Source organism: Nocardioides piscis (assembly GCF_011300215.1).
Lineage (GTDB): Bacteria > Actinomycetota > Actinomycetes > Propionibacteriales > Nocardioidaceae > Nocardioides > Nocardioides piscis.
This window is the reverse complement of sequence record NZ_CP049866.1, coordinates 2,260,588-2,374,496: the sequence shown is the minus strand read 5'-3', so window position 1 is coordinate 2,374,496 and position 113,909 is coordinate 2,260,588. Positions and strand designations below refer to the sequence as shown.

Sequence of the window (113,909 nt, the reverse complement as noted above, 5' to 3'; positions counted from 1 at the left end):
CCATGATCACGGCGAACACCAGTCCGACGAGCACCGCGAGGACCAGCGGCAGCTTGAACACCACGAACGCGGCATAGACGGTGTAGCCGCCGATCAGCAGGAACTCGCCCTGGGCGAAGTTGATCACGGCAGTGGACTTGTAGATCAGCACGAAGCCGAGTGCGGCCAGGGCGAGGATCGCGCCCTCGGACAGGCCGTAGATGGTGAGGTTGACGAACTGGTTCATCGACGTGTGCTCCAGACCGGGCGTGACTTGCTGTTCTCGGAGGGTTGGTGGTCGGCGAGGTCGAAGATGGCGATGTCGATCTCCCGCTTCGCGACGGTGCCGTCCTGGTAGGCGACGGTGTTCGTGATGGACACTCGGTCATCACCGCGCCCCAAGGCGGCGATCAGGTCGGCGTAGCGCTCGACGATGACGTTGCGGCGGACCTTGCGGGTGCGGGTGATCTCGTCGTCGTCCGGGTCGAGCTGCTTGAACAGCAACATGAAACGGCGCACGCGGATCTCCTCCGGGAGGTCGACGTTGGCGCGGTGCACCTCGTCGGCGATGAGCCGATAGGTCTCGGGCTTGCCGGCCAGGTCGGTGAAGGTCGTGTAGGTCAGGTGCTCACCCTCGGCCCAGGAGCCGACCGTGTTGGGGTCGATCACGATCATCGCCACGATCTCCGCGGTGCCGAAGACGACCGCTTCCTCGATGTAGGGGCTGAACTTGAGCTTGTTCTCGATGAAGGCGCTGGAGAAGCGGGTGCCGGTGGGCGTTGTCTGGACGTCCTTGGCACGGTCGATGACGACCAGCTGGCCTTCGTCGAGATAGCCGGCGTCGCCCGTGCGCAGCCAGCCGTCCTCGGTCATCGCCTCGGCTGTCGCCTCGGGGTTGCCGACGTAGCCCTGGAAGACGGCGGGCGAGCGGAGCTGGATCTCGCCGTCGTCGCTGATCCGCAGCTCACACCCCGGAATGGGGACGCCGACGCTGTGGAAGCGGATGTCGTCGTCGACGTGCACGACCGCGAGGCCGCAGATCTCGGTCTGACCGTAGATCTGCTTGAGGTTGACCCCGATGGCGTGGAAGAAGCTGAAGACGTCGGGTCCGAGCGGTGCGCCACCGGTGTAGGCCCGCTGGATCCGGGTCAGCCCCAGCTGGTTGCGCACCGGTGCCAGGGCGAACCAGTCCGCAAGGACGAGCAGGCCGCGATCCGCCAGGCTGGGGCGCTTGCCACGCAGTCGCTTGGCCGCGACCCGGTCTCCCACGGCATAGCCGAGTCCGAACACCTTGCGCTTGAGCCACCCCGCCTCGTCGATGCGCACCTGGACGTCGGAGAGCATCGACTCCCAGATGCGCGGCGGGCTGAACATCACGTGCGGCCCGATCTCTCGCAGGTCGCTGCGCTGGGTCGAGGCGTCCTCGGGGAACGACAGCGTCAAGCCTTGAGCCAGCCCGCACGCGACGGCGATCATCTGCTCGCCGATCCAGGCCAGCGGCAGGAACGACACGAAGCGGTCCTTGGGCCCGAGCGGGTCGATGGACACCAGGCTCTCCGCCATGGACAGCAGGTTGCGGTGCGAGAGCTGTCCGAGCTTGGGCCGCGACGTGGTGCCGGACGTCGTGCAGACCACGGCGACGTCGTCGGGTGATCCCGCCTCGACCTGCTCGGCGAACCAGCCAGGGTGCTCGGCTCCCCAGCTGCGACCTGCCTGCTCGACCTCCCCGAAGGGCAACAACCAGTCCTGGGTGTAGGACTCGAGCCCGTGGGGGTCGTAGAAGACAACGTGCTCGAGGTCGGGAGCGAGCGACTTGATCTTGAGCAGCTTGTCGACCTGCTCCTGGTCCTCGGCCACCACGACCCGGGTCCGCGCGGTGGTGAGCACGTGCACGATCTCCTCGTCCAGGCTGGTCGGGTAGATGCCGACCACGGCCGCACCGATCGACTGGGCTGCCAGCTCAGCGATCAGCCACTCGGGTCGGTTGTCACCCAGCACGGCGACCATGTCGCCCCGCCCGACCCCCAGCGATGCCAGCCCGTGACCGAAGTCGCGCACGCGGTCGGCATATTCCTGCCAGGTGATGGGCTGCCAGATGCCGTAGAGCTTCTCCTGCAGGGCAACCGCGGTCGGCCGGGTCTGCACCTGCCGGGCCAGCAGCCGTGGGAAGGTCTCGTCCACAAGGCTCATGCGTCTGCTCCCAGGTAGGCCGCGACGACGTCGTCGTTGCGGCGGACCTCCTCGGGTGTCCCGTCACCGATCAGCTTGCCGAAGTCGAGCACGCTGACCCGGTCGGAGATGTCCATCACGACACCCATGTCGTGCTCGATCAACATCACCGTCACCCCGCGGAGCTCGTTGACGTCGAGGACGTAGCGGGCCATGTCCTCCTTCTCCTCAGCGTTCATGCCGGCCATCGGCTCGTCGATCAGCAGCAGCCCGGGCTCGATGCACAGGGCCCGTCCCAGCTCCACCCGCTTCTGGATCCCGTAGGCCAGCGCACCGACCGGCGAGTGCCGGTAGGCCTGGAGCTGGAGCAGGTCGACGACCTCTTCCACGAACTCACGGTGGGCGATCTCCTGCTTCCGGGCCGGACCGAACCAGACGAACGCCGGCAGGAGCCGGTGCTTCATGTGGATGTGTCGGCCGAGCATGAGGTTCTCCAGCACGGTGAGGTGCCCGAACAGCTCGATGTTCTGGAAGGAGCGGGCGACACCGAGCCGGGCGATCTGGTGCGGCTTGGCGCGCACGAGCTGGTGCTCGCGCCGCGAGCCGTCGTCGCCGGCCGTGTGCAGCGTGATGCGTCCCTCCTGCGGGCGGTAGAGGCCGCTGATGCAGTTGAGCAGGCTGGACTTGCCTGCGCCGTTGGGACCGATCACGGAGTGGACGTCTCCCTGCCGCACGGTGAAGGAGATGTCCGAGAGCGCGCGGATGCCGCCGAAGCGCAGGGAGACGTCGCTGACCTCGAGGAGCGGCTCGCCCTCGGGCATCCGGCTGGAGTTGAGGTCGAAGCGGTATGCCCGATCGAGCACGAGTTTCCTCCTGGTGGCAGGTGTGACCTGGGACTCACCTTAGATTCCACTATATGGAAACGCAACCCTTCATTTTGAAAGCAGACTCCGGTGATACCCTCAGCCCGCCACATAAGCGGAAGGAAATCGATGAGCGAGAGCCGGGCCGAACCTCCTGAGGTGCGCGGCACACTGGGGACCGTGCGCAACGCGGTGCGGCTGCTCGACCTGCTCGCCGACGGACCCGCCTACCAGCAGCTGACCGACCTCGCCGAGAGATCGGGGCTCTCGGTGCCCACCGCCCACCGACTGCTGCGGTCGCTTGTCCTCGCAGACCTCGTCGAGCAGAACCCGCGGTCCTCGCGCTACAGCCTCGGCCCTGAGGTGACCCGCCTGTCCCAGCGCTACCTGGGCCGACTCCCGATCCTCGGTGCACTTTCGCCCTACCTCGTCTCGCTGCGCGACACCCTCCAGACGACCATCCATGTCGCCGTCCTCGTGCGCGAGTCGGTGGTCTACGTCGATCGCATCGACGCCGGCGACGGCGGCCCCTACCGCGACAGCCACCGCGTCACGGACGCCCTCTCGACCTCAGCGGGGCGGATCCTGGCCGCGCGCTCGGGTGACGATCTCTGGCGCCAGTGCCTCGCTGCCCATGCTCCGGGGCTGGACGGCGATCCCGACGAGATGCGGGCGACCTGGGCGGCGGCGCCCTTCCTCGCAGATCCGCACGACGAGCTGGCTGTCGTCGTGCACGACGCCACCGAGGGCCCGGTCGCCGCGCTCGCCGCGACCGTCCCACAGGGAGCCGGCACGGAGCGGCTGGACGAGGTGGCCAAGCACCTCACGCGGGCCGCGGCGGCCGCAGGAAGGACCCTCGGTCATGCCTGAGCCGGACCCGACGATGGACTCCTACCTCGCGCGGTGGTCTGACATCGCCGAGGCCCTCGTGTGGGACACACCGTTCACCGAGCTGTTCCGGTCCCGTCCGCCGCTGCACGACTGGTTCGTCGGCGGCAGCCTCAACCTCTCGGTCAACTGCATCGACCGGCATCTCGACGACCACGGCGACCGGGAGGCGATCCTGTGGGAGGGCGAGCCCGGCGAGCGGCGTGTCCTCACCTACCGCGAGCTGCACGCCCAGGTCGAACGTCTCGCCGCGGGCCTGCGCGAGCTCGGCGTCGGACCGGGCGGTCGCGTCGCGCTGCACCTGGGCTGGGTGCCCGAGACCGTGGTGGCGATGATGGCCTGCGCCCGCACGGGCGCCGAGTACACCGTCATCCCGGTCGCCCTCCCGGTCGAGGCTTTGGCCATCCGCGTCGACGACTTCCGCCCCCAGGTCATCCTCACGCAGGACGGGGGCTGGCGGCACGGCGCGATCCTGCCCCTCAAGGCACGCCTCGACGAGGCACTGGAGGCCAGCAGCGGTGTCGAGCACACCGTCGTCGTACGTCGGACCGGCATCCAGGTCGACTGGTACGAGGGCGACCGCTGGTATGACGACCTGGTCGGCAACGCCGACCCCTCAGGCGGGGCTCCGGTCAGCGTCGCGGCCGCCCATCCCGTGGCGTGCGTCCACCTGGCCAACCGCCGGGGCCATCCCGTGGCCATCCGCCTCGGCACCGCCAACCTCGCGGTGGTCGCCCTGGCCAACCACCTCCATTCCCTCGGCGACGGCGACGTCTTCTGGGGAGCAGCCGACATCGCGTGGCTGGGCGCCCAGGCTCACGGGGTGGTGGGTCCGTTGCTGGCGGGCGCGAGAACGGTCATGTACGAGGGCACCCTCGACATCCCCGATCCTGCCCGGACCTGGCAGATCATCGAGCGCTACGACGTCACCGCGATGCTCACCTCGCCGTCGATCGTGCGGGCGCTGAGGAGCTGGTCCCTGACGCCGACCGGCAGCACAGGCTCGCTGCGTCGACTGACCACCATCGGTGACCGGCTCGACCCCGACCTGCGCGCCTGGCTCGGCGAGGTCCTGGGTGACGAGGTCGCGCTCGCCGACGCGTGGGGGCAGCTCGAGCTGGGCGGCGTGGTGACCTCCGACCGCCCCGTGGACGATCGGATGCCCGCCGCCGGCTTCATCATCCTCGGGACCGACGGCAGCCCCGTCGCTCCGGGCGAGGCCGGCGAGTGGGCGATGCTGCGACCCTGGCCCGGCTTGCTGCGTGACGTCGAGGCTCCGGAGGGCACCGATCCGACGTCCTATCACTGGGAGCGTCACCCGGGCTTCTATGCCACCGGCGACCTGGCTCGACTGACACCGACCGGTCAGATCGAGTTCCTCGGCCGCGTCGACGAGGTGATCACCGTCTCTGGCCAGCTGGTGTCGCTCAACGAGGTCCGCGACGTGCTGCTCGACCAGCCGTTCGTCGCCGATGCAGACTCCTTCGAGACGACCGACCAGCGCCTGGGTCGCGTCGTCGGAGCGGCGGTCGTGCTGGCCCCCGGGACGTCGTGGACAGCCGCGATGCTCCGAGATCTCCAGGACGCCGCACGTGAGCTGCTCGGCGGGCTGAGCCGGCCATACCGCCTGCTGGTCCTGGACCGGCTGGGCGGCGACCTCGATCCGGTGGCGCGACGTCAGGCCCTCGCCGTGCTTGCGCACGCGCACGAGCACCGGTCGGTGACCTGGGACCAGGTCGTCCAGGCGGCGCGGGACCTGCCCGTCAGCTGATCGCCTCGGGGCTGGGCCTCAACCCGGCGGCCAACCCATGGAGCGTCCACCCAGCACGTGGAGGTGGGCGTGCGGCACGACCTGACCACCTTCACGACCGGTGTTGAACACCATCCGATAGCCCGCCATGCCCTCCTGCTCGGCCACCTTGCCAGCCACGACGAGCATCTCGGCCGCGCTCATCGGCTCGTGGTGCGCCAGCTCGGCGGCTGTTTCGTAGTGGCTGCGCGAGACGACGAGCACGTGGGTGGGGGCCTGCGGGTTGGTGTCACGGAAGGCGAGTGTCGACTCGCCTGCGTGGACGATCTCCGCAGGGATGTCACCGGCGACGATCTTGCAGAAGACGCAGTCGTCGGGGCACTCGGGCGCTGTCATGGGCCCAGACTAGATCGCTCGGCGGCGGCGTGTAACCGAATGTCCGGCAGGCACGTCCCACTACCGTGAACCACATGACTTCCCCCTCCGCCACCCTTCGCCGCCGGCTGGCCACCGCCCTCTCGCTCGGCGTCGTGCTGACGAGCCTGGCTGCCTGCAGCGACGAGGTGACGCCGGACCCCGATCCGTCGCCCGCCGGGGAGACGACGTCCCCCTCTCCCGACGACGAGACCGGCGCGGCGTCCGAGGAGCCACAACCGTCCGAGCCGAGCCCGGACGACGCTGCCGAGCAGGTGACCGTCCCCCTCTACTTCGTCGGCGACACCACGCGCGGACCCCGGTTGTTCCGGGAGTTCCGCAGCGTCCCGAGCGACAACCCGCTGCAGGAGGCCACCGCGATGCTGGTCGCCGGCGACACGCTCGACCCCGACTACCGCACCCTGTGGCCCGCGATGGAGCTGTCGGTGTCCGCGACCGACGGCGTCCTGCTCGTACAGGTCGCCGGCGACGGATTCACCGAGCGGCCCGACGGCATGTCCAAGAGGTCGGCCCGGCTCGCGATCCAGCAGCTGGTCTACACGCTCCAGGGTGTGCAGCAGGAGCGGGTGCCCGTCCAGTTCGCCCGTGCAGGCACTGACGCGCGGCTCTTCGGCCTCAGCACCGAATCGCCCTACACGAACGACAAGCAGCTGCGCGTCTCGAGCCTCGTCAACATCACCTCACCAGAGCAGGGGTCGACGGTCTCCGACGACGAGCTCGCCATCAGCGGCGTGGCCAGCACCTACGAGGCCACGGTGCCGTGGGAGATCCTCCGCGGCGAGGAGGTCGTGCTGGACGGCTTCGTGACCGCCGAGGGATGGATGGGCAAGCTCTATCCGTGGGAGGGGACGATCGACATCTCCGACCTCGAGGCGGGCGACTACACCTTCCTGGCCCGCACCGCCGACCCGTCGGGTGGGACCGAGGGCTCCGGCCCCGACGAGGACACCAAGGACTTCACCGTCGAGTAGCCGGGGCCAACGCGCGACGACTCAGTCCCAGCGGGGGTTCGCGCCAGCAGGGCACTGACCGCGGCGAGCCCGGCGGTCGACGTACGCAGGACCTCGGCTCCCAGCCGGACGGCGACGGCGCCCGCGGCCTCGAAGGTCGCCAGCTCATCGGGCGACACACCGCCCTCGGGACCCACGACCACGACGACCACGCCGCCCGTCGGCAGCGTGAGCGAGGCCAGCGATGTGGTGGCCTCCTCGTGCAGGACCAGCGCCAGGTCGGCGGCAGCGATCAGGCCGGACACCTCGGCGGTCGACGTCAAGGAGGCGACCGAAGGCAACCACGAGCGGCGTGACTGCTTCGCAGCCTCGCGGGCTGTTGCCTGCCACTTCGCGTGCGCCTTGACGGCACGCTCGCCCTTCCAGACCGCCACGGACCGCGAGGCAGCCCACGGGACGATGGTCTCGACGCCGATCTCGGTCAGGACCTCGGCAGCCAGCTCGCCACGATCGCCCTTGGGCAGGGCCTGGACGACGGTGAAGGACGGCTCAGGGCGCGCGACGACCTCGGCCGAGCTGACCGTGGCCGTGAACACCCGCTTGCCGGTCGAGGCCACGACACCGACGACGCGATGGCCGGCGCCGTCGGTCAGCACCACCTCTTCACCGATCCGCAGACGGCGTACGGCGACCGCGTGATGCGCCTCGTCACCGGTCACCTCGACGGTCGAGCCGACGGCGGCGCCGCGCAGGTCGTCGACGAGGTGGACCGGGAGCGACATCAGTGCTGGAACGCGTCCCGGAGGCGCCCGAAGACCGACTTCTGCGTCGACTGTGCGTTGCCGTCGGGGTCTCCTCGCCGCGGATCGCAGCGAGCTCGCGCAGCAGCTCCTCCTGGCGGGCGTCGAGGCGGGTGGGAGTGTCGACGATCACGGTGACGACCAGGTCGCCGCGGCCACCGCGCAGTCCGGGCACACCGAACCCGCGGAGCTGCTGCTCGCTCCCCGACTGGGTGCCGGGCCGGATCTCGAGGTCGTAGTCGGTGCGAACCTCCGAGTCCTCGCCCGGCTCGAGGTCGGCCTCGAGCAGCGGCAGGGTCAAGGTGGTGCCCAGTGCGGCGGCGGTCATCGGCAGCGACACCGTGGTGTGGAGGTCGTTGCCGCGACGGGTGAACATCGGGTGCGGCTCGACGTGGATCTCGACGTAGAGGTCTCCGGGCGGGCCGCCACCGGGCCCGACCTCGCCCTGCTCGGAGAGCTGGACCCGCGTGCCGTGATCGACGCCGGCCGGGATCTTGACGTTGAGGCTGCGTCGCGAACGGACCCGTCCCTCGCCCGAGCACTCCCGGCACGGATCGGGGATGATCTGGCCGAACCCGCGACATGCCGCGCAGGCACGCAGGGTGCGGATCTCGCCGAGGAAGGAGCGCTGGACCTGCGCCACCTCGCCCGCACCGCGACAGGTCTCGCACGTGATCGGCGTGGAGCCGGGGGCAGCTCCGTCACCGTGGCAGGCCGCGCAGACGACCGCGGTGTCGACCTTGAGCTCCTTGGTCGTGCCGAAGGCCGCCTCCGCCAGCTCGACGTCGAGCCGGATCAACGCGTCCTGCCCCGACGGGTGCGCTGTCGGGGACCACGACCCTGGCCGCCACCCCCGGGAGCGCCGCCGCCCTGGCCGAAGAAGGCGTCCATGATGTCGGTGAAGGAGAACCCCTGGCCGGCCCCGAAGCCGCCGGCGCCCCCGAACGGGTCGCCACCGCGGTCGTAGGCTGCGCGCTTCGCAGGGTCGGAGAGGACCTCGTAGGCGCGCGAGACCTCCTTGAACCGCTCCTGGGTCGCGGGGTCGGGATTGACGTCCGGGTGGAGCTTGCGGGCGAGCCCGCGATAGGCCTTCTTGATGGTCGCCGCGTCGGCGTCGCGCGCGACACCGAGGAGCTCGTAGAGGTCGTTGCTCACTGCTGTCCTTCGTCGAGGATCCTGGAGACGTAGCGAGCGACAGCACGCACCGCCGCCATGGATCCGGGGTAGTCCATTCGGGTGGGTCCGACGACGCCCAGCGTCGCCAGTGCCTGCTCGGGCGGGCCGTAGCCCGCCGCGACCACGCTGGTGGAGGAAAGTTCGGAATAGGGACCTTCGTGACCGATGCGCACCGTCACGGCATCGCCGGTGGTCGCCTCGCCGATCAGCTTGAGCAGGACCACCTGCTCCTCGAGGGCCTCGAGCAGCGGGCGCACAGCCGTGTCGAAGCTGTCGCCGAAGCGAGCGAGGTTGGCCGCGCCACCGACCGCGACCCGCTCGTCGCTGCGGTGGTCACCCATCGCATCGGTCAGCACGTCCACCACGGTCCGGGTCAGCAGCGCATCGCTGGGCGGGACCGCGTCCGGCAGGGCAGCCAGGGCTGTGACCGCGTCGGCGATCCGCTCCCCCGCAGCCGCCTGGTTGACCCGCACGCGCAGGTCGGAGAGCTGGGAGTCCGCCACGGCGCCGCGCACCTCGACGAGGCGCTGCTCCACCCGGCCGGTGCTCAGGATCAGGATCAGCATCACCCGCGTCGGGGTGATCGCGACCAGCTCGATGTGGCGCACGGTGCTGCGCGACAGCGTCGGGTATTGCACGATCGCGACCTGCCGGGTGAGAGTGCTGAGGAGGCGCACCGATCGCTGCACCACGTCGTCGAGGTCGACGGCACCGTCGAGGAGGGTCGCGATCGCCCGCTTCTCCGCCGCGCTCATCGGCTTGACGGCCGTCAGGCGGTCGACGAAGAGGCGATAGCCCTTGTCGGTCGGCACGCGTCCGGCGCTGGTGTGTGGCTGGTGGATGAAGCCCTCCTCCTCGAGGGCCGCCATGTCGTTGCGCACGGTCGCCGAGGAGACGCCGAGGCCGTGGCGCTCGACGAGTGCTCGCGAGCCCACCGGCTCCTCGGTGGCGACGTAGTCCTCCACGATCGCTCGCAGGACGGCCAGCTTCCGGTCCTCGCCCATCCCGCCTCCTTGCACGCTCGTCTGGCACTCATCGTCAACGAGTGCCAAGACTACAAGGTGGGGACGCCGGCGCCCGCCCTCCCGCTGGGGAGCGCGGACTCCGTGTCCTGGTCGCGCCGGGCCGGCGGACGACTTGACGTACGTAGGGTGGGGCGGTGCACACGACAGGCAGGTTCACCGAGGTCGCCGATCGGGTGTGGGTCGCCCACTACGACTGGCTGCACGTCAACATCACCCTCGTCGGGGGCAGCGACGGCCTGGTGATGGTCGACACGCACGGCTCGACCCGTCAGGCCCGGATGGTCGCCGACGACGCCGCCCGGCTGGGCGTCGGAGCGGTCACTGCGCTGGTGAACACCCACGACCACTGGGACCACTGGTTCGGCAACGACGCCCTGGTCACGGCGTATGGCGACGTCCCCATCCACGCGACCCAGTTCGCCCTCGACAAGATGGTCGAGCGGGGCGGTCGCCACGACGCACACCTGGCCGACGAACCGCACGCCGAGGAGATCCTCGCCACCGAGCTGCGGCCTGCGACCCACGGCTTCTCGTCCGCCCATCCCCTCGTCCTCGGCGATCGCCTGGTGGAGCTCATCCACCCGGGTCGCGGTCACACCGCCGGCGACCTGGTCGTCCGCGTGCCCGACGCCGACGTGGTGGTGATGGGCGACCTGGTCGAGGAGTCGGACAAGCCGTGGATCGGTGACGACTCCTATCCCCTCGAGTGGCCCGCCACCCTGGACCTCGCGCTGCAGATGATCACCCCGGCGACGGTCGTGGTCCCGGGTCACGGCGAGCTCGTGGACCGCGAGTTCGTGCACGACCAGCGCAGCGAGCTCGGGATCATCGCAGAGACCATCCGCGACCTCGCCGGTCGCGGCGTCCCCGCGACCTCGGCGCTCGAGGAGGGCGACTGGCCCTGGGATCCCAGCCTGCTGGCGACAGCCGTGCAGCGCGGATTCGAGCAGCTGCCGCGATCGCAGAAGCGGCTGCCCCTCGCCTGATCGGCGCGACCCGATCCCCGTGGAGTTCCGCGCACCTGGCGGCTTCGTGGTCGAGCTGTACGGTCGAAACATGACCGACCTCACCGCCCTCGTCCTGGCCTGCAGCCTCAAGCCGTCCCCGGCCGCGTCCAGCTCCGAGCTCATCGGCCGCGAGGTGCTGGCGGCCCTGGGCGAGCACGACGTCGCCGGGGAGGTCGTGCGGGTCGTCGACCACGACGTGAAGTTCGGAGTCAGCACCGACGAGGGCGGCGGGGACGCCTGGCCAGCCTTGCGCGCCAAGATGCTCGGCGCCGACATCCTGGTCATCGCCACCCCCATCTGGATGGGCCAGCCCAGCTCTGTGTCGAAGATGGTGCTCGAGCGCCTCGACGCAGAGCTCAGCGAGACCGACGACCAAGGACGGCTGCTGACCTACGGCAAGGTCGGGGCCGTAGCGGTCGTCGGCAACGAGGACGGCGCCCACCACGTCACCGCAGAGGTGCTCCAGGCGCTGAACGACGTCGGCTTCTCGGTGCCGGCCAGCGCATCGACGTACTGGGTGGGCGAGGCCATGCAGGGCGTCGACTACCAGGACCTGGGCGAGAAGCCCGAGAAGACGACCGGGACCACGAAGACGCTGGCAGCCAACGCCGCCCACCTGGCGCGGCTCCTGCGCGGGGCCAACTACCCCGCCTGAGCGGGTGTTTACTCCGGCCGCCCACTGCACTAGGAACGACACATGACCGAACAGAGCAAGACGCCCGAGGCCAGCTCGACCACCAGCGAGGCCGACGCCGACAACCAGGGCGGCACAGCGGCCCCTGACGACCAGCAGCTGGCCGGAGTCCCTGACGAGCACCTGCCCGAGGACCTGAAGCCGGGAGAGGACAACCCGCTCGCGGAGCCCCTCGACCCCGACGACGAGAGCACCAAGGACGCCGACGAGCTCGGCATGGACGACACGCAGGACGACACCTCGGGCAGCTATGAGTCCAGCGGCCCCACACCGTCGACCGAGGAGCCGACGGACGACAACGACGACTGACGCCCCGTCGAGCGGCGTGGCAGCATCGCGCCGCGTCACCGTCGCCCTAGCGTTGAGGCGGTGACTTCCCCGACCGACCGTTATGGCACTGACGTCCTGTCCACCGACTGGCGGGCGCCCCGCAACGGCCGCGCGGTCGACGTCCCGGCCGAGGTCGGGCTGGTCGTCGAGGAGGTCACCACGGACTGGTGCGGCGAGATCGTGGCGGTCGACCGCGACCTGGACACGATCACCCTCGAGGACCGCCGGGCCAAGCGACGCACGTTCCCCCTCGGTCCGGGATTCCTCCTCGAGGGCAAGCCCGTGGTCCTCGTCCGCCCGGTGACGAGGCCCGGACCGGTCCGGGCGACCCGGACGGCCAGCGGCTCGATCGCCGTCCACGACGCAAAGGCACGCGTCGCCCGGGCGAGCAGGATCTTCGTCGAGGGCCGCCACGACGCCGAGCTCGTCGAGAAGGTCTGGGGCGACGACCTGCGGATCGAGGGCGTTGTCGTGGAGTTCCTCGGTGGCGTCGACGACCTGGCCGAGCACCTGCGCGACTTCCGGCCCGGCCCGCAGCGACGAGTCGGGGTGCTGGTCGACCACCTCGTGCCGGGCTCCAAGGAGAGCCGGATCGCCCAGTCCATCGCCCGCTCCGACGTGGGCAAGCACGTCCTGATCGTCGGCCACCCCTTCATCGACATCTGGCAGGCCGTCAAGCCATCCCGCCTGGGGTTCAAGGCCTGGCCGCACGTGCCCAAGGGGATCGACTGGAAGACCGGCACCTGCCAGCAGCTCGGCTGGCCGCACCGCGACCAGGCCGACATCGCACGAGCCTGGAAGCACGTCCTCGGTGGCGTGCGCGGGTTCGGCGACTTGGACCCCCAGCTCCTCGGCCGGGTCGAGGAGCTGATCGACTTCACGACAGCGGGCGGCTAGGTCAGGTCGCGCACCACCGCGTCCGCGAGCAACCGGCCACGACGGGTCAGGACCAGCCGCTCGGTCGCGAGCGTGACGAGTCCCTCCTCGGTCAGTCGGGCCACCTGGGCCCTGGCGTCGCGGTCCAGGGCCAGGACGGGCAGTCCGTCGCGCAGCCGGATCTCCAGGAGGATGCGCTCGACCCGCTGGTCCTGCTCGGTGAGCTGCTCGTGGGCCTGGGCGGGACTTGTGCCGGCGGCGAGCCGATCGGCATACGCCGCGGGGTGCTTGACGTTCCACCAGCGCACCCCTCCGACGTGCGAGTGGGCACCGGGACCTGCGCCCCACCAGTCGCCGCCGGTCCAGTAGCCCAGGTTGTGCCGGCACCGGCTCTGCGGTCGACGAGCCCAGTTGGAGACCTCGTACCACTCGAGCCCGGCCGCGGTGAGCCGCTCGTCGACCAGCTCGTACTTGTCGGCCAGGTCGTCCTCGTCGGGCATCGGCAGCTCGCCGCGCCGCACGCGGCGGGCGAGGGCGGTGCCGTCCTCGACGATCAGCGAGTATGCCGATATGTGGTCCGGCTCGCAGGCCAGGGCGGCCTCGACGCTGGTCTCCCAGTCGGCGAGCGACTCCCCCGGCGTGCCGTAGATGAGGTCGAGCGACACCTCGTCGAACCCGGCGTCCCGGGCCCACTGGACCGCTGCCGGGACCCGGAGGGGGTCGTGGGTGCGGTCGAGCACGCGCAGCACGTGGTCGACCGCGGACTGCATGCCGAAGCTCATCCGGTTGAAGCCTGCCGAGCGCAGCGCCTCGAGGTCCCAGGCGGCGACGCTGTCGGGGTTGGCCTCGGTCGTGATCTCGATGTCCGGCGCCAGGCCGAACTCGGCCGCCGCGCTCGCCACGATCGCGCCCAGGTCGGCGGGCCTGATCAGGGTGGGTGTGCCACCGCCGAAGAAGATCGTCTCGATCGGGAGGTCCCGCTCACCCAGCACCCGACGGGCGTGCCGGATCTCGGTGATCACCGCCTCGGCATACGTCGCCCGCGAAGCGCCCGGGGCATCGCCGAGCTCGTCGGCGGTGTAGGTGTTGAAGTCGCAGTAGCCGCACCGCACGGTGCAGAACGGGACGTGGACATAGAGCCCGAACGGCCGGGAGCCGAGCTGCGCCAGCGCAGCGGCGGGCAGCGACCCGTCCGCGGGCAGGGGCAGACCGGCAGGTTGGACGGGGGGCACCCACCCATCCAACCACCGGGGAGGACGACGAACGGGTGCCGGTGGTCTCCCACCGACACCCGTTCGCGGGTCGTGCTGTGCCAGGACTCAGGCGTAGAGCGACTCGATGACGTCCTTGTGGTTGTCCTCGACCACGTTGCGCTTGACCTTCATCGAGGGGGTCAGCTCGCCGGACTCGACCGTGAGGTCGTGGTCGAGCAGCTGCCACTTCTTGATCGTCTCCCAGCGGTTGAGCTTGCCGTTGAGCTCGTCGACGTAGTTGCCGACCATCTCCTTGACCTTGTCGCTGTTGACGATCTCGGTGTAGGAGGAGCCCTCCATCCCGTTCTCGGCGGCCCAGCCCGTCATCGCGTCGGGGTCCAACGTCACCAGGGCGACGACGTAGTTGCGCTCGGCGCCGAAGACCATGAACTGGCTGGCGTAGGGGCAGATCGCCTTGAACTTCGACTCGATCGCCGGCGGCGCGATGTACTTGCCGCCGGAGGTCTTGAAGAGCTCCTTGATCCGGCCGGTGATCGTGAGGTAGCCGTCGGCGTCCAGCGAGCCCTTGTCACCGGTGTGCAGCCAGCCTTCGGCGTCGAGCGTGCGCGCCGTCTCCTCGGGCAGGTTGTGGTAGCCGTCCATGATGTGCGGCCCACGCAGCAGCACCTCGTCGCCGTCGCCGATCTTCACCTCGGTGCCGGGGAACGCCTGGCCCACGGTGCCGATGCGGTTGTCGTCGGGGTGGTTGACCGTGGCGCCCGCGGAGTTCTCGGTCATGCCGTAGCCCTCGAGGATCACGATGCCGGCGGCGTTGAACCACTCGGCGATCTCGCGGTTGAGCGCAGCAGCACCGGAGATGAAGAAGCGGACGCGGCCACCGAAGCGGGCGCGCACCTTGCTGAAGACGAGCTTGTCGAAGAGGCCGTGCTTGAGCTTGAGCCCCATCGGGATCGACTTGCCCTCGCGCTTGAGCCGCTCGTATTCCAGACCGGCAGCGAACGCCGCGTGGAAGAGCTTCTCCTTGGCGCCACCCTCGGCCGCCTGCATCGTCTGGATCCGGCCGTAGGCCTTCTCGAAGATGCGCGGAGCAGCACCCATGAACGTGGGCTTGACCTCGGCACAGTTGTCGACGATCTTCTCGACCCGGCCGTCGACGGCAGAGGCGAAGCCGCAGGCGAGCTGGGCGCTGAGGAGCACCTTGCCGAAGGCGTGGGCCATCGGCAGCCACAGGAACTGGAGGTCGGACTCGTCGAGGATGTTCTGGGCCTGGATGGCCGCACCCTCGTAGACCCACGACTTGTGGTGGAGCCGGACGCCCTTGGGGCGACCGGTGGTGCCGCTGGTGTAGATCAGGGTCGCGAGCTGGTCGGGCGCAATGGACTTGGCCTTCTCCTCGATCACACCGGGGTGCTCGGCGAGGTAGGCGTCGCCGAGCTTCTTCAGCTCGTCGAGGGTGATGATCCAGTCACCGTCGGCGCCACCCTCGAAGGTGACGACCTTCTCGACGTGGGGCAGCTCGGACTTGTGGTCGGTGAGCTTCTTGACCTGGGTCTCGTCCTCGACGAAGACGATGCGGCACTCGGCGTCACTCAGGATGTAGACGGTGTCGTTGGCGCTCGTGGAGGGATAGACCGTCGTGGTCGCGCCACCGGCACACATGACGGCGAGGTCCGCCAGGATCCACTCGTAGCGGGTGTTCGACATGATGCCCACGCGCTGCTCGGAGGCGATGCCGAGCGAGAGCAGACCGGCCGCCATCGACGAAACCTGCTCGCCGGACTGCTTCCAGTTGAGCGACTCCCACGAGTCGCCGGACGGGTAGCGGAAGGCCTCCGACTCGGGGGACTTCGCCACGCGGTCGAGGAACTGCACCGCGACGTTGGGGGGAGGTTGTCGATGAAGCTGGCGTCGTGATTAATGGGCATACGTCTTCCTGACTGTCTTGCTCGGCCCGCGCCTTGAGGACGCAGGGGGATCTCACTCCTGGGAGTAACCTAGATCACTTGAGTACTCGGCGGTAGCAAACCTTGCCATCCGGACGTCCCACGCTCGCGGACGCCGGTCGACCTGCGCGTCCTCACCCGTGGGACGGCGCGAGCAGCTCGAGGGTCAGCACCGCGAGCGTGCAGCGGCCGGACACCTCGACCGGCCCCACGACCAGGTCGTGTGTCGACGCCTCGACCTCCTCGACCTGGGCCCTTCCCTGGAGCACCAGCGCGGCCTGGTCGCCCGCGAGCGGGAGCGACGAGCCGCGACCCAGCTCGAGCACGGTGACGAACGGCGCCACCCGGCCAGGGTCGCCGATCACGTTCAACGCCAGCACGGGCCCCTCGGGGACCGATGCGGTCACGCTGGCGTCGCCGGCGAAGGCGAACGGGCGGCGTGGCTCGACGACCTGCTCCACGCCGTCCACGACGAGCACGAGCACCGGCCCGTCGACGACGGTGATCAGTCGTGTGCGCCCGGGGAACACGGAGAACGGACCGTCCCCGCCGACGTGGGCCAGGCTGACCCGCCACGTGTCGTCCTCGGCGCGCAGCAGCAGGCGGGTGGTTCCGCCGCCGTTGGCCCACGGTTGGGGGGCGACCTCGTCGCGGCGTACGACCACAGCCATGGCGCTACTTCTTGGTCTTCTCCGTCGGCTGCGTGGTCGACAGGGCGGCGATGAACGCCTCCGGCGGCACCTCGACACTGCCGATGTTCTTCATCCGCTTCTTGCCGGCCTTCTGCTTCTCGAGGAGCTTGCGCTTGCGGCTGATGTCACCGCCGTAGCACTTGGCGAGGACGTCCTTGCGGATCGCGCGGATGTTCTCGCGAGCGATCACCCGGGCGCCGATCGCGGCCTGGATCGGGACCTCGAACTGCTGGCGCGGGATGAGGTCCTTGAGCTTGCTGGCCATCATCACGCCGTAGGAGTAGGCGGCGTCGCGGTGCACGATCGCGGAGAACGCGTCGACCGGCTCGCCCTGCAGCAGGATGTCGACCTTCACCAGGTCGGCCGCCTGCTCACCCGAGCGCTCGTAGTCGAGGGAGGCATAGCCCTTGGTGCGCGACTTGAGCTGGTCGAAGAAGTCGAAGACGATCTCGCCCATCGGCAGGGTGTAGCGCATCTCGACGCGGTCCTCGGAGAGGTAGTCCATCCCCTGCAGGTTGCCGCGCTTGGTCTGGCACAGCTCCATGATCGTGCCGATGTAGTCGCTCGGGCTCAGGATCGTCGCCTTGACGACCGGCTCGTGGACCTCGGCGATCTTGCCCTCGGGATATTCGCTCGGGTTGGTGACGACCGACTTCGAGCCGTCCTCCATCAGCACCTCGTAGACGACGTTGGGCGCGGTCGAGATGAGGTCGAGGTCGAACTCGCGCTCGAGCCGGTCACGGGTGATTTCCATGTGCAGCAGCCCCAGGAAGCCGATCCGGAAGCCGAAGCCGAGGGCGCCGGAGGTCTCGGGCTCGAAGGTCAGCGCGGCGTCGTTGAGCTGGAGGCGCTCGAGGGCGTCGCGCAGCCCCGGGTAGTCGTCGCCGTCGATCGGGTAGAGACCGGAGTAGACCATCGGGTTGGGGTGCTTGTAGCCGCCCAGCGGCTCGGTCGCCCCGTGGTGCTGGCTGGTGACGGTGTCGCCGACCCGGGACTGACGCACGTCCTTCACGCCGGTGATGAGGTAGCCCACCTCACCGACGCCCAGGTCGGCGGCCTTGACCGGCTCGGGGCTGATGACACCGACCTCGAGCATCTCGTGCACGGCGCCGGTCGACATCATCTTGATCCGGTCGCGGTGGGTCAGCAGGCCGTCGATGACGCGGACGTAGGTGACCACGCCGCGATAGGTGTCATAGACGGAGTCGAAGATCAGCGCGCGCGGGGGCGCGTCCGGGTCGCCGACAGGAGCGGGGGTCTGCTTGACGATCTCGTCGAGCAGCCCGGCGACGCCGACACCGGTCTTGGCGCTGACGCGCAGCACGTCCTCGGGCTCGCAGCCGACGAGGCCGGCCAGCTCGGCGGCATATTTGTCGACCATCGCTCCGGGCAGGTCGATCTTGTTGAGGACCGGGATGATGTGGAGGTCGGCACCCATGGCCAGATAGAGGTTGGCCAGGGTCTGCGCCTCGATGCCTTGGGCTGCGTCCACCAGCAGCACAGCCGCCTCGCAGGCCTCCAGCGAGCGGGAGACCTCGTAGGTGAAGTCGACGTGGCCGGGGGTGTCGATCATGTTCAGGACATAGGTGCCGGGCTCGGCGACCTGCTCCTCGCCGGCCGCGACGGGCTGGACCGTCCAGGGCATGCGGACGGCCTGGCTCTTGATCGTGATGCCGCGTTCGCGCTCGATGTCCATCCGGTCGAGGTATTGCGCGCGGGCGGCGCGCGCGTCGACGACCCCGGTCAGCTGCAGCATCCGGTCGGCCAGCGTGGACTTGCCGTGGTCGATGTGAGCGATGATGCAGAAGTTCCGGATGATCGACGGGTCGGTCGAGCCGGGCTGTGGTGCGTTCTTCAGGCTCACGTGGCGCTTTCGGATGTACGGCGGATGGGACCCGCCATTGTTCCACGCAGCCGGTCCAGCAGCGTGATCACCGCAGCGACCAGTCCCTCGAGCGGCCCTCGCCGCCAGCCCGACCGGACGTCGTTGGCGACGAGGCGCACGACGGCTCGCCAGGCCAGGACGATCAGCAGGCTCGCCAGCACGGCAGCGACCATCACGTCGACGCCGTTGTCGGTCGGGCGGATCCCCACCACCCAGGCGGAGAAGACGATCTGGAGCACATAGAGCGTCAGCGCCATCTCCCCGACCCAGACGAGCGGCAGGGTGAGCTTCGGCGGCAGGGTGTGCGCGGCCCAGCTCACGAGGGCGAGGGTGGCCAGGCACAGGCACGTCGTCAGCAGGAGCTCGAGGTGGGTGCCGGAGTAGGCGGGGACGTCGACGTCGTCGAGCGTGATGGCGGCGAGCAGGCCGACGGCCACGACGACCGAGAGCAAGGCCGCCCACGGAGCCAACCCGCGCCCACGCGGGTGCCGGACCATCCGCACGGCCAGGACGCCGGTCAGTGCGTGGACCAGGAACCCCACCAGCCAGTAGGCCGGGTGCGTGAAGGTGAGGTCAACCAGCCACGCACGCGGAACGGCCGCGCCGAGCAGGTCGGCGCGGACCACCGGTCCGACGGCGAAGGCTGCGCCTGCCACAGCGACGAGGAGCACGCTCGGCAGCCGCACCAGCGGATACATGACCAGCGTCAGCACGCCGAGCCAGACCAGGACCACCAGGATCTGCGACCCGAACGTGACGAGCCACAGCCCGAGGAGCACGAGCGCCGCCGCGCGCACCACCACGCTGACGAGGTCGCGGGGCCCGTCGCGGTGGGGCGAGGAACGTGCAAGCTCGGCGCCGACACCGATCACGGTGGAGAACAACGCCGCGGTGAGGTATTCGGAGACCTCCAGCGCCTTCAGCACCCCCTCGCCGGTGGAGAAGTGGGCGACGTACATCGAGAGCACCGCGACCCCCCGGGTGGCATCGACCCCCCGGAGCCGGTGCTGCGGGCTGTCCTCCACTGGCGCGACCATGCGCAGAGTATGGCGGCGATCGCCGGCCCGCGGGATCAGCCGGTCGGCACCCAGTAGCGCAGCTTGTCGCCCCGCCGGTCCTCCAGGATCCCTCCGCACGCCTCGATCACCCTGATGGAGGCTGCGTTGTCGGCGTCGCAGGTGACCAGCGCCGAGTCGATCCCCAACGACCGGGCGTGCGGCAGCACTGCCCGCAGCATCGCCGTCGCGTGACCCTGGCGTCGCGCAGACGGGCGGACGTCGTAGCCGATGTGCCCGCCGACGTCGCGCAGGAAGTCGTTGAGGCGGTGACGCACGGCGACCCGACCGAGATAGCAGTCGCCGTCGACCCACCATCGGGTCGACGTCAACACCCAGCGCTCGGGGAGCACCGTCTCGTCCACCTCCTCGGCACGCACCTGGCGGACGAACGCCTCGAACCCCTCGGACGTGCGCCAGGTGTCCCCGTAGGTGTCCACCCACCCTGCGGTCTGCGAGTCCGAGACGCCCTCGGCGACGAACTCGTCCATCGCCTCGAGGAAGGACTCCATGACAGCGGTGGTCGCAGGCACCAGCACAGACATGGGGCCATCGTGTCGGGCGCGGCCTCGACGCGGCAAACCGATATCGACCTGCTCGCGCCCCGACGGTCCGCAAGGATGGCCCCATGAGCTCCCCCGTCGGTCCCTACCCGATCCCGGCCGGCAGGACCGCCCGCCGCCTCGTGTGGGAGTTCCTGCCGCCCCACCTCCGCTCCGCCATCGAGGCCGAGTGCGGCTCCCCTGTCGTCGAGACCTTCTCGCAGACGTCCGGTTTCACACCCGGTTTCGCGAGCGTCCTGGTGTGCGCTGACGGCTCGCGCCACTTCGTCAAGGCAGCCTCGGTCAAGGCGCAGCAGCTGTTCGCCGACTCCTATCGCGAGGAGGCCCGCAAGCTCGCCACCCTGCCCCGCACCGTCGCGGCACCCCGGCTGCTCTGGGTGCTCGACGACGACTGGGTGGTGCTCGGCATCGAGCACGTCGAGGGTCGCGCCCCCGAGCGGCCGTGGCGGCAGGCAGAGCTCGACGCCGTCCTGGACACACTGGAGGTCGTGGCCGATGAGCTCACTCCGCCACCGGCTGCGCTCGACCTCGACACCGCCGAGGACGACTTCAAGCCACTCGTGGCGATGTGGGAGCACATCGCGGCGACGAGGCCCGACCTGCCGCACCTGGCCGAGGCGGGCGACCTCGCCGCGGGCTTCGCCGAGGTGGTCGGTGGCACCACCCTGGTCCACACCGATGTCCGCGACGACAACGTGCTGCTCGGAAACGTCGACGGCCGGGTCTGGCTGTGCGACTGGAACTGGCCGATCGTCGGCGCCCCCTGGCTCGACACGCTGATGGCCCTCATCGGCCCGCGCGGCGACGGGCTGGACGTCGAGTCGGTGCTGGCCTCCCGCCGGCTCACCCGCGACGTGCACCCCGAGGCCATCGACCGGGTGCTGGCGCTGCTCGTCGGCTTCTTCCTCAAGTCCGCCGACGATCCGGTGCCGCACACGTCACCGTTCATCCGCGAGCACCAGCGGTGGCAGGGCGAGGTCCTGTGGGAGTGGCTGTGCGAGCGCCGCGGGTGGCGGGCGTGAGCCGGACCGACGCGATTTGGGTGGGCTGGCGCGTCGGCGGTAGTCTCTCTCCTTGCATGTCCGGCGCCCAACCGCAGATGGTTCTCAGCACCCTGGGGTGAGTCGGCAGCCGACACCCAGACCTCATTGACACATATCGAGCGAGCAAAGGTTCTCCTGTGGCCAACATCAAGTCCCAGATCAAGCGCAACAAGCAGAACGAGAAGGCGCACGAGCGCAACAAGGCCGTGAAGACGGGCCTGAAGACCGCCGTACGCAAGTTCCGCGAGGCCGTCGAGGCCGGCGACAAGGACACGGCGATCACCGCCGGTCGCGACGCCGCCCGCAAGCTCGACAAGGCCGCGTCGAAGGGCGTCATCCACAAGAACCAGGCCGCCAACCGCAAGTCGTCGATCGCGAAGCAGTCCGCTTCCCTCTGATCTTCTTCTTCGTTCGCCCCGTCGCTCTCGAGCGGCGGGGCGTTCGTGCTTCCTGTGCCCTCGAAGACCTGGTCAGCGCGCAGCACGCAGGTCGGCGACCCGCAGCACGAGCCGCTCGAGGGTGTATGCCGCGTCGTGGGCCTGACCCTTGATGTCAGCGTCCGCGGAGGCGATGGCTCGCAGGGCAGCCGAGATGGCGTCGGGAGACCAGGCCCTCGACTGGCTGCGCACCTGCCGCACCTTCCAGGGCGGGACTCCCAGCTCGCGGGCGAGGTCGGCCTCCCGCATGCCGTTGGGCGCGCCGAGGAAGCGCGCCAGGCTGCGAGCCGATCCCGCCATCGCCGAGGTGACCAGGACGCTGGCCGTGCCGCCGTCCATCGCCCAGCGAAGCTCCTCCAGCGCCAGCGCGCGATCGCCGGAGAACGCCGCGTCGGCGACGGCGAACGACTTGGCCTCGGCACGACCGCCGAAGTATTGCTGCACCTTGTCGAGGGTGAGCGGTTCACCGGGGAAGTCGTGGGTGAGCTGGTTGGCGGCGGCGGCCAGCGAACGCAGGTCCCCCCCGACGGCAGTCACCAGGAAGGCGGCCGCGTCGGCAGCGATCCTCGAGCCGTGGACGGCGACCTCCGAGGCGACGAATCCCGGCAGGTCGGACGGCTTGATCTCCTGTGACTTGACCTCGGTCACCGAGTCGAGCTTGCGCAGCTTGGTCAACAGCCCGCTGCCCTTCTGGCCGCCGCCGTGGACCAGCACGAGCGAGACGTCGTCGGCGGGCGACCGGGCATAGTCGAGGATGCCGTCGTAGCAGTCGTCGGGCAGGCCCTCGAGACTGCGCACCACCACGCAGCGGGTCGAGGAGAACAGCGACGGCGCAGCCATCTCGCCGAGGCTCGCCAGCGTCAGGTCGGACGCTGCGGACTCGGCGATCTCGGCCTCGGAGTCGTGACCGCGCACGGCGGCGCGGATGCCCACGACCGTGCGCTCGGCGAGGTATTCCTCCTTGCCGGTCACCAGGACGACCCGGCCGAGGACCTGCGCGGCAGTGGGGTGAGCGGCCATGGCCAGAACCCTAGTCGCGGGTGCGGACAGCGATCCCGTCCGGTGTGGCGAGCACCAGGACGTCGCCGTCCAGGTCGCTGCGACGCACCTGCGCTCCGGTTGCCTCCAGGGCCGCCAACAGGTCGGAGTCAGGGTGGCCGTAGTCGTTGTCGGCACCCACCGACACCAGGGCCAGCCGTGCCCCGAGCCCGGCCAGGAACGCCTCGTCCTGATGGGGACTGCCGTGGTGGGGGACCTTCAGCACGTCGACGGTGATATCACCGAGGGTGCGCCGCAACGCGAGCTGTCCGGGCGGCTCGAGGTCACCGGTCAGGAGCAAGCGCACGCCGCGAACCTCGGCCAGCAGCACGACACTGGCGTCGTTGGCGCCGTCGCCGGCACCCTTCACGGCGCTCGGTGCCTCTGCCGGTGGCCAGAGCGTCTGGATCGTGACGTCGCCCACCCGGCGGGTCAGCCCGTGAACGGCGACGGCGGGGCGGCGTCCCAGCTCCCCCAGCTCCCGAGTCACCTGCTCTGCCCCTTCCACGGGATCGGCCAGCGAGGTCACGCTGACCTCCCCCACGTCACGTCCGTCGAGGACTCCGGCCAGCCCGTCGACGTGGTCGGCGTGGAAGTGGGTCAGGACGACCAGCGGCAGGCGCGTGACTCCCAGGCGATCGAGACACCCGTCCACGAGGGCCGGATCCGGCCCCGCATCGACGACGACGGCAGAGCCCGCTCCAGCGTTGAGCGCCAGCGCGTCCCCCTGACCCACGTCGCACATGGCCAGGACCCATCCGTCCGCAGGCCAACCCAGGGAAGGCGGCCGGGACAGGACGGCGACCACGAGCAGCAGCGACAGCCCGATGACCGACGTCGGCGATCGCAGCAGCCGGGGTGCGACCAGGCCGAGCAGCACGCACAGGGCCGTCACTGCGGCGAGTGAGGTCGCACCGGTGCCCCAGTCCACGGCGGGGGTCGGCAGGGCTGCCCCCCGCTGCGCCACGACGACGATCCACGACACCGACCAGGCCGCCGGCGCGGCCACGACCTGTCCCAGCGGCGGCCACACCAGGCCGACGAGCCCTCCCGCGAGACCGAGCACGGTCGCCGGCGCCACGGCAGGAGCAGCCAGGAGGTTGGCCACGACGGCGACCAGGCTGATCTCGCCGGAGATCGCGGTCACCACCGGGGTGCAGGCGACCTGGGCGGCCAGCGGCACGGACACCGCCTCGGCCGCCCAGCGGGGCAGCCAGCCCCGCAGGGCATCGCGCCACGTCGGGGCGAGGAACAAGATCCCACCGGTGGCCAGCACCGACAGGGCGAAGCCAGGGGTGACCGCCAGCGCGGGATCGACCAGCAGGAGCGCGAGGACGGCGGCTCCCAGGCACCGGGTGCCGCGCTCGCGACCGTTGGCTCCCAGCCCGACCAGGGCAACGCTTCCCATCGCGGCTGCGCGGACCACGCTCGGCTCGGTGCGGGCGATGAGCACGAAGCCGACGATGCCCAGCGCTGCAGCGGCATACAGCCAGCGGCCGCGGAGCCCGCACCACCGGGCCAGGATGAGCAGGAACCCGACCAGCAGGGTGAGATTGGTGCCCGACACGGCGAGCAGATGGGTCAGGCCGGTGGTCCGGAAGTCGTCTGCGAGATCGGGATCCAGGCCGCTGTCGTCCCCGACGACCAGGGATGGCACGAGCTCGCGGGCATGCTCCCCACGGGAGGCCACGGACTCCCGGATCGAGGCACGAACCGCCGTCGCACCCCGCCACCACACGTCAGGACCCGACTCCAGGACCGGCGGCCCGCGCGTCGACAACACCGCGAGGACCGGCGCTCCCACGCCCTCGTCGGGCGCGAGCCGGCCGCTCGCTCGCACCGTCGAACCCAGCTCGACCTCGAGCCAGGACTCGTCGGCCAGCAGCACCACCGGTGCCGCGAGGGAGTATGTCGAGCCGCGCCCGGTCAGCTCGGTCACCGTCGCCGCGACCACGACGAAGTCACCGAAGCGCCCCTCGACGGCGCGCGGGTCGCTGGTGATCGACACGCGGGCGTCCACCACCGCGCGAGCCGCCACGAGCTCGGCCGCCGCTCCGTGCTCGACGACCGCACCTCTCAACGCGGCAATGCCCAGCACCGCGATCCCGGCCAGCGCAGCGGCCAGGAGCGGCCAGGAGCGTCGGAACCGCGCCAGGCCGAGCGACCCGACCACCAGCAGCGCCACTGACCAACCCGGCAGGGCAACGGCCGCGATCCCGCCGAGCCACGCCCCCAGCCCCAGCAGCGGCATCCTGAGGTCGTGCACCCGCCGCTCAGAGCGTGACGTGCGGCGCGATGTCGGCCAGGGTCGCGTCCCCGATGCCGTCGACCTCGAGGAGCTCGGCGACGGCGGTGAAGCCGCCGTGCTCCGTGCGCCAGCCGATGATGGCCTCTGCGGTCACCGGACCGACGCCGGGCAGGGTCTCCAGGGTGGTGAGGTCGGCGGTGTTGAGGTTGACCAGCGGTCCGCCGGCACCCGGCACCTCCCCCGCGGCGCCTGCGGACCCCAGCTCGCCGATGGCCCCCGGCTGGGTCGGCACGCCCACGAGGACCTGCTCGCCGTCGATCAGCGGTCGCGCCAGGTTGAGCGAGCTCAGGTCGACCCCGCGCCGCGCACCGCCCGCCGCCTCCAGCGCGTCCACCACCCGAGAACCGGCCGCGAGCACCGCGATCCCCGGACGTCGAACCTTCCCGGCCACGTCGACCGTCACCTCGCCGCTCCCGGCATCCTCACCGGTCGGTGGTCCGACCGCTGAGGCGCCCGGCTGCACCGGGGACACCGACGCCAAGGGCTCGCTGGCCGGCACCAGCTCGGGCACCGGCTCGGGCTCGGACCGGACGGCGAACCAGGCCGCGAGCCCGACCGCGACAGCGATCAGCGCCGACACTGCGGCGACGTGTGCCGCACGCAACGGCAGCCTGGAGGACAGGTCGTCCACGGCGCCGCCGAGCCGCCCTCGGCAGGCATGTCGGCCCGGCACCGGCACCGCCGTCGCAGGCGCAGGCGCAGGCGTTGCCACAGAGGCCGGTCGCGGCAGCTCGCGCAGCTGGGTGTGCCGGTGCTGGACGGGCGGGTCGCCACGCACTGCGGCGAGCTCGGCACTCAGGGTGGCCAGTCGTCGCGACACCGCCTCGGCGTGGTCGTCACCGGTGGGTCCGGTCGTGTTGCGAGGGCGCATTCCCCGAACCTAGGAAGCCTCGACCGTTAGAGCCACCGACCGGACAGCATCCTGTGGACAACCCGCGGACGGGGCGCCGTCCACAGGCAGGTCGCGCGTCAGTGGGGCGCCACCGCCGTCGTTTCGTCACGCAGGCGCGGCGCGACGCACACCGCGACCATGCCCGGACCCACGTGGGCGCCGAGCACTGCCCCGAGCTCACCGCACCAGATCTCGCGCTCGCAGAGGTTGTCCGAGAGCCGATCGCGAAGACGTGCAGCCAGCTGCTCGGCACGGTCAGGGTTGGCCAGGTGTGAGACACACACGTCGACCTGCAGGTCTGCTGCCGCCTCGACGGCGAGGTCCTCCAGGCGCGTCAGCGCGCGCGAGCCGGTCCGGACCTTCTCCAGGTTGGCCACCTTGCCGTCGGAGATCGTGAGCAGCGGCTTGACCGAGAGGGCGCCGCCCAGGATCGCGGCCGCAGCACCGATGCGACCACCGCGGCGGAGGTATTCCAAGGTGTCGACATAGAAGAGCGAGGTCGCGTTGCCTGCACGGATCCGGGCCGCCCGCGCGGCCTGTGCGGTCGTGCCTCCGGCGTCGAGGACGTCCGCGGCCGAGAGGGCCGCATAGCCGGTGGCGACCCCCACCTGGCGGCTGTCGACCAGCGTGACGGGGATGTCGACCTGGCGTCCGGCCAGCTGGGCCGACTCGAACGTGCCGCTCATGTCACCCGACAGGTGGATCGAGAGGATCTCCTCGGCCCCCTCCCGGGCAAGTCGCTCATAGACCTCGACCATCTCCGCAGGATTGGGCCGCGACGTGCTGACGGGGACGAAGTCCGAGAGAGCTCGGGCCACCAGCTCGGGGGTCGCACCGTCCGGCCCCTCGTCATAGACCTTCGCGCCGATCACGACCTGGAGGGGGACCACGACGATCCCGCGCTCCTCGGCCTGGGACAGCGGGATGCTCGCGGTGGAGTCGGTGACGATCACGGTTCCGGGCACAACGCAGAGGTTAGTGGGTCACCCCCGGTTGCCGAGCGCGTCGACAGAGGCTTTGATGTGCGAGATGTCCGTTGCTTCCGGGAGCTTCGCCGACGAGCTGCGCCGCGCCATCGATCGACGCGGCCTGGGTCTCGAGCGCATCCGTGACCACCTCGACCAACGCGGTGTCGTCGTCAGCGTCGCGACCCTGAGCTATTGGCAGTCCGGCCGCAGCCTGCCCGGGCGCAAGGCCTCCATCGCCGCCATCCCGCACCTCGAGGAGGTGCTCGCCCTGAGCCCCGGCCAGCTGGGCAACATGCTTCCCCTGACCCGGGACCGGCCCCGGCGGTGCGCCGCCCAGGACCTTCGCGCCCTGTGGCCCGAGCCGCCCGTGGCCGAGGTGCTGGAACAGCTCGACACGCGGTGGGACCTCGAGCTGGACCGGGTGACCCTGCACGACGTCGTCAGGCTGGGGGCGGACCGTCGCCAGGCACGACTGACCGTGCGACAGGTGATGCGGGCCCGCTGCGACGGACCCGACAGGAGGGTGGTGATCCACTTCCAGGACGACCGCGGGGTTGCGCCCCCCGACTTCCGCGCTGTCCAGGGCTGCGAGGTGCGCCGGACGGTCAGGAGCGCCGAGCACGGCGTCGCCGGTGCCGAGCTGGTGTTCCACCACCCCCTGAGCCGGGGCGAGACCGTGGTCGTGGAGTACGAGGTCATCTCGTCGTCCCCGGGACCGCTGGAGTCGCAGTACACCCGGCGACTGAGGATGCCGATGCGCGAATACCTCCTGCAGGTCGAGTTCCATCCAGATGCCCTCCCCCACGAGGTGGCGGCCGTCACCGAGGAGACCCGCACCGTGATCGGGCTCGACCGGGAACACCGGGCGCACCTCGCGCACACCGACGCGACACCGGGGACCACCGGCATCCGCTGGGACTGGCACGACGACGGGCCCGGAGCCGGGAGTTAACTGTTAACGACAGCTCCACCCTTGCCGTGGGGAGAGAGAGTCGCGCATGGTCGGCGATGTCCATCTTTCTCGGGAAGGAACCCTTGATGAACCACACCCCCTCACGGCTGGGATCCGTCGCAGCTGCGACCCTGGCCGGCGCGGCCCTCGCGCTCGTGCCTGCCACCGCAACGGCTGCCGACGAGCCTCCGGCGCCCTCCACCTCGACCTCGTCCTCGGACGACGGCCGGGCGCCCGTGCACGGCACCTCCGCCGACAACCGCTACATCGTCGTCTTCGACAAGGACGCGGTCCGCAGCCAGGTGCGCGACGCCAGGGCCGAGGCCAGGTCAGCCGGCGCCAAGGTGACGCACACCTACAGCGCGGCCCTCGACGGCTTCGCCGCGAAGCTCCCGCCCCAGGCGCTCCGGGGCCTGCGCAACAACCCCCACGTCTCCTACATCGAGGCCGACCTCCCGGTGCAGGCGAGCGAGACCCAGTCGCCGGCGACCTGGGGCATCGACCGCGTCGACCAGCGCGACCTGCCGCTCAACAACTCCTTCACCTACACCACGTCGGGCGCGGGAGTCACCGCCTACATCATCGACACCGGCGTCCGTCTGGCGCACAGCGAGTTCAGCGGCCGGGCCGTCTCGGGCTACACCGCCATCAACGACGGCCGCGGCACCGACGACTGCAACGGTCACGGCACGCACGTCGCCGGCACCGTCGGCGGTGAGACGTACGGCGTCGCCCAGGACGTCCGCCTGGTCGCGGTCCGCGTCCTCGACTGCGCCGGCAGCGGCTCCAACTCCGGAGTCATCGCCGGCGTCGACTGGGTGACGCAGAACCACAGCGCGGGCGCTCCCGCGGTCGCCAACATGAGCCTCGGTGGCGGCGTCTCCAGCGCGCTCGACACCGCGGTCAGCAACTCGATCGCCGACGGTGTCTCCTATGCGCTGGCAGCCGGCAACGACTCCGGCGCCAACGCCTGCAACGGCTCGCCCAGCCGGGTGGCTGCGGGCCTGACGATCGGTTCGAGCACCAACACCGATGCGCGCTCCAGCTTCAGCAACATCGGCTCGTGCCTCGACATGTTCGCGCCCGGCTCCAACATCACCTCGGCGTGGATCACCAGCAACACCTCGACCAACACCATCAGCGGTACGTCGATGGCGACCCCCCACGTCGCCGGGGCAGCAGCCCTCTACCTGCAGGGCAACCCGTCGGCCAGCCCGGCGACGGTCAGCAGTGCCCTGATCTCCGCGTCGACCCCCAACAAGATCACCAACCCGGGGACCGGATCCCCCAACCGCCTGCTCTTCATCGGGACCGGCGGAACCACCCCGACGCCGACCGGGTGTGACTCGATGCCGGAGAAGGAGACCGGTTCGCTGTCCTCGGGTGGCGTGGCCTACCACCCGGGCGCGAACGACTACTACTACTCGGCAGCCGGCACCCACGTCGGCTGCCTGTCGGGTCCGACGAGCGCGGACTTCGACCTCTACCTCGAGAAGTGGAACGGCTCGTCGTGGGTGACCGTGGCCCAGGGCATCACCGCCACGTCGCAGGAGAAGATCACCTACAACGGCGCCGCGGGCTACTACTCGTGGCGCGTCGAGTCCTACTCGGGCTCGGGCAGCTACACGTTCGGTCTCGACCGCCCCTGACCGATCGCACCAAGGACTCCGGCCCCGCGGCGCTTGCCGCGGGGCCGGATCGATCTCGGATGGTTCTAGACGACGATGTTGACGAGCTTGGGCGCCCGCACGATCACCTTGCGCACGGTCTCGCCGTCCAGGGCGCGCACGACCGCCGGGTCCGCCAGCGCGGCGGCCTCCAGGTCGGCCTCGGAGATGTCGGGCGAGACCTCGAGACGGGCCTTGACCTTGCCCTTGAGCTGCACGACGGCGATCACCGACTCCTCGACGAGCAAGGCCTCGTCGACCACGGGCCACCCGGCACGAGCAACCGTCGGCTGGTGCCCGAGGCGCTCCCACATCTCCTCGGCGACGTACGGCGCCACCAGCGACAGCAGGATCGCGACCGCCTCGACGGCCTCGCGCACGGCCGGGTCGGCCGGGCCGCACCCCGAGTCGATCGCCTTGCGGGTGGCGTTGACCAGCTCCATGGTGCGCGCGACCATCACGTTGAAGCGGTAGGCCTCGACCAGGTGCGCGGCATCGTGCACCGTCTTGTGGGTGATCCGCCGCAGCGCGACGTCGCCCTCGGCCGGCGCGGCGCCGGGCTCCGAGGTCACGTCACCACTGAGCCGCCACGCACGCTGCAGGAACTTCAGCGACCCGCTCGGCGAGACGTCCGCCCAGTCGATGTTGTCCTCCGGCGGGCTCGCGAAGACCAGGGTCAGCCGCACCGCGTCCACACCGAACTCGGCGAGCTGTCCACCCAGGCTGACGCCGTTGCCCAGCGACTTGCTCATCTTGCGGCCGTTGTTGATGACCTTGCCCTGGGAGAGGTATGCCGAGAAGGGCTCACCGAACGACACGAGCCCCATGTCGCGCAGGGCCTTGGTGAAGAACCGGGCATAGAGCAGGTGGAGGACGGCGTGCTCGTCGCCGCCGATGTAGATGTCGCACGGGCCCCACATGTTGATCAGGTCGGAGTCGAACGCCTGGGTGTCGTCGTGCGGCGAGACGTAGCGCAGGAAGTACCACGACGAGTCGACGAAGGTGTCGAGGGTGTCGGTGTCGCGGGTTGCCGCTCCCCCGCACGTCGGGCAGGTCACGTTGACCCACTCCTCGGCGCCGCCGAGGGGCGAGACCCCCTTGGGCTTGAGGTCGGCGCCTCGCAGCTCTGGCAGCTCGACGGGCAGCTGGTCATCGGGGACCGGCACCTCGCCACACGTGGGGCAGTGGATGATCGGGATGGGCGGGCCCCAGTAGCGCTGTCGCGACACCAGCCAGTCACGCAGGCGGAAGTTGACCGTCCCCCGGCCCAGCCCCTGGCGCTCCAGGTAGTCGATGGTGGTCGACTTCGCCTCGGCGACGCCCATGCCGGACAGGTCGATCTCGTCGTTGGCGGAGTTGATCGCCGGCCCGTCACCGGTGAAGGCATCGCCGTCGAAGTCGGCCGGCGGCTGGACGGTGCGGATGATCGGCAGGTCGAAGACCTGGGCGAAGTCCCAGTCGCGCTGGTCCTGGCCGGGCACCGCCATGATCGCGCCGGTGCCGTAGTCGGCGAGCACGTAGTCGGCGGCGTAGACCGGGATCTTCTCTCCCGTCAGCGGGTTGGTCGCGTGCACGCCCAGGAACACGCCGGTCTTGGGCCGGTCGGTGGCGAGCCGGTCGATGTCGGTCTCCTTGCGCACCTCGACCAGGTAGTCGTCCAGCGCCGGCAGCTGCTCGGACGTGACCAGCTCGGCCGCGAGCGGCGCGTCGGCCGCGACCACCATGAAGGTCGCGCCGAAGAGGGTGTCCGGACGGGTCGTGTAGACCGTCAGCGGCTCGTCCCGGCCGTCGACCACGAAGTCGACGTGGGCTCCCTCGGAGCGTCCGATCCAGTTGCGCTGCGCGTTGACGACCTTGTCCGACCAGGTGGGCTGCAGGTCGTCGAGGGAGTCGAGCAGCTCCTGGGCGTAGGCCGTGGTGCGGAAGTACCACTGGGTCAGCTCGCGCTTGGTCACCTCGGCGCCGCAGCGCTCGCAGGCGCCGTCGACGACCTGCTCGTTGGCCAGCACCGTCTGGTCGTTGGGGCACCAGTTGACCGGGGAGTTCTTGCGGTAGGCAAGGCCCTGCTCGTGCATCCGCAGGAACAGCCACTGGGTCCAGCGGTAGTAGTCGGGGTCGGAGGTGTTGAACCGGCGCGACCAGTCGAAGCTGACGGCATACTTCTTGAACGACTCGAGCTGGGTCTCGATGTTGCCGTAGGTGTAGTCGGCCGGATGGGCGTCGTTCTTGATCGCGGCGTTCTCGGCGGGCAGGCCGAAGGAGTCCCAGCCCATGGGGTTGAGGACCTCGTAGCCACGCTGCCACCAGTAGCGCGCCAGCACGTCGTGCAGAGCGGTGACCTCGGCATGACCCATGTGCAGGTCGCCGCTGGGGTAGGGGAACATCGTCAGCGCGTAGCGCTTCTCGCGCTGCCCGGAACGCACGACCTCGTCGTCGGCCCGGAACGGCTCGAGCTCCTCCCAGACGGGTTGCCACTTGGCCTGGACGGCCTCCACGTCATAGGACTGGGGCGCCTCGGCGTCGGGTGTCGAGGCGTGCTCGCCCCCGGGCGGTGTCTCGTGCGTCTGGCTCATCGTCTCCTCGATCCTCCTGCTGCTGACATGAAAAAACCCCTCGCATGGAGGGGTGGCCGCGTTGACTCTCTTCAAGGAGGTGTCAGCGCGGCTGGCCAAGAAGCAGGGCTCGCATGCTCATGGGCGCATTCTAGCGCCCATGAGCACGCGGCCGCCTCAGCGGACGAAGCGCGGGGTCATCGGCGGGTCCCACCACTCGCCGTTGTTGGCCTTGATCGCGCCGATCACGTGCAGGACGAAGGCGAGGACGAAGGCCAGCCCGAACGTGAGGAAGCCGACCAGGACGAGCATCAGCGGCAGCGAGACGAGCATGATGATGCCGGCGAAGATCTGGACGTTGAGCGAGTTGGCCGCGTGCTGGCGCACGAACGGGCCGCGGTCCTTGTAGAGCATGTAGATGATCAGTGATCCGACGAATCCGAGCAGGCCGGCGGAGAGCACCATCGCGGCCAGTGGGACCCCGTGCGCCACGGCGCCGAGAGTGCGCTCCTGGCCGGGAGAGATGGGGGTCTGCGACTGGGCGTAGGGGTTGGGCTGGCTCATGGGAACCTCCTGAGGTTGTGTCAACGTCAACTCAACCACGGCGATGGGTCGAAACCATCCCTGGTCGGGGTCGAACCGGGGTCGGCTCAGGGCCGTCCTAGGGTGAGCGCCATGACCACTCCTGAGATGTTTCGCCTGGACGGCAAGGTCGCCATCGTCACCGGCGCCTCGAGCGGGCTGGGTGTCGCGTTCGCGCGCGGCCTGGCCGAGGCGGGTGCCGACGTCGTGCTGGGGGCCAGGCGCGTCGACAAGCTGGCCGACACCGCCGCCCTCGTCGAAGCGACCGGCCGCCGGGCTCTGACCGTGGCCACCGACGTCTCCGACCCGGACCAGTGCCAGGCCCTCGTGGACGCCGCCGTGGCCGAGCTGGGCGGGGTCGACGTGCTGGTCAACAACGCCGGGGTCGGTACCGCCGTACCCGCGACCCGCGAGACGCCCGGGCAGTTCCGCTCCGTCATCGACGTCAACCTCAACGGCGCCTACTGGATGGCCCAGGCCTGCGGGCGCGTGATGAAGCCCGGCTCGTCGATCATCAACATCTCCTCTGTCCTCGGGATCACGACCGGCGGGCTGCCGCAGGCGGCGTACAGCGCCTCCAAGGCGGGTCTCGACGGCCTCACCCGCGACCTCGCCCAGCAGTGGATGGAGCGCAAGGGCATCCGGGTCAACTCGATCGCCCCCGGGTTCTTCGAGAGCGAGATGACCGACACCTATCCCGACGGCTACCTCGACCTCGCGATGCAGCGGGTTCCGGCGCGGCGCAAGGGCGACCTCGCCGAGCTGGCAGCGACCGCCGTGTTCCTCGCCTCCCCCGCGGCGGGCTACATCACCGGCCAGACCCTGCCGGTCGACGGCGGTATGACGATCGCCTGACCGGTCACGCCTGCGGCTGCGGCTGCGGCTGCGGCTGCGGCTGCGGTGAGTCGTAGCCCGCAGCCCCGGCCAGCCCCGCTGCGACGAGAGCGATCGACGCCAGCACCGCGAACAGCAGCGCATAGCTCCCGGTGACGGCGGCGATGCCGGCACCGAACGCCGGCGCGAGAGCGGCGGCGACGCCCTTCGGCGCCTGGTAGACGCCGTTGAGGGCGGCATAGCGCCGCGGCCCCCAGTGGTCGCTGACCACGGTCGCGCCGACGAGGGTGAACAGCCCACGAGCAGCGCCGGCGACGACCGCGATCGCGATCACCAGCAGCGCGGGTCCGGGGACCAGTGCCAGACCACCCAGCGTCACGGCCATCACGCCGATGACACCTGCGGCCCGGGCGTTGGTGGGCCATCGGCGGTCCAGCGCCGGGTAGGCCAGACGCCCCACCACCTGCCCGGCGCCGCTGAGCCCCAGCGCCCACGCGGCCAGCTGGAGATCCATCCCCTGCTGCAGCAGCAGCGGCACCAGGTTGACGAGGGAGGCGTGCATCGCCAGGGCCGCGAGCGTCCCCGAAGCAGCGAGCAGCACGAAGGTGCGGCTTCTCAGGACCTCACGGTCCGGACGACCCCCGCCCCCGCCGGTCTCGTGCGGGTGCCACGGCAGCCGCAGCGCGAACGCGTGGGCAGGAACCGTCACCACCAGCAGGACCGCGGCAAGCACGAAGTAGGTCGCGCGCCACCCGATCGACTCGCTGAGCGCCGCGGTGACGGGGGCGAAGATCGTCGAGGCAAACCCGGCCACCAGGGTCAGGGTGGTGATGGCGCGCACCCGCCCCGCGCCGTACCAGTGCGTCAGGGCCGCGAACGCAGGCGGATAGAAGGTGCCCGAGCTGGCCAGACCGACCAGCAGCCAGGCGACCACGAAGACGGGGTACGTCGACGCAGACCCGACCAGGACGATCGCCGCCGCGCCGAGCAGGCTCCCCGCGGTCATGACCAGCCGTGGTCCTCGCTTCTGCAGCTCGCGGCCGACGGGGATGCCGGCCAGCGCCCCGGCCAGGATGCCGACCGAGAACGCAGCGGTGACAGCGGTCGCCGACCAGCCCGTCTCGGTGGAGATCGCGGGCGCGAGCACCGTGAAGGCGTAGTAGAGGACGCCGTAGCTGATGGTGACGCTGACGCAGAGCGCGACGAGGACCCTGCCGGGGCTGGGTGGGCTTGGTGTGCTCAGCGGGTCCCGCCGATCGCCAGCACTTCAGGGGCAGGCGCACAGCAGCCGCCGCCGATGTCGGCGCTCTCGGGGTCGTCGAACACCCCCGCACCGCCACACACGCCGGTGTCAGGGAGGACGAGCTCGACCCGCGCAGCCCCTTCGTGGTCGCCGGCAAGGGCGGCGACGACGCTGCGCACCTGCTCATAGCCGGTGAGCGCCAGGAACGTCGGCGCGCGACCGTAGGACTTCATCCCCACCAGGTAGAGGTCAGGCTCCGGCTGCGCGAGGTCGAGCGCGCCCGTGGCCTGCACCGAACCGCAGGAGTGGATGTTGGGGTCGATGTCGGCCGCGATCCGGCGCGGCGCCTCCAGGGTGGGGTCGAGGTCGAGCCGCATCTCGGACAGGAACGACAGGTCGGGGCGAAAACCGGTCAGGACGACGACCGTGTCCGCCGCCGGGAGCTCCCGGCCGTTCTCGGCGACCAGCACCGCCTGGCCCCCCACGGAGCGGATCTCGGCGACACGGAACCCGGTCACGAGCTCGACCGCACCGGCGTCGACCGCCTGCTTGGCCCGCTGACCCAGCGCTCCCCGTTCGGGCAGCTGGTCGCTCGAGCCGCCCCGAAGGTGCCCTCCCCGACGACGCGGCGGATCGCCCAGGTGATGCGGGTGCCGGGGTGGCCGGCAGCGATCTGGACGAGCTCGTGGATGGCGTTGAAAGCAGAGTCACCCGACCCGACGACGACCGTGTGCTTGCCGGCGTAGCGCTGCGGCGTCGCCCGGTCGGGGACCTGGTAGGCGATGAGCTGCGCGGCCGCCCCCTCACCGAGGGCCGGGAGCCCGTCGGCGCCGGCGGGGTTGGGTCGACGCCACGTCCCGGACGCGTCGATCACCGCGCGCGCCTCGAGCCGCGACTCGCGTCCCTGGTCGTCGACGACGTGGACGGTGAAGGGCTGCTCGGCCCGGTCGGCGTCGACCAGCCGGTCGCGACCCTTGCGCGAGACCCCGATGACGCGCGAGTCATAGCGCACGTGCTCGGCCAACGCATCTGCCAGTGGAGCCAGATAGCCCTCGATCCACTCCGCCCCCGTCGGATAGCCCGTCGACGGGGAGGTCCATCCCCGGGGCTCGAGCAGTCGCACGGCTGCATTGTCCACCAGCTCCGGCCAGGCCGAGAACAGGCGGACGTGGCCCCACTCCGCGACCGCGGCTGCGGGCCCGTGACCGGATTCGAGCACCAACGGCTCCAGACCGCGCTCGAGCAGGTGCGCGGCAGCAGCCAGGCCCTGCGGACCGGCTCCGATGACCACGACGGGCAGTTCGTTCATGTCCAGCTCCTCATATTGACGTATGTCGATGTGAGGACGATGCCGCACATATCGACATATGTCAATGCATCCGTCACAATGATCACCGTGCCCTCGACTCCCATCGCCATCTCGCCCGCCGAGCTCGCCGCCTGCTGCTCGCCCATGACCGCCGGCATCGTCGCCGACGAGGCGGCCGAGACGCTCGCCCGCATGTTCAAGGCGCTGGGCGACCCGACGCGGGTCAGACTGGTCTCGATGATCGCCGCGTCTGCCGACGGCGAGGCTTGCATCTGCGACATGACAGAGCCAGTCGGCCTGAGCCAGCCCACGGTCTCGCACCACATGAAGCTCCTGGTCGAGGCCGGGCTGGTCACCCGGGAGCAGCGCGGGCGATGGGCCTACTACCGGCTGGTGCCCGAGGTGCTCCGCTCCCTCGCCGGCGCCCTCGGCCCCGGCTGCTGAACGCCACGGACTCGCATGCGTCGAAGCGGAGTGACACTCGACGCGATTCCAGCAGGACGGTCCGTGTGGGAGGGGGTTCACGACGTCGCGCTCGGACACGGCACCGGCGAGGCGGCCGCGCTCCAGCGGTTCGGCTCAGCGTTGGGTCAGTGGACGGGGCGGTTGGGGTGGGTGGCCGGTCATCGTCTCGATGAGCTCGGCGGCGATGGTGCTGACCTTGCGATTGGTGTTCTGGGAGGTGTGGCGCAGGAGCTCGAACGCGTCGTGGGCGCTGATCTTGCGGGTGACCATCAAGATGCCGAGGGCTTGGTCGATCACGGCCCGGGTGGCCAGTGCTTCGCGTAGCTCGTCGTCGAGGACGGTGTGGCTGGCGTGGCGGAGCAGGATGGTCAGGGCTGTGGCGGCCTGAGCGGTGAAGGCCTCGGCTCGGGTGATGTCGGCGGTGTTGAACGCGTGTGGGCTGGTGACGAAGATGTTGAGTGCTCCGCGGGTGTGGCCGTCGATGGTCAGGGGCAGGGAGACGACGCTGTGGATGCCGTTGGACAGGGCGTATCCGGGGTAGTCGCCCCATCGGGTCTCGGCTGACATGTCGGGCACCTCGATGCGTGTCCCCTGATGGATGGCTTCCAGGCACGGCCCGCGGCCGTGGATGTACTGGATCTCGTCCATGCGCATCGCAACCTCGTCGCTGTGGGCCACAGTGGCGATCTGGCCGTCACGCCGCAGGGTGATTCCGCAGTGCGTGCCGGGCACGATGGACGAGGCCAGCACGGTGAGCTCGTGCAGGAAGTCGCTGACATCGGGTCCGTCCAGGATGAGGTTCTGGAGCTCCGCATAGGCCGCGGTCAGGTCGAGCGGTTCCGGTCGTTTGCCTTGTGAAGTCACCATGGTTCTGCTCCACCGTGCGGTCTCGTCTGCGCCCTCGGTCCGGGCACTGTCGTCCTTGCCGAAGCCGATGCCGCACAGGCTGCGACACGCTCGCTACCTCGGCCACCCCAGCCTACGCCGCGGATGCGGGGACTCGCTTCGGGCAGCTCTTGGCAGCCGGGCCCGCGAGGACTACCGTTTCTCCTGGGTGTGGATAGGCGCCTGCGGCGAGACCACAAGGGGTCACATGACTCGGTCCGCCAGCACCGCTCCGTGACGTGACCGGAGTTCGGCCATGCGATCGGCTTACGCAGCCAGCAGTCCACCTCGGTCCTCGATGTCGGCGCGGTGCGCGCTTGTGCACATGCCACCCAGTCGGCGCGGGTCCCCACCGGGGGGCGGTGGCCCGCGCCGGCCCTGGCAGCTGGGTGGGGTGACGTGACCCTGCTCTTCGCCGAGACCCGCGAGGCGATGAGAGACCGCCCCCCTTGGCTGAGCCACGCAATGACCGCGGCACCAAGCAAGGAGGAGTCCGAAATGAGTCTGATGAAGAGAGAACACCACCGGGGTTGGCCCCTGGAGACGCTGTGGAGCCAGGACCTGGTCGACACCGCGTTCGGGGACATGTTCCGCACGTTCTTCAACGGTGAGAGCGTCCTGGACCGCGCCCAAGGGGCCCACGTCATGCGTCTGGAGGAGTTCGTCGAGGACGACACCTGCGTGATCCGCGCGGAGCTGCCCGGGATCGACCCGGAGAAGGACGTCGAGATCAGCGTCGCCGACGGCATCCTGCACCTTCGTGCCGAGCGGGAGGAACGCAGCGAGGAGAAGCGTCCGGACGGCTACCGGAGCGAGTTCCACTACGGCCGCCTCTCGCGCAGCGTCCGGCTGCCCGAGGGAGCGACCGAGGCCGACGTGACCGCGTCGTACAAGGACGGGATCCTCGAAGTGCGGGTCCCCGCGCCCAAGGCAGAAGTCACCACGACACCGACCAAGATCCCGATCACACGCGGCTGAGAGCCAGAGACTGGCCTCCGGCAGATCGACCTCGAGCACCCGATCGCGACCCGCGCGATCACGGCCCCGACTCGACGAGGTGAGGCGATGACCGGGCTGCCCACCACGATGCGGGCGTGGGTCGTGAGCGGAAAGGGGGACGAACGCGGCCGGGTGCTCCAGGTCGAGCGTGCGGTCCCCCGTCCTGCGCCCGACGAGGTGCTGGTCCGGGTGCTCGCGTGCGGCGTGTGCCGGACCGACCTGCACCTCGCCGACGGCGACCTTGCACCCAGAGCGCCTGCCCGGGTGCCTGGTCACGAGGTGGTCGGCGAGGTGGTTGCGACGGGGGACGCGAGCCGCCGGTTCGGCACCGGCGACAGGGTCGGCATCGCGTGGCTGCGGCGGACCTGCCAGGGCTGCAGAGCCTGTCGTGCCGGGCGCGAGAACCTCTGTCGCGCTTCCCAGTACACCGGCTGGGACGCAGACGGAGGCTTCGCCGAGTACGCCGTCGTCGCCGAGGCGTGGGCATACCGCCTGCCGGCGGACGCCGACCCCGTCACCACGGCGCCGCTGCTGTGCTCGGGAATCATCGGCTACCGCGCCCTACGCCGGGCCGGACTGCCACCCGGTGGGCGGCTTGGCATCTACGGCTTCGGCGCCAGCGCGCACCTCATCGCCCAGCTGGCAATTGCCCAGGGCGCAGAGGTGCACGTCCTCACACGAGGCCGGCCGGCCCAGAAGCTCGCACTCGAGCTGGGTGCCGCCTGGGCCGGTGACGCCCACGCACGCCCACCCGCCCTGCTCGACGCGGCGATCCTGTTCGCACCCGTCGGCGAACTGGTGCCGGTCGCCCTGGAGGCGCTGGACCAGGGCGGGACGCTCGCGGTGGCGGGCATCCACCTCAGCGACATCCCAGGGCTCGACTACCAGGCCCACCTCTTCCGCGAACGGACCCTCACCAGCGTCACCGCCAACACGCGCCTCGACGGAGAGGAGTGGTTGCGTCTCGCCGCGACGACCGGAGTCCGGGCGCGCGTGACGGCCTACCCCTTCACGGACGCCGACAGAGCCCTGGACGACCTGGCGACCGGCGCGCTCACCGGCGCGGCGGTCCTGCGAGGCCTCCCTGACTCGGAGGTGGGGAGGCCCTGAGCCTTGAGCATGCGACTCTCCGTGGATGAGGAAGCCCGCGCACGGCGCCAGGCTGCGGGCGCGCAGCGCCGTGATGGGCCAGCCCCGGCTCCATACGCCGGCACCCCTTCGGGTCGGGGACTCCGGCGCCCCACGTGCAGCAGCGCCCGCCGCAGATGCATCAGGCCGGATCCGTCGAGGATCCGGCCTGTGATGGTGGAGGTGAGGGGACTCGAACCCCTGACCCTCTGCATGCCATGCAGATGCGCTACCAGCTGCGCCACACCCCCATCGGGGCGCCCGGCCAAACCTCGGCCGGACAACTCGCGGAATCTTAGCCAACGGCTCCCGCAGTTGTGAAATCGGGTGCGACCCGGTTGTAGGCCACCAGCCTCAACCCCTCGTCGGGTCCGGTCTCGACCAGCGTGGCCCACCCACAGTTGTCCATGCCGCGCAGGGTCCGGCCCATGACCCGGTCCCAGCCGAGGAGGGCGGTCAGGCCGACCTTGGAGGAGGCCCCGTGCCCGACGACGCAGACCGTCTCGCCCGTCCCGACCGAGGAGAGCGCCTCGCGCAGGGCGGGCACGATCCGCTCGGCGACGTCGTCGGAGCTCTCTGCGCCCGGCACGCCTTCGGCGGACTCGAAGAGCCCCCCGGTGGCCTGCCACGCAGCGTGCTGGGTCGGGAACGCCGCTTCGAACTCGGCGATGGTCATCCCGGACCGGTCCCCCACGTCGAACTCGCGCAACCGCTCGTCCGTGCGCACGTCGAGCCCGGTGGTGCGGGCGACCTCGTCGGCGGTGGCGCTGGCCCGGAGCAGGTCCGAGCTCCACAGGGCGGCCGGCTCCAGCGCCGCGATCGCGACGGCAACAGCCCGAGCCTGCTCCCGGCCGGTCTCGTCGAGGGGGATGTCGGTGTGTCCCTGGGCGCGCCGCTCGAGGTTCCAGGCAGTCTGGCCGTGGCGCAGCAGGACCAATGTCCGGCTCACGCGTCAGCGGCAGGTGGTCCCGGCTGCGGGACCGGGATCGAGGGACAGTCGCGCCACAGCCGCTCGAGGGCATAGAACTGGCGCTCCTCCTCGTGCTGGACGTGCACGACGATCTCGCCGTAGTCGAGCAGGACCCAGCGGCCCTCGCGGTGCCCCTCGCGGCGGATCGGCTTGGCGTCGACCTCGCGCAGCTTGTCCTCAACCTCGTCGACGATCGCCTTGACCTGGCGCTCGTTGCTGGCCGAGGCCAGCACGAACGCGTCGGTGATGGCGAGCTGCTCGCTGACGTCGAAGGCGATCACCTGCTGGGCCAGCTTGTCGGCTGCCGCCGCAGCGGCGACCTGGACGAGTTCGAGGGCGTGGTCGGTGGCAGTCACTGGACATCCTTGGGGTGTGGGGTGGCATAGAGGTCGTGCTTGCCGACGTACTGGACGACGCCGTCGGGCACGAGGTACCAGATCGGTGCGCCTCGGCGTACGCGCTCGCGGCAGTCGGTGGAGGAGATCGCCAGGGCCGGGATCTCCACCATGGTCACGCGGTCGGACGGAATGGCGTCGAGGGTCCGGGAGTCCATGTCGTAGCCGGGCCGCGTGCACCCGACGAACTGGGCGAGCTCGAACAGCTCCTCGACGTCGCGCCAGGTGAAGATGTCGGCCAGCGCGTCAGCACCGGTGATGAAGAACAGCTCGTCGTCAGGTCGCTGCGCTCGCAGGTCACGCAGCGTGTCGATGGTGTAGGTCGGGCCCTCGCGGTCGATGTCGACCCGAGAGACGACGAAGCGCGGGTTGGCCGCCGTCGCGATGACGGTCATCAGGTAGCGGTGCTCGGCCGGGGAGACCTCACGCTCGGCCTTCTGCCACGGCGAGCCGGTCGGCACGAAGACGACCTCGTCGAGGTCGAACCACGCCTGCACCTCGGAGGCCGCGACCAGGTGGCCGTGGTGGACGGGATCGAAGGTGCCGCCCATCACGCCCACGCGACGCGGCATCAGGAGTGCTCGCGCCCGCCGCCGAAGGTGACGAGGGCCAGGAGCAGGCCCAGCAGGATCGCCAGCGTGAGAGCACCGACGAGGTAGGGATGGATGGCCGGGTCACCGTGCGACTCGGCTGCGGCAATGCTCAGGGCGTTGAACGACATGGGAGCGATCCTATCGGGTGTGACCGGCACCGATGACGACGTACTTCGTCGACGTCATCTCGGGCAGCCCCATCGGGCCACGGGCGTGGAGCTTCTGGGTGCTGATCCCGATCTCCGCCCCGAAGCCGAACTCGCCCCCGTCGGTGAAGCGCGTGGATGCGTTGACCAGCACCGCCGCGGAGTCGACCGCGGCGACGAAGCGCCGGATCGTCGTCTGGTCGTTGGCCACGATGGCGTCTGAGTGACCACTGGAGTAGGCGCGGATGTGATCGATCGCACCGTCCACGTCCGCGACGACCGCTGCCGAGATGTCGAGCGAGAGATATTCGGTGCCGTGGTCGGCCGCTGTCGCCTCGACGACACCGTCGTATTCACTGAAGCGCTCGTCGCCGTGGATCGTCACCCCGTGCTCGTGCAGCGCGTCGATCACCCGAGGCAGGAAGTCGTCGGCGATGTCTGCGTGGACCAGCAGCGACTCGGCCGCGTTGCAGACGCTGGTGCGGTGGGTCTTGGCGTTGACGACGATGGCGAGCGCCTGGTCGATGTCGGCCGACGCATCGACATAGACGTGGCAGTTGCCGACGCCGGTCTCGATGACCGGGACGGTCGACTCCTCCACCACGCTGCGGATCAGGCCCGCACCCCCGCGCGGGATCAGGACGTCCACGAGGCCGCGCGCACGCATGAGCGCCTTCACCGAGTCGTGCGAGTCGCCCGGCACGAGCTGGACGGCGTCCTCGGGCAGTCCGACCCCCGTCAGGGCCGAGCGCAGCACCTCCACGATCGCGGCGTTGCTCGACCTGGCACTGGACGACCCCCGCAGCAGCACGGCGTTGCCCGACTTCAGGCAGATCCCGGCAGCATCGGCCGTGACGTTGGGTCGCGCCTCATAGATCATCCCGACCACGCCGAACGGCACCCGGACCTGCCGCAGCTCGAGCCCGTTGGCGAGCGTGGAGCCGCGGACGACCTCCCCCACCGGGTCGGCCAGGCCCGCCACCTCGCGCAGCCCGTCCGCCATCGCGGCGAGCCGCTCCTGCGTCAACGTCAACCGGTCGACGATGTTGGGGGCGACGCCGGCCGCCTCCGCGCGGGCGACGTCGTCGGCGTTGGCCTCGAGGATCGTCGGGGCGGCGGCGACCAGGGCGTCGGCCATCGCGTGGAGGGCGGCATCCTTGTCTGCGCGGGTCGCCAGGGCCAGGTCGTGGCTGGCGACCCGGGCGCGCGAGGCCACGTCGCGCACGCTCTCGGTGTCGTGGGTCATGCTGGCACCCTAGGTCGGCCCGACCGGGGGTCCGTCGACGTCTCAATCTGGAAGGTCGGCCATGCGGGGGAAGATCGCAGTCGTCACGGCGCTCACGGCGGGGGTGGTGTCCGTCGGGTCACTGTCCCTCGGCGGGCAGTCAGTCGCCATACCCGCCACGAGCGAGGAGCAGGTGGCCGGGACACCCGTGCCCAGCCTCCCCGAGGAGGTCGAGGGCGGTGTGATCGTCGACCTGGCGGACGGCGACCGGTTCACCGTGACGACCTCGCGCGACATGCGCACCGTGTGGGGCAGCAGGTATGACGCCGCCACCCGGTCGTGGAGTGCGAGGCGCGTCATCGTCCGGGAGAAGAACCTCTACTGCGGCCGCGTCGACGCGCGCGGAGCAGGCAACGCCGTCGCCGTGATCGCCGAGTGCGACACCGGCGGATACAGCGAGGACACCGCCCCGACCAGCTCCCGAGCGCTCTACTCCCCCGACACCGTCAGCTGGCACGCCAGCACGCTCCCCGGCGAGGCGCACGAGGAACCGGGGATCTCGCCGAGTGGCAGCCGGGCCGTGTGGCCGCTGCACCAGGGCTGGGTCAGCTGGACCGGCACCGGCTTCGACGTCGAGCGCCGCGAGCTGCCGGGGCAGGAATACACGGTCACCGGCACCGTCTCCGACAGCGGTGACGTCTCGATCCTGTACGGCGGCGCGCGCGACGCCAGCGGGGAGTGCGTCCTCGGCGTCACGACCGTGGCTGCGGGCACCGGCACCGAGACCCGGCAGCAGCTCCCGGCCGACTACGCCTGCTCGGACGTCAACCTCGCCAACGTCGACGCCCTCACGGTGCTCTTCGGCGAGTTCTCCAGTCCCCAGACGCTCCTGTCGATCACCCGGCCCGACACCGCGTCGCCGTGGACGACCACCGGGGTCACGCCCGAGGACGCACCAGGGCTCGCTCGGCACCGGGGCAGGCGCAGCGCTGCCACCACGTTCGTCAGCTCCCCCGGGTTGCCCCTGCTCGCCGTCGGGTCAGCCGACCGGAGGACCTTCACCGCCCAGACCTATGACTGGGCAGCCCAGCGCTGGTCGGAGCCGCTCCGCGTCGACCGGTCGGACGCCCGCTGCTCCTGGAGCCGCAGCAGCCTGCGATGGGCCGAGCTGGGGCTCGTCGCCCTGGGTCTCGACTGCGGGCGGCAGCAGCGTCTCCTCGTCACCACGGACGCGCTCACGTGGCACGACATCCGCCTGGGCAGGCCCCCCGTCGGCGTCTCCCCTGACTCCGAGCAGGTCTCGGTGTCCAACCGCCGCCGCACGCTGGTCTTCTCCCGCGAGGACGGGCTCGTCCGGCTGCCGGTCGGGGCTCCGAGGCGCTGCGACGTCGTGCAGCCGGTCTCACCCCGAGCGGCCGTCCGGCTCACGACGAAGCACACCGGCGGCTGGCCGAGCGCCCTCCAGAAGTCCACGGCCTCAGGCTGGCGACCGACCAAGGCTCCGGTGGCCCGCCCGCGCGCTGGTGGTGACCGGTGCAGGACGGTGGAGCCACAGCTCCATGACGAACCGGCCAGCTATGTCCTGCGCGGGCGCCGTTCCGCCTTCGTCGTGACCCTCACCGCGCGCGGCGCCGGCTGGCGCGTCCGCAGCCAGCCCTACTGATCGCCTCGACCAGGACGCGCGAACGCCCCGACCGTTCCCGGTCGGGGCGTTCGACGAGCAGCTCGGGAGGATCAGCCCTTGCGCTTGGTGATCTCCTCGGTGGCAGCGGGCAGGACCGTGTGCAGGTCTCCCACGACGCCGAAGTCGACGAGCTCGAAGATCGGAGCCTCGTCGTCCTTGTTGACAGCCACGATGGTCTTCGAGGTCTGCATGCCGGCACGGTGCTGGATCGCGCCGGAGATCCCGTTGGCGACATAGAGCTGCGGCGAGACGGTCTTGCCGGTCTGGCCGACCTGGAACGCGTGCGGCATCCAGCCGGAGTCGACCGCGGCACGCGAGGCGCCGACGGCGGCACCCAGCGAGTCGGCGAAATTCTCGATCGGCTCGAAGTTGCCGCCGGTGCCACGCCCGCCGGAGACGACGATGGCGGCCTCGGTCAGGTCGGGACGGCCGGTCGACTGACGCGGCTGCGACGCGATGATCTGCGCCGTCTTCGCACCGTCGGAGATGGTCGGCGTGAATGCCTCCACAGCCGCAGCGCCCTCGGTCTCCTCCGGCGCCGCGGAGTTGGGCTTGACCGTGATGATCGGCGTGCCCTTGGTGACCTTGGCCGTGACGGTGTAGCTGCCGGCGAACACGCTCTGCGTGGTGACCGGCCCCTCCTGGACGTCGACGGCGTCGGTGATCAGGCCGGACTCGATCTTGATCGCGAGCCGGGCGGCGACCTCCTTGCCCTCGAAGCTGGAGGGGAACAGGATGGCGGCGAGGCCCCCTTCACCACCGGCCTTCTCGGCGAGCTGCTGCATCGCCTCCGCCTTGGGCGCGACGAGGTAGCCCTCGACGTCGGCGTCGTCGATGACGTAGACCTTCTCGGCGCCGTACTTCTTGACCTTCTCGGCGACCGCGTCGGCCTTGTCGGCCGAACCGAAGAACACCGCCGACGGCTCGCCCAGACGACGTGCGATGGTGAGGAGCTCGTAGGTGGGCTTCTTGACCTCGCCCTCGGCGTGGTCGATGACAACCAGGACTTCAGACATTTCCGATGCTCCCTTAGATGAACTTCTTGGAGGCGAGGAACTCGGCCAGCGCGACCGCGCCCGAGCCGTCCTCGTCGGTGACGATCTCGCCGGCAGTGCGCGGCGGGCGTTCGGTGGTCTCCTCGACCTGCGACCACGCGACCGCGAGGCCGACCTGGTCTGCCTCGATGCCGAGGTCGGAGAGCGAGAGCGTCTCGAGCGGCTTCTTCTTGGCGGCCATGATGCCCTTGAAGGACGGGTAGCGGGCCTCACCGGTCTGGTCTGTCACCGAGAGCACGATCGGCAGGGTCGCACCGATGACCTCGGTGGAGCCCTCGTTGTCGCGCTTGATGCGGACCTGGTCGCCCTGGGCCTCCACGACGGAGGCGAGGGTGACCTGCGGAAGGTTGAGACGCTCGGCCAGCATCGCCGGCACCACGCTTCCGGAGGCGTCGGTCGAGGCCATGCCGCAGACGACGAGATCACACGTGCCGATCTTCTCGATCGCCTTGGCCAGCACCAGCGACGTGGCGACGTAGTCGGAGCCGGCGATGGCGTCGTCGACGACGTGAACGGCCCTGTCGGCACCCATCTGGAGCGCCTTGCGGGCAGCGTCGACGGCCTTCTCGGGACCCACGCACAGCGCGATCACCTCGTGCTCGCCCTCGGTCTTCTCCTTGAGCTGCAGCGCCTGCTCGACGGCATATTCGTCGAGCTCCGACAGCAGCCCGTCGACGCCGACTCGGTCAACGGTGTTGTCGGACTCGAACTGCCGGTCCGCTGTCGCGTCGGGCACGTATTTCACACAGACGACAATGTTCATGGTGTGTGGCCTCGCGGCCCCTCCTGTGGTGTTGGTCCGGTGACCGAGAGGTTACAGAGGAGAAACCCCACCGCGGAACAGGGTCCGCGGTGGGGTTACTCACAGGTGAGGCTTCGAACGTGTCAGCGACGGACCTTGAAGGTGTCCTTGCCCGACGACGCGTTGGTGGTGCTGGAGCCGGGGTACTTGGCGATCACCTTGTACTTGCCCGGGCGGGAGATCTTCTTGAAGACGACCTTGGCCGTCCCCGAGACGAGCTTGGCGGAGACGCTCTTGACCTTCTTCGACCCTCGCTTGAGGGTGACCTTGACCGATCCGGTGGCCTGACCCGACGCAGCCTTGACGACGACCTTGACCTTGGCGTTGTTGGACTTCGCGGAGTACTTCGTCGTCACCTTGCTGGTGGTGTCCGACTTCGCGGGCACGGGGGTCACGGTGGGCGCGGGGTCGACCTTGAACGTGTCGACCGTCAGGTCCTGGACGAGGGGCTTGTCGTCGGCCGTGTTGTCGGGCGTGCCGTTGTTGTCCACCGTCTGCGGCGTGCAGGTGGTGTCGACCACGAACGGATCCCCGGCATCCTTGTGGAACACCAGGTGGGCCGTGTAGCTGGCCGCCTTGATGACGTGGGTGCCGACCGTGCCGGTGTAGTTCGCCGGGGTGCCGACGGCGGTCACGGTCAGGGCGCCGCTCGCGGGCAGGGGCATGGACGCAATGGAGTGGGTGACGTCAGCGAGCGGGGTGCCGTCGAGCGTCGACTTGGTCACAGCGCTGCCGTCGACCCTTCGCGCCCCGACGACGTCGCGCAGCAGGCCGACCAGGTCCTCAGGGATCGTGACCTGCGCGGTCGTGGTGATCGGAGCGGTGGCGCCGGCCACCATCGTGGCGGGGACGTCGGTGTCGGCGACCGTGATGAAGTCCTTGGGACCCACCGGAGTGGTGCACGAGAAGACCATCGACGTGGATGCCGAGTTGGCCGGCGTCGCCAGCAGTGCAGTTCCGGCCATCACGGCGACGGACACGGCAGCGATGGAGCACTTCTTGGACAGGCTTGAACCCATTGTTTCCCCTCCCAGAGAACTGGTCCGAGCGGGCCACCTCTTCTCCCGGGCGGCCAACAACACTCGGCGTACGCAGAGTGTCACACACTGTCACCCCAAAGGGTGACGTAACGCTCAACAGATGACACACCGCCCGGAGCCAAGGGCTCCGGGCGGTGTCGTCGAGGCGTTGGGTCAGCCCCGGTGGAAGCCGAAGGTCCTGGCCTTCGTCGACCGCTCGTGGTTGGCGTCGCCGCGGTACTTCACCAGGACCTTGTAGCGGCCCTTGTCCAGCTGGCCCAGGCCGAGCCCACGGGACCCCTTGCCCAGCCGTCCGAAGCGCTTGACGACGAAGTCCTCGTCGCCGAGCTTGCGCAGGACGAGCTTCACCTTGCCGGTGGCGACCGTCTCGTGCTCGCCGGACACCTTCACGGTCACCTCGGTGCGCCTGGGCAGGTGTCGGATGCGGAGGCGACTGCGGGTCTCGGCCTTCGCCACGTCGAGGATGACAGGCTCGGCGGCGCTGCCGTCGGCGACGGTCGGGTCGGCGGGGGTGAAGGTCGCGCTCACGGGGTGCTCGCCGGCCACGGGCTGGGCCAGCTCGAGGAGCGCCTTCCCGTCCTCGACCTCGACCGTGGTCGAGACACCCTTGACCACGAACGTCACGTCACCCGCGGGGGTCGCGCCCGGAGTGGTGACGGTGGCAGCGGCGGTGACCGCTTCGCCGTACTCCGAAGGATCGGGGCTGACGACCAGCTGCGTGGTCGACTTCACCGGGGCGCTGGCGGCGTGGGTCGCCGGTGCGAACGCCACGAGGGCACCGCCGCCGAGGGTGACGGCCAGGGCGGAGGCGATGGTCTGGGTCGTGCGTGTGGTTGACATGGACTAGACCATAGCCACGCTCGGCGCCGAGGAGCACCGCCCCTACGGGCGGATGATGCGGTCGAGGATGCGGCCGACCACCAGCCACGCCACCGCTCCGAGGCCGTAGTTGACGAGCGCGTTCTTGATCTCCTCGGGCTTGCCCTTCTTGTTCTCGAACTGCTTGATCCCGTCGTCCATGGAGAAGACCCCGAGGTCGACGGTGTCCGCTGCGTCGAGGACGAACTGCACCAGGCTGTTGGTCGTGTTGGCCTTGAGGGCGATGAGCAGCGCGCCGAGGGCGAGCGCCAGCGCGCACAGGACGCAGACCAGCCAGATCACCTGGGCCACCTTGGTGCGTAGTGCGGCGGCGGCGGAGGCTCCGCGCGCGCGCTTGCCGCCGTCCTCCTCCGACTTGTCCTTGGTGGTGTCCTTGCGATCCTTCGCCACGAGCGTCCCTTTCGTCGATGTGCTGGTCTACCGTGCCACGAACGAGGCCTGGCCCGGCCCGCTCTCAACGAACGATCGCATGCCGATGGCACGGTCCTCGGTCGCAAATACTGCGGCGAACTGCATCCGCTCGATCTCCAGACCGGTGTCGAGGTCGGTCTCGAGGCCGTGGTCGATGCATTCCTTGGCCGCCCGCAGCGCCAGGCTCGCAGCACCGGTGAACTGCCCGGCCCACGCCAACGCGGCGTCGTACACCTCGTCCGGCGGCACGACCTTGTCCACCAGCCCGAGCGCCAGCGCCTCCTCGGCCTTGACGAAGCGGCCGGTGAAGATGAGGTCCTTGGCCTTGCTCGGACCGATCAGGCGAGCCAGTCGCTGGGTGCCGCCGGCGCCGGGGATGATCCCGAGGAGCACCTCCGGCTGACCGAAGGTGCTGTCGGCGGCGGCGATCCGGATGTCAGCGGCCAGCGCGAGCTCGCAGCCACCCCCCAACGCATAGCCGCGCACGGCAGCCACGACGGGCTTGGGGATCCGGGCGATGGCGGTGATCGCGGCCTGCACCGAGGCAGAGGCCTTGACCATGTCGGCATAGGAGAGGTCGGCCATCTCCTTCACGTCGTTGCCGGCCGCGAAGACCCGCTCGCCGCCGTAGACCACGACCGCCTTGACGTCGTCGCGCCGGGTCGCCTCCTCGGCCGCAGCGCGCAGGCCGGCCTGCACCGCGAAGCTGATCGCGTTCATCTTGGGACGGTCGAGGCGGATGGTGGCGATCCCGTCGGCCACCTCGAGCCTGACCCACTCTTCTGCCTGCTCCTGCGGCTCCTGCTTCTCCTGCGTCATGAGGGCATTCATAGCAGCCGCGCACGCCTCACCCGCCCGGGGAGGCAGAATGCCCCGAGTGACACCTGGACTGTGGACCCATGAGGGCGAGACGACGCGCGCGTGGCCCGGCCGTCACTGGCCGCTGGGCGCGACCTGGTCGGCCGAGGCGACCAACTTCGCCGTCTATGCACCTCGAGCGAGCGCCGTGTGGGTGTGTGTGTACGACGACGACGGCACCGAGCAGCGCGTGCGACCGACGGAGAAGACGCTCGGCGTGTGGCACTGCGCCGTGCCGGGACTGGCCCCCGGCACCCGCTACGGCTTCCGCGCAGAGGGCCCGTGGGACCCCGAGCGCGGGCTGCGGTTCAACGCGGACAAGCTGCTGCTCGACCCCTACGGCAAGGCCGTCAGCGGCACCCTCGTCCCGGGGCCGGCCATCTTCGGCCACGACCTCGAGCACCCGTCGAGACCGAGCACGATCGACTCAGCAGGCTCCATGCCCCGCAGCGTCGTGGTCAACGACACGTTCGACTGGGACGGCGACGCCCCGATCCGCCGACGGTGGCGGGACACGGTGATCTATGAGCTGCACGTCAAGGGCATGACCAAGCTCCACGACCGGGTCCCCGAGGAGCTCCGCGGCACCTATGCGGGCCTGGCGTCCCCCGCCGTGACCGACTACCTCAACGACCTCGGCGTCACCGCCGTCGAGCTGCTGCCGATCCACCAGTTCTTCTCCGAGCCCGGCCTGGCCGAGCTCGACCTAGTGAACTACTGGGGCTACAACTCCCTGGGCTTCTTCGCCCCCCACAACGCCTACTCGGCGAGCGGCGACCGCGGCGAGCAGGTCGCCGAGTTCAAGCAGATGGTCAAGGCCTTCCACGCCGCCGGGATCGAGGTCATCCTCGACGTCGTCTACAACCACACGTCCGAGGCCGGCCCGCTCGGCCCCACGCTGAGCTTCCGCGGCCTCGACGACCTCGGCTACTACCAGCGCGTCGAGGAGGACGGACGCCCGCGCGTGCCTGACACCTATTGGGACGTCACCGGCTGCGGGAACACCGTCGACGCGACCCACACCCAGAGCCTGCGGATGATCCTGGACTCGCTGCGCTACTGGGTCAGCGAGATGCACGTCGACGGGTTCCGCTTCGACCTGATGAGCGCCCTGACCCGGACGCACCAGCAGGTCGACATGGGCTCGCACCTGCTGACCGCGATCGGCCAGGACCCAGTGCTGCGCCACGTCAAGCTGATCGCCGAGCCGTGGGACGCCTCCATGGACGGCTATCACGTCGGCCGCTTCCCGCCGCCGTGGGTGGAGTGGAACGACCAGTTCCGAGACACCATGCGGGACTTCTGGCGGGGTCACACCTCGGGGGTCCGGACCGTGGCGACCCGGCTCGCGGGATCGAGCGACCTGTATGCCGACGACGGCCGGTCGCCGTACGCCTCGGTCAACTTCATCACCGCCCACGACGGCTTCACCCTGCGCGACCTCGTGTCCTACAACGACAAGCACAACGAGGTCAACGGCGAGGACAACCGCGACGGCACCGACAACAACCGCTCGTGGAACTGCGGTGTCGAGGGCGAGACCGACGACCCCGAGGTCATGGCACTGCGCAGGCGGCAGGCAGCCAACCTGATGGCGACGCTGTGCTTCTCCAACGGGGTGCCGATGCTCACGGCGGGCGACGAGCGCGGCCGCACCCAGCGTGGCAACAACAACGCCTACGGCCAGGACAACGAGATCTCCTGGATCGACTGGCGCCCCGACGACGCCTGGCTGGACGTCTATGAGATCACCAAGACCGCGCTGCGCATCAGGCGCGACCACCCGGCCCTGCGCCAGCGCCACTGGTTCGAGGGGCGACCCACCATCCGGGGCGGGCCCAAGGACGTCGCCTGGCTGCACCCCGGCGGCCGCGAGATGACCGCCGACGACTGGCACGACGACGACCTGCAGTGCGTGGGCATGTTCGTCTCCGGCGACCCGCTGCGCTACCCCGGTCCCCGCGGGGAACAGTTGCGCGACGCCTCCTTCATCATCTGGCTCAACGCCTCGGCCCGCGACATCGAGGTCACGCTGCCGGTCCAGGACTGGGTCCTCGCCGGCGAGGTCGTGCTGTCCACCGACAGCCGGATCGGGGTCGGCACCCCCGTCGTCGCCGGCGGCACGCTGGTCCACGAAGGGCGCTCGGTGCTGGTCATGCGAGAGGTGAAGTGACGTGGTGAACTGGCGACGCCTCCCGGTGGTGCGCCACCCCTGCGCCGACCTGCTGATCGTTCAGCTCTTGGGAATCCTGGTCTACCCGTTCCTGGGCGACCAGCCGCTCGGTCGCGCGATCTTCTCGATCTTCGGCCTCTTCGTCCTGGTCCTGGCCGTGATGGCTGTGCGGATGACCCCCGCGCTGAACTGGATCTCGGCCATCCTCGGCCTGCCTGTCGTGGTGCTGACCCTCTGGGAGGCGATCTCGCCGGGGACCGAGACCGTGGTGCTGTGGTCCTCGGTCTTCCACGCGGCCTTCTACTTCTACACCGCGTTCGCGCTGCTGCGATACATGTTCGACGACCACGTCGTCACGACCGACGAGCTCTATGCCACCGGTGCCACGTTCACGGTCGTGGCGTGGGGCTTCGCCTACGTCTACCTCGCGGTGGCCATCGTGTGGCCGGACTCGTTCTCGGTCGTCCAGGACCCGCTCCACGCCAAGGCGTGGTTCGAGATGCTCTATCTGTCCGTCACCACGATGACGAGTCTCGGGATGTCCGACATCATCCCCATCCGGTCCCAGGCCCGCGCCGTCGGCATGCTCGAGCAGATCGCCGGGATGCTCTACATCGCCCTGGCCGTGGCGCGGATGATCGCCCTGACGGTCCCCCGGACGGCCGCGCGCGAGCAGCGCCAGCGCAAGTCGTCCGACTGATCGCACCCCGACCCTCGTGGCCTCAGCGCTGGGCCATTCGCTCCGCGATAGTCTCAGGCGTGTTCCACGTGATGTTCCTCGAACCCCGGATCCCCCCCAACACGGGCAATGCGATCCGAATGGTGGCAGGCACGGGAGCCACCCTCCACCTCGTCGAACCACTCGGTTTCGATCTCTCCGAACCGCAGCTGAGGCGTGCGGGCCTGGACTACCACGACCTGGCCTCGGTCGTGGTGCACCCCGATCTCGACACCGCGCTGGGCAGCCCGGCGTTGGCCGGTTCGAGGGTCTTCGCCTTCACGGCCCACGCCGAGCGCTGGTACATCGACATCGCGTTCAGGCCGGGCGACGTGTTGCTCTTCGGCCCTGAGCCGACCGGCCTGCCCGCCGACGTGCTGGGCGACGCCCGGGTCACCGAACGGCTCCGGATCCCGATGGTGCAGGGCCCCAGGTCGTTGAACCTGTCCAACTCTGCGGCCGTGGTGACCTACGAGGCGTGGCGCCAGGTCGGGTTCGCCGGCGCGCAGTAGGCCCCGGACACGGCACGGGGTCGAGTCAGTGGACGGGGCCCTATGCCGGGATCGCGACCAGGCCCATCTCCGAGACCGACGCCAGCGCGGCGTTGCGCGGCACGACCCGCACGGTGTAGCCGAACGCGCCCGACCGGTCGAGGGGCACGGAGACGTCGAACCGGTGGCGTCCGTCCTCATAGGACTCACTCACGTCCATCACCGAGGTCGCGGTGTCGAGCAGCTGGTCCTCCGGGCCCGCGCACCCGTGCACCACCTGCACCTCGACGTCGTCGACACCGAGCTCCCCGAGGGCGACGAAGGCGTGTACGTCGATGGTGGCACCGACCTCGGCGGCGTCACCCACGCCGGCCGACTCGACGTGCTCGACGCGGACACCCGACCACGCCGAGCGGACGCGCTGCTTCCACTCGGAGAGCTCGCGCGCTCCGGCGTAGTCGGAGTTGAGCGTCCGCGCCGTGCGCGCCGCCGGCGTGTAGAGCTCGCGGACGTAGTCGCGCACCTGCCGGGTGGCGAGCACCTTGGGGCCGAGCGACTTGAGGGTGTGGCGGACCATCTCCAGCCAGCGGGTGGGCACGCCGTCGGCGTCGACGTCGTAGAAGCGGGGGGCGACCTCGTTCTCGATCAGGTCGTAGAGCGCGTCGGCCTCGAGGTCGTCTCGGCGCTCGACGGAGTCGATCCCGTCGGCAGACGGGATCGCCCAGCCGTTGTTGCCGTCGAACCACTCGTCCCACCAGCCGTCGAGGATCGAGAGGTTCAGCCCGCCGTTCAGGGCTGCCTTCATGCCGGAGGTGCCGCACGCCTCGTAGGGCCGCAGCGGGTTGTTGAGCCAGACGTCGCAGCCGGGGTAGAGCGGCTGGGCCATCGCGATGTCGTAGTTGGGCAGATAGACGATCCGGCCGCGGAGCTCGGGGTCGTCGGCGAAGCGGACCATCTCCTGGATCAGCTTCTTGCCGCCGTCGTCGGCCGGGTGCGACTTGCCCGCGATGACCAGCTGGATCGGCCGGTCGGGGTCGAGGAGCAGCCGCTTGAGCCGCGCCGGGTCGCGCAGCATCAGCGTGAGCCGCTTGTAGGACGGCACCCGACGGGCGAACCCGATCGTCAACACGTCAGGGTCGAGGGCTGTCTCGGTCCAGGCCAGCTCTGCGCGCGCGAAGCCGCGCTCGGCCGACGACTTAGCCAGTCGGGTGCGAGCGTCCTCGACGAGCCGGGAGCGCAGCATCCGCTTGAGCTCCCACAGCCGCTTGTCGTCGATGCGGTCGACGAGCGGCCACAGCTCGTCGGTGTCGTCGCCGTCGACGTCGCCGCCGAGCTCGCGAGCCAGCTCGACCACCTCGCGGGCGATCCAGCTCGGACCGTGGACACCGTTGGTGATCGAGCCGATCGGCACCTCGGCCTCGTCGAAGGCCGGCCAGAGACCGTTGAACATCCCCGGCTGACGTGTCCGTGCAGCTGGGAGACGCCGTTGGCCCGCTGCGCCAGGCGGAAGCCCATGACGGCCATGTTGAAGACGCCCGGGTCACCGCCCTCGTAGTCCTCGGCCCCCAGCGCCAGGACGCGATCGGCGGGAACTCCTGGCGTCGGTGAGGCCTCGCCGCCGAAGTACTGCTGGACCAGGTCACGCGGGAACCGGTCGATGCCGGCGGGGACCGGGGTGTGGGTGGTGAAGACCGTGCCGGCGCGCGAGACCTCCAGGGCGGTGTCGAAGTCGAGACCGGGCCCGCCCTCGGCGACGGTGAGCTCGCGGATCCGCTCGATCCCCAGGAATCCGGCGTGGCCCTCGTTGGTGTGGAAGACCTCGGGGCGGGGGCGCCGGTGATCCTCGCGTGGACACGCAGCGCCCGCACCCCGCCCACCCCGAGGAGCAGCTCCTGGCGCAGGCGGTGCTCGGAGTTCCCGCCATACAGCCGGTCCGTCACGTCGCGGTAGTACTGCGGGTTCTCCTCGATGTCGGAGTCGAGGAGCAGCAGCGGGACGCGGCCCACGTCGGCGACGAAGATGCGGGCGAGCAGGTCTGGTCCGCCCGGCATGGCGATCGCGACAGTGGCGCGCGACCCGTCGGCCTCACGCAGGAGCTGGAGGGGGAGCTCGTCGGGATCGAGGACGGGATAGGTCTCCTGCTGCCAGCCGTCGCGCGACAGCGACTGCTTGAAGTAGCCGTGCCGATAGAACAGCCCGACCCCACGACCGGGATGCCGAGGTCGGACGCAGCCTTGAGGTGGTCGCCGGCGAGGATCCCCAGGCCGCCGGAGTACTGCGGCAGCACGGCGGTGATGCCGTACTCGGGAGAGAAGTAGGCGATGGACCTGGGAGCGTCGTCGCCCGCCCTGCGGGCGTGCCAGCGCTCGCCGGTCAGGTAGTGCTGGAGGGACTCCTCGGCCGTGCGGAGCTGCGCGAGGAACTCCTGGTCGCCCGCCAGCTCGTCGAGCCGTTGGCGACCGACCGCACCGAGCAGGGCGAGCGGGTCGTGCCCGACCTCGGTCCACACCCGCTGGTCGATGGCCGCGAAGACGTCCTGGGTCTCCGGGTGCCAGGACCACCGCAGGTTGCCGGCCAGGGCCGTGAGGCCCGACAAGGCGTCGGGGAGGACGGGACGGACGTTGATTCGTCGAATTGCTCGCACGTCTCCCGACGTTAGGGCATCAGTTTGATCGATCCAAGGCGTGGGCCACCACAAGCTCGATCGACGGCGCTCCCACGGCGGGCGCCACCCCATCCCTAGGGGGCCTCTGGGCGGCCCCGGCTTGCAACCGACCGGCCGAGTCGCAAGTGTGGACGCATGGTTGGTCGCATCCCTGTCATGGACGTCTCCCCCGTCGTCGACCTCGGCCGGCAGTCGGCGAAGGCGACGATCGGTGAGCCCATTCCCCTACGAGCCTCCGTCTTCCGCGAGGGCCACGACCAGCTCGGCGCCGAGGCGGTGCTCATCGACCCCGCCGGCGTACGTCGTCCCCCGGTGCGGATGTCGACCCGACCCGACGTGCCGGACCTCTACGAGGCCTGGGTGACCCCGGACGTCGAGGGCGCCTGGAGCTTCGAGATCCATGCCTGGTCCGACCCGCTGGCCACGTGGGCCCATGACGCCGGGATCAAGATCCCGGCGGGGGTCGACGTCGAGCTGATGTTCACCGAGGCGCGGCTGCTCCTCGACCGCGTTCGGGCCGGAGGCGGTCTCGACGCCGCGCAGCAACGCGTGATCGACGGGGCGGCAGCAGCCGCCGCCGACACCGACCGACCGGTGGAGGCGCGCCTGGCCGTGCTGCAGAGCCCGGAGCTCGAGGCGGTCATGACCAGCCACCCGCTGCGCGAGCTGCTGAGCGTCGAGGGCCCCTACCCGCTGTATGCCGACCGCGACCGCGCCCTGTTCGGCTCATGGTACGAGTTCTTCCCTCGCTCGGAAGGCGCGACCAGGGACGAGAAGACCGGCAAGGTCACGACCGGGACGTTCCAGACAGCGGCGAAGCGGCTGGACGCGGTGGCCGAGATGGGCTTCGACGTCATCTACCTGCCGCCCATCCACCCCATCGGCGAGGTCAACCGCAAGGGCCCCAACAACACCCTCACGCCCGGACCCGACGACCCCGGCTCGCCGTGGGCGATCGGCAGCAAGGACGGCGGCCACGACGCCATCCACCCCGATCTCGGCACCTTCGCCGACTTCGACGCCTTCGTCGCGCGGGCCAGGTCGCTCGACCTCGAGGTCGCCCTCGACCTCGCCCTGCAGGCCGCGCCCGACCACCCGTGGGTGACGAGTCACCCGCAGTTCTTCACCACCCGCGCCGACGGAACCATCGCCTACGCCGAGAACCCGCCGAAGAAGTATCAGGACATCTATCCGATCAACTTCGACAACGACGCTCCCGGCATCTGCCGCGAGGTGCTGCGGATCGTGCGCCACTGGATGTCGCACGGCGTGCGGATCTTCCGTGTGGACAACCCCCACACCAAGCCCCTCGCCTTCTGGGAGTGGTTGCTGAAGGAGGTCCGTCGCACCGACCCCGACGTGATCTTCCTGTCCGAGGCGTTCACCCGCCCGGCGATGATGCACGGCCTCGGCGCCATCGGCTATCACCAGAGCTACACCTACTTCACCTGGCGCACCACCAAGCAGGAGCTGGCGTCCTACTTCACCGAGCTGGCGACCGAGTCCGACCACCTGATGCGGCCCAACTTCTTCGTCAACACCCCCGACATCCTCCACGCCTACCTCCAGTACGGCGGTCCGGCGGCCTTCAAGATCCGGGCGGTCCTGGCGGCGTGCGGGTCCCCCAGCTGGGGCGTGTATGCCGGCTACGAGCTGTTCGAGCACGTGGCGGTCCGGCCCGGGTCGGAGGAATACCTCGACTCGGAGAAGTACCAGATCCGCATCCGTGACTGGGAGAAGGCGGACGCTGACGGTCGCACGCTGGCGCCGTACATCACCAGGTTGAACAGGCTCCGTCGCCAGCACCGGGCCCTGCAGCTGCTCCGCAACATCACCATCCACGAGACCGACGACGACAACGTCATCGCCTTCTCCAAGCGCGACGGCGACGGTCCGGACGCTGACACGGTGATCGTGGTGGTCAACCTCGACCCGCACGCCACGCGGGAGACCATGGTCCACCTCGACATGCCCGCCCTCGGTCTGGACTGGCACGACTCCTTCGTCGTCCACGACGAGATCACCGGCGACGACTGGAGCTGGAGCACCCACAGCTACGTTCGTCTCGACCCCGGCCACGAGCCCGCCCACGTCCTCACGGTCAGGAGCCCCCGTTGACGATCGACAACACCCAGCCCGAATGGTTCCGCACTGCCGTCTTCTACGAGGTCCTCGTCCGGTCCTTCCGTGACTCCAACGGCGACGGCACCGGAGACTTCAAGGGCCTGATCGAGAAGCTCGACTACCTGCAGTGGCTCGGCGTCGACTGCCTGTGGGTCCCGCCGTTCTTCACCTCGCCGCTGCGCGACGGCGGCTACGACGTCGCCGACTACAACGGCATCCTCCCCGAGTGCGGGACGACGGAGGACTTCCACGAGTTCCTCGACGAGTGCCACAAGCGCGACATCAGGGTGATCATCGACTTCGTCATGAACCACACCTCGGACGCCCACCCGTGGTTCCAGGCCAGTCGGGAGGACCCCGACGGCCCCTTCGGCGACTTCTACGTCTGGTCCGACACCGACGAGCTCTATGAAGAGGCCCGGGTCATCTTCGTCGACACCGAGCCGTCGAACTGGACGTGGGACCCGGTTCGTCAGCAGTACTTCTGGCACCGGTTCTTCCACCACCAGCCCGACCTCAACTTCGACAACCCCAAGGTCCACGACGCCATGCTGGAGGCGATGGCCTTCTGGCTCGACATGGGCCTGGACGGGTTCCGCCTCGACGCGGTGCCCTATCTCTACGAGCGTCCCGGCACCAACGGCGAGAACCTGCCCGAGACGCACGAGTTCCTGCGCAAGGTCCGCCGCTTCGTCGACGACAACTACCCCGGAAGGGTGTTGCTGTGCGAGGCCAACCAGTGGCCTGCTGATGTGGTGGAGTATTTCGGTGACCCGGCCGTCGGTGGCGACGAGTGCCACATGGCCTTCCACTTCCCCGTCATGCCGCGCATCTTCATGGCGGTGCGGCGCGAGTCGCGCTTCCCGATCTCGGAGATCATGGAGCAGACGCCGGCCATCCCCGAGGGCTGCCAGTGGGGCATCTTCCTGCGCAACCACGACGAGCTGACGCTCGAGATGGTCACCGACGAGGACCGCGACTACATGTGGGACGAGTACGCCCAGGACCCACGGATGAAGGCCAACATCGGCATCCGGCGCCGGCTCGCGCCGCTGCTCGACAACGACGTCAACCGGATGGAGCTGTTCACCGCACTGCTCCTCTCGCTACCGGGCTCGCCGGTCCTCTACTACGGCGACGAGATCGGGATGGGCGACAACATCTGGCTCGGCGACCGCGATGGCGTACGGACCCCGATGCAGTGGACGCCCGACCGCAACGCGGGCTTCTCCTCCGCCACTCCCGGGCGGCTGCACCTGCCTGCCATCCAGGACCCCGTCTACGGCTATCAGTCGGTCAACGTCGAGGCGCAGATGGAGAACTCCTCCTCGCTGCTGCACTGGACCCGCCGCCTCGTGCACGCGCGCCGGCGACACCCCGCCTTCGGCCTGGGCACCTTCACCGACCTCGGCGGCTCCAACCCGAGCGTCCTGTCCTACGTTCGCGAGCACGACCTCGGCGACGGCAACCGCGACGTCATCTTGTGCATCAACAACCTCTCGCGGTTCCCCCAGCCGATCGAGCTGGACCTGCGGCAGTGGGAGGGCATGGTTCCGATCGAGCTGATCGGAGGAGTGCCGTTCCCCGCCATCGGCGAGCTGCCCTACCTGATGACCCTGGGTGGTTACGGCTTCTACTGGCTGCGGCTCGTCGAGTCGCAGCGCGACGAGGAGGGTCACGCATGAACGACATGCACACCGGCCTGAAGCACTACATCGACAGCGCCCGCTGGTTCGGCGGCAAGGGTCGCGAGTGGACGCTCGGAGAGATCCGCCGGGTGGGCACGTTGCCGCACTCGACGCCCGAGCTCACCGCCGTGATCGAGCTGGTGGAGATCTCCTACGCCGACGGCGACCAGGAGCACTACCAGGTCCCGCTGGCCCTCTATCCCGACTCCCAGGAGCGCCTCGAGCACGCCTTCATCGGCATGCTCGACGAGCCGGGGCTCGGAGAGGTCCACGCCTACGACGCGCTGCACGACCGCGAGGCGATGTCGCTGTGGCTCCAGGCCTTCGCGGCCGCCGCGGACGGCAAGGTCACCGCCGACGATCTCGCCTTCCACCGGGTGGCCGGGCACGAGCTCGACACCGAGGCCCACTCCACGCTGTTCTCCGGCGAGCAGTCCAACTCCTCGGTCCTCTTCGGTGAGGACTCGCTGATGAAGGTCTTCCGCAAGGTCACGCCCGGCGTCAACCCGGACGTCTCGATCCACGAGGTCCTGACGCGCGCCGGCTCCGACCACGTGGCCGCGCTCTACGGCTGGCTCGACGTCGTCGACGAGGAGACCGACTCCACGATCCAGCTCGCCATGCTCCAGCAGTTCCTGCGCACCGCCACCGACGGTTGGGAGCTCGCCCTCGCGAGCGTGCGCGACCTGTTCTCCGAGGCCGACCTGCACGCCGAGGAGGTCGGCGGTGACTTCGCCGGCGAGGCGACCCGTCTGGGGCGGGCGCTGGCCGAGACCCACACCACGCTGGCCGAGCACTTCCCCGTCGACGTGCTGACGGGCGACGACGTGGCGGACCTGGCCGACGCGATGCGCGGGCGCCTCAGGGCTGCGATCGAGGTCGTGCCGGCGCTTGCCGAGCACGCCGACGCCCTGGAGCACACCTACGCCGCACTCGCCGGGCTCGACGAGCTCGAGGTCCAGCAGATCCACGGCGACCTCCACCTCGGCCAGACGCTGCGCACGGTCAGGGGCTGGAAGATCGTCGACTTCGAGGGCGAACCTGCCAAGCCGCTCGCCGAGCGCCTCCTGCCCGACTCGCCGTGGCGCGACGTGGCCGGGATGCTGCGCTCCCTCGACTACGCCCCCCGCGCGGTGATGATGACCGGCCAGGCGGCCGACGCGGTCCACGAGGACACACAGGAGCAGCTGGCCTATCGCGCCGCGGAGTGGTCTGCGCGCAACGGCGCGGCCTTCGTCACGGCGTATGCCGATGGCGAGCTCACCGACGCCCAGCAGACCCTGCTGGCGGCCTACACGGCCGACAAGGCCGTCTACGAGACGGTCTACGAGGCCCGCAACCGTCCGACGTGGGTCGACATCCCGCTGGAGGCCATCAGCCGGCTGGCCGACAACCGGACGGAGACGCCATGACCACCCCGACCACGAGCACCAGCCCGACCACGAGCACCACCCCGACCACGAGCACCAGCCCGACCGACGCCCTCGGCGCGCTCGACATCCACCTGATCCACGAAGGCCGGCACGAGGAGCTGTGGCGGGTCCTGGGCGCCCAGGTCGGCGAGGATGGCGTCACCTTCAGCGTCTGGGCTCCCAACGCGCTCGAGGTCCAGGTCACCGGGGACTGGTCCGGCTGGGACGGCTCGAAGCACCCGATGGCGCGGATCGAGGAGTCAGGGATCTGGAGCGTCGTCGTGCCCGAGGCGCAGGTCGGCTCGCACTACAAGTATCGCCTGCGTTGCGCCGACGGGGCCTGGGTCGACCGGGCCGACCCGATGGCGCGCTATGCCGAGAAGCCGCCGAGCTCGGCCTCGATCGTCTGGGACTCCACCTATGAGTGGAACGACGAGGAGTGGCTCGCCCAGCGGCAGCACAAGTCACCCGTCGACGAACCGATGGCGACCTACGAGCTGCACCTCGCCTCCTGGCGCAAGCACTACAGCGGCGACCTCTACGACTGGCACGAGATGGCCGACTCGCTCGTGCCCTACCTCACCGACCTGGGCTTCACCCACGTCGAGCTGATGCCGGTCATGCAGCACCCGTTCGGCGGCTCGTGGGGCTATCACGTGACGTCCTACTTCGCTCCCGACGCGCGCTTCGGCGACCCGGACGGCCTCAAGGTGCTGATCGACCGGCTCCACCAGGCCGGCATCGGGGTGATCCTCGACTGGGTGCCCGGTCACTTCGCGACCGACGAGTGGGCGCTGGCGCGCTTCGACGGCACGCCGCTCTACGAGGACCCCAATCCGCAGCGGGGGTGGCACAAGGAGTGGGGCTCCCACATCTTCAACTTCGGCCGCAACGAGGTGCGCAACTTCCTCTATGCCAACGCGGTCTACTGGCTCGAGGAGTTCCACGCCGACGGGCTGCGCGTGGACGGCGTCGCTTCGATGCTCTATCTCGACTACGGCCGCGAGCACGGCGAATGGGCGCCCAACAAGCACGGCGGGCGCGAGAACCTCGAGGCCGTCCAGTTCCTCCAGGAGATGAACGCCACCGTGCACAAGCGGGTGCCGGGCATCGTCACGGTCGCCGAGGAGTCCACCGCCTGGCCGGGGGTGACCGCTCCCACGTCGCAGGGCGGCCTCGGGTTCGACCTGAAGTGGAACATGGGCTGGATGCACGACTCCTTGGGCTATGCCGCCAAGGACCCCGTCTATCGCGCCCACCACCACGGGCAGATGACCTTCTCCCTCGTCTATGCCTTCACCGAGAACTACGTCCTGCCGATCAGCCACGACGAGGTCGTCCACGGCAAGGGCTCGTTGCTGCGCAAGATGCCGGGTGACCGCTGGCAGCAGCTCGCCAACCTGCGCGCCTACCTCGCCTTCATGTGGGCACACCCCGGAAAGCAGCTCTTGTTCATGGGTTGTGAGTTCGGCCAGGAGTCGGAGTGGGCGGAGTCCAGGGAGCTGGACTGGTGGCTGCTGGAGCACCCCGAGCACGCCGGCGTGCACGCGATGGTGCGCGACATGAACCACGCCTACACCACCTCGGGCGCCCTGTGGGCCCGGGACCGCGCGGACGACGGCTTCCAGTGGATCGACGCCAACGACGCCGGCCGCAACGTCTTCTCCTTCATCCGTCGCGCTCCTGGCGAGCCGGACGTCGTGTGCGTGGCCAACTTCGCCGCGACGCCGCACGAGGGCCTGCGACTGGGCCTGCCGACGGCGGGGACGTGGGAAGAAGTCCTCAACACCGACTCCGATGCCTACACCGGCTCCGGGGTCGGCAACCTGGGATCGGTGACGGCCGTCGAGGGCGCACACCACGGGCAGCCGGCGCATGCCGACATCGTCGTCCCGCCGCTGGCGACAGTGTGGTTCCGTCGCGTCGAGGAGTGAGCTGCCCGGTCCCGGGCACGGTGGTCTGGACCGCCTCCTGAACGCTCGCCGTGAGCGACCTGCTGTCGCATACTCGGTCGCGTGTGGGGGATCGTCCGGACAAGCGTCGCCGCGCTGGCGCTCGCCCTGATCGCCGGCGCGCTGGCCACCCACGGCGCGCCTCCCGTCTCCCAGGCTGCAGCCCGGGCCACCGTGGTCATCACCGCCGATGGCGGCAAGGCGAGGTTCACCCCGGCCACGGTGACGGCCCCGGGCGGCACGGTCACGGTCGTCAACCTGGACTCCATCGACCACACCGTCACCTCCAACGCGGTCGACGCCGAGGGCAGACCGCTCTTCGACGTACGCATCCCCGCTGGCGAGACGACAACCATCACGCAGACCGAGGCGCTGGCCAACGGCACCTATGCCTACTTCTGCAAGTTCCATCCGGGCATGCGCGGGACCTTGGTGGTCACGGGCTCCGAGGGCGAGGTGGAGCCACAGCGACCGGCGTTCGAGCAGCCTCTCGTGGTGCCTCGGGTCGTGCGCGGCCGCGACATCCGGCTCCCGATGACACCAGCCCGGGTCCGGGTGCTGCCGGACGGGCCGAGGACGCCGATGTGGACCTATGCCGGCTCCTGGCCCGGGCCGACGATCAGGCGGCCCGCCGGGGGCGACACCCGGGTCACGTTCGCCCACCGGCTGCCCCGGCGCGCGGGTTCGATGTCGGTCCACCTGCACGGCAGCCACCACGCGCCCAAGGACGACGGCCAGCCGACCACCCACCTGCTGCGTCCCGGCACCGAGCGGACCTACCGATACCCGCTCATGTTCGGCGACGACCCCGTGGCCGGCTCGTTCTTCTGGTACCACGACCACCGCATGGACAAGACCGCGCGGAACAACTGGCGTGGTCTTCAGGGCATGTTCGTCGTCGACGACCCGGCCGACGCGGAGCTCCGCCTACCGACGGGTGCGCGCGACATCCCGCTGATGATCAGCGACCGGTCGTTCCGCAGGGACAACCGGCTGACCGACCCCTTCGCCAGAGGTCCGCGGATGACCCACCACCACGGGCAGATGGCCTGGCTCGGAAGGGGCGCTCCGCCCGACGACCACTCGACGGGGACCCACGTGCTGGTCAACGGCCGCTACGCGCCCTACCACCGCGTCAGCGCGACCCGCCACCGGCTGCGCCTGTTGAACTCCTCGCCGTTCACCGCCTACAACTTCGAGCTCTCCGACGGTCGGCCGTTCGTCCAGATCGGCACCGGCAACGGCCTGCTCAAGAAGCCCGTGGTGCGCGACACGATCGTGCTCGGCCCGGCCCAGCGGGCCGACGTCATCGTCGACTTCCACGGTGAGTCAGGCAACAACGTGGTGCTGTCGTCGGTGCCGCGCGACGACGAGGGAGCCGCCGTCGGCACCGGCACCCGTGAAGCGGCGCTCATGGAGTTCCGTGTGGGACGCCGCGCTCCCGATCCCTCCCGACTGCCGAGCACCCTGCCGTCACCCCGGCTCGTCCGGGCGCCGGCGCGCGTCTCCAAGACCTGGCGCTTCGACCTCGGCGGCAACGACCGTCACGGCACCTTCTGGTCGATCAACGGCCGCTCGTTCGATCCCGGGCGCGCGGCCCACCGGCCACGGCTCGGGTCCGTCGAGAGGTGGCGCCTGAGGAACACCAGCGACATGACCCACTACGTCCACATCCACGCCGAGCAGTGGCGGACCGTGCTGCGCAACGGGCGTCGACCACCGCCCTGGGAGCGCGCCCTGGAGGACACCTGGCGCCTCGATCCCGGCGACGTCGTCGAGGTCGCTGCCCGGTTCAAGGACTACACCGGGCCGTTCATGATCCACTGCCACATGCTCGACCACGAGGACCACGGGATGATGGCCCGCTTCGACGTCGTCAGGCGGTGACCGTCTCCCCACTAGGGTGGCGCCGTGGCCGACCCGATCACTGTGTCCATCGTCGCGGAGGGCGTCGCACGTCTCGCGTGGACGCACGAGCACACGATCGACGACGTACGCCGCGAGGTGTCTGCGGCCCTGACCGTGCACGCGCGGGTGGAGACCCTGGTCGATCCCGGTGACACCGACGCCCAACGAACCGCCACGTGGTCGGGCCTGCACCGCGAGGGCATCATGCGGGGCGTCACCGTCAGCGGCGCGCCTGTCGACCGGATCGTCTATGCCCGCGTCGTGGGCGACACCCCCCTCGACGAGCCCGGTGGCTTCCGGGCGCTGCTCAACTCCTTCCTCCCCGCAAGCGCGCGATCGGCCAGATGCTGATCCGCGACAACGCGGGTCGCGTGCTGCTGTGCCGGCTGACCTACAAGCAGGACTGGGACCTGCCGGGCGGGGTGGTCGAGGTGGGCGAGTCGCCCCGGCTCGCGGTCGGCCGCGAGCTCGAGGAGGAGCTGGGTCTCGTGATCGAGCCCGGCGACCTGCTCCTCACTGACTGGCTCCCGCCCTGGGGCGGCTGGGACGACGCGGTCTGCCTGGTCTTCGACGGAGGCCGCCACGACGAGGCCATCCTGGCCGAGGTGGTCAAGCAGGAACGCGAGATCCGGGACGTCGCTTTCTGCACCCTCGAGCAGGTGCACGAGCGGGCCGCCGACTACACCGCCCGCCGGGTCGAGGCCGCGATCCGAGGCGACGACTACACGGAGTCCGGTCGACCGGCGTAGCGCTCCCCCGGACCGCCGTGGTCAGTCCCGCTGCCCGCGCCCACGGGCCGCGCGGCCCCACGACGCCCGCCACCCGGGACGGCCCTCCTGGTGCGGTGCCGGCGCCGCGAGGCGCTCGAGCACCGCACGAGCCAGCGCCTCCACGGAGTGGCGCTCGGCGATGGTTGCGGCCGCTTCCCGGCCCAGGCGGGCCCTCAGCTCGGCGTCCTCCAGCACCCGGCGCATAGCCGTCACCGCGTGCCCGCGCCGGGGCTCGGCCCACGACGCGCCCTCGGGGTAAGGCTCCGCGTCGGGAGGAACGGACACCATTCGGTGACGCAGCGGACGGCTGTTGGCCGGCGTCATGAACTCCATGTTGCCGGAGTAGCCCGTCGCGATGACCGGCTTGCCGATGGCCATCTCCTCAGCCATCGTGAAGCCGAAGCCCTCCGAGCGGTGGAGGCTGACGTAGCAGTCGGCCCTCCACATCAGGGCGTCGAGCTCGCCCCGGGAGAGATAGCGGTCGATCACGACGATGTCGGGGCGGTCGCGGATGGCGTACGCCAGGTGCTCCGCGTGGTCGGGTCGCTTCGCCCGGTTGATCGACTTGATGACGAGTCGGGCTTCACCGGGCGCGGGGAAGGCCTCCGTGTAGGCCGCCACCAGACCGAGGGGGTTCTTGCGCTGGAAGACGCTGAGGTAGTCGAAGACGAAGAGGTAGGTGAAGACGTCGCTGTCGCCCAGCTCGGGAACCACGACGTCGCTGCGCTCGGGTGAGTGGACCGGCAGCGGGAGCACGTGGACCGGCTTGTCGGTGGCAGCACGCAGCACGTCAGCGGTGAACGAGCTCGTCACCCAGATCTCGTCCAACGGCTCGATGGCAGGGTGCATGGACGCGGGGAAGTCGTCGAGCTCCCAGAACCAGAAGCCGATCACGCGCCGCCCGTCGGCGAACCCCGGACCGGCGTCCTCCCGCATGAAGGTCGGGAGCATGTCGGCGTTGATGCAGACCACCACGGTGTCGTGCCGGGCCCCGGCAGGCGCCGGCCGGTCCGTCCACTCGACGCCCAACCGGCTGGACGTGCGGGTGTAGGTGCGCGACGAGATGGGAAGGCCGGCCTTCTCGAGCCCGGAGACCAGCATCCGGGCGGCCTGCCCGATGCCGAGGTCGGCGCTGAGGAAGCCCACGACCTCCACGCCCGGCACGAGGGTCGGCGGAGCAGGAGCCGTGGAAACTGGACCCGCGTCGCGGGCAGGTCGAGCCAAGCGGTTGCCGGCCTCGACGACCCATCGGGGGATGCCGTCGGTCCTGATGCCGACGAGCTCGGTCCAGTCAAGATAGCCGGAGACGTCGCCGTCGCGCACGCCGGGATAGACCTGGTGCAGGTCCGGCCTGCGCCGGTAGAGCTCAGCCAGGTAGCGCCCGAGGTGCCGCACGCCGTCCACGTCCGGGTCCGGCTCGGTCAGCCAGTCGCGCAGCGCCGTGCCGCCCCGTCCCAGGTCCAGTCGCGTGCCGCCGCGCCGTCGGAGGGCGTCCACCTCATGTCGCACGAGGGTCTGCACCACGTCGTCGACGACCACCCCGTCGACGACGGAGAAGAGCTGGTCGTGGAGACCGTCGTCATGACCGGCGTCCACGAGGTCCCGCGCGTGCTCGTCCAGCAGCTCGCCCAGCACCCGGTCGCGGCTCACGAGGGTGCGCAGGTCCCGGGTCTGGCGGCCGTCCACCAGCCACGGACGTCGTGGGTCAAAGCCGGTCAGGTCCAGGAACGACACAACGTCCCCCTCCAACGTGACGACGCCGTCACGGCGCTCCAGCGGACGGTCCAGCAGCCGTGCCTGGGAGACGTTCCAGCCCGGGGGACGGACGTACCCCACCAGGTCAGGGAACATCGCCAGCGCCAGGTCCAGCCACGGAGTCGCCGGGTCGACGTCGACCCGCTCCGCCCACCAGCCCAGCACGGGGCCGGCCTCCGGCGCCACCAGGACGACGCCCGGGTCGACGACACCCTGCTGGGCGAGGACCGACTCGGAGGGCTGGAGCTCGTCGACGGGGATCGGCTCGACCAGCCGCGGGAGCAGGCCAACCCCGGACGGGACGTCATGGGGCTCCTCGAGGGGACCGACCGCGACGCGCGTCGGGTCGAGGCACAGCAGCACCTCGCCGCGCCCGAGCAGGTGTCGGACGAAGTGCGGCCGTAGGGTCCCCACCAGTCCGGCGAGGTCGCGCGTCAGACGCCAGCGCATCAGGGCGAGCGGGTCGATGCCGAGCTCCTCCGGCCCCACCACCTCGGCGCCGCTGATTTCCGGGGCCTCGGTCTCACCGTCACCGACGTGCAGCAGGGTCACCTGCGTCCCCGGGGCGTGCTGCGCGAGGTTCGCGACCAGGACCCGCGCCCCGGCGACGTCGCGCGCGGTGACGATGCTGCACACGCGCACCCCGGTCAGCTCCCGTCGCCCACGAGCACGGACCACGTCTCGGCGGCGTAGTCGTCCCAGGTGCGGCTCGGGCGGTTGCGCGCCTGCCTGACCAGGTCGGCCAGCAACGCCTCGTCGGTGAGCAGCCGGCGCATCGCGTCAGCAATCGCGTGGTCGTCGCGCGGGTCTACGGTCAGCGCCCCACCATCGGCCGCGATCTCGGCCATGCTGCCGAAGTTGGAGGTGATGACCGGCGTCCCCATCGCCAGGGACTCACCCACCGGCAGCCCGAACCCCTCGTTGAAGGACGGGAAGACCGTGAACCGCGCCAGCTCGTAGGCCGCCGCCAAGAACTCGTCGTCCACCCCGCTGAAGACGTCCACCGGACGCCGGACCGCCGCGAGCTGGGAGACCCGGCGACCGAAGTCCTCGCTACCCCACGCGCGCCCCCCGACGAAAACCAGCCGGAACTCTCGCCCTTCGCGCCACATCAGCTCGGCGGCGTGCAGGACCGCCAGGTGGTTCTTGCGGGGCTCGTGGCTGCCCACCACGAGGACGACCGGCAGCCGGGTGCCCAGCACGTGAGCGACCTCCGACCGGGTCGTCTCGTCGGCCCGGTCGATCGCCACGGGCAGGGACACCGTGTCCAGGCGCGGGCCTGTGCGACCGATGCTGTCGAGGGCCTTGGCCCACCCCCCGAACTCGGCGCCGGACGCTCCGGAGATCGGCGCGACGGCGGTGAAGCCCTGAAGTGCCGACAAGTAGCTGTAGTAGGTCTCGCTGCCGTGGTCGATGCGCGTCTCCCCCGAGGTCACCACAACGAGGTCGTAGCCGATGGCGGAGGTGCGGCAGCCGGACCAACGCGCCAGGGCCTGCATCGCCGCCGCCCGCGTGGTGCTGGTCGGCACCTCGGGGACGACAAAGGTGCACCGCCAGGGCACGACCAGCCGTGCGCCTGCGTCCGAGCCCTGGACACGCGCGCCCCCGGTCCCACCGGTCAAGTGGGCCAGCTCTCGCTCGGTCAGCTCGCGGGGAGCCGCCTCGTCGCTGGTCCAGACGACGGGTCGGGCAAGAGGGTGCTCCGCCACCCACCGCGCGACGGTCTCGCGGACGACCCGCTGGATGCCGGTCGTGTACGGCGTCTGCAGCGTCGTCGTCACGTCGAGAAGCACGTCGTCGGGATCGGCGAGGCTGACCTCCCTCCGCAGACTGGCCCGATCGGCTGCCCTCGCGAAGACGTCGCCGAGCGCTTCCCCAGCGTCGAATTCGGACGCCATCGCCACGGCACCGAGCACCGATTCGTCGGGCAGACGACCCGTCATCACGCTCAGGGCGATCCAGACGTGCGAGCGGTCGCCGGGGTCGAGGATACGGTGGACCATCGGTCCCACCGAGGCGAGGCTGAGCCCCTCCGGTGTCCCACGGTCGGTCCCACCCAGGCCCCGCACCAGCAGGGCGTACCTCTTGGCCCAGGTCCTCTCGGCGAGGTCCCTCAGCGACGGCTTCACGCCCGCACCCCCGTCGCCGGCGCGACCACGAAGTCCCACACGTCGGCTGCGTAGTCATCCCATCCGCGCACGGGCCGCTGGGCGATCTGGGCGGTGAGCTCGGCACGGAGCTCGGGGCGGGTAATCAGCTCCCGCATGCCGTCCGCCACCGAGGTCAGGCTCCGGGGGTCGACCGTGAGGCATCCCCCGTCCCGGGCTATCTCGGCCTGGCTGCCGATGTTGCTGGTCAGGACCGGGGCGCCGCACGACATCGCCTCCACGAGGGGCAGCCCGTATCCCTCGTGCAAGGAGATGAAGACGATGAGCGCCGCATCGGTGAAGGCCTGCCACATGACGTCGTCCGAGACCCATCCCAGGCGCTCGATCGGGAGACCCTCGGCCTGGATGGCGGTGACTGCGTCGAAGACGGCCTCTTGGCCGACGCCGGCACCACCGAGGAGCAGGACCTCGAAGTCGAGCCCCTCCTGCCACAGGCGGTGGGCGGCCTGGACGGCAGTGAGCACGTTCTTGTGGGCCTCCAGCCGGCCCGGCACGACCACGAGCGGTCGCTCGGTCGAGGACCGCGTGGGCGTCACCTGCGCGTGCCCGTCGATCTCGGTCGCCAGGGGGATGGCGCGGACCTCCGGCCCCGGCAGGCCCTGGGCCGCGAGCATGTCGACGAACCCCTGGAACTCGTTGGCCGCGGACTGGCTGATGGCCGCGACCCGCGTGGTGTGCTTGACCACGCTGAGGTAGCGCGTAAAGACCCCGGCCTCGCCGTGGGGTCGCAGGCTGGAGGACAGGATGGGGATGGTGTCGTAACCGATGGCGCAGGTGGTGTTCCCGGAGTAGGCGGACAGGCACAGGTTGACGGGCGATGAGTCCCAGTGCACGACCTCCGGGAACACCACGGTGGTGCGGAAGGGAACCACCAGGCGTCGTTCGTACGTCGTCCCGGACGTCGGGGCGAGCGCGGGGTCCTGGCCGTAGCGGTAGACGCGTGACTCCTCGGCCGGCGCGAGGTTGCGGAAGCCGGTGCGCTCGTCGATGTCGGCGACCGCGACGGCACCGTGCTCGTTGTGCCACCGCTGCGCCAGGGCGCGTGTGACGCGCTGGACGCCCGTGTGGTTGTCCTCGCGGGCACAGTAGTCCGCCGAGATGACCACCCGGTCGGTCACGACGTCCATCTCAAGGTCGGCACGGATGCTGGACGGGTCCTGGCGGGCCAGCTCGAGCACATGGGTCGTGAGAGCGACGGCACCCTCGAGCTCGAGCACCCGTGCCGCGGCCTCGACCTCGGTGGCGACCGGCAGTCGACCCAGCACGGCGACGAGGAACAGCCACATCTCCGGACCGGGCCTCACGGGTAGCACCGGGGTGATCGCGTCGATCAAGGACACGGCGCGCTCGGCCGGTGGTCCGAGCGGAGCGTCCCCGCAGCCGAGGTGCTGGGCGGCGACCTCGAGGCGCTGCGCGAGCGCTGCGACGACGGTCTCCGCCTGGACGCCGGGGATCACCGGCGGCGCCCCGACATCGTCCGCGCGACCTTGCCGACCAGGGTGGGCTTGACGGCTTCACCCTCGCCCGCCCGGGCGGCCTTCTTCAGCCGCTGGCGCAGCGCCTTGATCTGCGCTGCCTGCCGCGCCACCGTCTTCTCCGCGTCGGCCAGCGCCTCGGTGAGGCTCTTGACCTGGGCGCTGTACGCTTGGACGTCGGAGGTCGACACGATGCCGTTGGCCCACGTCGTCAGCGCCTTGGCCCGCCACTCGCCCAGCTCGATCGCGACCTCCTCCCAGCGCTTGGTCAGGTCCTCGTGCCGCGCGTCGACGTAGTGATCGGAAACCGCCGCGGCGTAGGACAGGCGGTCCGCGAGCGTGGCGGCGTGCTCCTCGGCGACGTAGAAGCAGGAGAGCCCATCGAAGAGGCAGAACTGGTAGCCGGCCGCCAGGACGCCTTCCTCCCACTGGTCGCGGGTGGAGCGCACGGAGTTGGGCTCGGTGGCCTCGATCACCAGCACCCAGGGGCGCCACACGCGCAGGTCAACTGTCGAGAGCACGTCGGCCTCGGCGCCCTCCACGTCGATCATGCAGAAGTGAACGTCGCCGGTGTCGAAGCCGTGCTCGGCGACCAGGTCGTCGAGCCGGGCTCCGCGGACGGTGATGTCCTCGGTGTGGTGACCGCCCTCCTCGTGACCGGCGCCGAAGCCGTCGACGGTGGTGGACAGCCCCGTCCCCTGGATGCGATGGAGCACGACCTGGTCACCGGTCCCGGTGACCGCGGCCTGGACCACGACGTCGCGCGGTCTTGCCGCTCGGTAGCGCTGGGCAAAGCTAGGCTCCGGCTCGACCTCCAGCCCGGACCAGCCGCGGTCGTAGAAGGCCTTGGAGATCGAGTCCTGCTCGGGGTCGTTGGCTCCGATCTCGACGTACCTGCCATTGCGGATGCCCTGCAGCGCCCGCCACAGGACTACGTCCTCTCGATTCTGTGCGTACGACACGAACCTTTCCTCGATCACGCGAGGGACTATAACGAGGAGCAAAGCTGCTGCTGACAACCCATCGCTTCGACGACGAGCACACCCGTCCTCCCCTTTCCGGCTCGCGTGGAGCAAGATGCCCTCGTGAACACTTGGGTATTCGACTTCGCCGACGGGGACAAGAGCAAGAAGGACCTGCTGGGTGGCAAGGGCGCCAACCTTGCGGAAATGGTCAACCTCGGCCTGCCCGTCCCCCCGGGCTTCACGATCACCACCGAGGCCTGTCGTGCCTACCTCGCCTCCGGCGCCGAGCCCGACGGGCTGCGCGACGAGGTGAGCGAGCACCTCGCGAAGCTCGAGCGCGACATGGGTCGAACCCTCGGCGACGCGGGAGACCCCCTGCTCGTCAGCGTCCGGTCGGGGGCGGCGTTCTCCATGCCCGGGATGATGGAGACCGTCCTCAACATCGGGCTCAACGACGAGTCCGTCGCCGGTCTGGCTGCCCAGAGCGAGGACGAGCGCTTCGCCCTCGACTCCTATCGCCGCCTCCTCCAGATGTATGGCGCCACGGTGCTCGGGATCGAGGGCCATCACTTCGCCGACGCGCTGGACGCGGCCAAGGACGCCAAGGGCGTGACCAACGACCTCGACCTCGACGTCGAGGACCTGCGGGCGCTCATCGGGACGTTCAAGGGCCTGATCCGCGAACACACCGGCAGCGACTTCCCCCAGGACCCGCGCGAGCAGATGGACGGGGCGATCAGGGCTGTCTTCGAGTCCTGGAACACCGACCGTGCCGTGCTCTACCGCCGTCAGGAGCAGATCCCCGAAGACCTCGGCACGGCCGTGAACATCCAGGCGATGGTGTTCGGCAACCGTGGCGCGACCAGCGGCTCGGGCGTCTGCTTCACCCGCGACCCGGCGTCCGGCGACCAGGGCATCTATGGCGACTACCTCCAGAACGCACAGGGTGAGGACGTCGTCGCCGGCATCCGCAACACCGTCTCCCTCGCCGACCTCGAGGACATCGACAAGAAGTCCTACGACGAGCTGGTCTCGATCATGAGCACGCTCGAGCAGCACTACCGCGACATGTGCGACATCGAGTTCACGATCGAGCGCGGCACGCTGTGGATGCTGCAGACCCGGGTCGGCAAGCGCACCCCGGAGGCAGCCTTCCGGATCGCCTGCCACATGGTCGACGAGGGCCTCATCGACCTCGACGAGGCGCTGCGCCGGGTCAACGGCGAGCAGCTCGCCAACCTGATGTTCCCCCGCTTCGACGACCACGCCGACAAGGACCTGCTGGCCGTGGGCATGAACGCCTCCCCCGGTGCCGCCGTCGGCCGTGCGGTCTTCGACTGGAAGACCGCGGTCGAGTGGGCGGAGAAGGGCGAGGACGTCATCCTGGTCCGCAAGGAGACGACCCCGAGGACCTGCACGGGATGATGGTCGCCAAGGGCGTCCTCACCAGTCGCGGCGGCAAGACGTCGCACGCGGCGGTCGTGGCTCGCGGCATGGGTCGCACCTGCGTCTGCGGCGCCGAGGCACTCGACGTCGACACGCGCGCCGGCCAGTTCACCGTCCGCGACGGCAAGACCATCAGCGAGGGCGACGTCATCTCCATCGACGGCTCCACCGGCGAGGTCTTCGACGGCGAGGTCCCGGTCGTCGACTCCTACGTCGTGCGCCACTTCGAGGGCGAGGACGTCGACCAGCCGCTCGTCGAGGCGGTCGCGCGGCTCATGGAGCACGCCGACTCCCAGCGGACCCTGCGCGTGCGCACCAACGCCGACACGGCCTCGGACGCCGCGCGGGCTCGTCGCTTCGGCGCCCAGGGAATCGGCCTGTGCCGCACCGAGCACATGTTCCTCGGCGAGCGTCGCCAGCTGGTCGAGGACCTGATCGTCGCCGAGGGTGACGAGGGGCAGGAGGCCGCACTGGCGGCACTGCTGCCGATGCAACGCCAGGACTTCCTCGAGATCTTCGAGGCGATGGACGGGTTGCCGGTCACCATCCGGCTGATCGACCCGCCGCTGCACGAGTTCCTCCCCGACCTGACCGACCTCTCGGTCTCGATGGCTGTGGCGGACCTCCGCGGCCACCGCAAGAAGCGCGAGCGCAAGCTGCTCGCCGCCGTACAACGCCTGCACGAGTCCAACCCGATGCTGGGCCTGCGCGGTGTCCGGCTCGGCATCGTCATCCCCGGCCTGTTCACCATGCAGGCGCGCGCGATCCTGGAGGCGGCTGCTGAGTGGATCCGTGGCGGCGGTCAGTCGGAGCCCGAGATCATGATCCCGCTGGTGGCCAGCGTGCGGGAGCTCGACCTGGTCAAGGCCCGGATCGTGCAGATCGCCCGCGAAGTCGAGGCGGAGCTGGGCGTGGAGATCCCCCACAAGATCGGCACCATGATCGAGCTGCCGCGGGCCGCCATGACAGCCGGCGAGATCGCCGGGTCGGCCGAGTTCTTCTCGTTCGGCACCAACGACCTCACCCAGATGACGTGGGGCTTCTCCCGCGACGACGTCGAGGCATCGTTCTTCAGCACCTATCTCGAGCAGGGCGTCTTCCCCGTCTCCCCGTTCGAGTCCCTCGACATCGACGGCGTCGGTGCGCTCGTGCGCCGCGCGGCGACCGCCGGCCGGGAGGCGAACCCCGAGCTCCACCTCGGGGTGTGCGGTGAGCACGGCGGTGACCCGGCCTCGATCCACTTCTTCCACGAGGTCGGACTCGACTACGTCTCCTGTTCTCCGTTCCGGGTGCCGGTCGCCCGGTTGGAGGCTGGCCGGGCGGCGCTCAGCTGAGCGCGGCCTCCTCGATCACCTCGGCCTCGGCCGGAGCGGGGCGACGCCGGATGCCGCCCGCCGGCCGCAGTGCGATCAGGACCCCGACCAGGAGCAGCACCCCGCCGCCCGCCTCGGCAGCGTTGGGACGCTGGTCCAGGAGTGCCCATGCCGACGCCATCGCCACCACGGGCGCCAGCAGGATCCACGGCACGACAGCACTGGAGGGCCAGCGGGCGAGCAGCCCGTTGAAGATGCCGTAGCCCACGAGCGAGGCGAGACCTGCGGTGTAGGCGGTCGACACCGCCGCCTGCCAGGAGAAGCCCGCCAGCGCAGACGCCACGACCGTCGGCCCGTCGACCAGGAGCGACAGGACGACCATCGGGACGGGCACGACGAGCGCCGACCACACCGTCAGCGACAACCCGCCCGACACGCGCGCGGCCCGCGCCACGACGTTGCCGATCCCCCACGAGAGAGCACCGAGCAGGCACAGCCCCAAGGCGACCGCCGGGACGTGGCCTCCCCTGCCCGTCCCGACGACGACCAGGCCGACCACGCCCAGCACCACGCCCGCCACCTGCGCCGCCGTCGGCACCTCGCGCAGCACCCCGGCCGCGATCACGATCGTGAAGACGACCTGGGCCTGGAGGACCAGCGCTGCCAGCCCGGGTGGCATCCCGGCCGCCATCGACAGGTAGAGGAAGCCGAACTGGCCCAGCGACATGAAGCAGCCGACACCCACGATGGTGCGCCAGGGGGCCCGGGGGCGGGCGATGAAGTAGATCGCCGGCACCATCACCGCGGTGAACCGGATCGCGACGAAGAGCAGCGGCGGGACGTCGGCCATCCCCCAGTCGATCACCACGAAGTTGAAGCCCCAGATGGCGGCGACCAGGGCGGCCAGCGCGGAGTCACGAACGTTCACGCCGAAGAGTCTGCGGGGGTCAACCCTGAAGCACCAGCGAATCCTCGTACCCATGATCAGGTAGCGTCACTACATGATCGATCTGGCTGCACTGATGAGTCTTCAAGCCGTGGAGAGCCATGGCTCGGTGGTGGGAGCAGCTGACGCCCTGGGCTACACGCCCAGCGCCGTCTCCCAGCAGGTCAAGCGGTTGGAGAAGCAGACCGGCGTCGCCCTCCTCGAGCGGGTGGGTCGCGGGGTGATGCTGACCGAGCACGGGCGACGACTCGTCGCCGACGGGTCACGGCTGCTGGCCGACCTCGAACACCTCGAGTCCGGGCTGCACCGAGACGCCGGCCGGGTCACCGGCCGGCTGCGGATCGCCGCCTTCTCCACGGCCATGCGAGGCCTGGTGGCCCCCGCCGTGCGCACCCTGCTGGACAACCACACGGCGCTTGCGCTGACCCTGACCGAGCGCGAGCCGTGGGAGACCGTCGACCTCGTCGCCACTGGGCAGCAGGACCTCGGCATCGTGCACAGCTGGGGCGACGTGCCCCTGCACGTGCCCGAGCACCTGGCTGCGGTGAGGATCGCGCGCGACGTCGCTGACGTCATCGTCGCGCGTGACCACCCGTTGGCCGGTCGCAGCCGGGTCTCGCCGCACGACCTCGTCGACGAGGCCTGGGTCGCGACCCCCGAGGGCTCCATCTGTCGGCAGTGGCTGACGCGGATGTATGTCGGGACCGGACACTCGCCCCGGATCGCGCACGTGGCGATGGAGTTCGACTCCCACCTCGCCCTGGTCGGTGCCGGCCTCGGCATCGCCCTCGTCCCCCGGCTGGGCAGGTCGCCGTTGTCGGACGAGGTGGTCGCGGTTGCCGCCCACCGGCCGGTGCCGACGCGGGAGGTGATGGTGGTGCACCGGTCGTCGATGAGCGACTCCCCGCCGTCTCGGCGGTGCTGGATGCCCTGCGTGCGTCCGGGATCAGCGGAACGCGCAGCCGGCCGACAGGCCGAGCCGGCGGAACACGACTGCCGCCGGACAGACGCCTGTGATGCTCGACTGCAACAAGTTGAGGCCGACGAATGCGGTGAGCAGCAGCCACCAGGTCGAGACGAAGGCGCTCATCAGCACGCTCAGGAGGATGACGGTGCCGGCGAGCAGGAACACAGCGCGGTCGATGTTCACAAGAGCTCCGATCAGGGGTGGGAGTAGTGGGTGGGGACGCTCGGTGGATCGCATCCCCACCCGTCAGGGTCAGCGGCCGAAGATCTTCGAGAGGAGTCCGCCACCCTGACGCTCCTCCTTCGGGTGGCCCGGGCAGCGGTCGGCCCGGGGGACGCCGGCCAGGACCTGGTTGACGTGCTGGCCGCATCCGGCCCAGGTGGTCTTGCCGCAGGTCTTGCATCGGACTGCTCGACACATGGTGGTGCTCCGTTCGGTTGGTGGATGTGAGGTGAAGGGTTTCGGGGTCAGCCGTGGGAGAAGGTGATCCGGGGCAGGAGGCGTGTCAGCCAGCGCGGCGTCCACCAGGCAGCCTTCCCGGTGAGGCGCAGCATGACGGGCAGGAGCACCAGCCGGACGAGGAACGCGTCGAGCAGGACCGCGACTCCGAGCACGATCCCCATCTCCTTGGGCGGCAGCGGCCCGGACAGGGCGAAGGTGAAGAACACCGCCACCATCACCGCGCCGGCGGCGAAGATCACCCGACCGGAGTGGGCCAGTGAGCCGACCATGGCCTCCCGCGGGTCACCGGAGCGCTCGTAATGCTCCTTGGCCGAGGCGAGCAGGAACACCGTGTAGTCCATCGCGATCGCGAAGATCATCGCGAAGAAGAACACCGGCGCCCATGCGTCGAGGAAGCCCTGCGACTCGAAGCCGAGCAGGCCGGCGCCGTACCCCTCCTGGAACACCAGCCGGGCGACACCGAAGGCCGCAGCCGTGGACAGCAGGCTGACCAGGGTGCCCAGCAGCGCGATCAGGGGCGCCTGGAGTGCCACCAGCAGGAGCAGGAACCCAAGGGCGAGCACGACGCCGACGACGAGTGGCGTGGACTCGTCGAGCTGGGCCTTGAGGTCGAGGTTCTCGACGGCTGCGCCACCGACGAGGGCTGAGGCGGGCAGGTCGGCGCGCAGCCGGTCGACGGTCTGGCCCAGCTCGGGGTCGGACGGGTCGACGGTCGGCACCGCCTGGATGAGCACGAGGTCGCTGCCGTCGGCCGCCGGCTGGGCGGGCATGGCACCGGCGATGCCGGTGTCGTCGTTGAGCGCAGCGGTCGTGGCCTTCGCGTCAGAGCGATCGGCGATCACCTGGAGCGTGCCCGGAGCACCGTCGCCGAACGCGTCCTTGACCTGGTCGTAGCCGACCCGCGCACTCGCCTCCTCGGGGAGGACCTGGATGGAGGGCATTGCTGTCCGCAGGCCCAGGACCGGCGCGGCCAGCGCCAGGAGCACGATCAGCGAGGCCAGGCCGAAGACGACGGGGCGCTTCCACAGGCGCTCGCCCCAGGCGGCGAACTTCGGCGAGCGGTGCTCTCCGGTGTGGACCCACTTCAGGGCGAACTTGTTGATCCGGTGGTCGAGCTTGAAGAGCACCAGCGGCAGGAGGGTCAGCGTCGCGGCCAGCACGAAGGTGACCGCGAGCATGATCCCGCCGGCCATGGACCGGAAGGCGGGGGACGGCACCAGCATCACGGCCGACAGGGAGACGAGCACGGTGATGCCGGACAACAGGACGGCCTTGCCGGCGGTGTCCATCATCTCCGCGATCGCCTGGCGCGGGGTCTCGTGGTGACCCATCCGGGCGGCCCGGAACCGCACCACCAGGAAGAGCGCATAGTCGATCCCGAGCGCGAGGGCGAACATCATCGCGAAGTTCATCGCCCAGATCGACACCGGCACGAGCTCGTTGATCAACACGAGCGAGCCGGCGGAGGCGACGAGGCCGGCCAGGGTCAGGATGAGCGGAAGACCTGCTGCCACCAGCGCTCCGAAGGCCAGGACCAGGATGGCCAGCGTCACCGGCCAGGAGACCATCTCGGACTTGAGCATCGCCTCGAGGTTGGCCTCGTTGAAGTCGGACCAGAGCAACGAGGCCCCGGTCGGGTTGACCTCGACGCCGTCCACCGACAGCGCCTCCAGCTCCCCCTTCAGGTCGTCGGCGACGCGCACCATCTCGTTGGGGTCGGCACCCGCGCCGGCGAGGATCACGGCGGTCTGCCCGTCCTCACTGAGGCTCGCGCCCGGCTGCAGCGCGATGACGTCGGCGATCCGCCGTTCGTCCTCGAGCAGTGCCGTCGCCTCCCGCAGCACCTCGCTGCCGCGTCCCTCGGTCACCGGGCCGTCCGCGCTGTGCACGACGACCTGGATGGCGGAGCTGGCATTGCCCCCGAAGCTGTCCTGGGCCAGCTCACGGACGGCGACGGACTCCGAGCCGTCGGCCTGCCAGCCGGCGCCGGAGAGGTTGGCCTCGACCTTCGGGGCGAAGGCACCGAGACCGACGATCAGCAGGACCCACACGGCCGCGGTCAGTCGACGGTGGTGGGTGACCCACACGCCGAGACGGCCGAGCGGACCGGGGCGGTAGCCCAGGCCGTCAGGATCGGTGGAGTCGGGATCGGTGGAGTCGGGCGAAGCGTGGCGGCTGGTGGCCGTCGACGTCATGGAAGTGCTCTTTTCGGTCGAGGTACGTGAGGTCTTGGGTGGGTGGGTCAGATGAGGGCCGGGAGCGCCTGGGCCGCCGTGAAGGCCGCGACGACCAGGACGAGTCCGGTGAAGGCGGCCGAGAGCCGGCGAGTGTCGGCCCGGTCGGCGAGCCGGGCGCCGATCACCGCAGCGATCGCTGCGGCCGCGGTGAGCGCGACGACCGGCCACCAGTCGGGGGCGACCCCGCTGCCGGCCCGGGCGATGAGCGCCACCCCACTGGTGATGGTGATGACGACGAGCGAGGTGCCGGCGGCATACTCCATCGGCAGCGCGAGCGCGACCAGCAGGGCGGGCACGACGAGGAACCCGCCCCCGACGCCGAGGAAGCCCGTCAGCAGGCCGACGAGGGTGGCGGTGATGAGCACCTTGAGGGCGCGGGGGCACTGGCACGCGAACCTGGGACTGAAGGTGATGATCGGGTCGTCCAGCGACGGTCGCCGCGCGTGCAGCCCGTCCTGCGACGCTCCTCGACCCTGCCACTGCCGGACGGCGAGCAGGGTGCCGACCATGAGCATGAGTACGGCGAACGCGGCCAGCAGCACCGTCTCGGAGACAACCGTCGAGGCGCGAGCGCCGGCGATCGCGCCACCGGTCGCGACCGCGCCGAAGGTCACCCCGCGGGCGAGCAGGACGTTGCCGGCTCGATGGGCGGCGACGGCGCCGACGAGCGAGGTCACGCCGACCACCACCAGGGAGCCGGTGGTGGCCTGGGCCGCGCCCTGGCCCAGCGCATAGACCAGCACCGGCACGGCGAGGATGGAGCCGCCGCCGCCGAGCGCGCCCAGGCTGAGGCCGATGAGCGCACCCGCGACGAGCGCGAGGAGGAGCGTCACGCCTCGGGCCCAACCAGGTGGAGCCCCACCTTCTCGGCGTTGTCGAAGCTGTCGTCGATGGCGACCAGCGACCGTCCGGCTGCGTCGAGCATGGATGCTGCGACCGAGGCACGGTAGCCACCGGCGCAGTGCACCCACACCTCCCCGGCGGGCACGTCGGCGATGCTGTGCTGGAGCTCGTGGAGCGGGATGTTGACCGCGCCGTCGATGCGGGCCGCGTCGTGCTCGTCGGCGCGGCGGACGTCGAGGACCACGACCTCGCGGTGGTGCCGGACCTGTGCGAGGTCCGCGAAGGTCGCCGTCTCGAACGAGCTCAGCTCCCCCACGCTCCACTCCTCGGGACCACCGGTGGCGTGCGCGGCGGGCCGGTCGATGCCGATCCGGACCAGCTCGCGCTGGGCCTGCGCCACGTCCTCGGCCGTCTCGCCGAGCAGGGTGATCGGCGTCCCCCAGGTGATCAGCCAGCCGAGGTAGGTCGCGAAGCCGCCGTCGAGGCCGAAGTTGAGGGTGCCGGGTGCGTGGCCGGCCGCGAACGCGGTGCGGTTGCGCAGGTCGACCACCCACTCACCGGCCTCGATGCGTCCCCGGAGCTCGTCGGCGTCGGCCACCGCAGGAGGACTGAGATCGGGCTCGGACGGGCCCTCGGCGTTGGCCGGGGCCATGTGGGCGTAGTAGGCCGGCCACGGGCCGAGGCCGGCGAGCAGCTCATCGACATACGTCTGCTCGTCCTGGGTCAGGACCGGGTTGGACCGCTTCTCCTGGCCGATCGTCGAGGACGTGGCGTCGGACTGGGTGGCTGAGCAGAACGACCCGAAGCCGTGCGTCGGGAAGACCTCGGCCTCGTCGGGAAGCAGCTCGGCCAGCCGATGGGCCGACGCGTGCTGGTGGTGGACGAGGTCGTGCGTGTGCTCGGGCCCGAGGAGGTCGGGGCGGCCGGTGGCGCCGTACAGCAGCGATCCACCGGTGAAGACGGCGATCTGCTCGGCGCCGTCGGCCAACGCGTAGGAGAGGTGGGTGAACGTGTGGCCGGGGGTTGCCAGCGCAGTGATGCGCATACGTCCACCCACCTCGACGACCTGCCCGTCCGCCACAGGGGTGCGGACGAAGGACACGTCGTCCTCGCCATTGACGAGGTAGTGGGCACCGGTGCGCTGCGCGAGGGCGAGCCCGCCGGTGACGTAGTCGTTGTGGATGTGGGTCTCGAAGACATGGGTGAGGCGTACGCCGTGCTCGTCGAGCAGGTCGAGGACGCGGTCGATGTCTCGCTGCGGGTCGACCACGAACGCGGCCTCGCCGTCGTGGACGAGATAGCTGCGGTCTCCCAGGGTCGGGGTCTCGATCGGGACGATCGTCAGGTCGGTGCTCATCTGAAAAACTCCTCAGGCTCGTTCGGGTCCGGGCGGTCAGCTGGCGCGCGGGGCGCCGGTTTCCAAGGGGCGACCGGAGCGCGACCAGGCGCTCGTTCCGCCGGCGACCGAATAGGCGTCGAAGCCGGCAGCGACCAGCAGGTCGGCCATGGCGGCGCTGCGGTTGCCGGAGGCACAGACCACGTAGACCGGACGGGACTTCTCGAGCTCGCCGAGCCGGTTGGCCAGCTGGCTCATCGGCACCGAGGACGCGCCGGGCACGTGACCGGCCGCGAACTCGCCGACCTCCCTGACGTCCACCACGTGCGCGTCACGCGCACGCCGGTCGAGCTGGTCGATGTCGATCTCGGGAGTGCGACTTGTCATGGGTGTGGATTCCTCTCGCAAGCGGATTCGATGAATACCCTGGGGGGTATCAACGAGTCGTAACCTTAACACCCCCGGGGGTATTCCAGCCACGGCGCGAACCCCTGCCGAACCCCGGCCGCGGACCTCGCCGCGGAATACCTCGGGGGTATCCTCGTTCTCTCACCACGAACCGTGACCTACGTAGATTTGGAGCACCTGATGGCCAGCTACACCCTCACCACGACTCTCAATGAGCCCTACGACACCGCCGTCGAGTCAGTCAGGGCAGCGCTGACCGACCAGGGGTTCGGCATCCTCACCGAGATCGACCTCAAGGCGACGCTCAAGGCCAAGCTGGACGTCGACGTCGCGCCGCAGGTCATCCTCGGCGCCTGCCGACCCGCGCTCGCCTACGAGGCCCTCACCGCCGAGCCCTCCATCGCCGCCGTGCTGCCGTGCAACGTGGTCGTCCGGTCCCTCGACGAGGCCACCACCGTCGTCGAGGCCTTCGACCCCGACGCGATGATGGGTCTCGCCGACAACGAGGCGCTGCACTCCGTCGCCGCGGACGCCAAGCAGCGACTGACGGCCGCGCTGGCCGCCCTGAACCCCACCGGCGACACCGAAGGAGCGAACTGATGGAGCTCGACCCCACCGAGATGACCCCGGTGATCAACCGCATCAAGCGGGCACAGGGCCAGCTGGCCGGAGTGCTCCGACTGCTCGAGGAGGGGCGGGACTGCGAGGACGTCGTCACCCAGCTCGCGGCCGTGTCCAAGGCCCTTGATCGCGCTGGCTTCGCCATCGTGGCCAGCGGACTGCAGCAGTGCCTGACTGCCGGTGACGGTCTCGAGTCCGTCGACGTGAAGAAGATGGAGAAGCTCTTCCTCTCGCTCGCCTGAGCCGCTGGCTGATCAGGACCAGCTGCCCGGGTTTCGCCACGGCCCCGCGACATGAGGTGCCCGGCGCGAGACCTGGACGGAACAGGCGAGATTAGGGCAGCAGTCGAAAGTCTGTGGGCCGACTGGTGGACAATGTCCTCAACGTCACCGCTGACCGACCGGGGGAACAGGCCCATGCCCACGTCCAGGACCACCAGGCTGCTGACAGCACCCATCGCCCTGGCACTCGCCGTCGGCCTCGGCCCGACCGCGCCGGCGAACGCCTCCAGCACGACGAGGAAGGACCCCAGGAACGACGTCTTCGTCGGCAGCCTGGGCGGCGGCATCGACCTCGCCGCGGTCCAGCTCGAGGTGAACCGCACGGAGAACATCCGGGTCACCTTCCGGCTGTACTCGCCCGTAATGACGAAGGCCAGCCTGGAGCGGCCTGGCGGCGGAGTTCATCAAGAACGAGCGGATCAGCCGCACGGTCAGGATCTTCACGAAGGACGGCATCCTGCGCAGCGAGGTCTGCAGCGTGTCCACCGGCGGGGGTCCGGCGGGCCCTACAACTGCAGCAAGTTGCCTGTCACCCAGGTCGATGCCAAGACCTATAGCGCCGTGGTGAACCTCAAGCAGGTCAAGAAGGGGGCCAAGGTGCTCCAGTGGACCGCTTTGTCCATGGACCTCAGCAGCCGCAGCCCCGTGATGGATTCGATGACGGCGATGAACCGCAAGCCGTTCCGCTGGCGTCTCTGACCGGCGTCAGCTTCTGATGGAAGAGCCTGCCCCGACCATCAGCGCACATGCCAGGTACCGCGTGTACCACGTCAGAGGTAAATGCGCTCGTCGCCAGATCCGGTAGACAGCCATGCGCCTCGAACCCAGGACGTCCCTGCCGCATACACCTAGGCCCTGACTCGTCGTTGCCCGGATCGTCTCCACGGCCCTGGGTCGCACCCGCCCGCGTCTCTTGCTGGCAGATCCGCGCACCAACAGCAGCATGAGCCGTCACAGTCTGCGTGATGATCCAATGACGTCATGTCCCGGGAGAAAACACGGTTGCTGTACTTGGCTCGCCACGCGGAGCCAGAGGAAGACGGATCGGGCCTGACTCAGGTCGGCGCGCTGCAGGCTGAACACTTGGGTCGTCGTCTGGCACCTCTAGCGATAGAACGCGTCCTTCACGGGCCGCTTGCACGTGCTGCTGAGACGGCGAAAGTGGTGGCGGAGCAGTTCGAAAGCGATCTCGCGCTGCATGAGCATGCTGCCGCAGGTGACTTCATTCCTCGTCTGCCGAGGCGAGAGGAGATCCCGGACGCTTGGGCTGACACCGTCATGTCGTTCTTGGGGGATGTCTCGGACGATGAAGCATCCCAGGGCGCGGCCCTTGCGGCAGAGGCGATCGATCTGCTGGCAGGCCCGGCCATCGATGGACGAGAGGCTGTTGATGTTGTCATCACCCACGCCTTCACCATTGGGGTGCTGGTGGCACACGCCTTGGATGCCCCGGCCTGGAGGTGGTTTCCACCGACTCAGTGCCACGCCGGGCTGACTGTCATCCGATACGGAGACGGCGCCCCACCGTCAGTTGTTGTGGCCAACGACGTGTCGCACCTGCCGGCTCACCTTCGCTGGAGCGGATTCCCCGAGCATTTGCGCCTCTGAGGACTGGCAGCCCTTCGCATTCGGCCTAGGTCCTCCGGTGGAAGGCAACCTTTCCGCCGGGGAGGTGGGTGGTGTCGTAGTGGGGGTCGTGGATGAGTCGGTGGTGGCGGTGGCAGAGCAGCCGGCCGGTGGTGGTGTTGGTGGGTCCGCCTTCTGACCAGGGGTGGTCGTGGTGGGCGTGGCAGGCGGCGGGGGCAGGTCGCAGCCCTCGGCGGTGCACCCGTTGTCTCGCAGTGCCATTGCCAGACGTTGGGCCTTGGTGTGGAAGCGGCGGGTGCGGCCGAGGTCGAGGACCTCGCAGGGTCCGCCGAGGACGGCGGGGATGATCCCGGCCTCGCAGGCGAGCCGGCGGGCGTGTCCGGGGCTGATGCGGGTGCCGGTGTCGAGGGCCGCGGCCGCGAGGCCGCCGAGGAGGGTGTCGAGGCCCATGGTGACCACGACGGTGGCGGTGGTGCCCCCGGCGGCGGGCAGGAGGTCGCAGGGGTAGCCCTCGATCCACTCGACCAGCGCCCACCCGAGGCGGGCGTGCAGCGGCCGCGGGTCCTCCGGTGCCGGGGTCGCGACCGGCGCGCTGTCGGGGTCGGTGGCGGCCTGGTGCCTGGGGTTGGTGATGGCGAGGAGCTGTTTGCGCATCGCCTCAGCGGCGGCGGTGGGGATGGTGAACCGGCCGGTGGTGGTGCCGTCGTGGTGGTCGCGCAGGGTGAGGGTGACCTTGCGGGCTGCGGCTGCTTCCTCCTCGGCCAGTGCTTTGGCTTCGGCTGCTTCCCCGACGGCGGGGGCGACGATGTCGAGGATCCGGCGGCCGAGGATCTTCAGCGCGACTGCGTCGTGGTCCTTGGCCGCGATCAGGAGGTGCTCGATCGCGCGGGCCTTCAGCACCGCCGGTGGCTCGGCGTGGGCGGGCAGGTCGGCGGGGTTGGTCGGGATCGCGTCGACCGCGGCCACGATCACGCCCGCCTGGTCGAGGTGGACCTCCCCGCCGGCGAGCGCAGCCTGCACCGGCGCATAGAGCTCGCTGCTCAACACTCGGCCGAGGCGGGTCAGGCGGTGCGCCTCAGGCCGGGTCAGCCGCGACCGGCGCGCCCACCACTGGGCGGTGTGCCGGGCACCGATCGCGTCACCGAGGCGACGGTGGTCGGCCTCACCCACGACCGCGGTCATCAAGCCGTTGGCACGGCCGACGCAGACCGTCGCAAAGTCGACCAGTCGGGCCACGTCCTCGTCCGACAGGCTCGTGGGCGAGACCGCCACCAACTCGTCCAGGGCGTGGGTGACGCGACTGATGGCCTCGGCCAGCACCGGCGACGGCGACGCCGGGACACCAGGTGCACGCCACTCAGCTGCCTCGTTCACTGCCACCACCCCGATCAACCCGCTGGGAACCAGACCACCGGACCAGGACGGAAGCGGTGGGTTCCCCGGGGCATTGTCGGGCGACGCCAGTCCGACACGCGTGAGCCGTCAAGGCGTCCGGGGCACATCCGGTTCTCTGCGTGTCTCCTAGCCCCTCTTCGGGACTGGGTGCCATCTCCAACTCCTGGCAGTAATCGTACGCCTGTTCGACATCACTAACAACAGCTGAAATATGGCTGTGGACAGCCAGCCAGGGGCGGCCACTGGTTACGCGGCAGCTCGTCGTTCAGAACAGCGCGGACGCCAGGTTGCGCCGCCCGGCCAGGACCCGCTCGTCGTCGTTGCCGACGGCCGCGAAGAGCGCGAGGAGGTGCTCGCGCGCCTTGGCCCGGTCGGCGTCGCTCGTGCGGGCGACGAGCGCGACGAGGCGCGCGAAGGCGTCCTCGACGTGCCCGCCGAGCAGGTCGAGGTCGGCGACCATCGTCTGCGCGTCGACGTCGTCGGGAGACTCGGCTGCCGCGGCGCGCGCGGCATTGAGGTCGACCCCTTGGGTCCGCTGCAGCACCTTGGCCATGGCCAGGCCCGCAGCCGCCTCGCTGTCCGCCGGGTTGGCATCCACCAGCTTCTGATATTCAGCGACGGCGCCGTCGATGTCGCCCTCGCCGAGCGCCTCCTGCGCTGCGGCATAGCGCGGGTCCACCTGCGGCTCCTCGCCCTCGGGCGCCTCGACGCCTCGAGGCTGGTGCCGACCGGTGATCCCCTGCGCCGTGAGCTGCTGGCGCAGCTGGTCGAAGAGCGCACCGAGCTCCTCGCGGGTCATGGCGCCCGGGATCGGCTGGGTCACCGGACGTCCGTCCAGCACCACGAGCAGCAGCGGGACCTGCGGGATCTGCATGGCCTGGGCGATCTCGGGCTCCGCGTCGATGTCCACGAGACCCGCAAGCAGCCGGCCCTCCTGGCCCTCGACCTCGGCGGCCACGTCGGCGGCATAGATCTCGCTGCCGGGAGCCTGCGTCGCCGAGTGGAAGACCAGCACGACGGGCGCCGTCATCGACTCCTGGAGCAGCTGCTGGAAGTTCGCCTGCGTGACCGACACCGAGTATGTCGCGCCGCCGGTCGACGACGTAGGTGCACCGGGTGCGGTTGGGGGCTGCGCCGGGCGTTTGAGGGCCGAGAGGTCAATCGCACCGGGACGGGAGAACGGTCGCTGCGTCATGCTGCCCATTGTTCCGCGTCGATCCCCCGGGGTCCGCATGACCCCCTCGTTCGACCGCCGGTAGCCTCACCGCGTGCTCGCGACCGCGCTCATGGACCGTCACCGTCACAACCTCGTGCTGTTGGCCCGCTTCGGCCTGGTCGGGGTCTCTGGCGTCCTGGTCAATCTCCTGACCCTGATCGCGGTCAAGCGCCTCGGCCCAGGGTTCGAGGAGGTCGTCCTCCCGCTGCCGTTCGGCGAGTTCAACCTGCGCTGGTATCACCTCTACTCCACGGCTGCCTTCCTGGTCGCCAACCTGTGGAACTTCCAGCTCAACCGCAACTGGGCCTTCGGCAGCACCCGGCACGCGAAGTGGCGGAGGGAATACCTGCCCTTCCTGGCCGTCGGTCTGGCCGGGCAGGTCGTCGGCCTCGTCGTGCTGACGGCTCTCCTGCACCCGCACTCGCCGCTGAGCCTGCCCACGACGGTGCTCGATGACTCGACCGGCCTGCGCACACGCCTGTACTGGGCGCAGCTCATCGTGATCGCGCTGGTCACGCCGCTGTCCTTCGTGTTCAACAAGATCTGGACCTTCGCGGCAGTGCGCACCCATCACCGAGACCTTGCGGACCCGCTGCACCCGGGAGCCAGCTAGATCTGGACGAGCGCGTCCTCGCGCTCCTGGGCGGTGCGCCGTGCCGGACGCTGCTTGTCGACCAGGGCCGAGCCCTCGACGTCGAGGTGCGGCAGCAGGCGGTCGAGCCAGACCGGCATCCACCACATCTTGTCCCCCAGCAGGGACATGACGGCCGGCGTGAGCGTCATCCGGATCAGGAAGGCATCGAGCAGCACCCCCACAGCCAGGCCGAGCCCGATCGGACGGACCATCGTCATGTGGGAGAAGACGAACCCGGCGAACACCGAGATCATGATCAGGGCGGCCGCGGTCACCACCTTCGCGCCCGAGGAGAAGCCGCTGCGCACCGCCTCACGAGCCCGTTGGCCGTGGACGTAGGACTCGCGCATGCCGGAGACCAGGAACATCTGGTAGTCCATGGCCAGGCCGAACAGGATGCCGATCAGCAGCGTCGGCATGAAGCTCAGGACGGCCCCGGGGTTGTGCACGTCGAAGATCCCGCCGAGCCAGCCCCACTGATAGACGGCGACGATGACGCCGAAGCTCGCTGCGACCGAGAGCAGGAAGCCGACGGTGGCGAGGAGCGGGACCACCAGGGAGCGGAAGACGACGGTCAGCAGCAGCAGCGAGAGCCCGATGACGAGCGCGAGATAGAGCGGGAGCGACTCGGCCAGGCGCTGGGACACCTCGATGTTGGCGACCGCCTGGCCCGTGACGCCGAGGTCGACACCGTCGGCGGCAACCCGTTCGGTCACCGGACCGACCAGCTCGTCCACCACCGAGACGGTCGAGTCCGCCGAGGGACCTTCGACCGTCACCACCTGATAGGCGATCGTACGGCGGTCGTCGCTGACCCCGATGGGGAGCACGTCGCTCACCCCGCCGACCGACGCGACCTGCTCGCCGATGCGCGCCTGGGTGGCCACCAGGTCGCTCTCCGCGATGGGTGACTCGACGGTCGCGGAGACCAGGATCGGGCCGTTGGCGCCGGGACCGAAGGCCTCGGCGACGCGCTCGTAGGCCTGGAAGGCCGTGGAGTCCGGACTCTCCGAGCCGCCGTCGGGCAGGCCCAGGCGGAGCCAGCCGGCCGGGATGGCCAGCACACCCATCAGCAGCACCACGGCGATGATCGCCGCCGGTGCGCGGCGAGTGACCAGGTCGACCCACTTCTCGGCCCAGCCGTCGCGGCGCGGCCTGTCGACCGCCTTGGCCTGACGCGGGACGGCCCGTCGGCCCACCAGCGAGAGCAGGGCCGGGGTCAGGGTGAGGGCGACCAGCACGGTGAGGGCCACCGTGGAGGCGGCCAACAGGCCCATCTGGACCAGGATCGGGATGCCGGACACGAGCAGCGCCGCGAGCGCGATGACGACCGTGGCGCCGGCGACGAGCACCGCCGTACCCGCCGTGCCTGTCGCCAGCGCGATGCTGTGCCGCAGCTCGTGCCTGGAGATCTGCACGTTCCCGTGGGCGAGGTCTGCGAGCTGGCGGCGGTGCCGGTTGACGATGAAGAGCGCGTAGTCGATCCCGACGGCCAGGCCCAGCATGGCACCGAGGACGGGCGCCATCTGCTGGATCTCCAGCCAGTGGGTCAGGGCCATGGCACCCATCAGGCTCACGCCCACTCCGGCGAACGCGATGACGAGTGGCAGCCCGGCGATCACGAGCGACCCCAGCATCACCAGCAGCACCACGGCCGCCACCCCCAGTCCGATGACCTCGCCGATGCCGCCGACCTCCGTCGTCTGGACGAGCTCCTGGCCGTAGTCGACCTCGATCCCCGCCTCGCCCAACCGCTCCCCCGCGTCGGGGAAGCGAGCGAGGTCGTCGGGGGAGATCTCCTGCATCGACTTGTCGAAGCGGACCTGCACCAGCGCGGTCGTGCCGTCCTCGCTGACCATCCGGATGCCGTCGCCGAGGCCGAGCAGGACCGCCCCGTCGGTGAACTTCTCCTCGCCGGCGGCCAGCTTCTCGCGGGCCTCGGCGAGCTGTCGCTCACCGTCGGCCAGGGTGGCCTCCAGCTCACGCTGCCCCTCGATCCGCTTCGGCAGGGTCAGGTCGTCGGGGTTGTCCCGCTGCAACCTGGCGATGTCCCGCTCGCCCTCGCCGACCAGCCAGCGCAGCCGAGAGAGCTTGCGTGCTCCCCTGTCGTAGGCAGCTTGCCCCTCGATCAGCTTCCGCTCGCCCCGCTCGAGACGCGCGGCCGCCGCATCGAGCTGGCCCTGGGTCCGGAACGGATCGACGGTGTCCGTGACGTGGGGCAGCGAACGCCACGTGGCCGTCGTCTGGTCGACAGCCTCCCGCTGGGCCGGGGTGAATCCGTCCGGGCTGTGGAGCACCACGGTGCCCGTGCCGCCCGAGACCTCCGGGATCTGTTCACCGAGCTCGTCGAGCACCGCGGAGAACTCGCTGTCGGGCAGGTCGAACTCGTTGCTGAGCGGCCGCTGGAACGACACCATCGCAGCCCCGAGCGCACCCAGGACCAGGAGCCAGGCCAGCACGACGGCCACGGGTCGGCGAGCCGACGCCAGTCCGACTCGGAAGAGGAGGGAAGCCACGTCATTTCTCCTTGGGAGGGTCGGGCCGAACGATGGGGGCGGCCTCGTCGAAGCCGGTGAAGAGGAGCGAGAAGGACTGCTCGAGCAGGAGGCGCAGTCGACCCATCAACATGACGGGGTCGAACTCGTCCTCGGGGGTACGCACCACCACCAGGCGGGTCATCCGGGTCACGATCGCCCCGATGGAGGCGGCCAGCGCCGCGACGAAGACCGGGTCGGCGTCCACCCCGAACCGGTCGCGCAGCCCGGCCTCGAAGGCCTGGATCTGGTTGTCGGCGAACTCACGCAGGAACCGTCTCGTGGCCGGCGAGTGGTCCGCGGCGCGCTCGAGCACGATCGCCTGGGCGAACACGGGGTCGTCGAGCAGCGCTGCGAGCACGGCAGTGACCGAGTCCTGCAGGGACTCCTCGCTCGGACGGGCGACGAACGCCGCCACCATGCTCTGGGTCACCGTGCCGAGGGAGTGGGTCAGGACGTCCTCGACGTGGGCGAAGTAGTTGAACAACGTCCTGCGGGCGACCCCCGCCTCGGCGGCGATCCGGTCAGCGGTGAGGGCGTCGATGCCTTCGGCCGCCACGATCGCGACCGCCGCCTGGCTCAGCGCCTCGCGGGTGCGCTCCTTCTTGGCTGCGCGCAGCCCGGGGCTGGAGAGGTTCAGGGTCACACGTGCACTTTAGGGCAAGTTTGCACAGTCGTGCATGTTTTCTGGTGTGTGGCTCGTCACCCGTGCCCGTCGATGTCAGCGACGGCGACGCGCCACCGCTGGGCGAGCAGGTCGAGGTCGGCGCGGTGGTCGGCGATCCGGGCACCACGACCGTTCGGCTTGAGCGTGATCCCCTCGGCGTGCCAGTGCGGCCTCGCCCGCTCGAGCAGGTCGGGAGCGAAGTCCCCGACGGCGTTGCACACGCGCCACCAGGCGACGCCATCGCCATACCGGCTCATGACGGCTCCCACCTGGCGGGGGCCGATGCCGACGACCTCGCCGATGTCGCCGTATGCCGCCAGCTGCCCGGGCGGGACCAGGTCGACCGCTCGCAGCACGAGCTCGACGAGCCGCTCGTCCACGGGTGCTAGTTGGGGACGCGGGGACCGCGCAGGCCCGACCGCTGCACGACCCTCTGGATGGACAGGTCGCGGTCGTCGGGGCGACCCACGAACCGGATGTCACGCAGGCCCTGCTCCTGGGCAGCGGACTCGAACACGAAGTGGCCGAAGCCGAGCAGCCGGCCGTGCAGCGGCTTCTTGACGGTGATGTCGAGGATCCGCGACAGCGGCATGGTGGCGAGCTGCTGGGAGAGCACGCCGTGCACCCGATAGACACGCATGTTGGTGATGACGAACCGGTCCATGTGCTCCTGCAGCGCCCGCCAGGCCGCGTGCGCCCAGATGGCCAGTGCGAGGGCGAAGGGGAACCAGGCGAGGTCCATGTCGATGAAGGGGACCGCCACCACGAGGGCGAGGCCGGCGATCGCCTCGAGGACCGGCCGGACGTAGACGATGCCGTGGTGGCGGACCTCGTCGACGATGACCTCTCCCTCGTCGCGCAGGAGGTGACGGCGGATGTCGGGGTCGAAGATGCCGCTCACCACCTCACCGGCACAGACGTCAGGAGAGGGCGCCGACGAAGTCGATGATCGCGGCGAAGAGCTGCTGGGTCAGGCCCCAGGTCTGCCCCGCGCCCGCCTTCGCCGCGTCCGCGAGGCCGTTGGGGTCGGTGAACATCCAGAAGCCCACGAACACGACCAGCAGCACGCTGACGGCCTTCTTGGCGTTCATCGACAAGCACTCCTCGGACAGGCACGGCACAGGACGTGACTTTCATACCAGTACGTCGCTGGCTGACCGTGGAGGCTGGCCGGGAGAGTTCAGGACTCGCAGGCGGTGAGCGCGCTCTTCTTCAGGGCAGGTCCCTTGGTGACCAGCTTGCCGCTGTCGATGCCGAAGCCCCGCTGCCAGTCCGAGTGGAGCCCGGTCTTGTCGTACTCCCCCGCCTGGTCACCGACCAGGCTGAAGCGCAAGGTCATCGGCACGTCGGAGACCGCGGCCTTGCCCTTGACGGTGCCGATCGGCTTGCCGTTGAGGAACCAGGTGATGTGGCGCTTGGACACCTCGACGGCCACCGCGGGCGAGCTGTGGATGACGCTCGGGATGCTCTTGGAACCGGTCCACTGCGCGGTGTCGGCCTTGGCCCCGAAGCTCATGCTCGTGCCGTGGGCCGAGACCTCGGCGACGGTGATGTTGCGTCGACCACAGGCGTAGTCGGCCGCCCTGTCGGGCACCAGCTCGACCAGCACCCTGAAGTCCGTGGAGCTCGACTCCCCGCTGGTCAGTCGCACGCGCGTCTCCCACCTGCCATACGCGCGTGCGCTGTCCATCAGGGTGGCGCGGGTGGTGCCGAAGTCGCCGGGGCCGCTGCGGTTGCGCTGGCTGTCGAGATAGAGCCCGCCGTTGTGCTTGCTGACCCGTCCGGCGCCGTCGGCGTAGTCGAGCCACCAGCCGTCGCGGTCCGAGCCCAGGTCGGCCGGGCTGGTCAGGGACTGGCCGGCCTCCCAGGTGTAGTCCGACAGGATCGGGTACCAGCCGTACTTGCTGCTGGCGGTGGCCGAGGCGGCGCCGGCGCCGCGCCGCGCGCTCGGGGCAGCGAGGGCGACGGCGCGAGCCGACGTGGTGGCGACCTTGCCCTGCTTGGGCGAACGGGCCTGCTCGGGTGCGGGTGCGCTGGCCAGCACGTTCACGTACGCCGGGAAGGACTGGATCCAGCCGATGCGGTTGGCGCCCGAGCTGATCTCGTCGGCGACCACTCGCACGACCGTGACACCGGCGGGAAGACTGACGCCAGGGAAGGCACCGTTCCCGTCGGCGCCGACCGATGACCTGCCCAGGTCCTCCCAGCTGTCGCCGTCGAGGCGCCGCTGCAGGGTGAGGCCGCGACCGACGAAGACCGGGGCGCCGTCCACCGTCGCGTCGGCCATGACGGTGAAGGGCTCACCGGCGACTGCCTGGTTGTGGTCCAGGCCGTAGTCGGGGTTGGTCCCCTCGACCCACGTCGTGACGTCCTGGAGCCGGGCGTTGAACGACACCGGCGGGGTCGCGCGCTTGCCCGAGACCACGCGGTAGCGGATGCCGAACATCGACGGCGCCTGGAACTGGAAGCTGAAGCTGCCGTCGGCCAAGGTCTTGGCACCGGAGAAACCGCGCACGCCGAACCAGTTGTCGCCGGGTCGGTTCATGTGAAGCTGCAGGGTGACCTTGCGCTTGCCAGAGGTTCCGATGTTGCCCGAGAAGGTGATCGCCTGACCACCGACGTAGGAGCTGGGACTGGTGGTCAGCGACGCCGTGCCACGCAGCTGCAGGGAGCTGGCGCGCGCGTCAGCGGTCTCCACCGTCGAGGCGACGGCAGGCGCCATCGTCAGGACGAGTCCGCAGGCGGCCAGGGCAAGGGCGGTTCGAGAGTGCAGCACCCCAGAAAGTTAGGTCGTCGCGCGCGATCTCGTGGCGAAACGAACGAACTTCACCCCTGTGGGGGGCGCCGGCGGCTCAGAGCGCTTCCAGGAGGACGTCGGCGGCTGCATAGGGATCGGTGGCGCCCGCTGCGACCCGGGCTGCGAGGCCGTCGAGCTCGGAGCGGGCGTGGACATCGGCCCACTGGCTGCGCAACCGGGTGAGGGCGATGGCCTCGATCTCGTCGCGTGCGCGGCGCGTACGGCGGACGTCGAGCTCACCGCTGTCGCGCAGCCACGCGAGGTGGCGGTCGAGCTCGTGGGCCACCTCGTCGAGGCCCTCCCCCTTGGCCGCGACCGTCTTCACGATCGGCGGCCTCCAGGCCCCGTCGCGTCGCTGGGCCAGGGCAAGCATCGAGCGCAGGTCGCGGCGGACCCGGTCGGCGCCCTCGCGGTCCGCCTTGTTGACGACGTAGACGTCACCGATCTCCAGGATCCCTGCCTTCGCCGCCTGGATGCCGTCGCCCATCCCGGGTGCCAGCAGGACCAGGGTGGTGTCGGCGAGGCCGGCGATCTCGACCTCGCTCTGGCCGACCCCGACGGTCTCGACCAAGATCACGTCGAAGCCGGCGGCGTCGAGCACCCGTAGGGCCTGGGGCGTGGTCCAGGACAGTCCGCCGAGGTGACCGCGCGAGGCCATCGATCGGATGAAGACGTCCGGATCGAGGGCGTGGTCCTGCATCCGGACCCGGTCACCCAGCAACGCTCCGCCCGAGAACGGCGAGGAGGGGTCGATCGCCAGCACTCCGACCCGCTTGCCGGCCTTGCGCAGCTCGGCGACCAGGGCGTTGGTGGAGGTGGACTTGCCCACTCCCGGTGAACCGGTGATGCCCACGACATGCGCATTTCCCGCATGGGGGCGAGCGACGCCATCACCTCGCGGAGCAGCGGCGACTCGTCCTCCACGAGGGAGATCAGGCGCGCGACGGCACTGGCGTGGCCGTCGCGCGCCCGGGAGACCAGGTCGGGGACCGAGGCGGGTGACCGCCTGCGGGTCACGCCTGCGGGACCCGGATGATCAGCGCGTCGCCCTGACCGCCACCGCCGCAGAGCGCAGCAGCACCGACACCGCCGCCGCGGCGCTTGAGCTCGTGGGCCAGGTGGAGGACGATCCGGGCACCCGACATGCCGACCGGGTGACCGAGGGCGATCGCGCCACCGTTGACGTTGACCTTGTCCTGCGAGACGCCCAGCTGGCGGGCAGACTCGATGCCGACCGCGGCGAACGCCTCGTTGAGCTCGAACAGGTCGATGTCGGAGACTGCGATGCCTTCCTTCTCGACCGCCTTCTCGATCGCCCGCGCCGGCTGGAGCTGGAGCGTGGAGTCGGGGCCGGCGACCTGGCCGGACGCGCCGATCTCGGCCAGCCAGGTGAGGCCGAGCTCCTCGGCCTTGGCCTTGCTCATGACCACCACGGCGCAGGCGCCGTCGGAGATCTGCGAGGCCGAGCCGGCGGTGATGGTGCCATCCTTGGACACCGGGCGCAGACCGGCGAGCGACTCGACGGTGGTGTCGCCACGCACGCCCTCGTCCTGGGAGACGGTGACGTCGCCCTTGCGCGAGCGGATCGTGACCGGGACCACCTCGTCGTCGAAGAGGCCGTTCTTCCAGGCAAGCGCAGCGCGCTGGTGGGACTCTGCGGAGAACGCGTCCTGCTCCTCGCGGGAGAGGTTCTGGCCGGCGGCGTTGCAGCCGTCGGTCAGGTTGATCATCGCCTGGCTGGTGAACTGGTCGTAGAGGGCGTCGTAGGCCATGGAGTCGACCAGTCCGGTGTCGCCGTACTTGAAGCCCTCCCGGCTCTTCTGCAGCAGGTGCGGGGCCTGGGTCATCGACTCCATGCCGCCGGCCACGATGACGTCGTGCTCACCGGCGCGGATCAGCTGGTCGGCCATGGCGATCGCGTTGATGCCGGAGAGGCACACCTTGTTGATGGTGATCGCGGGCACGTTCATCGGGACGCCGCCCTTGACCGCCGCCTGGCGGGCGGTGATCTGACCCGCGCCGGCCTGGATGACCTGGCCCATGATCACGTAGTCGACCTGGTCGCCCGAGACGCCCGCCTTGTCGAGGGCACCGGCAATGGCGACACCGCCGAGGTCGGCCGCGGACTGGTCCTTGAGTCCACCGAGAAGGCGACCGATGGGGGTACGAGCCCCGGCGACAATGACAGAAGTGGACATGAGAGCTGCCTCCAGAGGATCAGGGGTGAGTGCTGTCGACGATACCGCCGGGTGTCTCACGCTGCGCCCGGGGTGGCCACGAGCGAGACGCCTCGGTCACGATGTCCTCATGACCGCGTCACTCGACATCCCAGCGCACCTGTTCACCGCGATCGACCACGTCGGGATCGCCGTCCCGGACCTGGACGAGGCGATCGCCTACTACCGCGACACCTTCGGCCTGCACGTCGCCCACGAGGAGACCAACGAGGAGCAAGGGGTGCGGGAGGCGATGCTGGCCGTGGGCGAGTCCGGATCGCACATCCAGCTGCTGGCACCGCTCAACGACGACTCCACGATCGCCAAGTTCATCGCCCGCTCCGGCCCCGGGATGCAGCAGCTGGCCTACCGCGTGACCGACGTCGAGGCGGTCTCGGCGATCCTGCGCGAGCGAGGTGTGCGGCTTCTCTACGACGCACCCAAGCGTGGCACCTCGGACAGCCGGATCAACTTCATCCACCCCAAGGACGCGGGCGGGGTCCTCGTGGAGCTCGTCGAACCGGCCAGCGCGCACTAGGAACCCACTAGGAACCCACCAGGAACCCACTAGGAACTACGTCACACCCGACACCACACCACGTTACTCACGGGTATCTTGACCCGCGATCGCCCCCGAGCCCCAGTAGGAGACATCAGTGCAGAACATCCTGGAAGCCATCCAGTCCGGCAACGCGAGCTCGGAGGACTTCGCGAACCTCGAGCTCCCCGACCACTACCGCGCCGCCTACGTCTCCAAGGACGACGTGGACATGTTCGAGGGCCTGACCACCAAGGAGAAGGACCCCCGCAAGTCGCTGCACGTCGGTGACGTGGCGCTGCCCGAGCTCGGCCCCGGCGAGGCCTACGTCGCAGTGATGGCCTCGGCCATCAACTACAACACCGTGTGGACCTCGATCTTCGAGCCTGTCTCGACCTTCGGCTTCCTCGAGCGCTACGGCCGAGTCTCCGAGCTCACCAAGCGTCACGACCTGCCCTACCACGTCGTGGGCTCGGACCTGTCCGGCGTCGTGCTCAAGACCGGCATGGGCGTCAACAACTGGAAGCCCGGCGACGAGGTCGTCGCCCACTGCCTCTCCGTCGACCTCGAGGGCCCCGACGGCCACAACGACACCATGCTCGACACCGAGCAGCGCATCTGGGGCTTCGAGACCAACTTCGGCGGCCTCGCCCACATCGCCCTGGTCAAGTCCAACCAGCTGATGCCCAAGCCCGACCACCTCACCTGGGAAGAAGCAGCCGCACCCGGCCTCGTCAACGCCACCGCCTACCGCCAGCTGGTCTCCGCCAACGGCGGCAACATGAAGCAGGGCGACAACGTCCTGATCTGGGGCGCCTCCGGCGGCCTCGGCGGCTTCGCCACGCAATACGTCCTCAACGGCGGCGGCACCCCCATCTGCGTGGTCTCCAACGAGGAGAAGGCCGCCATCGCGCGGTCGATGGGCGCCGAGCTGATCATCAACCGCTCCGAAGAGGCCTACAAGTTCTGGAACGACGAGAACACCAAGCAGGACCCGAAGGAGTGGAAGCGCTTCGGCGCCAAGATCCGCGAGCTCACCGGCGGCGAGGACATCGACATCGTCTTCGAGCACCCCGGCCGCGAGACCTTCGGCGCGTCCGTGTTCGTCACCCGCAAGGGCGGCGTCATCACCACCTGTGCCTCCACCAGTGGCTACATGCACGAGTACGACAACCGCTACCTGTGGATGAACCTCAAGCGGATCATCTCCAGCCACTTCGCCAACTACCGCGAGTCGTGGGAGGCCAACCGCCTCATCGCCCAGGGCAAGATCCACCCGACCCTGTCGCAGACCTACACCCTCGACGAGGTCGGCCAGGCCACCCTCGACGTCCACAAGAACGCCCACCAGGGCAAGGTCGGCGTGCTCTGCCTCGCCCCCGAAGAGGGCCTCGGCGTCCGCAACCCCGAGATGCGCGCCAAGCACGAGGACGCCATCAACCGGTTCCGCGGCGTCTGAGCCTGCGCAGCGAGGAACGAGCGGAGCAGGCGACAGCGCCCTCGATCCGCGTCTGAGCCTGCGCAGCGAGGAACGAGCGGAGCGGGCGACAGCGCCCTCGATCCGCGTCTGAGCCAGACTCATCACACCCCGGCCGCGGCTCGTCCGCGAGCCGGGGTGTGTTTGTTCTCGGCCGTGCGACAAACTGGGGTGCACGCCGACGTACGAGTCCATAGAACGACGCAGAGAGTGGGTGCTCCACGCATGAGCAGCGACCAGGGCCTGTCCATCTTCGATGAAGAGCCGGACGCCGAGGAACCTGACTCCGAGGGTGTCGACACCGAGGGGCCCGCGACCTCGTCGAACGCCGGCGAGAAGACGCAGGTGATGCCGACGGTGCCGAAGGAGCCTGTGGCCAGCGCCCCGGCCGCCCAGGCGTCCTCACCCAGCACCAGCACCAGCACCAGCACCGCAGCCTCGACCGCACCGACCCCCACCGGCGCGACAGCCGTGTCGGCTTCTCGACCCAGCCCCGTCGCGGGCGCGGTCGCCGCACTCCCGATCGTCCGGCGAGGCGGCTATGACAAGGCAGCGGTCGACCAGCGGATCAATCAGCTCGCCAGCGAGAAGTCCGGGCTCAGCAGCAGCTTGAGCGCCTCCGAGCAGCGCGTGCTCGAGCTGGAGTCCCAGCTCACCTCGCTGCGAGCCGAGCTCGACGAGAACAAGAACCCCTCCTATGCCGGCCTCGGCGGTCGAGCGACCTCCATGCTCAAGCTGGCCGAGGAGGAGGCAGCGGACGTCCGCGAGGCGGCCGCCCGCGATGCCGAGGAGATCCGGAGCCAGGCGGCCCGGGACGCGAAGGCGATGCGGGCCGACGCCGCACGTGAGGCCGACGACATGCGCCTCGTCCAGCTGCAGGAGCTCGAGGAGACGCGCGCCCGGATGCTGGCCGACGCCGAGCAGGACCGCAACCTGGCCAGGAGCGAGGCCGAAGACGTGCTCGCCAGCTCTCGTCGCGAGGCCGACCAGGTGCGGCTGGCGGCGCAGCAGGAGTCCAACGAGCTGCTCACCACGGCCAGGCGCGAGGCCGAGCAGGCCCGGGCGGCTGCTGACCGCGAGGTGCAGGAGGCGCGTCGCACGCTCGCTGTCGAGAAGGAGCGGCTCGCCCGCGAGGCGGCCGATCACCACTCCAACGCGACCGCCGAGACCCAGCGCCTGGTCCAGGAGGCCGAGGAGCGGGCGACGGCTGCCGAGCAGCGCGCCCGGGAGGCGACCACCCAGGCCAACACCCACCGCCAGCAGGCCCAGACCGAGTCCGAGGCACTGCTCTCCCGCGCCAGGCGCGAGGCCGAGCAGATCGTCGCCTCGGCGACGACCCAGGCCGACTCGATCGCCGTGAGCGGCACTGCCGAGGCAGAGCGCGAGCTCGCCGCCATCCGCGCCGAGGTCGACCGGATGACCAAGCGTCGCGACGCGGTGGCTGCCCAGCTGGGAGCCCTGCGTGACGTGGTCGCCGGGTTCGTCGAGGACGAGTCCTGAGCTGGCTCGAGCGGCTGCGGTCGCGACGGGAGTCGCGGCCGCGCCCTCGACCTGCCCCCGAGACCTCCAGCCGGGTCGAGGTGGACGAGCCCGTCGCCACCCCGAGGGAACCTGACACCACCCCGGTGCTGCTGCGCCACTCTCCCTTCAACATCGGCTTCTTCGCCGCCCTCGGGGCCCTGCTTGCCGTCTTCTTGAGCGAGCAGCTGCTGAGCATCTCCTCGGTGCTCGTCCTGCTCGTGCTGGCGATGTTCCTGGCCATCGGCCTCAACCCCACGGTCGAGTGGTTCATGGCCAAGGGCACCCGCCGCGGGGTGGCGGTGGTGCTGGTGCTGTTCGTCGTGATCTCGGTGATGGTCCTCTTCGGCGTCGCCGTCGCGCCGGTGATCAGCGACCAGATCACCCTGATCACCCAGAACTCCCCGGGCTGGCTCCAGGACCTGGAGCGCAACGCAACCGTCCAGAAGCTCGACGAGCGGTTCGGGGTGATCGAGCGCGCACAGGACTACGTCTCCAACGGCGACTTCGGCCAGCGGGTCTTCGGCGGCGCCCTCGGCGTCGGCCTCGCAGTGCTCTCCGCCGTGGCCAACGCCTTCATCGTGATCGTGCTGATGATCTACTTCCTGGCCTCGCTGCCGAGCATCAAGGAAGCCGGCTTCCGACTCGCTCCGGCCTCGAAGCGGGCGCGCGTGCGTGACCTCGGTGATCGGATCATCAGGTCCACGGGCGCCTACGTCTCGGGTGCGGTCCTGGTGTCGATCTTCGCCGGTGTGAGCACCTTGATCTTCACGTTCGTCGTCGGCCTGGGCGACTACGCCTTCGCCCTGGCCTTCATCGTCGGCCTGCTGTCGTTGATCCCCGTCGTCGGTGCCGTGGTGTCGGGCATCATCATCACCGCGCTCGCGCTGACCATCTCACCGACGATCGCGATCGTCACCGGCATCTACTACCTGCTCTACCAGCAGATCGAGTCCTACGTCATCCTGCCCAGGATCATGAAGCGGTCGGTCGACATCCCCGGCTCGGTGACGGTCATCGCGGCCCTGCTCGGCGGCAGCCTGATGGGCATCATCGGAGCACTGCTCGCCGTACCCGTGGCCGCCGCGGTGCTCCTGCTCCACCGCGAGGTCTTCCTCAAGCGCCAGGACGCGCGCTGAGCGACGACCGCTCGGGAGGGGCTCGACCGCCACGCTGTCGGTGCCCTCCCCCAGCTTGACCACCACCACGCCACACAGCACGAACAGGCCACCGGCCAGCTGGACACCTCGGGGCAGCTCGCCCAGCAGGAGCCAGGCGAAGACCAGGGCCATCAGCACCTCGAGCAGTGCCACGAACGAGGACAGGCGCGAGCCCAGGCGGCGACCGGCCGCGATGCCGGTCACATAGGCGATCGCGGCGGTGACCAGGCCGAGGGTGAGGACGGGGAGCCACCACGGCACCGCACGGCCGTCATAGACGACGTCGAGCGTGCTGACCCGCATCGGCAGCACGCCGGCCCATCCCGCGGCCAGGAGCGCGGCACCGCCGACGACCAGCCCGGCCGCAGCGAGCGTGATGGGCGGCAACCCGTTCTCGGTGTCCGCACCGATGACGAAGTATGTCGCTGCGCCGACCATCGCTCCCAGCGCCCACAGCACGCCCGCGGTGCTGAGGTCGACCCCGGACACGACGTCGAGCACCAGGACGAGGCCCACGGACGCGATCACCGCTCCCAGCACCGTGACCCGGTTGGGCCGGTGCCCGTGCCGCAGCCACAGCCACGCCACGACGGCCACTGGCGCGGTGTACTCGATGAGCAGCGCGACACCGACCTGCAGGTGGCCGACGGCATAGAAGTAGCACAGCTGGGTGCCCGCCACGGCCGCGATGCCATAGAGGACCACGGTCGGGCTGCTGGCGCGCAGCAGGTGCCAGCGGCCCCTCAGGGCGAGCACACCGGGCACGACGAGGACCAGCGCCGCGATCCCGACGCGGGCGGCGACCGCCGAGCCCGCCGTCCACCCCGCGTCGAGCAGTCCGCGGGCGAGCGCGCCTGAGAGTCCGAAGGTGGTCGCGGACACCACCGCGAACGCCAGCCCGCTGACCGTGCGAGAGCTCCTGTCATGAGTCATGATGCGCATGACTCATGACAGTAGGCGAGTTCTTGGTAAGGTGTCAACGTGGTTTTCACTCATGACACCGCGGCGGCGCTCCAGTCGGCCGTCGCCCTGGTCAACACCGCCGACCACCCGGACACCCTCACCACCGTCGAGGCGCTGGCCGAGTTCTATGCCGAGCACGAATACTCCGGGGGCCACGCCCGGGACGAGGCGGAGCTCGAGGCGGTGCGCGCGGTCCGCGCGCCGGTGCGCGAGCTCCTCACCTCGCACCGGGACGCCGCGGTGGAGCTCGTCAACACGATCCTGGCCGACGCCGTCGCCGTACCCCGCCTCGTCCGCCACGACCGGCTCGACTGGCACATCCACGCCATCGCCGACGAGGCGCCGCTGGCTGAGCGGATCATGGTGGAGACGGCAATGGCGATGATCGACGTCATCCGGGCCGACGAGCTCAACCGGCTCGCCACGTGCGCCGCCGACGACTGCGCCGGACTCGTGCTCGACCTGTCCCGCAACCGGTCCCGGCGCTACTGCTCGACCGGCTGCGGCAACCGCGAGGCCGTCGCGGCCTACCGAGCGCGCCAGCGGGCCTAGTCGACGAAGCGCCGGAGCACCTCGAGGACGACCTCCGGCCGCTCGGAGTGCACCCAGTGGCCGGCGTCCTTGACGGTCACCCGGCGCACCAGCGGGAAGTGTCGTTCCATGGCCGGGGCATGTTCGTCGAGGACGTAGTCGGAGTTGGCTCCGCCGATCCAGAGCACCGGCCCGTCATAGTGCTCGTCGGTCTCGGGCCAGCCGCCCAGGGCGTCGAGCTCGTTCCCCAGCAGCTCGAGGTTGAGCTGCCAGCGCCAGCCGTCGCCGTCCCGGCGCAGGTTCTGCAGCAGGAAGGAGCGCACCGTCCGGTTGGGTACGGCGGGCGCCAGAGCCGTGTCGGCATCGCCCCGGCTCTCGATCGACCCGAGGTCCAGCTCACGCATCGCCTGGATGAAGTCGGCGAACTCTCCTCGCCCGGTCTCATAGCTCACGGGAGACACGTCCACCACCGCGAGCCTCTCGACGAGCTCGGGGTGGCGCAGCGCCAGCATCATCGCTGCCTTTCCCCCCATCGAGTGGCCGACCAGGGCCACCGGGTCGTCGGCCGTGAACAGCTCGGCGACGGCGTCGGCCATGTCCGGGTAGGACAGCGTCTGGGTCCACCCCGACTCCCCGTGGTTGGGCATGTCGATCAAGGTGACGCGGTGATCGGCCGCGAGCGCTTTGCCGATCTGCGTCCAGTTCCGGCCCTGACCGAAGAGTCCGTGGCAGAAGGCGATCCGGGAGCCGCGCTCACCGAGCTCGGTGACCTGAAGTGATGGGGCCGGCACGTCAGAAGTCGAACCCGTCGAACATCCCGCCGATGCCGTCACCGATGCCCCCGAACATGTCGCCGATCCCCTCGCCGATCGCGCCGATCCCTTCGCCGAGGCCGTCGAAGCCCCCGCCGAAGAGCATGCCCATGAACATCCAGTCCATCGGGCCGAAGCCGCCGAAGTAGCCCTGGGCATAGGGCTGGTAGGCACGGCCACCCTGCCAGTAGGGGACCCGGCGCGAGCCCACCATCACCTTGCGGATGTCGGGCTCGGCGCCGACGCGGACCCGCTCTGCATCGAGCTGGCAGGCGGGAACGTCGCGCCGGGTGCCGCCGGGCGGCACGTAGGGAACGTCGGCCACGGACATCCCGTGGCGCGGGTCGAAGAAGCAGGGCGGGCGTCGGGTCGGCAGGGGCAGGCCCTCGACGCGAGCACGCACGCACGCCATGGCATAGCGGCCGTCCTCGAGGATCTCGGTCACGTGCCGGATGTCGTCGGGGCGGCTCATGCTCGCCGCCGCGGCCTTCGACGCCTCGTAGGCGTCGAGGGCCCGCTGGTAGTCGGCGTTCTCCCCGGCTCCCAGGTCGCGGCCGGCCATGTCGATGTCGAGCTCCTGGAGCTCGACACCCAGGGCCGTGACGTCTTCCTCGGCGAGCCTCTTCACCGGCTGCAGGTCGGCCTCGAGCTTGGCCGCCTCGCGCTTCTTGGCGGTCATCCCCGCGCCCACAGCAGCAGCGGCGAGCCCGCCCAGGAGCCCGAGCAGCAGCACCATCTCCACCATGCGGCCAGCCTACGCGGACGCCCTGACCGCCTCGCTCAGCCGTGTCGCCAGCGCGGATGCCGCCGCCGCCAGCTCGGGCGGGTGGACGAACTCGCACTCCAGACCCGTCATCACGCAGTAGAAGGCGAGGTGGTCGAGCGAGTCGGCACTGGCCTCGAGCAGCGTGGTGGACGCGTCGATGGCCGTGAGCGTCACCCACCGGTCGTCGATCCGGCTGGACACCTCCTCCAGGCTCGCGTTGATCCGCACCTGCGCATGACTGCTGTATGGCGCACGGCTGATCGCGTCCTTGACGAACTCGACCGGGTCCGGGTGGTCGCGCGGCTTGAACCGCCAAGTCGAGGCCGCGACCGACCGCATCCGGTCGAGCCGGAAGGTCCGCCAGTCCTCGCGATCGACGCACCACGCCATGAGGTACCACCGGCGCCCCGTGGCCACCAGCCGGATCGGCTCGACCCACCGCTCGGTGGCGGCACCGTCGCGGGCGTCGTAGCCGAAGCGGACCCGGATCAGGTCTCGACACGCCTTGGCCAGCGTGAGGAGCACGTCGCCGTCGACGAGGTCGGTGTTGCTCCTGAGCGTCTCGGTGGACTGGTGGATCGCCTTGACCTCCGAGCGCAGCCGGGGTGGCATCACCTGGTCGAGCTTGGCCAGCGTGCTCAGCGCAGCCTCGCTCGCGCCCGTCACCGTGCCACCAGCGGCCAGGCGCAGCGAGACGGCGATGGCGACCGCCTCCTCGTCGTCGAGGAGAAGAGGCGGCAGGTCCCTTCCCTGACCCAGCTGGTAGCCGCCGCCCAGGCCCTGGGTGGCATGCACCGGATAGCCGAGACCGCGCAGCCGCTCGACGTCGCGCCGGATGCTGCGGGTGGTGACGCCCAGTCGCTCGGCGAGCTCCGGGCCGGTCCACACCGGGCGCTGCTGGAGCAGGGACAGCAGCCGCAGGACCCGGGCCGTGGTGTCGCTCATGCCCGCCATCGTGGCAGAGACAGCGGACCGTTCCTGTCCGCTTGCCCGGGGCATGCTGTCTCCATGACCGCTGAGATCCAGGTGACCTTCGACGCGCACGATCCACGCAGGCTCGGCCTGTTCTGGCGTGAGGTGCTCGACTACGCCGTCGATCCCCCGCCCGGCAGCGACATCGACGACCCGATCGAGACCGCGGATGCCTGGCTGGCCCTGCTGAGCGAGATGGGGGTCCCGGAGGAGTTCCACAACTCCGCGTTCGGGATCATCGATCCGGCCGGCCGGGGACCACGGTTGTTCTTCCAGCAGGTCCCGGAGGAGAAGACGACCAAGAACCGGGTGCACGTCGACGTGCGTGCCGCTCCCGGGCTCAGGGGTGACGCGCGGATGGCGGCCCTGGAGGCCGAGTGCGCACGACTCGTCGCCCTGGGTGCGAGCCGGGAGCGGCGCTGCGAGCCCGACGGACGGATGAGCGACGGCTTCATCGTGATGTCCGACCCGGAAGGCAACGAGTTCTGCCTGGACTGACCCGGCAAGCGGCGATCAGCGCGTGGTGTAGTCGCGGAAGCCGCGCTTGGTCTTGCGTCCGAGGTAGCCGGCCGTGACGAGGTGCTCGAGCAGCGGGGCCGGCGCGAAACCGGGTTCACGGAACTCGAGGTAGAGCTCGCGCTGGATCGCGAGCGAGACGTCGTTGCCGACGACGTCGAGGAGCTCGAAGGGCCCCATCGGCAGCGCGCAGCCCTGCTTCATCGCCGTGTCGATGTCGTCCGCGGTCGCGTAGTGCGCCTCGAGCATCTTCACGGCGTCGTTGAGATAGGGGAAGAGCAGCGCATTGACGATGAACCCGGCGCGGTCGCCGCACGAGACGGCGACCTTGCCGAGCCGGTCGCACACGGCACGCACGGTCTCTGCCACGTCCTCGGCCGTCGACACGGTCGAGACCACCTCGACCAGCTTCATGATCGGCGCGGGGTTGAAGAAGTGCATCCCGATCACGTCGCCTGGGCGATCGGTCGCCGTCGCCAGCTCGATGACGGGCAGGGACGAGGTGGTGGTCGCCAGGATCGCGCCCGGCTTGCAGATCTCGTCGAGGTTCTCGAACAGCGTGGTCTTGATCCGCAGGTCCTCCGCGATCGCCTCGACCACCAGGTCGACCTGTGCGAGGTCGTCCAGCGAGGTCGTCCCGGTCAGCCGGCCCAGCACCTCGTCCCTGGTCGCCTCGTCGAGCTTGCCTCGCTGCAGGGCCTTGTCCAGGGACTTCTCGATCGTGGCCCGGACGCCCTCGACCTTGGCGGCCGAGCGTCCGACGTAGACGACGTCGAAGCCGCCCTTGGCGAAGACCTCGACGATGCCGGCGGCCATCGTGCCGGTTCCGACGACGCCGACGGTCCGGACAGACCGCACGAGCTGCGGCTGGTCATCGGCCGACGGCGTCTTGTCGTCGGCGACCACGACCGGGCTGTCCTCGCGCTCATAGGTGTAGAACCCGCGGCCGGACTTGCGACCCAGCAGGCCGGCACTCACCATCTGGCGCAGGACCGGCGCCGGCGCGTGGAGGCGGTCGCGGCCCTGCTTGTACATCGTGTCGAGGATCTCGTAGGCCGTGTCGAGCCCGATCAGGTCGAGCAGCGCGAGCGGACCCATGGGATAGCCGCAGCCGAAGCGCATGGCGGCGTCGATGTCCTCGCGGGTGGCGTACTTGCTCTCGAACATCGAGGCGGCGTGGTTGAGGTAGCCGAAGAGGAGCGTGTTGGCGATGAAGCCGGCCTTGTCGCCACAGATGACCGGGTTCTTGCCGAGCGTGCCGACCAGGCCCTCGACGTCGGCGAGCACGGCCGGCTCGGTGACGACCGTCCGGACGATCTCCACGAGGTTCTGGACCGGAGCAGGGTTGAAGAAGTGCACGCCCACGACCCGACCGGGGCGGGTGTTGGCGGTGGCGATCTCGGTGACGGGCAGCGAGGACGTGTTGGTGGCGAGGATCGTCTCGGGCTTCACGATGTCGTCGAGGCGACGGAAGAGGTCCTTCTTGACCTCGAGCGACTCCACGACCGCCTCCACCACGAAGTCGGCCTCCGCCAGGGCCGACAGGTCGGTGGCGAAGCTGATGCGGCCCAGGATCTCGGCCTGGTCCGCCTCGGACATCTTGCCGCGCGAGACCGCCCGGCCGGTGGAGTGGGTGAGGTGTCCGCACCCGCGCTCAACGGCCTCGTCGGTCAGCTCGATGCCGACCACGGCGAAGCCGTTGCGGGCGAAGACCTCGGCGATGCCCGCGCCCATGGTGCCCAGGCCGATGACACCGATGGTCTCGAACGTACGGCGGGTGGGCTCAGACGCGACAGAGGTCATGCCTCGCATGATGGCATGACCTCTGTCCCTGCGGACCCCCTGGTGAGGGGGATCCGGACGGTTCAGCTGTAGTCGTGGAAGCCCTTGCCGGTCTTGCGGCCCAGGTGGCCGTCCTCGACCACCTTGACGAGGGCACCGGCGGGCTCGAAGGCCGGGTCGCCGAACTCGGCGTACAGCTCCTTCTGGATCGCGAGCGACACGTCGTTGCCGACCACGTCGAGCAGCTCGAACGGACCCATCGGGAAGTTTGCGTGCTCCTTGATGGCCGCGTCGATCTCGGTGATCGTGGCCGCACCCGACTCGTGCAGCTTGACCGCGTCGTTGAGGTAGGGGAAGAGCAGGCAGTTGACGATGAAGCCGGAGCGGTCGCCGCAGGAGACGGCGACCTTGCCGACCTTCGCGCACAGGGCGCGGACCGTCTCGTCGACCTCGGGGCTGGTCAGGTCTGTCGTGACGACCTCGACGAGCTTCATCACCACAGCCGGGTTGAAGAAGTGCATGCCGATGACGTCCTGGGGCCGGGCGGTCGCCTTGGCGCACTCGCCGATCGGCAGTGAGGAGGTGGTGGTCGCGAGGATCGCGCCCGGCTTGCAGATCCGGTCGAGATCGGCGAAGAGCTCGAGCTTGATCTCGAGGTCCTCGGCGATCGCCTCGACGACGAGGTCGACGTCGGCGAGCGCCTCCCGGGCGGTGGCGCCGGTCAGTCGGCCCAGCACCTGCGTCTTGCCGGCCTCGTCGAGCTTGCCGCGCGAGATGGCCTTGTCCAGGGACTTGGAGATGAACGTCGTGACGCCGGCGATCTTGTCCTCGCCACGTCCGACGAACACCACGTCGAAGCCCGCCTGGGCGAAGACCTGGACGATGCCGGAAGCCATGGTGCCCGTGCCGACGACGCCCACCTTGGTGATGTCGTGGCGGAGCTCGGGAGCGTTGTCGTCACCCGCACCGTCGGCGCCGGCGATGTCGCGGCCCTGGGCCTGCAGCGTCGCCAGCGGACCGGTGGGATAGCCACATCCGAAGCGCATGGCGGCGTCGATGTCGGCAGCCGTCGCATAGCCGGACTCGAACATGCGCAGTGCGTGCTCGAGGTAGGGCTGGACGAGGCCGCTGCTGATCTCTTCGGGGCTGATCTGCCCGGTGGTGTGGTCGCTCATGGGCACGAGTGTGACATCAGGTCCTACCCGTGAGTAACCCTCTCGTTGGGCGAGATGCGTCACTGTGCGCGGCCCCGTTGTAGATTCGCGCCTCGTGAGGATCGTCGTTGCGCGCTGCCAGGTCGACTACGCGGGCCGCCTGACGGCGCACCTGCCGATGGCGACGCGGGTGTTGATGATCAAGGCAGACGGCTCGGTGCTCGTGCACTCCGACGGCGGCTCCTACAAGCCGCTGAACTGGATGTCACCGCCAGCCACCTTCCGCGAGGGGACGAGCGACGAGGGGCAGGTCGAGTGGACCGTCAGCGCCACCAAGTCGGACGACACGCTGCGCATCCTGATCGAGGAGGTGCACAGCGACTCCTCCCACGAGCTGGGGATCGACCCCGGCCTGCAGAAGGACGGCGTCGAGAAGCACCTGCAGGAGCTCCTCGCCGATCACCCGGCGTCGCTCGCCGAGGGCCTCAGCCTCGTACGCCGAGAGTTCCCGACCGCGATCGGACCGGTCGACCTGATGTGTCGTGACGAGGCCGGGCTGAGCGTGGCGGTGGAGGTCAAGCGGCGAGGCGACATCGACGGGGTCGAGCAGCTCACCCGCTACCTCGAGCTCCTCAACCGCGACCCGTTGCTGGTCGCTCGCGGCCCGGTGCGCGGGATCTTCGCCGCCCAGGAGATCAAGCCGCAGGCACGGGTGCTCGCCACCGACCGCGGCATCGCCTGTGCCGTGGTGGACTACGACGCCCTGCGCGGCATGGACGACGTCGAGAGCCGACTCTTCTAGGCGGCGAGCTTGCGCTTCCTGAGCTTCGCGACCTTCACCAGCTTGCGCTTGTGCACGGTGTAGCCCTCGGGGAGGGTGCCCTCCTGGAGCATGCGCAGGGGGCAGCGGTCGCACCGCGTCGCCGCGACGCAGCACTCCGTCTTCGGCAGCTTGGCGATCTCGCTGCCACGCTTTCGCTGGCCCATACCGGGCACTCTACTCCACGAAGGTTTGCCTAACCTACCCTCAGTCGAGGCCGTGGGCTGCGCGGATGACGTCGACGAACCCGTCCATGATCTGCGTCAGGCCGAAGTCCTTCGGCGTGAAGACCGCCGCGACACCGAGCTCCTTGAGCCGCTTGCCGTCCGAGTCGGGGATGATCCCGCCCACGATGACCGGGATCTCCTCCAGGCCGGCCTCGCGCAGGCCGTCGAGCACGTCGGGCACCAGCTCCATGTGCGAGCCGGAGAGGATCGAGAGCCCCACCAGGTGGACGTCCTCGGCAACGGCGGCTGCGACGATCTGCTCGGGGGTCAACCGGATGCCCTGGTAGATGACCTCGAAGCCGGCATCGCGGGCTCGTACGGCGACCTGCTCCGCACCGTTGCTGTGGCCGTCGAGGCCGGGCTTGCCGACCAGCACGCGCAGGCGGCCGCCGAGCTCCTCGCCCGTGGCCGTGACCCGCTCACGGACCGCCGTGAGGTCGTCGCGCGCCTCGACCACGCCCACCGCGCCCGAGACGCCGGTCGGCGCCCGGAACTCACCGAACACCTCGCGCAGCGTGCCCGCCCACTCCCCGTCGTCGCGCCCGCCCGGGCGGCGGCCAGGGTGGCGTGCATCAGGTTCTTGTCGGTCTTGGCGTCGGCCGCCAACGTCGCCAGGGCCTCGGCGACCTCGGCCTCGTCGCGTTGTTCCTTCCACGCGGTCACCGAGTCGCGGGCCGTCTGCTCGGCCTTGGGGTCGGCGGCCATGATCGCCTCGTCGAGGTTGGCCGTGAGCGGCGAAGGCTCGGTGGTGTCGAACTTGTTGACGCCGACGATGATCTCGTCGCCGGCCTCGATGCGGGCCCGACGCTCGGCGTGGGCGGACACGAGTGCCTGCTTCATGTAGCCCGTCTCCACGGCCGCGATGGCACCGCCCATGTCCTGGACGCGCTCGATCTCTGCCTTGGCGCTCTCGACGAGCTCAGCGACCTTGGCCTCGATGACGTGCGAGCCGTCGAAGATGTCCTCGTACTCCAGCAGGTCGGACTCGAAGGCCAGGACCTGCTGCAGGCGCAGGGACCACTGCTGGTCCCACGGACGCGGGAGGCCGAGCGCCTCGTTCCATGCCGGCAGCTGTACGGCGCGGGCGCGCGCGTTCTTCGACAGCGTCACACCCAGCATCTCGAGCACGATCCGCTGGACGTTGTTCTCCGGCTGGGCCTCGGTCAGGCCGAGCGAGTTGACCTGGACTCCATAGCGGAACCGGCGCATCTTCTCGTCCTGGACGCCGTAGCGCTCGCGCGTGATCTCGTCCCACAGCTGGACGAAGGCCCGCATCTTGCAGGTCTCCTCGACGAACCGCACACCGGCGTTGACGAAGAACGAGATGCGGCCGACGACCTTCTCGAAGTCGTCCTCAGACACCTGGCCGGAGGCCTTGACCTGGTCGAGGACGGCGATCGCCGTACACAACGCATAGGCCAGCTCCTGCGTCGGCGTCGCGCCTGCTTCCTGCAGGTGATAGCTGCAGATGTTGATCGGGTTCCACTTGGGAATCTCGTGGACGGTGTAGGCGATCATGTCGCTGATCAGGCGCAGTGAGTGCTCGGGCGGGAAGACGTAGGTCCCGCGGGAGAGGTATTCCTTGATGATGTCGTTCTGGGTGGTGCCCGCGAGCTGGTGGGCGACCTCGCTCGGGCTCAGCTGGGGGTTCTGCTCCTCGGCCGCCACCTGATACATCGCCAGCAGCCACATGGCGGTGGCGTTGATGGTCATCGAGGTGTTCATCTCGGTCAACGGGATGTCCTCGAAGAGGCGCCGCATCTCACCCAGGTGCGGGATGGGGACGCCGACCTTCCCGACCTCACCTCGAGACAGCGGGCTGTCCGGGTCGTATCCGGTCTGGGTCGGCAGGTCGAAGGCGACGCTCAGACCGGTCTGCCCCTTGGCGAGGTTGGTGCGATACAACGCGTTGGACGCAGCCGCCGTCGAGTGGCCGGCGTAGGTCCGCATCACCCAGGGACGATCCTTCTTCTCACTCATGGGATGAAGGGTAGAGCCGAATCGCCCGCGCAGTGGGCGCTGGACGTGTGAAGAACCCCACCTGTCAGGCGGTTGCGGCGGCCCGCTCGACCTCGACCGAGTGCGCGAACCGCGCGAGGTGGATCATCCGGCGGACCGCCGGCCGGCAGTTTCGCAAGGTCAGGTGGTGGCCGGACTGGGCTGCCCGGAGGGTGGCGACGGCCAGGACGCGCAGGGCCGTGAGGTCGATGGTGTCGACGTCGGCCATGTCGAGGACCACGTCGCGCTCGTGACCCTCGAACTGCTCATAGATCGCGTTGCGCACGAGGAAGGTGCTGCGCACGTCGAAGTCGCCGTGGAGCACGAGCGTTGGCCCGTCGGTCGTGATGTCCATCGTGTGCCCCCAAATTGCACCCTGTAGCCGTCACCGACTATGACGCAGTGGTATAGGAAAGCGTTGCATTGCCACTACACCTTTTGTGGGGTGTCTCGCGCTGCCGAGCCGACCCGGGGGGTGTTCTAGGGTCAGCTCATGGTCAACCTCACCCGGATCTACACCCGCACCGGCGACGCCGGAACCACTCGTCTCGGCGACATGAGCGAGACGACGAAGAACGACCTGCGGCTGCACGCCTACGCCGACGTCGACGAGGCCAACGCCCAGCTGGGCGTGGCGCAGGCGCTCGGAAGCCTCGAGAGCGACGTCGTCGCGGTGCTCACGCACGTGCAGAACGACCTCTTCGACGTCGGGGCCGACCTCTGCACGCCCGTGGTCGCGGAACCGGAGTTCCCGGCCCTGAGGATCGAGCAGGACTACATCGACCGCCTCGAGAAGTGGTGCGACCACTACAACGAAGAGCTGCCCAATCTTCGCTCGTTCATCTTGAATGGTGGGACGGAGGGGGCCGCGCTCCTCCACGTCGCCCGAACCGTGATCCGTCGCGCCGAACGATCCGCATGGGCGGCGTATGCCGAGCACAGCGACTCGATGAACGTCCTGTCCATCACCTACCTCAACCGCCTCTCCGACCTCGTCTTCATCCTCGCCCGCCACGCGAACCGGGAGCAGGGCGACGTCCTGTGGGTGCCCGGAGGAGAGCGCGGCAGCGACGAAGGAGCGAACGCGTGAACCGACCATCCAGCCGGAGGAGAGCGCGGCAGCGACGAAGGAGCGAACGCGCGAACCGACCATCAAGCCGGAGGAGAGCGCGGCAGCAAGGGATGAGATGACCAGCTGGACGACCCACCCGGTCACGACGGAGCGGTTCGACGACTTCGCCGACGTGATCAACCCCAACCGACGCAGCACCCACTGCTGGTGCCTGTCCCACCGGTTGCGGGCCAAGGAGATCGACGAGCTCGGCGACGGAAGTCGCGAGGGTGCAGCACGTGCCCTCGCTGGCGGCCGGCAGTCCTTCGGGGTCGTCACCTACCGTGACGAGGTCCCCGTCGGCTGGTGCCACATCGCACCGCGGGCCGAGATCTCGCGGTTGTCAGCGTCGCGGCTGATCCGACCGGTCGACGAGGTGGCGGTGTGGAGCATCATCTGCGTGGTGGTGCGTGGTGGCCATCGACGAACCGGCGTGACCGAGCACCTGATCGAGGGGGCGGTCGCGCACGCTGCAGCCCACGGAGCGCCGGCGGTCGAGGCGTATCCGGTTGATCCGGCTGGCCGGATGGACGTCACCATGGCCTTCGTCGGCACCAGGTCGATGTTCGCCAGGTGTGGCTTCCAAGTCATCGGCGAGACGGACGCCGTCGCCAGCAGGATGCCGAGGCTGGTCATGCGCAGGACGCTCGGCTGAGGACGCGCAGCGTCAGGTGCGGTGCTTGTCCCAGTCGGCTCCGGGCGGTCCCGCCTCGAGCCAGGACTGGAACCCGGTGAGCGACGCCTCGCTCATCGCCAGGTCGGTCGGTCCCTCGGGCGTGGTGCAGGACACGATCACGTGACCGGCGTAGAGGGATATCTGTTCAGTCTCGCCGGGAGGCCGCCGTCCGGAATAGGACATGGTGCGCCTCGACCACACCTGGCGCGGCTTCGGCGACAGGGAGAAGATCCGGAACCACTCCAGCTCCTCACCGCTGTATCGGCCCAGGCCGATCAGCCATCCGCGTCCCGGCCGATCGGTGCGCATCCGGTAGCTGAGCTCGAAGGTGCCACCGTGGCGCGACAGCACCCGGCGCCGGACGATCAGCGCAACGCCATACAGGAGCGGGAGCAGCAGCAGGACGCCGAGAGACTCGAGGAGCCATTGCCAAAGAGGCATCCACTCTCCTGCTGGTCGCGGGTAGTGACGGGGACGAAGACAGATGAGCGCACGAACGACGACTCGTTCGTGCGCTCACCCTAACGGCAGGGTCAGGAGGTGGTCAGGACGCCCGCTCGACAGCCCGGATGCGGGCCTCGGCCCGACGCACCGCCTCGTGTGCCTCGTCGTCGTTCTCGCCGGCCTCCTTGGCTCGCTCGAGGTCGCGACGCGCCTTCTCCAGGTCGATCTCGTGGGACATCTCGGCCCGCTCGGAGAGGATCGAGACGCGGTTGTTGGCCACCGACATGAAGCCCGCGTCCACCGCCGCGACCCAGGTCTCGCCCTCGGCGGTCTGGACGTCGACGACACCCTCGATGATCACCGACAGCAGCGGCGCGTGACCGGCCAGGATGCCCACGTCACCTTCGGTGGTGCGGGCGATCACCATCTTCGCCTCGCCGGACCAGACGAGCCGGTCCGCCGCGACGAGCTCCACGTGGAGCGTCGAGTCAGACATCACAGGTTCTTCTGGATCTCAGCCCACTTGGCCTCGACGTCGTCGAGACCACCGCACATGAAGAACGCCTGCTCGGCCACGTGGTCGTACTCACCGTCGGCGATCTTGTTGAACGCCTCGATGG

General features: G+C 69.9%; 108 protein-coding genes, 1 tRNA gene and 5 pseudogenes (2 of these 114 only partly in view). 43 read left to right on the top strand and 71 right to left on the bottom strand.

The genetic code is table 11. The annotated features are described in order from the left end of the window. The 3 genes in view from G7071_RS11670 to G7071_RS11660 are tightly spaced (each overlapping or abutting the next) and all read right to left on the bottom strand, a layout consistent with a single transcriptional unit that may run on beyond the window. On the bottom strand, positions 1-226 hold the start of the coding sequence (locus G7071_RS11670; RefSeq protein WP_206062774.1) for a branched-chain amino acid ABC transporter permease. The gene continues 509 nt to the left of window position 1, outside the view; only the first 226 of its 735 coding nucleotides appear in the window; its start codon is at positions 224-226; the stop codon falls past the left edge of the window. Then, positions 223-2,169 (bottom strand): AMP-binding protein, encoded by a 1,947-nt coding sequence (locus G7071_RS11665; RefSeq protein WP_166318893.1) that lies wholly within the window; start codon positions 2,167-2,169, stop codon positions 223-225. Before G7071_RS11665 ends, G7071_RS11670 begins: the two co-directional genes overlap by 4 nt. After that, positions 2,166-3,011: an ABC transporter ATP-binding protein gene (locus tag G7071_RS11660; RefSeq protein ID WP_246209971.1), complete on the bottom strand. Its 846-nt coding sequence runs from the start codon at positions 3,009-3,011 to the stop codon at positions 2,166-2,168. The genes G7071_RS11665 and G7071_RS11660 overlap by 4 nt, the downstream gene beginning before the upstream one ends. A gap of 129 nt (positions 3,012-3,140) precedes the next feature. Here G7071_RS11660 and G7071_RS11655 point away from each other — a divergent pair, with 129 nt between their 5' ends. Both G7071_RS11655 and G7071_RS11650 read left to right on the top strand, forming a co-directional pair. Continuing rightward, the gene (locus G7071_RS11655; RefSeq protein ID WP_166318890.1) at positions 3,141-3,881 is read left to right on the top strand and encodes an IclR family transcriptional regulator; all 741 of its coding nucleotides are present in this window, start codon (positions 3,141-3,143) and stop codon (positions 3,879-3,881) included. After that, entirely contained in the window at positions 3,874-5,670 is a 1,797-nt protein-coding gene (locus tag G7071_RS11650; RefSeq protein WP_166318887.1) for an AMP-binding protein, read from the top strand. The genes G7071_RS11655 and G7071_RS11650 overlap by 8 nt, the downstream gene beginning before the upstream one ends. Before the next feature lie 18 nt (positions 5,671-5,688). Here G7071_RS11650 and G7071_RS11645 read toward each other — a convergent pair whose 3' ends face one another. Continuing rightward, positions 5,689-6,045, bottom strand: a complete 357-nt coding sequence (locus G7071_RS11645; RefSeq protein WP_166318884.1) for a histidine triad nucleotide-binding protein — start codon at positions 6,043-6,045, stop codon at positions 5,689-5,691. Between the two features lie 74 nt (positions 6,046-6,119). On the opposite strand from G7071_RS11645, the gene G7071_RS11640 reads away from it, so the two are divergent. Further along, the gene (locus G7071_RS11640; RefSeq protein ID WP_166318881.1) at positions 6,120-7,055 is read left to right on the top strand and encodes a Gmad2 immunoglobulin-like domain-containing protein; all 936 of its coding nucleotides are present in this window, start codon (positions 6,120-6,122) and stop codon (positions 7,053-7,055) included. Here the strand turns inward: G7071_RS11640 and G7071_RS11635 are convergent. From G7071_RS11635 to hrcA, 3 genes and pseudogenes are all read right to left on the bottom strand, one after another. Beyond that, on the bottom strand, positions 6,965-7,816 hold the full coding sequence (locus G7071_RS11635) for a 16S rRNA (uracil(1498)-N(3))-methyltransferase (protein WP_166318878.1): 852 nt from the start codon (positions 7,814-7,816) through the stop codon (positions 6,965-6,967). The two genes, G7071_RS11640 and G7071_RS11635, sit on opposite strands and share 91 nt — an antisense overlap. A 34-nt stretch (positions 7,817-7,850) precedes the next feature. Next, a pseudogene (dnaJ, locus tag G7071_RS11630) lies at positions 7,851-8,989 on the bottom strand (molecular chaperone DnaJ); the annotation flags it as partial. After that, positions 8,986-10,014, bottom strand: coding sequence for a heat-inducible transcriptional repressor HrcA (gene hrcA / locus G7071_RS11625; protein WP_166318875.1), 1,029 nt, complete (start codon positions 10,012-10,014; stop codon positions 8,986-8,988). The gene hrcA and the pseudogene dnaJ, both read right to left, overlap by 4 nt. A 155-nt stretch (positions 10,015-10,169) precedes the next feature. Here hrcA and G7071_RS11620 point away from each other — a divergent pair, with 155 nt between their 5' ends. From G7071_RS11620 to G7071_RS11605, 4 genes are all read left to right on the top strand, one after another. After that, positions 10,170-11,021, top strand: coding sequence for an MBL fold metallo-hydrolase (locus G7071_RS11620; RefSeq protein WP_166318872.1), 852 nt, complete (start codon positions 10,170-10,172; stop codon positions 11,019-11,021). Between the two features lie 70 nt (positions 11,022-11,091). Continuing rightward, a complete protein-coding gene (locus G7071_RS11615) occupies positions 11,092-11,697 on the top strand; it encodes a flavodoxin family protein (RefSeq protein WP_166318869.1) in 606 nt (201 codons plus the stop codon). 42 nt (positions 11,698-11,739) lie between these two features. Further along, positions 11,740-12,045, top strand: a complete 306-nt coding sequence (locus tag G7071_RS11610; RefSeq protein WP_166318866.1) for a hypothetical protein — start codon at positions 11,740-11,742, stop codon at positions 12,043-12,045. A 60-nt stretch (positions 12,046-12,105) separates the two neighbouring features. Beyond that, positions 12,106-12,963 carry a DUF3097 domain-containing protein gene (locus G7071_RS11605; RefSeq protein ID WP_166318863.1) on the top strand — a complete coding sequence of 286 codons (858 nt, stop codon included), beginning with the start codon at positions 12,106-12,108 and terminating at the stop codon, positions 12,961-12,963. On the opposite strand, the gene hemW is transcribed toward G7071_RS11605, so the two are convergent. The 6 genes from hemW to G7071_RS11575 form a co-directional block, all read right to left on the bottom strand. Continuing rightward, the gene (gene hemW, locus G7071_RS11600; protein ID WP_166318860.1) at positions 12,960-14,174 is read right to left on the bottom strand and encodes a radical SAM family heme chaperone HemW; all 1,215 of its coding nucleotides are present in this window, start codon (positions 14,172-14,174) and stop codon (positions 12,960-12,962) included. The genes G7071_RS11605 and hemW overlap by 4 nt on opposite strands. A gap of 87 nt (positions 14,175-14,261) precedes the next feature. Continuing rightward, positions 14,262-16,028 (bottom strand): AMP-dependent synthetase/ligase, encoded by a 1,767-nt coding sequence (locus G7071_RS11595; protein ID WP_166318857.1) that lies wholly within the window; start codon positions 16,026-16,028, stop codon positions 14,262-14,264. A 205-nt stretch (positions 16,029-16,233) separates the two neighbouring features. Next, positions 16,234-16,770 (bottom strand): HutD/Ves family protein, encoded by a 537-nt coding sequence (locus G7071_RS11590; protein ID WP_166318854.1) that lies wholly within the window; start codon positions 16,768-16,770, stop codon positions 16,234-16,236. 4 nt (positions 16,771-16,774) lie between these two features. Next, positions 16,775-18,655, bottom strand: a complete 1,881-nt coding sequence (gene lepA, locus G7071_RS11585; RefSeq protein ID WP_166318851.1) for a translation elongation factor 4 — start codon at positions 18,653-18,655, stop codon at positions 16,775-16,777. After that, positions 18,652-19,713 carry a heparan-alpha-glucosaminide N-acetyltransferase domain-containing protein gene (locus G7071_RS11580; RefSeq protein ID WP_166318848.1) on the bottom strand — a complete coding sequence of 354 codons (1,062 nt, stop codon included), beginning with the start codon at positions 19,711-19,713 and terminating at the stop codon, positions 18,652-18,654. The genes lepA and G7071_RS11580 overlap by 4 nt, the downstream gene beginning before the upstream one ends. A gap of 35 nt (positions 19,714-19,748) precedes the next feature. Then, entirely contained in the window at positions 19,749-20,276 is a 528-nt protein-coding gene (locus tag G7071_RS11575; RefSeq protein ID WP_166318845.1) for a GNAT family N-acetyltransferase, read from the bottom strand. A gap of 83 nt (positions 20,277-20,359) precedes the next feature. Here G7071_RS11575 and G7071_RS11570 point away from each other — a divergent pair, with 83 nt between their 5' ends. Both G7071_RS11570 and rpsT read left to right on the top strand, forming a co-directional pair. Further along, positions 20,360-21,316 (top strand): phosphotransferase family protein, encoded by a 957-nt coding sequence (locus tag G7071_RS11570; protein WP_166318842.1) that lies wholly within the window; start codon positions 20,360-20,362, stop codon positions 21,314-21,316. 158 nt (positions 21,317-21,474) lie between these two features. Continuing rightward, positions 21,475-21,735, top strand: coding sequence for a 30S ribosomal protein S20 (rpsT, locus tag G7071_RS11565; RefSeq protein WP_166318811.1), 261 nt, complete (start codon positions 21,475-21,477; stop codon positions 21,733-21,735). Positions 21,736-21,807: 72 nt separating this feature from the next. Here rpsT and holA read toward each other — a convergent pair whose 3' ends face one another. The 4 genes from holA to G7071_RS11545 form a co-directional block, all read right to left on the bottom strand. Next, positions 21,808-22,794, bottom strand: a complete 987-nt coding sequence (holA, locus tag G7071_RS11560; protein WP_166318808.1) for a DNA polymerase III subunit delta — start codon at positions 22,792-22,794, stop codon at positions 21,808-21,810. A 10-nt stretch (positions 22,795-22,804) separates the two neighbouring features. After that, positions 22,805-25,078 (bottom strand): ComEC/Rec2 family competence protein, encoded by a 2,274-nt coding sequence (locus G7071_RS11555; protein WP_246209970.1) that lies wholly within the window; start codon positions 25,076-25,078, stop codon positions 22,805-22,807. A gap of 7 nt (positions 25,079-25,085) precedes the next feature. Then, positions 25,086-25,991 (bottom strand): ComEA family DNA-binding protein, encoded by a 906-nt coding sequence (locus G7071_RS11550; RefSeq protein ID WP_166318805.1) that lies wholly within the window; start codon positions 25,989-25,991, stop codon positions 25,086-25,088. A gap of 98 nt (positions 25,992-26,089) precedes the next feature. After that, positions 26,090-26,977 (bottom strand): DegV family protein, encoded by an 888-nt coding sequence (locus G7071_RS11545; RefSeq protein WP_166318802.1) that lies wholly within the window; start codon positions 26,975-26,977, stop codon positions 26,090-26,092. A gap of 64 nt (positions 26,978-27,041) precedes the next feature. On the opposite strand from G7071_RS11545, the gene G7071_RS11540 reads away from it, so the two are divergent. Next, a complete protein-coding gene (locus G7071_RS11540; protein WP_166318799.1) occupies positions 27,042-27,932 on the top strand; it encodes an XRE family transcriptional regulator in 891 nt (296 codons plus the stop codon). 86 nt (positions 27,933-28,018) lie between these two features. After that, a complete protein-coding gene (locus G7071_RS11535; protein ID WP_166318796.1) occupies positions 28,019-29,581 on the top strand; it encodes a S8 family peptidase in 1,563 nt (520 codons plus the stop codon). Positions 29,582-29,646: 65 nt separating this feature from the next. Here G7071_RS11535 and leuS read toward each other — a convergent pair whose 3' ends face one another. Then, positions 29,647-32,172, bottom strand: coding sequence for a leucine--tRNA ligase (leuS, locus tag G7071_RS11530; RefSeq protein WP_166318793.1), 2,526 nt, complete (start codon positions 32,170-32,172; stop codon positions 29,647-29,649). 156 nt (positions 32,173-32,328) lie between these two features. Continuing rightward, the gene (locus G7071_RS11525; RefSeq protein WP_166318790.1) at positions 32,329-32,715 is read right to left on the bottom strand and encodes a DUF4870 domain-containing protein; all 387 of its coding nucleotides are present in this window, start codon (positions 32,713-32,715) and stop codon (positions 32,329-32,331) included. 111 nt (positions 32,716-32,826) lie between these two features. Between G7071_RS11525 and G7071_RS11520 the strand changes: the two genes are divergently transcribed. Next, positions 32,827-33,588 carry an SDR family NAD(P)-dependent oxidoreductase gene (locus tag G7071_RS11520; protein WP_166318787.1) on the top strand — a complete coding sequence of 254 codons (762 nt, stop codon included), beginning with the start codon at positions 32,827-32,829 and terminating at the stop codon, positions 33,586-33,588. Positions 33,589-33,592: 4 nt separating this feature from the next. On the opposite strand, the gene G7071_RS11515 is transcribed toward G7071_RS11520, so the two are convergent. The 3 genes from G7071_RS11515 to G7071_RS19290 all read right to left on the bottom strand — a co-directional run bounded on the left by G7071_RS11515 (position 33,593) and on the right by G7071_RS19290 (position 36,119). After that, the gene (locus G7071_RS11515) at positions 33,593-34,714 is read right to left on the bottom strand and encodes an MFS transporter (protein ID WP_206062773.1); all 1,122 of its coding nucleotides are present in this window, start codon (positions 34,712-34,714) and stop codon (positions 33,593-33,595) included. A gap of 92 nt (positions 34,715-34,806) precedes the next feature. After that, the gene (locus G7071_RS19295; RefSeq protein ID WP_246209969.1) at positions 34,807-35,328 is read right to left on the bottom strand and encodes an NAD(P)-binding domain-containing protein; all 522 of its coding nucleotides are present in this window, start codon (positions 35,326-35,328) and stop codon (positions 34,807-34,809) included. Further along, positions 35,325-36,119: an NAD(P)-binding domain-containing protein gene (locus G7071_RS19290; RefSeq protein ID WP_246209968.1), complete on the bottom strand. Its 795-nt coding sequence runs from the start codon at positions 36,117-36,119 to the stop codon at positions 35,325-35,327. The genes G7071_RS19295 and G7071_RS19290 overlap by 4 nt, the downstream gene beginning before the upstream one ends. Positions 36,120-36,197: 78 nt before the next feature. Here G7071_RS19290 and G7071_RS11505 point away from each other — a divergent pair, with 78 nt between their 5' ends. Further along, positions 36,198-36,563, top strand: a complete 366-nt coding sequence (locus tag G7071_RS11505; RefSeq protein WP_166318784.1) for an ArsR/SmtB family transcription factor — start codon at positions 36,198-36,200, stop codon at positions 36,561-36,563. 135 nt (positions 36,564-36,698) lie between these two features. Here G7071_RS11505 and G7071_RS11500 read toward each other — a convergent pair whose 3' ends face one another. Beyond that, complete coding sequence (locus G7071_RS11500; protein WP_166318781.1) at positions 36,699-37,451, bottom strand: GAF and ANTAR domain-containing protein; 753 nt, start codon at positions 37,449-37,451, stop codon at positions 36,699-36,701. A gap of 516 nt (positions 37,452-37,967) precedes the next feature. On the opposite strand from G7071_RS11500, the gene G7071_RS11495 reads away from it, so the two are divergent. Beyond that, positions 37,968-38,447: an Hsp20/alpha crystallin family protein gene (locus tag G7071_RS11495; protein ID WP_206062772.1), complete on the top strand. Its 480-nt coding sequence runs from the start codon at positions 37,968-37,970 to the stop codon at positions 38,445-38,447. A gap of 87 nt (positions 38,448-38,534) precedes the next feature. Next, on the top strand, positions 38,535-39,578 hold the full coding sequence (locus G7071_RS11490) for a zinc-dependent alcohol dehydrogenase family protein (RefSeq protein ID WP_246209967.1): 1,044 nt from the start codon (positions 38,535-38,537) through the stop codon (positions 39,576-39,578). Positions 39,579-39,771: 193 nt separating this feature from the next. On the opposite strand, the gene G7071_RS11485 is transcribed toward G7071_RS11490, so the two are convergent. From G7071_RS11485 to G7071_RS11460, 6 genes are all read right to left on the bottom strand, one after another. Next, positions 39,772-39,847, bottom strand: a tRNA-Ala gene (locus G7071_RS11485). A 44-nt stretch (positions 39,848-39,891) separates the two neighbouring features. Further along, positions 39,892-40,545: a histidine phosphatase family protein gene (locus G7071_RS11480; RefSeq protein ID WP_166318778.1), complete on the bottom strand. Its 654-nt coding sequence runs from the start codon at positions 40,543-40,545 to the stop codon at positions 39,892-39,894. Further along, positions 40,542-40,922 (bottom strand): ribosome silencing factor, encoded by a 381-nt coding sequence (gene rsfS / locus G7071_RS11475; protein WP_166318775.1) that lies wholly within the window; start codon positions 40,920-40,922, stop codon positions 40,542-40,544. The genes G7071_RS11480 and rsfS overlap by 4 nt, the downstream gene beginning before the upstream one ends. Next, positions 40,919-41,512, bottom strand: a complete 594-nt coding sequence (nadD, locus tag G7071_RS11470; protein WP_206063018.1) for a nicotinate-nucleotide adenylyltransferase — start codon at positions 41,510-41,512, stop codon at positions 40,919-40,921. The genes rsfS and nadD overlap by 4 nt, the downstream gene beginning before the upstream one ends. 20 nt (positions 41,513-41,532) lie before the next feature. Further along, a complete protein-coding gene (locus G7071_RS11465; RefSeq protein WP_166318769.1) occupies positions 41,533-41,682 on the bottom strand; it encodes a hypothetical protein in 150 nt (49 codons plus the stop codon). A gap of 10 nt (positions 41,683-41,692) precedes the next feature. Then, on the bottom strand, positions 41,693-42,946 hold the full coding sequence (locus G7071_RS11460) for a glutamate-5-semialdehyde dehydrogenase (protein ID WP_166318766.1): 1,254 nt from the start codon (positions 42,944-42,946) through the stop codon (positions 41,693-41,695). A gap of 61 nt (positions 42,947-43,007) precedes the next feature. Here G7071_RS11460 and G7071_RS11455 point away from each other — a divergent pair, with 61 nt between their 5' ends. Next, on the top strand, positions 43,008-44,588 hold the full coding sequence (locus G7071_RS11455) for a hypothetical protein (protein ID WP_166318763.1): 1,581 nt from the start codon (positions 43,008-43,010) through the stop codon (positions 44,586-44,588). Between the two features lie 71 nt (positions 44,589-44,659). Here G7071_RS11455 and G7071_RS11450 read toward each other — a convergent pair whose 3' ends face one another. The 6 genes from G7071_RS11450 to G7071_RS11425 form a co-directional block, all read right to left on the bottom strand. Next, on the bottom strand, positions 44,660-45,625 hold the full coding sequence (locus tag G7071_RS11450; RefSeq protein ID WP_166318760.1) for an electron transfer flavoprotein subunit alpha/FixB family protein: 966 nt from the start codon (positions 45,623-45,625) through the stop codon (positions 44,660-44,662). A 13-nt stretch (positions 45,626-45,638) separates the two neighbouring features. Continuing rightward, a complete protein-coding gene (locus G7071_RS11445; RefSeq protein ID WP_246209965.1) occupies positions 45,639-46,409 on the bottom strand; it encodes an electron transfer flavoprotein subunit beta/FixA family protein in 771 nt (256 codons plus the stop codon). Between the two features lie 140 nt (positions 46,410-46,549). Then, complete coding sequence (locus tag G7071_RS11440) at positions 46,550-47,485, bottom strand: hypothetical protein (protein ID WP_166318754.1); 936 nt, start codon at positions 47,483-47,485, stop codon at positions 46,550-46,552. A gap of 174 nt (positions 47,486-47,659) precedes the next feature. Further along, complete coding sequence (locus G7071_RS11435) at positions 47,660-48,346, bottom strand: Ig-like domain repeat protein (RefSeq protein ID WP_166318751.1); 687 nt, start codon at positions 48,344-48,346, stop codon at positions 47,660-47,662. A 42-nt stretch (positions 48,347-48,388) separates the two neighbouring features. Continuing rightward, positions 48,389-48,775 (bottom strand): hypothetical protein, encoded by a 387-nt coding sequence (locus tag G7071_RS11430; protein ID WP_246209964.1) that lies wholly within the window; start codon positions 48,773-48,775, stop codon positions 48,389-48,391. 27 nt (positions 48,776-48,802) lie between these two features. Further along, the gene (locus G7071_RS11425) at positions 48,803-49,615 is read right to left on the bottom strand and encodes an enoyl-CoA hydratase/isomerase family protein (protein ID WP_166318748.1); all 813 of its coding nucleotides are present in this window, start codon (positions 49,613-49,615) and stop codon (positions 48,803-48,805) included. A 58-nt stretch (positions 49,616-49,673) separates the two neighbouring features. Between G7071_RS11425 and glgX the strand changes: the two genes are divergently transcribed. From glgX to G7071_RS11410, 3 genes are read left to right on the top strand one after another with little or no spacing between them, the layout of a single operon-like run. Further along, the gene (gene glgX / locus G7071_RS11420; protein WP_166318745.1) at positions 49,674-51,827 is read left to right on the top strand and encodes a glycogen debranching protein GlgX; all 2,154 of its coding nucleotides are present in this window, start codon (positions 49,674-49,676) and stop codon (positions 51,825-51,827) included. A 1-nt stretch (position 51,828) separates the two neighbouring features. Then, positions 51,829-52,527, top strand: a complete 699-nt coding sequence (locus tag G7071_RS11415) for an ion channel (RefSeq protein WP_246209963.1) — start codon at positions 51,829-51,831, stop codon at positions 52,525-52,527. A gap of 59 nt (positions 52,528-52,586) precedes the next feature. Then, on the top strand, positions 52,587-53,057 hold the full coding sequence (locus G7071_RS11410; RefSeq protein ID WP_166318742.1) for a tRNA (cytidine(34)-2'-O)-methyltransferase: 471 nt from the start codon (positions 52,587-52,589) through the stop codon (positions 53,055-53,057). 40 nt (positions 53,058-53,097) lie between these two features. Here the strand turns inward: G7071_RS11410 and glgP are convergent, their stop codons facing one another. Continuing rightward, positions 53,098-54,486, bottom strand: coding sequence for an alpha-glucan family phosphorylase (glgP, locus tag G7071_RS19850; RefSeq protein WP_343043485.1), 1,389 nt, complete (start codon positions 54,484-54,486; stop codon positions 53,098-53,100). A 397-nt stretch (positions 54,487-54,883) separates the two neighbouring features. On the opposite strand from glgP, the gene G7071_RS19845 reads away from it, so the two are divergent. Next, positions 54,884-55,354 (top strand): hypothetical protein, encoded by a 471-nt coding sequence (locus tag G7071_RS19845; protein ID WP_343043574.1) that lies wholly within the window; start codon positions 54,884-54,886, stop codon positions 55,352-55,354. A 23-nt stretch (positions 55,355-55,377) separates the two neighbouring features. On the opposite strand, the pseudogene G7071_RS19840 reads toward G7071_RS19845, so the two are convergent. Then, positions 55,378-55,773: pseudogene (locus G7071_RS19840) on the bottom strand (DUF3417 domain-containing protein); the annotation flags it as partial. Between the two features lie 84 nt (positions 55,774-55,857). Between G7071_RS19840 and G7071_RS11400 the strand changes: the two are divergent. The 7 genes from G7071_RS11400 to G7071_RS19280 all read left to right on the top strand — a co-directional run bounded on the left by G7071_RS11400 (position 55,858) and on the right by G7071_RS19280 (position 65,534). Beyond that, on the top strand, positions 55,858-57,819 hold the full coding sequence (locus G7071_RS11400; protein WP_246209962.1) for an alpha-1,4-glucan--maltose-1-phosphate maltosyltransferase: 1,962 nt from the start codon (positions 55,858-55,860) through the stop codon (positions 57,817-57,819). Then, positions 57,816-59,510 (top strand): maltose alpha-D-glucosyltransferase, encoded by a 1,695-nt coding sequence (gene treS / locus G7071_RS11395; protein ID WP_246209961.1) that lies wholly within the window; start codon positions 57,816-57,818, stop codon positions 59,508-59,510. Before G7071_RS11400 ends, treS begins: the two co-directional genes overlap by 4 nt. Further along, on the top strand, positions 59,507-60,925 hold the full coding sequence (locus G7071_RS11390) for a maltokinase N-terminal cap-like domain-containing protein (protein ID WP_166318736.1): 1,419 nt from the start codon (positions 59,507-59,509) through the stop codon (positions 60,923-60,925). Before treS ends, G7071_RS11390 begins: the two co-directional genes overlap by 4 nt. Beyond that, on the top strand, positions 60,922-62,859 hold the full coding sequence (glgB, locus tag G7071_RS11385) for a 1,4-alpha-glucan branching protein GlgB (protein ID WP_166318733.1): 1,938 nt from the start codon (positions 60,922-60,924) through the stop codon (positions 62,857-62,859). Before G7071_RS11390 ends, glgB begins: the two co-directional genes overlap by 4 nt. Before the next feature lie 81 nt (positions 62,860-62,940). Further along, positions 62,941-64,764 (top strand): multicopper oxidase domain-containing protein, encoded by a 1,824-nt coding sequence (locus G7071_RS11380; RefSeq protein WP_166318730.1) that lies wholly within the window; start codon positions 62,941-62,943, stop codon positions 64,762-64,764. 24 nt (positions 64,765-64,788) lie between these two features. Next, a complete protein-coding gene (locus G7071_RS19285; RefSeq protein ID WP_246209960.1) occupies positions 64,789-65,136 on the top strand; it encodes a hypothetical protein in 348 nt (115 codons plus the stop codon). Then, positions 65,130-65,534 carry an NUDIX domain-containing protein gene (locus G7071_RS19280; RefSeq protein WP_246209959.1) on the top strand — a complete coding sequence of 135 codons (405 nt, stop codon included), beginning with the start codon at positions 65,130-65,132 and terminating at the stop codon, positions 65,532-65,534. The genes G7071_RS19285 and G7071_RS19280 overlap by 7 nt, the downstream gene beginning before the upstream one ends. Before the next feature lie 21 nt (positions 65,535-65,555). Here the strand turns inward: G7071_RS19280 and G7071_RS11370 are convergent, their stop codons facing one another. The 4 genes from G7071_RS11370 to G7071_RS11355 are packed head-to-tail and all read right to left on the bottom strand — an operon-like array spanning position 65,556 to position 71,933. Next, the gene (locus G7071_RS11370) at positions 65,556-67,988 is read right to left on the bottom strand and encodes a glycosyltransferase family 4 protein (RefSeq protein WP_166318726.1); all 2,433 of its coding nucleotides are present in this window, start codon (positions 67,986-67,988) and stop codon (positions 65,556-65,558) included. Beyond that, complete coding sequence (locus G7071_RS11365; protein WP_166318723.1) at positions 67,958-69,439, bottom strand: glycosyltransferase family 4 protein; 1,482 nt, start codon at positions 69,437-69,439, stop codon at positions 67,958-67,960. Before G7071_RS11365 ends, G7071_RS11370 begins: the two co-directional genes overlap by 31 nt. Beyond that, the gene (locus G7071_RS11360) at positions 69,436-70,935 is read right to left on the bottom strand and encodes a glycosyltransferase (protein ID WP_166318720.1); all 1,500 of its coding nucleotides are present in this window, start codon (positions 70,933-70,935) and stop codon (positions 69,436-69,438) included. Before G7071_RS11360 ends, G7071_RS11365 begins: the two co-directional genes overlap by 4 nt. After that, entirely contained in the window at positions 70,932-71,933 is a 1,002-nt protein-coding gene (locus G7071_RS11355) for an FkbM family methyltransferase (protein WP_166318717.1), read from the bottom strand. Before G7071_RS11355 ends, G7071_RS11360 begins: the two co-directional genes overlap by 4 nt. A gap of 105 nt (positions 71,934-72,038) precedes the next feature. On the opposite strand from G7071_RS11355, the pseudogene ppdK reads away from it, so the two are divergent. Continuing rightward, positions 72,039-74,698: pseudogene (gene ppdK / locus G7071_RS11350) on the top strand (pyruvate, phosphate dikinase). On the opposite strand, the gene G7071_RS11345 reads toward ppdK, so the two are convergent. Next, entirely contained in the window at positions 74,691-75,605 is a 915-nt protein-coding gene (locus tag G7071_RS11345) for an EamA family transporter (RefSeq protein ID WP_166318714.1), read from the bottom strand. The pseudogene ppdK and the gene G7071_RS11345 overlap by 8 nt on opposite strands. Positions 75,606-75,678: 73 nt before the next feature. Between G7071_RS11345 and G7071_RS11340 the strand changes: the two are divergent. Then, a pseudogene (locus G7071_RS11340) lies at positions 75,679-76,488 on the top strand (LysR family transcriptional regulator); the annotation flags it as partial. An 81-nt stretch (positions 76,489-76,569) separates the two neighbouring features. On the opposite strand, the gene G7071_RS11335 reads toward G7071_RS11340, so the two are convergent. The 6 genes from G7071_RS11335 to G7071_RS11310 form a co-directional block, all read right to left on the bottom strand. Beyond that, positions 76,570-76,713 carry a YgaP family membrane protein gene (locus G7071_RS11335; protein ID WP_246210639.1) on the bottom strand — a complete coding sequence of 48 codons (144 nt, stop codon included), beginning with the start codon at positions 76,711-76,713 and terminating at the stop codon, positions 76,570-76,572. A 129-nt stretch (positions 76,714-76,842) separates the two neighbouring features. Beyond that, positions 76,843-77,010 (bottom strand): hypothetical protein, encoded by a 168-nt coding sequence (locus G7071_RS11330; RefSeq protein WP_166318711.1) that lies wholly within the window; start codon positions 77,008-77,010, stop codon positions 76,843-76,845. A 47-nt stretch (positions 77,011-77,057) separates the two neighbouring features. Then, positions 77,058-79,247, bottom strand: a complete 2,190-nt coding sequence (locus G7071_RS11325) for an MMPL family transporter (RefSeq protein ID WP_166318708.1) — start codon at positions 79,245-79,247, stop codon at positions 77,058-77,060. Positions 79,248-79,294: 47 nt separating this feature from the next. Further along, positions 79,295-80,122 (bottom strand): sulfite exporter TauE/SafE family protein, encoded by an 828-nt coding sequence (locus G7071_RS11320; RefSeq protein WP_166318705.1) that lies wholly within the window; start codon positions 80,120-80,122, stop codon positions 79,295-79,297. After that, positions 80,119-81,489, bottom strand: coding sequence for an MBL fold metallo-hydrolase (locus G7071_RS11315; RefSeq protein ID WP_166318702.1), 1,371 nt, complete (start codon positions 81,487-81,489; stop codon positions 80,119-80,121). Before G7071_RS11315 ends, G7071_RS11320 begins: the two co-directional genes overlap by 4 nt. Positions 81,490-81,525: 36 nt before the next feature. Next, a complete protein-coding gene (locus tag G7071_RS11310) occupies positions 81,526-81,855 on the bottom strand; it encodes a rhodanese-like domain-containing protein (protein ID WP_166318699.1) in 330 nt (109 codons plus the stop codon). A gap of 201 nt (positions 81,856-82,056) precedes the next feature. Between G7071_RS11310 and G7071_RS11305 the strand changes: the two genes are divergently transcribed. From G7071_RS11305 to G7071_RS11290, 4 genes are all read left to right on the top strand, one after another. Then, the gene (locus tag G7071_RS11305) at positions 82,057-82,476 is read left to right on the top strand and encodes a DUF302 domain-containing protein (RefSeq protein ID WP_166318696.1); all 420 of its coding nucleotides are present in this window, start codon (positions 82,057-82,059) and stop codon (positions 82,474-82,476) included. After that, positions 82,476-82,739, top strand: coding sequence for a metal-sensitive transcriptional regulator (locus tag G7071_RS11300; RefSeq protein ID WP_166318693.1), 264 nt, complete (start codon positions 82,476-82,478; stop codon positions 82,737-82,739). Before G7071_RS11305 ends, G7071_RS11300 begins: the two co-directional genes overlap by 1 nt. Positions 82,740-82,913: 174 nt before the next feature. Further along, entirely contained in the window at positions 82,914-83,477 is a 564-nt protein-coding gene (locus G7071_RS11295) for a hypothetical protein (protein WP_166318690.1), read from the top strand. A gap of 282 nt (positions 83,478-83,759) precedes the next feature. After that, a complete protein-coding gene (locus tag G7071_RS11290) occupies positions 83,760-84,386 on the top strand; it encodes a histidine phosphatase family protein (RefSeq protein ID WP_166318687.1) in 627 nt (208 codons plus the stop codon). On the opposite strand, the gene G7071_RS11285 is transcribed toward G7071_RS11290, so the two are convergent. Both G7071_RS11285 and G7071_RS11280 read right to left on the bottom strand, forming a co-directional pair. Beyond that, the gene (locus G7071_RS11285; RefSeq protein ID WP_166318684.1) at positions 84,306-85,739 is read right to left on the bottom strand and encodes a DUF222 domain-containing protein; all 1,434 of its coding nucleotides are present in this window, start codon (positions 85,737-85,739) and stop codon (positions 84,306-84,308) included. The two genes, G7071_RS11290 and G7071_RS11285, sit on opposite strands and share 81 nt — an antisense overlap. Positions 85,740-86,025: 286 nt before the next feature. Further along, positions 86,026-86,955 carry a tetratricopeptide repeat protein gene (locus G7071_RS11280; protein WP_166318681.1) on the bottom strand — a complete coding sequence of 310 codons (930 nt, stop codon included), beginning with the start codon at positions 86,953-86,955 and terminating at the stop codon, positions 86,026-86,028. A gap of 73 nt (positions 86,956-87,028) precedes the next feature. Between G7071_RS11280 and G7071_RS11275 the strand changes: the two genes are divergently transcribed. Further along, positions 87,029-87,589 (top strand): GtrA family protein, encoded by a 561-nt coding sequence (locus G7071_RS11275; RefSeq protein WP_246209958.1) that lies wholly within the window; start codon positions 87,029-87,031, stop codon positions 87,587-87,589. On the opposite strand, the gene G7071_RS11270 is transcribed toward G7071_RS11275, so the two are convergent. From G7071_RS11270 to G7071_RS11235, 8 genes are all read right to left on the bottom strand, one after another. Then, positions 87,586-90,126, bottom strand: a complete 2,541-nt coding sequence (locus tag G7071_RS11270; RefSeq protein WP_166318678.1) for an MMPL family transporter — start codon at positions 90,124-90,126, stop codon at positions 87,586-87,588. The genes G7071_RS11275 and G7071_RS11270 overlap by 4 nt on opposite strands. Position 90,127: 1 nt before the next feature. Next, complete coding sequence (locus tag G7071_RS11265; protein ID WP_166318673.1) at positions 90,128-90,790, bottom strand: TetR/AcrR family transcriptional regulator; 663 nt, start codon at positions 90,788-90,790, stop codon at positions 90,128-90,130. A 56-nt stretch (positions 90,791-90,846) separates the two neighbouring features. Further along, positions 90,847-91,191 carry an MGMT family protein gene (locus tag G7071_RS11260; protein ID WP_166318670.1) on the bottom strand — a complete coding sequence of 115 codons (345 nt, stop codon included), beginning with the start codon at positions 91,189-91,191 and terminating at the stop codon, positions 90,847-90,849. A gap of 5 nt (positions 91,192-91,196) precedes the next feature. Beyond that, the gene (locus G7071_RS11255) at positions 91,197-91,712 is read right to left on the bottom strand and encodes a PH domain-containing protein (RefSeq protein ID WP_206062771.1); all 516 of its coding nucleotides are present in this window, start codon (positions 91,710-91,712) and stop codon (positions 91,197-91,199) included. 19 nt (positions 91,713-91,731) lie between these two features. Continuing rightward, positions 91,732-91,902, bottom strand: a complete 171-nt coding sequence (locus G7071_RS11250; protein WP_166318664.1) for a hypothetical protein — start codon at positions 91,900-91,902, stop codon at positions 91,732-91,734. Positions 91,903-91,991: 89 nt separating this feature from the next. Beyond that, entirely contained in the window at positions 91,992-93,587 is a 1,596-nt protein-coding gene (locus G7071_RS11245) for a hypothetical protein (RefSeq protein WP_166318661.1), read from the bottom strand. A 76-nt stretch (positions 93,588-93,663) separates the two neighbouring features. Beyond that, positions 93,664-94,461, bottom strand: a complete 798-nt coding sequence (meaB, locus tag G7071_RS11240) for a methylmalonyl Co-A mutase-associated GTPase MeaB (RefSeq protein WP_425489392.1) — start codon at positions 94,459-94,461, stop codon at positions 93,664-93,666. A gap of 160 nt (positions 94,462-94,621) precedes the next feature. Continuing rightward, positions 94,622-95,806: an acetyl-CoA C-acetyltransferase gene (locus G7071_RS11235; protein ID WP_166318658.1), complete on the bottom strand. Its 1,185-nt coding sequence runs from the start codon at positions 95,804-95,806 to the stop codon at positions 94,622-94,624. A 109-nt stretch (positions 95,807-95,915) separates the two neighbouring features. Between G7071_RS11235 and mce the strand changes: the two genes are divergently transcribed. The 4 genes from mce (at position 95,916) to G7071_RS11215 (ending at position 100,496) form a co-directional block, all read left to right on the top strand. Further along, a complete protein-coding gene (mce, locus tag G7071_RS11230) occupies positions 95,916-96,362 on the top strand; it encodes a methylmalonyl-CoA epimerase (RefSeq protein ID WP_166318655.1) in 447 nt (148 codons plus the stop codon). Between the two features lie 118 nt (positions 96,363-96,480). Further along, positions 96,481-97,821, top strand: coding sequence for a crotonyl-CoA carboxylase/reductase (ccrA, locus tag G7071_RS11225; RefSeq protein ID WP_166318652.1), 1,341 nt, complete (start codon positions 96,481-96,483; stop codon positions 97,819-97,821). A gap of 243 nt (positions 97,822-98,064) precedes the next feature. Continuing rightward, positions 98,065-99,339, top strand: a complete 1,275-nt coding sequence (locus G7071_RS11220; RefSeq protein ID WP_166318649.1) for a coiled-coil domain-containing protein — start codon at positions 98,065-98,067, stop codon at positions 99,337-99,339. 80 nt (positions 99,340-99,419) lie between these two features. Next, positions 99,420-100,496: an AI-2E family transporter gene (locus G7071_RS11215; RefSeq protein ID WP_166318646.1), complete on the top strand. Its 1,077-nt coding sequence runs from the start codon at positions 99,420-99,422 to the stop codon at positions 100,494-100,496. A 117-nt stretch (positions 100,497-100,613) separates the two neighbouring features. On the opposite strand, the pseudogene G7071_RS11210 reads toward G7071_RS11215, so the two are convergent. Next, positions 100,614-101,450, bottom strand: a pseudogene (locus tag G7071_RS11210) (EamA family transporter); the annotation flags it as partial. Between the two features lie 48 nt (positions 101,451-101,498). Here G7071_RS11210 and G7071_RS11205 point away from each other — a divergent pair. After that, positions 101,499-102,032 carry a CGNR zinc finger domain-containing protein gene (locus G7071_RS11205; protein WP_166318643.1) on the top strand — a complete coding sequence of 178 codons (534 nt, stop codon included), beginning with the start codon at positions 101,499-101,501 and terminating at the stop codon, positions 102,030-102,032. Here G7071_RS11205 and G7071_RS11200 read toward each other — a convergent pair. The 3 genes from G7071_RS11200 to G7071_RS11190 are packed head-to-tail and all read right to left on the bottom strand — an operon-like array spanning position 102,029 to position 104,534. Continuing rightward, positions 102,029-102,802, bottom strand: coding sequence for an alpha/beta fold hydrolase (locus G7071_RS11200; protein ID WP_166318640.1), 774 nt, complete (start codon positions 102,800-102,802; stop codon positions 102,029-102,031). The two genes, G7071_RS11205 and G7071_RS11200, sit on opposite strands and share 4 nt — an antisense overlap. A gap of 1 nt (position 102,803) precedes the next feature. After that, on the bottom strand, positions 102,804-103,568 hold the full coding sequence (locus G7071_RS11195) for a hypothetical protein (RefSeq protein WP_166318637.1): 765 nt from the start codon (positions 103,566-103,568) through the stop codon (positions 102,804-102,806). Positions 103,569-103,577: 9 nt separating this feature from the next. After that, complete coding sequence (locus G7071_RS11190; protein WP_166318634.1) at positions 103,578-104,534, bottom strand: helix-turn-helix transcriptional regulator; 957 nt, start codon at positions 104,532-104,534, stop codon at positions 103,578-103,580. A gap of 63 nt (positions 104,535-104,597) precedes the next feature. Between G7071_RS11190 and G7071_RS11185 the strand changes: the two genes are divergently transcribed. After that, a complete protein-coding gene (locus G7071_RS11185; RefSeq protein WP_166318631.1) occupies positions 104,598-105,059 on the top strand; it encodes a VOC family protein in 462 nt (153 codons plus the stop codon). Positions 105,060-105,074: 15 nt separating this feature from the next. Here G7071_RS11185 and G7071_RS11180 read toward each other — a convergent pair whose 3' ends face one another. Next, positions 105,075-106,880, bottom strand: coding sequence for a 3-hydroxyacyl-CoA dehydrogenase family protein (locus G7071_RS11180; protein ID WP_166318628.1), 1,806 nt, complete (start codon positions 106,878-106,880; stop codon positions 105,075-105,077). A gap of 62 nt (positions 106,881-106,942) precedes the next feature. After that, positions 106,943-108,034 (bottom strand): 3-hydroxyacyl-CoA dehydrogenase family protein, encoded by a 1,092-nt coding sequence (locus G7071_RS11175; protein ID WP_166318625.1) that lies wholly within the window; start codon positions 108,032-108,034, stop codon positions 106,943-106,945. A 94-nt stretch (positions 108,035-108,128) separates the two neighbouring features. Here G7071_RS11175 and nucS point away from each other — a divergent pair, with 94 nt between their 5' ends. Beyond that, positions 108,129-108,815: an endonuclease NucS gene (nucS, locus tag G7071_RS11170; RefSeq protein ID WP_166318622.1), complete on the top strand. Its 687-nt coding sequence runs from the start codon at positions 108,129-108,131 to the stop codon at positions 108,813-108,815. Here the strand turns inward: nucS and G7071_RS11165 are convergent. The 4 genes from G7071_RS11165 to G7071_RS11155 form a co-directional block, all read right to left on the bottom strand. Then, positions 108,812-109,000, bottom strand: a complete 189-nt coding sequence (locus G7071_RS11165; protein WP_166318619.1) for a hypothetical protein — start codon at positions 108,998-109,000, stop codon at positions 108,812-108,814. The two genes, nucS and G7071_RS11165, sit on opposite strands and share 4 nt — an antisense overlap. A gap of 40 nt (positions 109,001-109,040) precedes the next feature. Next, a complete protein-coding gene (locus tag G7071_RS19275) occupies positions 109,041-109,436 on the bottom strand; it encodes a cobalamin B12-binding domain-containing protein (RefSeq protein ID WP_246209957.1) in 396 nt (131 codons plus the stop codon). Then, entirely contained in the window at positions 109,328-111,040 is a 1,713-nt protein-coding gene (locus G7071_RS11160; protein WP_246209956.1) for a methylmalonyl-CoA mutase family protein, read from the bottom strand. The genes G7071_RS19275 and G7071_RS11160 overlap by 109 nt, the downstream gene beginning before the upstream one ends. Before the next feature lie 64 nt (positions 111,041-111,104). Next, complete coding sequence (locus G7071_RS11155) at positions 111,105-111,413, bottom strand: STAS domain-containing protein (RefSeq protein WP_166318616.1); 309 nt, start codon at positions 111,411-111,413, stop codon at positions 111,105-111,107. 138 nt (positions 111,414-111,551) lie between these two features. Between G7071_RS11155 and G7071_RS11150 the strand changes: the two genes are divergently transcribed. Together G7071_RS11150 and G7071_RS11145 are read left to right on the top strand one after the other, a co-directional pair. Beyond that, positions 111,552-112,148: a cob(I)yrinic acid a,c-diamide adenosyltransferase gene (locus G7071_RS11150; RefSeq protein WP_166318613.1), complete on the top strand. Its 597-nt coding sequence runs from the start codon at positions 111,552-111,554 to the stop codon at positions 112,146-112,148. A gap of 97 nt (positions 112,149-112,245) precedes the next feature. Continuing rightward, the gene (locus G7071_RS11145) at positions 112,246-112,824 is read left to right on the top strand and encodes a GNAT family N-acetyltransferase (RefSeq protein ID WP_166318610.1); all 579 of its coding nucleotides are present in this window, start codon (positions 112,246-112,248) and stop codon (positions 112,822-112,824) included. A gap of 12 nt (positions 112,825-112,836) precedes the next feature. Here the strand turns inward: G7071_RS11145 and G7071_RS11140 are convergent, their stop codons facing one another. From G7071_RS11140 to atpD, 3 genes are all read right to left on the bottom strand, one after another. Then, the gene (locus tag G7071_RS11140; protein ID WP_166318607.1) at positions 112,837-113,286 is read right to left on the bottom strand and encodes a DUF2550 domain-containing protein; all 450 of its coding nucleotides are present in this window, start codon (positions 113,284-113,286) and stop codon (positions 112,837-112,839) included. 103 nt (positions 113,287-113,389) lie between these two features. Next, positions 113,390-113,785 carry a F0F1 ATP synthase subunit epsilon gene (locus G7071_RS11135; protein WP_166318604.1) on the bottom strand — a complete coding sequence of 132 codons (396 nt, stop codon included), beginning with the start codon at positions 113,783-113,785 and terminating at the stop codon, positions 113,390-113,392. Next, positions 113,785-113,909 carry the 3' portion of a F0F1 ATP synthase subunit beta gene (gene atpD / locus G7071_RS11130; RefSeq protein ID WP_166318600.1) on the bottom strand. The gene runs 1,333 nt beyond the window's last position, so only the last 125 of its 1,458 coding nucleotides appear in the window; its start codon lies off the right edge, out of view; its stop codon occupies positions 113,785-113,787. The genes G7071_RS11135 and atpD overlap by 1 nt, the downstream gene beginning before the upstream one ends.

Excerpts from the sequence above, each read along its gene's own strand:
- G7071_RS11665 (WP_166318893.1), bottom strand. The coding sequence starts at position 2,169 with ATGAGCCTTGTGGACGAGACCTTCCCACGGCTGCTGGCCCGGCAGGTG.
- G7071_RS11655 (WP_166318890.1), top strand. The coding sequence starts at position 3,141 with ATGAGCGAGAGCCGGGCCGAACCTCCTGAGGTGCGCGGCACACTGGGG.
- G7071_RS11650 (WP_166318887.1), top strand. The coding sequence starts at position 3,874 with ATGCCTGAGCCGGACCCGACGATGGACTCCTACCTCGCGCGGTGGTCT.
- G7071_RS11645 (WP_166318884.1), bottom strand. The coding sequence starts at position 6,045 with ATGACAGCGCCCGAGTGCCCCGACGACTGCGTCTTCTGCAAGATCGTC.
- G7071_RS11640 (WP_166318881.1), top strand. The coding sequence starts at position 6,120 with ATGACTTCCCCCTCCGCCACCCTTCGCCGCCGGCTGGCCACCGCCCTC.
- G7071_RS11635 (WP_166318878.1), bottom strand. The coding sequence starts at position 7,816 with ATGTCGCTCCCGGTCCACCTCGTCGACGACCTGCGCGGCGCCGCCGTC.
- hrcA (WP_166318875.1), bottom strand. The coding sequence starts at position 10,014 with ATGGGCGAGGACCGGAAGCTGGCCGTCCTGCGAGCGATCGTGGAGGAC.
- G7071_RS11615 (WP_166318869.1), top strand. The coding sequence starts at position 11,092 with ATGACCGACCTCACCGCCCTCGTCCTGGCCTGCAGCCTCAAGCCGTCC.
- G7071_RS11610 (WP_166318866.1), top strand. The coding sequence starts at position 11,740 with ATGACCGAACAGAGCAAGACGCCCGAGGCCAGCTCGACCACCAGCGAG.
- G7071_RS11590 (WP_166318854.1), bottom strand. The coding sequence starts at position 16,770 with ATGGCTGTGGTCGTACGCCGCGACGAGGTCGCCCCCCAACCGTGGGCC.
- G7071_RS11580 (WP_166318848.1), bottom strand. The coding sequence starts at position 19,713 with ATGGTCGCGCCAGTGGAGGACAGCCCGCAGCACCGGCTCCGGGGGGTC.
- G7071_RS11575 (WP_166318845.1), bottom strand. The coding sequence starts at position 20,276 with ATGTCTGTGCTGGTGCCTGCGACCACCGCTGTCATGGAGTCCTTCCTC.
- G7071_RS11570 (WP_166318842.1), top strand. The coding sequence starts at position 20,360 with ATGAGCTCCCCCGTCGGTCCCTACCCGATCCCGGCCGGCAGGACCGCC.
- holA (WP_166318808.1), bottom strand. The coding sequence starts at position 22,794 with ATGGCCGCTCACCCCACTGCCGCGCAGGTCCTCGGCCGGGTCGTCCTG.
- G7071_RS11550 (WP_166318805.1), bottom strand. The coding sequence starts at position 25,991 with ATGCGCCCTCGCAACACGACCGGACCCACCGGTGACGACCACGCCGAG.
- G7071_RS11540 (WP_166318799.1), top strand. The coding sequence starts at position 27,042 with ATGTCCGTTGCTTCCGGGAGCTTCGCCGACGAGCTGCGCCGCGCCATC.
- G7071_RS11535 (WP_166318796.1), top strand. The coding sequence starts at position 28,019 with ATGAACCACACCCCCTCACGGCTGGGATCCGTCGCAGCTGCGACCCTG.
- leuS (WP_166318793.1), bottom strand. The coding sequence starts at position 32,172 with ATGAGCCAGACGCACGAGACACCGCCCGGGGGCGAGCACGCCTCGACA.
- G7071_RS11525 (WP_166318790.1), bottom strand. The coding sequence starts at position 32,715 with ATGAGCCAGCCCAACCCCTACGCCCAGTCGCAGACCCCCATCTCTCCC.
- G7071_RS11520 (WP_166318787.1), top strand. The coding sequence starts at position 32,827 with ATGACCACTCCTGAGATGTTTCGCCTGGACGGCAAGGTCGCCATCGTC.
- G7071_RS19290 (WP_246209968.1), bottom strand. The coding sequence starts at position 36,119 with ATGAACGAACTGCCCGTCGTGGTCATCGGAGCCGGTCCGCAGGGCCTG.
- G7071_RS11505 (WP_166318784.1), top strand. The coding sequence starts at position 36,198 with ATGATCACCGTGCCCTCGACTCCCATCGCCATCTCGCCCGCCGAGCTC.
- G7071_RS11500 (WP_166318781.1), bottom strand. The coding sequence starts at position 37,451 with ATGGTGACTTCACAAGGCAAACGACCGGAACCGCTCGACCTGACCGCG.
- G7071_RS11495 (WP_206062772.1), top strand. The coding sequence starts at position 37,968 with ATGAGTCTGATGAAGAGAGAACACCACCGGGGTTGGCCCCTGGAGACG.
- G7071_RS11490 (WP_246209967.1), top strand. The coding sequence starts at position 38,535 with ATGACCGGGCTGCCCACCACGATGCGGGCGTGGGTCGTGAGCGGAAAG.
- nadD (WP_206063018.1), bottom strand. The coding sequence starts at position 41,512 with ATGGGCGGCACCTTCGATCCCGTCCACCACGGCCACCTGGTCGCGGCC.
- G7071_RS11465 (WP_166318769.1), bottom strand. The coding sequence starts at position 41,682 with ATGTCGTTCAACGCCCTGAGCATTGCCGCAGCCGAGTCGCACGGTGAC.
- G7071_RS11460 (WP_166318766.1), bottom strand. The coding sequence starts at position 42,946 with ATGACCCACGACACCGAGAGCGTGCGCGACGTGGCCTCGCGCGCCCGG.
- G7071_RS11455 (WP_166318763.1), top strand. The coding sequence starts at position 43,008 with ATGCGGGGGAAGATCGCAGTCGTCACGGCGCTCACGGCGGGGGTGGTG.
- G7071_RS11450 (WP_166318760.1), bottom strand. The coding sequence starts at position 45,625 with ATGTCTGAAGTCCTGGTTGTCATCGACCACGCCGAGGGCGAGGTCAAG.
- G7071_RS11440 (WP_166318754.1), bottom strand. The coding sequence starts at position 47,485 with ATGGGTTCAAGCCTGTCCAAGAAGTGCTCCATCGCTGCCGTGTCCGTC.
- G7071_RS11435 (WP_166318751.1), bottom strand. The coding sequence starts at position 48,346 with ATGTCAACCACACGCACGACCCAGACCATCGCCTCCGCCCTGGCCGTC.
- G7071_RS11425 (WP_166318748.1), bottom strand. The coding sequence starts at position 49,615 with ATGACGCAGGAGAAGCAGGAGCCGCAGGAGCAGGCAGAAGAGTGGGTC.
- glgP (WP_343043485.1), bottom strand. The coding sequence starts at position 54,486 with ATGTTCAACGGTCTCTGGCCGGCCTTCGACGAGGCCGAGGTGCCGATC.
- G7071_RS11400 (WP_246209962.1), top strand. The coding sequence starts at position 55,858 with ATGGACGTCTCCCCCGTCGTCGACCTCGGCCGGCAGTCGGCGAAGGCG.
- G7071_RS11390 (WP_166318736.1), top strand. The coding sequence starts at position 59,507 with ATGAACGACATGCACACCGGCCTGAAGCACTACATCGACAGCGCCCGC.
- glgB (WP_166318733.1), top strand. The coding sequence starts at position 60,922 with ATGACCACCCCGACCACGAGCACCAGCCCGACCACGAGCACCACCCCG.
- G7071_RS19280 (WP_246209959.1), top strand. The coding sequence starts at position 65,130 with ATGCTGATCCGCGACAACGCGGGTCGCGTGCTGCTGTGCCGGCTGACC.
- G7071_RS11335 (WP_246210639.1), bottom strand. The coding sequence starts at position 76,713 with ATGAGCGCCTTCGTCTCGACCTGGTGGCTGCTGCTCACCGCATTCGTC.
- G7071_RS11330 (WP_166318711.1), bottom strand. The coding sequence starts at position 77,010 with ATGTGTCGAGCAGTCCGATGCAAGACCTGCGGCAAGACCACCTGGGCC.
- G7071_RS11325 (WP_166318708.1), bottom strand. The coding sequence starts at position 79,247 with ATGACGTCGACGGCCACCAGCCGCCACGCTTCGCCCGACTCCACCGAT.
- G7071_RS11315 (WP_166318702.1), bottom strand. The coding sequence starts at position 81,489 with ATGAGCACCGACCTGACGATCGTCCCGATCGAGACCCCGACCCTGGGA.
- G7071_RS11310 (WP_166318699.1), bottom strand. The coding sequence starts at position 81,855 with ATGACAAGTCGCACTCCCGAGATCGACATCGACCAGCTCGACCGGCGT.
- G7071_RS11305 (WP_166318696.1), top strand. The coding sequence starts at position 82,057 with ATGGCCAGCTACACCCTCACCACGACTCTCAATGAGCCCTACGACACC.
- G7071_RS11300 (WP_166318693.1), top strand. The coding sequence starts at position 82,476 with ATGGAGCTCGACCCCACCGAGATGACCCCGGTGATCAACCGCATCAAG.
- G7071_RS11295 (WP_166318690.1), top strand. The coding sequence starts at position 82,914 with ATGCCCACGTCCAGGACCACCAGGCTGCTGACAGCACCCATCGCCCTG.
- G7071_RS11290 (WP_166318687.1), top strand. The coding sequence starts at position 83,760 with ATGTCCCGGGAGAAAACACGGTTGCTGTACTTGGCTCGCCACGCGGAG.
- G7071_RS11280 (WP_166318681.1), bottom strand. The coding sequence starts at position 86,955 with ATGACGCAGCGACCGTTCTCCCGTCCCGGTGCGATTGACCTCTCGGCC.
- G7071_RS11250 (WP_166318664.1), bottom strand. The coding sequence starts at position 91,902 with ATGAACGCCAAGAAGGCCGTCAGCGTGCTGCTGGTCGTGTTCGTGGGC.
- G7071_RS11235 (WP_166318658.1), bottom strand. The coding sequence starts at position 95,806 with ATGTCCACTTCTGTCATTGTCGCCGGGGCTCGTACCCCCATCGGTCGC.
- mce (WP_166318655.1), top strand. The coding sequence starts at position 95,916 with ATGACCGCGTCACTCGACATCCCAGCGCACCTGTTCACCGCGATCGAC.
- G7071_RS11220 (WP_166318649.1), top strand. The coding sequence starts at position 98,065 with ATGAGCAGCGACCAGGGCCTGTCCATCTTCGATGAAGAGCCGGACGCC.
- G7071_RS11195 (WP_166318637.1), bottom strand. The coding sequence starts at position 103,568 with ATGGTGGAGATGGTGCTGCTGCTCGGGCTCCTGGGCGGGCTCGCCGCT.
- G7071_RS11190 (WP_166318634.1), bottom strand. The coding sequence starts at position 104,534 with ATGAGCGACACCACGGCCCGGGTCCTGCGGCTGCTGTCCCTGCTCCAG.
- G7071_RS11185 (WP_166318631.1), top strand. The coding sequence starts at position 104,598 with ATGACCGCTGAGATCCAGGTGACCTTCGACGCGCACGATCCACGCAGG.
- G7071_RS11180 (WP_166318628.1), bottom strand. The coding sequence starts at position 106,880 with ATGACCTCTGTCGCGTCTGAGCCCACCCGCCGTACGTTCGAGACCATC.
- G7071_RS11175 (WP_166318625.1), bottom strand. The coding sequence starts at position 108,034 with ATGAGCGACCACACCACCGGGCAGATCAGCCCCGAAGAGATCAGCAGC.
- G7071_RS11165 (WP_166318619.1), bottom strand. The coding sequence starts at position 109,000 with ATGGGCCAGCGAAAGCGTGGCAGCGAGATCGCCAAGCTGCCGAAGACG.
- G7071_RS11160 (WP_246209956.1), bottom strand. The coding sequence starts at position 111,040 with ATGAGTGAGAAGAAGGATCGTCCCTGGGTGATGCGGACCTACGCCGGC.
- G7071_RS11155 (WP_166318616.1), bottom strand. The coding sequence starts at position 111,413 with ATGGACATCACGACCGACGGGCCAACGCTCGTGCTCCACGGCGACTTC.
- G7071_RS11150 (WP_166318613.1), top strand. The coding sequence starts at position 111,552 with ATGGTCAACCTCACCCGGATCTACACCCGCACCGGCGACGCCGGAACC.
- G7071_RS11145 (WP_166318610.1), top strand. The coding sequence starts at position 112,246 with ATGACCAGCTGGACGACCCACCCGGTCACGACGGAGCGGTTCGACGAC.
- G7071_RS11140 (WP_166318607.1), bottom strand. The coding sequence starts at position 113,286 with ATGCCTCTTTGGCAATGGCTCCTCGAGTCTCTCGGCGTCCTGCTGCTG.
- G7071_RS11135 (WP_166318604.1), bottom strand. The coding sequence starts at position 113,785 with ATGTCTGACTCGACGCTCCACGTGGAGCTCGTCGCGGCGGACCGGCTC.